The organism is Hallerella succinigenes (assembly GCF_002797675.1).
In the GTDB taxonomy this organism is placed as follows: Bacteria; Fibrobacterota; Fibrobacteria; order Fibrobacterales; family Fibrobacteraceae; genus Hallerella; species Hallerella succinigenes.
The window spans coordinates 2,990,814-3,106,156 of the sequence record NZ_PGEX01000001.1; the positions used below are offsets into that span (position 1 = coordinate 2,990,814).

The 115,343-nt window shown below is 49.4% G+C and carries 92 protein-coding genes and 5 pseudogenes (1 of these 97 only partly in view); 45 read left to right on the forward strand and 52 right to left on the reverse strand.

The genetic code is table 11. The annotated features are described in order from the left end of the window. From BGX16_RS13815 to BGX16_RS13835, 5 genes are all read left to right on the forward strand, one after another. A protein-coding gene (locus BGX16_RS13815; protein WP_100426577.1) for a type II toxin-antitoxin system MqsR family toxin crosses the window boundary here: on the forward strand, window positions 1-275 show its 3' portion. 52 nt of this gene lie to the left of the window's left edge; only the last 275 of its 327 coding nucleotides appear in the window; its start codon lies beyond the left edge, outside the window; its stop codon occupies window positions 273-275. Beyond that, window positions 276-764, forward strand: a complete 489-nt coding sequence (locus tag BGX16_RS13820) for a type II toxin-antitoxin system MqsA family antitoxin (protein ID WP_100426578.1) — start codon at window positions 276-278, stop codon at window positions 762-764. It begins immediately after the preceding gene. A gap of 58 nt (window positions 765-822) precedes the next feature. After that, a complete protein-coding gene (locus BGX16_RS13825; RefSeq protein WP_100426579.1) occupies window positions 823-3,570 on the forward strand; it encodes a valine--tRNA ligase in 2,748 nt (915 codons plus the stop codon). A gap of 118 nt (window positions 3,571-3,688) precedes the next feature. Next, a complete protein-coding gene (locus tag BGX16_RS13830; RefSeq protein ID WP_100426580.1) occupies window positions 3,689-3,904 on the forward strand; it encodes a hypothetical protein in 216 nt (71 codons plus the stop codon). Further along, window positions 3,894-4,310 carry a PIN domain-containing protein gene (locus BGX16_RS13835; RefSeq protein WP_100426581.1) on the forward strand — a complete coding sequence of 139 codons (417 nt, stop codon included), beginning with the start codon at window positions 3,894-3,896 and terminating at the stop codon, window positions 4,308-4,310. The genes BGX16_RS13830 and BGX16_RS13835 overlap by 11 nt, the downstream gene beginning before the upstream one ends. Window positions 4,311-4,611: 301 nt before the next feature. Here BGX16_RS13835 and BGX16_RS13840 read toward each other — a convergent pair whose 3' ends face one another. From BGX16_RS13840 to BGX16_RS14750, 13 genes are all read right to left on the reverse strand, one after another. Next, the gene (locus BGX16_RS13840) at window positions 4,612-4,896 is read right to left on the reverse strand and encodes a hypothetical protein (RefSeq protein ID WP_100426582.1); all 285 of its coding nucleotides are present in this window, start codon (window positions 4,894-4,896) and stop codon (window positions 4,612-4,614) included. Next, on the reverse strand, window positions 4,884-5,669 hold the full coding sequence (locus BGX16_RS13845) for a hypothetical protein (protein WP_100426583.1): 786 nt from the start codon (window positions 5,667-5,669) through the stop codon (window positions 4,884-4,886). The genes BGX16_RS13840 and BGX16_RS13845 overlap by 13 nt, the downstream gene beginning before the upstream one ends. Continuing rightward, window positions 5,666-5,896: a hypothetical protein gene (locus tag BGX16_RS13850; protein ID WP_100426584.1), complete on the reverse strand. Its 231-nt coding sequence runs from the start codon at window positions 5,894-5,896 to the stop codon at window positions 5,666-5,668. The genes BGX16_RS13845 and BGX16_RS13850 overlap by 4 nt, the downstream gene beginning before the upstream one ends. Further along, the gene (locus BGX16_RS13855) at window positions 5,884-6,636 is read right to left on the reverse strand and encodes a hypothetical protein (protein WP_100426585.1); all 753 of its coding nucleotides are present in this window, start codon (window positions 6,634-6,636) and stop codon (window positions 5,884-5,886) included. Before BGX16_RS13855 ends, BGX16_RS13850 begins: the two co-directional genes overlap by 13 nt. Next, the gene (locus tag BGX16_RS13860; RefSeq protein ID WP_157798071.1) at window positions 6,633-6,869 is read right to left on the reverse strand and encodes a hypothetical protein; all 237 of its coding nucleotides are present in this window, start codon (window positions 6,867-6,869) and stop codon (window positions 6,633-6,635) included. The genes BGX16_RS13855 and BGX16_RS13860 overlap by 4 nt, the downstream gene beginning before the upstream one ends. After that, on the reverse strand, window positions 6,851-7,642 hold the full coding sequence (locus tag BGX16_RS13865; RefSeq protein WP_100426587.1) for a hypothetical protein: 792 nt from the start codon (window positions 7,640-7,642) through the stop codon (window positions 6,851-6,853). Before BGX16_RS13865 ends, BGX16_RS13860 begins: the two co-directional genes overlap by 19 nt. Then, window positions 7,642-7,869: a hypothetical protein gene (locus BGX16_RS13870; RefSeq protein ID WP_100426588.1), complete on the reverse strand. Its 228-nt coding sequence runs from the start codon at window positions 7,867-7,869 to the stop codon at window positions 7,642-7,644. The genes BGX16_RS13865 and BGX16_RS13870 overlap by 1 nt, the downstream gene beginning before the upstream one ends. Next, complete coding sequence (locus tag BGX16_RS13875; RefSeq protein WP_157798072.1) at window positions 7,857-8,369, reverse strand: hypothetical protein; 513 nt, start codon at window positions 8,367-8,369, stop codon at window positions 7,857-7,859. Before BGX16_RS13875 ends, BGX16_RS13870 begins: the two co-directional genes overlap by 13 nt. Window positions 8,370-8,865: 496 nt before the next feature. After that, window positions 8,866-9,645, reverse strand: a complete 780-nt coding sequence (locus tag BGX16_RS13890) for a hypothetical protein (RefSeq protein ID WP_100426592.1) — start codon at window positions 9,643-9,645, stop codon at window positions 8,866-8,868. After that, on the reverse strand, window positions 9,642-9,872 hold the full coding sequence (locus BGX16_RS13895; protein WP_100426593.1) for a hypothetical protein: 231 nt from the start codon (window positions 9,870-9,872) through the stop codon (window positions 9,642-9,644). Before BGX16_RS13895 ends, BGX16_RS13890 begins: the two co-directional genes overlap by 4 nt. Further along, complete coding sequence (locus BGX16_RS13900) at window positions 9,860-10,372, reverse strand: hypothetical protein (protein ID WP_157798073.1); 513 nt, start codon at window positions 10,370-10,372, stop codon at window positions 9,860-9,862. Before BGX16_RS13900 ends, BGX16_RS13895 begins: the two co-directional genes overlap by 13 nt. A 278-nt stretch (window positions 10,373-10,650) precedes the next feature. Then, window positions 10,651-11,241, reverse strand: a complete 591-nt coding sequence (locus tag BGX16_RS13905; RefSeq protein ID WP_100426595.1) for a hypothetical protein — start codon at window positions 11,239-11,241, stop codon at window positions 10,651-10,653. 61 nt (window positions 11,242-11,302) lie between these two features. Further along, window positions 11,303-11,566 carry an integrase core domain-containing protein gene (locus BGX16_RS14750; RefSeq protein WP_157798074.1) on the reverse strand — a complete coding sequence of 88 codons (264 nt, stop codon included), beginning with the start codon at window positions 11,564-11,566 and terminating at the stop codon, window positions 11,303-11,305. A 410-nt stretch (window positions 11,567-11,976) separates the two neighbouring features. On the opposite strand from BGX16_RS14750, the gene BGX16_RS13915 reads away from it, so the two are divergent. Both BGX16_RS13915 and BGX16_RS13920 read left to right on the forward strand, forming a co-directional pair. Then, window positions 11,977-12,204 carry a hypothetical protein gene (locus BGX16_RS13915; protein WP_072813531.1) on the forward strand — a complete coding sequence of 76 codons (228 nt, stop codon included), beginning with the start codon at window positions 11,977-11,979 and terminating at the stop codon, window positions 12,202-12,204. 2 nt (window positions 12,205-12,206) lie between these two features. After that, on the forward strand, window positions 12,207-12,623 hold the full coding sequence (locus BGX16_RS13920) for a putative toxin-antitoxin system toxin component, PIN family (RefSeq protein ID WP_277352375.1): 417 nt from the start codon (window positions 12,207-12,209) through the stop codon (window positions 12,621-12,623). A gap of 484 nt (window positions 12,624-13,107) precedes the next feature. On the opposite strand, the gene BGX16_RS13925 is transcribed toward BGX16_RS13920, so the two are convergent. Next, a complete protein-coding gene (locus BGX16_RS13925) occupies window positions 13,108-14,085 on the reverse strand; it encodes a glycosyltransferase family 2 protein (protein ID WP_241899566.1) in 978 nt (325 codons plus the stop codon). Window positions 14,086-14,111: 26 nt separating this feature from the next. Here BGX16_RS13925 and BGX16_RS13930 point away from each other — a divergent pair, with 26 nt between their 5' ends. Both BGX16_RS13930 and BGX16_RS13935 read left to right on the forward strand, forming a co-directional pair. Further along, complete coding sequence (locus BGX16_RS13930; RefSeq protein ID WP_100426598.1) at window positions 14,112-15,041, forward strand: lysylphosphatidylglycerol synthase transmembrane domain-containing protein; 930 nt, start codon at window positions 14,112-14,114, stop codon at window positions 15,039-15,041. 108 nt (window positions 15,042-15,149) lie between these two features. Further along, window positions 15,150-16,076 carry an NAD-dependent epimerase/dehydratase family protein gene (locus tag BGX16_RS13935; protein WP_100426599.1) on the forward strand — a complete coding sequence of 309 codons (927 nt, stop codon included), beginning with the start codon at window positions 15,150-15,152 and terminating at the stop codon, window positions 16,074-16,076. On the opposite strand, the gene BGX16_RS13940 is transcribed toward BGX16_RS13935, so the two are convergent. Continuing rightward, window positions 16,057-17,076, reverse strand: a complete 1,020-nt coding sequence (locus BGX16_RS13940; protein ID WP_157798075.1) for an aminoglycoside phosphotransferase family protein — start codon at window positions 17,074-17,076, stop codon at window positions 16,057-16,059. The two genes, BGX16_RS13935 and BGX16_RS13940, sit on opposite strands and share 20 nt — an antisense overlap. Window positions 17,077-17,376: 300 nt before the next feature. On the opposite strand from BGX16_RS13940, the gene BGX16_RS13945 reads away from it, so the two are divergent. After that, window positions 17,377-18,786, forward strand: a complete 1,410-nt coding sequence (locus BGX16_RS13945; RefSeq protein WP_100426601.1) for an anthranilate synthase component I family protein — start codon at window positions 17,377-17,379, stop codon at window positions 18,784-18,786. A gap of 1 nt (window position 18,787) precedes the next feature. Further along, entirely contained in the window at window positions 18,788-20,386 is a 1,599-nt protein-coding gene (locus tag BGX16_RS13950) for a bifunctional anthranilate synthase component II/anthranilate phosphoribosyltransferase (protein WP_100426602.1), read from the forward strand. 107 nt (window positions 20,387-20,493) lie between these two features. Here BGX16_RS13950 and trxA read toward each other — a convergent pair whose 3' ends face one another. Next, a complete protein-coding gene (gene trxA / locus BGX16_RS13955; RefSeq protein WP_100426603.1) occupies window positions 20,494-20,811 on the reverse strand; it encodes a thioredoxin in 318 nt (105 codons plus the stop codon). 60 nt (window positions 20,812-20,871) lie between these two features. Between trxA and BGX16_RS13960 the strand changes: the two genes are divergently transcribed. Then, entirely contained in the window at window positions 20,872-22,788 is a 1,917-nt protein-coding gene (locus BGX16_RS13960; RefSeq protein ID WP_100426604.1) for a hypothetical protein, read from the forward strand. A gap of 12 nt (window positions 22,789-22,800) precedes the next feature. Here the strand turns inward: BGX16_RS13960 and BGX16_RS13965 are convergent, their stop codons facing one another. From BGX16_RS13965 to BGX16_RS13995, 7 genes are read right to left on the reverse strand one after another with little or no spacing between them, the layout of a single operon-like run. Next, window positions 22,801-23,514, reverse strand: a complete 714-nt coding sequence (locus BGX16_RS13965) for a glutaminyl-peptide cyclotransferase (RefSeq protein ID WP_100426605.1) — start codon at window positions 23,512-23,514, stop codon at window positions 22,801-22,803. Beyond that, the gene (locus tag BGX16_RS13970) at window positions 23,514-24,551 is read right to left on the reverse strand and encodes a TolB family protein (protein ID WP_100426606.1); all 1,038 of its coding nucleotides are present in this window, start codon (window positions 24,549-24,551) and stop codon (window positions 23,514-23,516) included. Before BGX16_RS13970 ends, BGX16_RS13965 begins: the two co-directional genes overlap by 1 nt. 52 nt (window positions 24,552-24,603) lie before the next feature. Beyond that, window positions 24,604-27,360, reverse strand: a complete 2,757-nt coding sequence (locus tag BGX16_RS13975) for a TIGR02171 family lipoprotein (protein ID WP_241899567.1) — start codon at window positions 27,358-27,360, stop codon at window positions 24,604-24,606. Next, window positions 27,357-30,038, reverse strand: a complete 2,682-nt coding sequence (locus tag BGX16_RS13980) for a TIGR02171 family lipoprotein (RefSeq protein ID WP_157798076.1) — start codon at window positions 30,036-30,038, stop codon at window positions 27,357-27,359. The genes BGX16_RS13975 and BGX16_RS13980 overlap by 4 nt, the downstream gene beginning before the upstream one ends. Window positions 30,039-30,088: 50 nt before the next feature. Further along, window positions 30,089-31,714, reverse strand: coding sequence for a hypothetical protein (locus tag BGX16_RS13985; protein ID WP_100426609.1), 1,626 nt, complete (start codon window positions 31,712-31,714; stop codon window positions 30,089-30,091). Then, complete coding sequence (locus BGX16_RS13990; protein ID WP_157798077.1) at window positions 31,711-32,397, reverse strand: hypothetical protein; 687 nt, start codon at window positions 32,395-32,397, stop codon at window positions 31,711-31,713. Before BGX16_RS13990 ends, BGX16_RS13985 begins: the two co-directional genes overlap by 4 nt. A gap of 40 nt (window positions 32,398-32,437) precedes the next feature. After that, window positions 32,438-34,258 carry an alginate O-acetyltransferase AlgX-related protein gene (locus tag BGX16_RS13995; RefSeq protein ID WP_157798078.1) on the reverse strand — a complete coding sequence of 607 codons (1,821 nt, stop codon included), beginning with the start codon at window positions 34,256-34,258 and terminating at the stop codon, window positions 32,438-32,440. 133 nt (window positions 34,259-34,391) lie between these two features. On the opposite strand from BGX16_RS13995, the gene BGX16_RS14000 reads away from it, so the two are divergent. Beyond that, window positions 34,392-35,258, forward strand: coding sequence for a carbon-nitrogen hydrolase (locus tag BGX16_RS14000; RefSeq protein ID WP_100426612.1), 867 nt, complete (start codon window positions 34,392-34,394; stop codon window positions 35,256-35,258). Then, window positions 35,255-36,265: an agmatine deiminase family protein gene (locus BGX16_RS14005; RefSeq protein ID WP_100426613.1), complete on the forward strand. Its 1,011-nt coding sequence runs from the start codon at window positions 35,255-35,257 to the stop codon at window positions 36,263-36,265. The genes BGX16_RS14000 and BGX16_RS14005 overlap by 4 nt, the downstream gene beginning before the upstream one ends. Window positions 36,266-36,267: 2 nt before the next feature. Here BGX16_RS14005 and BGX16_RS14010 read toward each other — a convergent pair whose 3' ends face one another. Further along, window positions 36,268-37,017, reverse strand: coding sequence for a ribonuclease H1 domain-containing protein (locus BGX16_RS14010; RefSeq protein ID WP_241899568.1), 750 nt, complete (start codon window positions 37,015-37,017; stop codon window positions 36,268-36,270). Between the two features lie 95 nt (window positions 37,018-37,112). Here BGX16_RS14010 and BGX16_RS14015 point away from each other — a divergent pair, with 95 nt between their 5' ends. Together BGX16_RS14015 and BGX16_RS14020 are read left to right on the forward strand one after the other, a co-directional pair. Beyond that, complete coding sequence (locus BGX16_RS14015) at window positions 37,113-37,649, forward strand: hypothetical protein (protein ID WP_100426615.1); 537 nt, start codon at window positions 37,113-37,115, stop codon at window positions 37,647-37,649. Then, on the forward strand, window positions 37,646-38,503 hold the full coding sequence (locus BGX16_RS14020; RefSeq protein WP_100426616.1) for a PHP domain-containing protein: 858 nt from the start codon (window positions 37,646-37,648) through the stop codon (window positions 38,501-38,503). Before BGX16_RS14015 ends, BGX16_RS14020 begins: the two co-directional genes overlap by 4 nt. Before the next feature lie 11 nt (window positions 38,504-38,514). Here BGX16_RS14020 and BGX16_RS14025 read toward each other — a convergent pair whose 3' ends face one another. The 11 genes from BGX16_RS14025 to BGX16_RS14075 all read right to left on the reverse strand — a co-directional run bounded on the left by BGX16_RS14025 (window position 38,515) and on the right by BGX16_RS14075 (window position 56,179). Further along, on the reverse strand, window positions 38,515-41,103 hold the full coding sequence (locus tag BGX16_RS14025; protein WP_198514934.1) for a PCMD domain-containing protein: 2,589 nt from the start codon (window positions 41,101-41,103) through the stop codon (window positions 38,515-38,517). A 65-nt stretch (window positions 41,104-41,168) separates the two neighbouring features. After that, complete coding sequence (locus BGX16_RS14030; protein ID WP_100426618.1) at window positions 41,169-42,842, reverse strand: hypothetical protein; 1,674 nt, start codon at window positions 42,840-42,842, stop codon at window positions 41,169-41,171. A 12-nt stretch (window positions 42,843-42,854) separates the two neighbouring features. Continuing rightward, window positions 42,855-43,607: a hypothetical protein gene (locus BGX16_RS14035; protein ID WP_100426619.1), complete on the reverse strand. Its 753-nt coding sequence runs from the start codon at window positions 43,605-43,607 to the stop codon at window positions 42,855-42,857. A gap of 111 nt (window positions 43,608-43,718) precedes the next feature. After that, a complete protein-coding gene (locus tag BGX16_RS14040) occupies window positions 43,719-46,220 on the reverse strand; it encodes a glycoside hydrolase family 94 protein (protein ID WP_100426620.1) in 2,502 nt (833 codons plus the stop codon). A 30-nt stretch (window positions 46,221-46,250) separates the two neighbouring features. Beyond that, window positions 46,251-46,844, reverse strand: a complete 594-nt coding sequence (locus BGX16_RS14045) for a PadR family transcriptional regulator (protein ID WP_100426621.1) — start codon at window positions 46,842-46,844, stop codon at window positions 46,251-46,253. 79 nt (window positions 46,845-46,923) lie between these two features. Continuing rightward, complete coding sequence (locus BGX16_RS14050) at window positions 46,924-47,745, reverse strand: hypothetical protein (protein WP_100426622.1); 822 nt, start codon at window positions 47,743-47,745, stop codon at window positions 46,924-46,926. A gap of 5 nt (window positions 47,746-47,750) precedes the next feature. After that, a complete protein-coding gene (locus BGX16_RS14055; RefSeq protein ID WP_100426623.1) occupies window positions 47,751-51,740 on the reverse strand; it encodes a C25 family cysteine peptidase in 3,990 nt (1,329 codons plus the stop codon). Window positions 51,741-51,743: 3 nt separating this feature from the next. Continuing rightward, complete coding sequence (locus tag BGX16_RS14060; RefSeq protein ID WP_100426624.1) at window positions 51,744-53,123, reverse strand: TldD/PmbA family protein; 1,380 nt, start codon at window positions 53,121-53,123, stop codon at window positions 51,744-51,746. Next, window positions 53,124-53,903, reverse strand: a complete 780-nt coding sequence (gene hisF / locus BGX16_RS14065) for an imidazole glycerol phosphate synthase subunit HisF (RefSeq protein ID WP_100426625.1) — start codon at window positions 53,901-53,903, stop codon at window positions 53,124-53,126. Continuing rightward, window positions 53,903-54,526: an imidazole glycerol phosphate synthase subunit HisH gene (gene hisH / locus BGX16_RS14070; RefSeq protein ID WP_100426626.1), complete on the reverse strand. Its 624-nt coding sequence runs from the start codon at window positions 54,524-54,526 to the stop codon at window positions 53,903-53,905. Before hisH ends, hisF begins: the two co-directional genes overlap by 1 nt. 15 nt (window positions 54,527-54,541) lie before the next feature. Further along, on the reverse strand, window positions 54,542-56,179 hold the full coding sequence (locus BGX16_RS14075; RefSeq protein WP_100426873.1) for a fumarate hydratase: 1,638 nt from the start codon (window positions 56,177-56,179) through the stop codon (window positions 54,542-54,544). A gap of 155 nt (window positions 56,180-56,334) precedes the next feature. On the opposite strand from BGX16_RS14075, the gene BGX16_RS14080 reads away from it, so the two are divergent. After that, window positions 56,335-56,991 (forward strand): hypothetical protein, encoded by a 657-nt coding sequence (locus BGX16_RS14080; protein WP_100426627.1) that lies wholly within the window; start codon window positions 56,335-56,337, stop codon window positions 56,989-56,991. Between the two features lie 18 nt (window positions 56,992-57,009). Here the strand turns inward: BGX16_RS14080 and BGX16_RS14755 are convergent, their stop codons facing one another. Beyond that, window positions 57,010-57,195, reverse strand: coding sequence for a hypothetical protein (locus BGX16_RS14755; RefSeq protein ID WP_157798079.1), 186 nt, complete (start codon window positions 57,193-57,195; stop codon window positions 57,010-57,012). A gap of 12 nt (window positions 57,196-57,207) precedes the next feature. Here BGX16_RS14755 and BGX16_RS14085 point away from each other — a divergent pair. Next, window positions 57,208-57,366: pseudogene (locus BGX16_RS14085) on the forward strand (transposase); the annotation flags it as partial. A gap of 87 nt (window positions 57,367-57,453) precedes the next feature. On the opposite strand, the gene BGX16_RS14090 reads toward BGX16_RS14085, so the two are convergent. After that, the gene (locus BGX16_RS14090; protein WP_100426628.1) at window positions 57,454-58,587 is read right to left on the reverse strand and encodes a hypothetical protein; all 1,134 of its coding nucleotides are present in this window, start codon (window positions 58,585-58,587) and stop codon (window positions 57,454-57,456) included. A 124-nt stretch (window positions 58,588-58,711) separates the two neighbouring features. Here BGX16_RS14090 and BGX16_RS14095 point away from each other — a divergent pair, with 124 nt between their 5' ends. The 5 genes from BGX16_RS14095 to BGX16_RS14115 all read left to right on the forward strand — a co-directional run bounded on the left by BGX16_RS14095 (window position 58,712) and on the right by BGX16_RS14115 (window position 75,383). Beyond that, window positions 58,712-65,314 carry a glycoside hydrolase family 9 protein gene (locus tag BGX16_RS14095; RefSeq protein ID WP_100426629.1) on the forward strand — a complete coding sequence of 2,201 codons (6,603 nt, stop codon included), beginning with the start codon at window positions 58,712-58,714 and terminating at the stop codon, window positions 65,312-65,314. Window positions 65,315-65,508: 194 nt separating this feature from the next. Next, complete coding sequence (locus BGX16_RS14100) at window positions 65,509-71,247, forward strand: glycoside hydrolase family 9 protein (protein WP_100426630.1); 5,739 nt, start codon at window positions 65,509-65,511, stop codon at window positions 71,245-71,247. 79 nt (window positions 71,248-71,326) lie between these two features. Then, entirely contained in the window at window positions 71,327-73,570 is a 2,244-nt protein-coding gene (locus tag BGX16_RS14105) for an ATP-binding protein (RefSeq protein ID WP_100426631.1), read from the forward strand. Next, on the forward strand, window positions 73,570-73,944 hold the full coding sequence (locus BGX16_RS14110; RefSeq protein WP_100426632.1) for a response regulator: 375 nt from the start codon (window positions 73,570-73,572) through the stop codon (window positions 73,942-73,944). Before BGX16_RS14105 ends, BGX16_RS14110 begins: the two co-directional genes overlap by 1 nt. Before the next feature lie 14 nt (window positions 73,945-73,958). Next, complete coding sequence (locus tag BGX16_RS14115; RefSeq protein ID WP_100426633.1) at window positions 73,959-75,383, forward strand: sigma-54-dependent transcriptional regulator; 1,425 nt, start codon at window positions 73,959-73,961, stop codon at window positions 75,381-75,383. Window positions 75,384-75,386: 3 nt separating this feature from the next. Here the strand turns inward: BGX16_RS14115 and BGX16_RS14120 are convergent, their stop codons facing one another. From BGX16_RS14120 to nrdR, 3 genes are read right to left on the reverse strand one after another with little or no spacing between them, the layout of a single operon-like run. Continuing rightward, window positions 75,387-76,013: a fibrobacter succinogenes major paralogous domain-containing protein gene (locus BGX16_RS14120; protein ID WP_100426634.1), complete on the reverse strand. Its 627-nt coding sequence runs from the start codon at window positions 76,011-76,013 to the stop codon at window positions 75,387-75,389. Window positions 76,014-76,017: 4 nt separating this feature from the next. Then, complete coding sequence (locus BGX16_RS14125; protein WP_100426635.1) at window positions 76,018-76,974, reverse strand: class I SAM-dependent rRNA methyltransferase; 957 nt, start codon at window positions 76,972-76,974, stop codon at window positions 76,018-76,020. A 2-nt stretch (window positions 76,975-76,976) separates the two neighbouring features. Next, window positions 76,977-77,447, reverse strand: a complete 471-nt coding sequence (nrdR, locus tag BGX16_RS14130; RefSeq protein WP_100426636.1) for a transcriptional regulator NrdR — start codon at window positions 77,445-77,447, stop codon at window positions 76,977-76,979. Window positions 77,448-77,518: 71 nt separating this feature from the next. Between nrdR and BGX16_RS14135 the strand changes: the two genes are divergently transcribed. Beyond that, complete coding sequence (locus tag BGX16_RS14135; protein WP_100426637.1) at window positions 77,519-79,195, forward strand: glutamine--tRNA ligase/YqeY domain fusion protein; 1,677 nt, start codon at window positions 77,519-77,521, stop codon at window positions 79,193-79,195. A 139-nt stretch (window positions 79,196-79,334) separates the two neighbouring features. Here BGX16_RS14135 and BGX16_RS14140 read toward each other — a convergent pair whose 3' ends face one another. Continuing rightward, complete coding sequence (locus tag BGX16_RS14140) at window positions 79,335-80,672, reverse strand: hypothetical protein (RefSeq protein WP_100426638.1); 1,338 nt, start codon at window positions 80,670-80,672, stop codon at window positions 79,335-79,337. Window positions 80,673-80,785: 113 nt separating this feature from the next. Between BGX16_RS14140 and rsmG the strand changes: the two genes are divergently transcribed. Together rsmG and BGX16_RS14150 are read left to right on the forward strand one after the other, a co-directional pair. Further along, entirely contained in the window at window positions 80,786-81,496 is a 711-nt protein-coding gene (gene rsmG, locus BGX16_RS14145; RefSeq protein WP_100426639.1) for a 16S rRNA (guanine(527)-N(7))-methyltransferase RsmG, read from the forward strand. Between the two features lie 166 nt (window positions 81,497-81,662). After that, complete coding sequence (locus BGX16_RS14150; RefSeq protein ID WP_157798080.1) at window positions 81,663-82,037, forward strand: FISUMP domain-containing protein; 375 nt, start codon at window positions 81,663-81,665, stop codon at window positions 82,035-82,037. On the opposite strand, the gene tgt is transcribed toward BGX16_RS14150, so the two are convergent. Beyond that, complete coding sequence (gene tgt, locus BGX16_RS14155) at window positions 82,034-83,176, reverse strand: tRNA guanosine(34) transglycosylase Tgt (protein WP_100426640.1); 1,143 nt, start codon at window positions 83,174-83,176, stop codon at window positions 82,034-82,036. The genes BGX16_RS14150 and tgt overlap by 4 nt on opposite strands. A gap of 124 nt (window positions 83,177-83,300) precedes the next feature. On the opposite strand from tgt, the gene BGX16_RS14160 reads away from it, so the two are divergent. The 3 genes from BGX16_RS14160 to BGX16_RS14170 are packed head-to-tail and all read left to right on the forward strand — an operon-like array spanning window position 83,301 to window position 84,798. Continuing rightward, window positions 83,301-83,846, forward strand: coding sequence for an RNA polymerase sigma factor (locus BGX16_RS14160; protein ID WP_100426641.1), 546 nt, complete (start codon window positions 83,301-83,303; stop codon window positions 83,844-83,846). Continuing rightward, window positions 83,839-84,168 (forward strand): hypothetical protein, encoded by a 330-nt coding sequence (locus tag BGX16_RS14165; protein ID WP_100426642.1) that lies wholly within the window; start codon window positions 83,839-83,841, stop codon window positions 84,166-84,168. Before BGX16_RS14160 ends, BGX16_RS14165 begins: the two co-directional genes overlap by 8 nt. A gap of 3 nt (window positions 84,169-84,171) precedes the next feature. Then, complete coding sequence (locus tag BGX16_RS14170) at window positions 84,172-84,798, forward strand: Spy/CpxP family protein refolding chaperone (protein WP_100426643.1); 627 nt, start codon at window positions 84,172-84,174, stop codon at window positions 84,796-84,798. 152 nt (window positions 84,799-84,950) lie between these two features. On the opposite strand, the gene dusA is transcribed toward BGX16_RS14170, so the two are convergent. Beyond that, window positions 84,951-85,946 carry a tRNA dihydrouridine(20/20a) synthase DusA gene (gene dusA, locus BGX16_RS14175; RefSeq protein ID WP_100426644.1) on the reverse strand — a complete coding sequence of 332 codons (996 nt, stop codon included), beginning with the start codon at window positions 85,944-85,946 and terminating at the stop codon, window positions 84,951-84,953. A gap of 27 nt (window positions 85,947-85,973) precedes the next feature. Between dusA and BGX16_RS14180 the strand changes: the two genes are divergently transcribed. The 5 genes from BGX16_RS14180 to argF all read left to right on the forward strand — a co-directional run bounded on the left by BGX16_RS14180 (window position 85,974) and on the right by argF (window position 90,694). Next, window positions 85,974-86,867, forward strand: coding sequence for an aspartoacylase (locus BGX16_RS14180; protein WP_100426645.1), 894 nt, complete (start codon window positions 85,974-85,976; stop codon window positions 86,865-86,867). Next, entirely contained in the window at window positions 86,867-87,487 is a 621-nt protein-coding gene (locus BGX16_RS14185; protein WP_100426646.1) for a hypothetical protein, read from the forward strand. The genes BGX16_RS14180 and BGX16_RS14185 overlap by 1 nt, the downstream gene beginning before the upstream one ends. A 9-nt stretch (window positions 87,488-87,496) precedes the next feature. Beyond that, complete coding sequence (locus BGX16_RS14190; protein WP_100426647.1) at window positions 87,497-88,747, forward strand: hypothetical protein; 1,251 nt, start codon at window positions 87,497-87,499, stop codon at window positions 88,745-88,747. A gap of 1 nt (window position 88,748) precedes the next feature. Further along, entirely contained in the window at window positions 88,749-89,612 is an 864-nt protein-coding gene (locus BGX16_RS14195; RefSeq protein WP_100426648.1) for an HAD-IIA family hydrolase, read from the forward strand. A gap of 128 nt (window positions 89,613-89,740) precedes the next feature. Then, window positions 89,741-90,694, forward strand: a complete 954-nt coding sequence (gene argF, locus BGX16_RS14200) for an ornithine carbamoyltransferase (RefSeq protein WP_100426649.1) — start codon at window positions 89,741-89,743, stop codon at window positions 90,692-90,694. 63 nt (window positions 90,695-90,757) lie between these two features. On the opposite strand, the gene BGX16_RS14205 is transcribed toward argF, so the two are convergent. Genes BGX16_RS14205 through BGX16_RS14215 form a run of 3 tightly spaced genes read right to left on the reverse strand, consistent with a single transcriptional unit; the run spans window position 90,758 to window position 95,024 of the window. Beyond that, window positions 90,758-92,101, reverse strand: a complete 1,344-nt coding sequence (locus BGX16_RS14205; RefSeq protein WP_100426650.1) for a sensor histidine kinase — start codon at window positions 92,099-92,101, stop codon at window positions 90,758-90,760. Next, window positions 92,098-92,769 (reverse strand): response regulator transcription factor, encoded by a 672-nt coding sequence (locus BGX16_RS14210; protein ID WP_100426651.1) that lies wholly within the window; start codon window positions 92,767-92,769, stop codon window positions 92,098-92,100. The genes BGX16_RS14205 and BGX16_RS14210 overlap by 4 nt, the downstream gene beginning before the upstream one ends. Next, a complete protein-coding gene (locus BGX16_RS14215; protein WP_100426652.1) occupies window positions 92,766-95,024 on the reverse strand; it encodes an inorganic phosphate transporter in 2,259 nt (752 codons plus the stop codon). Before BGX16_RS14215 ends, BGX16_RS14210 begins: the two co-directional genes overlap by 4 nt. Window positions 95,025-95,261: 237 nt before the next feature. Here BGX16_RS14215 and BGX16_RS14220 point away from each other — a divergent pair, with 237 nt between their 5' ends. The 3 genes from BGX16_RS14220 to rpsD all read left to right on the forward strand — a co-directional run bounded on the left by BGX16_RS14220 (window position 95,262) and on the right by rpsD (window position 100,675). Beyond that, window positions 95,262-98,339 carry a glycosyl hydrolase family 28-related protein gene (locus BGX16_RS14220; RefSeq protein WP_198514935.1) on the forward strand — a complete coding sequence of 1,026 codons (3,078 nt, stop codon included), beginning with the start codon at window positions 95,262-95,264 and terminating at the stop codon, window positions 98,337-98,339. 6 nt (window positions 98,340-98,345) lie between these two features. Then, entirely contained in the window at window positions 98,346-99,962 is a 1,617-nt protein-coding gene (locus BGX16_RS14225; protein ID WP_157798081.1) for a hypothetical protein, read from the forward strand. Window positions 99,963-100,069: 107 nt separating this feature from the next. Then, entirely contained in the window at window positions 100,070-100,675 is a 606-nt protein-coding gene (gene rpsD, locus BGX16_RS14230) for a 30S ribosomal protein S4 (protein ID WP_100426655.1), read from the forward strand. A 125-nt stretch (window positions 100,676-100,800) separates the two neighbouring features. Here rpsD and BGX16_RS14235 read toward each other — a convergent pair whose 3' ends face one another. Next, window positions 100,801-101,901 (reverse strand): iron-containing alcohol dehydrogenase family protein, encoded by a 1,101-nt coding sequence (locus BGX16_RS14235; RefSeq protein ID WP_100426656.1) that lies wholly within the window; start codon window positions 101,899-101,901, stop codon window positions 100,801-100,803. 132 nt (window positions 101,902-102,033) lie between these two features. On the opposite strand from BGX16_RS14235, the gene BGX16_RS14240 reads away from it, so the two are divergent. Together BGX16_RS14240 and BGX16_RS14245 are read left to right on the forward strand one after the other, a co-directional pair. Beyond that, complete coding sequence (locus BGX16_RS14240) at window positions 102,034-102,813, forward strand: histidine phosphatase family protein (RefSeq protein WP_100426657.1); 780 nt, start codon at window positions 102,034-102,036, stop codon at window positions 102,811-102,813. A gap of 34 nt (window positions 102,814-102,847) precedes the next feature. After that, the gene (locus BGX16_RS14245; RefSeq protein ID WP_100426658.1) at window positions 102,848-105,151 is read left to right on the forward strand and encodes a hypothetical protein; all 2,304 of its coding nucleotides are present in this window, start codon (window positions 102,848-102,850) and stop codon (window positions 105,149-105,151) included. 2 nt (window positions 105,152-105,153) lie between these two features. Here the strand turns inward: BGX16_RS14245 and BGX16_RS14250 are convergent, their stop codons facing one another. Beyond that, on the reverse strand, window positions 105,154-106,839 hold the full coding sequence (locus BGX16_RS14250; protein WP_157798082.1) for an AMP-dependent synthetase/ligase: 1,686 nt from the start codon (window positions 106,837-106,839) through the stop codon (window positions 105,154-105,156). Between the two features lie 160 nt (window positions 106,840-106,999). After that, the gene (locus BGX16_RS14255) at window positions 107,000-108,316 is read right to left on the reverse strand and encodes an ISL3 family transposase (RefSeq protein WP_100425318.1); all 1,317 of its coding nucleotides are present in this window, start codon (window positions 108,314-108,316) and stop codon (window positions 107,000-107,002) included. A gap of 335 nt (window positions 108,317-108,651) precedes the next feature. Between BGX16_RS14255 and gdhA the strand changes: the two genes are divergently transcribed. The 5 genes and pseudogenes from gdhA to BGX16_RS15335 form a co-directional block, all read left to right on the forward strand. Beyond that, the gene (gdhA, locus tag BGX16_RS14260; RefSeq protein ID WP_100426874.1) at window positions 108,652-110,001 is read left to right on the forward strand and encodes an NADP-specific glutamate dehydrogenase; all 1,350 of its coding nucleotides are present in this window, start codon (window positions 108,652-108,654) and stop codon (window positions 109,999-110,001) included. Window positions 110,002-110,346: 345 nt separating this feature from the next. Beyond that, window positions 110,347-110,568 carry a hypothetical protein gene (locus BGX16_RS14265; protein WP_015731874.1) on the forward strand — a complete coding sequence of 74 codons (222 nt, stop codon included), beginning with the start codon at window positions 110,347-110,349 and terminating at the stop codon, window positions 110,566-110,568. A 60-nt stretch (window positions 110,569-110,628) separates the two neighbouring features. Then, on the forward strand, window positions 110,629-110,970 hold the full coding sequence (locus BGX16_RS14270) for a putative toxin-antitoxin system toxin component, PIN family (protein ID WP_241899591.1): 342 nt from the start codon (window positions 110,629-110,631) through the stop codon (window positions 110,968-110,970). A gap of 137 nt (window positions 110,971-111,107) precedes the next feature. Next, window positions 111,108-111,443: pseudogene (locus BGX16_RS14275) on the forward strand (IS21 family transposase); the annotation flags it as partial. A 25-nt stretch (window positions 111,444-111,468) separates the two neighbouring features. Beyond that, a pseudogene (locus BGX16_RS15335) lies at window positions 111,469-111,612 on the forward strand (AAA family ATPase); the annotation flags it as partial. Window positions 111,613-111,804: 192 nt separating this feature from the next. Here the strand turns inward: BGX16_RS15335 and BGX16_RS15310 are convergent. The 3 genes and pseudogenes from BGX16_RS15310 to BGX16_RS14295 all read right to left on the reverse strand — a co-directional run. Then, window positions 111,805-111,903 (reverse strand): annotated as a pseudogene (locus tag BGX16_RS15310) (NAD-dependent epimerase/dehydratase family protein); the annotation flags it as partial. Between the two features lie 126 nt (window positions 111,904-112,029). Beyond that, window positions 112,030-112,665 (reverse strand): HNH endonuclease, encoded by a 636-nt coding sequence (locus BGX16_RS14290; protein WP_100426661.1) that lies wholly within the window; start codon window positions 112,663-112,665, stop codon window positions 112,030-112,032. Between the two features lie 34 nt (window positions 112,666-112,699). Beyond that, window positions 112,700-113,719 carry an AAA family ATPase gene (locus BGX16_RS14295; protein WP_100426662.1) on the reverse strand — a complete coding sequence of 340 codons (1,020 nt, stop codon included), beginning with the start codon at window positions 113,717-113,719 and terminating at the stop codon, window positions 112,700-112,702. Between the two features lie 344 nt (window positions 113,720-114,063). On the opposite strand from BGX16_RS14295, the pseudogene istA reads away from it, so the two are divergent. Continuing rightward, window positions 114,064-115,232: pseudogene (gene istA / locus BGX16_RS14300) on the forward strand (IS21 family transposase); the annotation flags it as partial. Between the last annotated feature and the right edge of the window lie 111 nt (window positions 115,233-115,343).

Consider the following 115,343-nt stretch of genomic DNA (forward strand, 5'->3'; position numbering starts at 1 on the left):
TCCAGGACAAAGACAAAAGATTTGTTACACGATCTTCTAAACAGACTGCCGTTCTGCTAGGATACACAGACGAAGATTCCATCGTTGAACGCGTATGCAAATTAAGGAGTAACGAAATATACAAGACTATGACAACCGACGCTGACACAACTCTTTGGCAAGATGTTTATCATTCCTCCGACAAAAAAGCAGATGGTTCTTGCGTAAAGCTGTACATCAAAATTCAAATAACAAAAAATGGAAACGGAGTTGTCATTTCGTTCAAGGAGCTATAAATGATTATCAAAGAATGTCCCATTTGCAGCGCAAAAGTGATCCGAAAAAAAGTAAAAGAAACCTACACCTACAAGGGTAAATCCATCACCGTAAACAACCTTCCAATTTTCCATTGTACCGGATGTGGCGAGGAATTCATTGACGAGGAACGCGTCGGACCAATCAACAAAAAACTCGACGCTCTCTACCGGGAAGTGGAGGGCTTATTGCAGCCCCAGGAAATCGTAGAAATTCGCAAGAAGTTCGGTTACTCCCAGGAAGAATTTGCAGAAATCGTAGGTGGCGGACCGAAGGCCTTTGCCAAGTACGAAAAAGGAACCGTGACACAGAGCCGTTCCATGGACAACCTGCTTCGCATCCTGCGGGATTCCTCGGACGCCATGGCCATTCTAACAAATCAAAAAGCAATCTGCGCCTGCGAAGCCAAAAGTGCTTATCAGGTAAAAAAAGACAAGAGTTCGTCCTGTTCAAAGACATCTCGTTCGTGAAGTTCACTGTTTTTTTCTAAATTTGCCCACATTAAGAAATTATTTGTGGAAATAAATTATGGAAACTCGTTACAATTCTAAAGATGTGGAAGCCCGTTGGCATGAGACCTGGGCTGAGAACAACAGTTTTGCACCCAGCGGAAAGGGCGAACCGTTCTCGGTCGTGATTCCGCCCCCGAACGTTACCGGCGCGCTCCATCTGGGACATGCGCTGAACGATACGCTCCAGGATATTTTGGTACGCTACCGCCGTAAGACGGGCCGCGACACGCTGTGGATTCCGGGTACGGACCACGCGGGCATCGCTACGCAGGCCGTGGTCGAAAAGCGACTTTTCCAAGACGAACACAAGACGCGTCATGACATCGGTCGAGAAGCCTTGGTGGAACGCATCTGGAAATGGAAGGACGAATACGAAGCCCGTATCACCAAGCAGCTCAAGAGCCTGGGCGTCAGCTGCGACTGGAGCCGTCAGCGCTTCACGCTGGACCCGGTCTGCGCGAAGGCCGTGCGCCACGCTTTCTTCAACTTGTTCAAGAAGGGCCTCATTTACCGCGGCAAGCGCCTGGTGAACTGGGATACCAAGCTCCAAACCGCCGTTGCCGATGACGAAATCTATTACGAACACGTGAAGGGCCACTTCTGGACGTTCAAGTACCCCCTGGCCGACGGTTCGGGATTTATCCCCGTTTCGACGACCCGTCCGGAAACCATCATGGGCGATACCGCCCTCGCCGTGCACCCGAACGACGAACGCTATGCGCAGTTCATCGGCAAGATGCTGAAAGTGCCGTTTGTTGACCGTGAAATTCCGGTGATTGCCGACGCCATCTTGGTGGACAAGGACTTCGGTACGGGTTCCGTGAAGGTGACGCCCGCACACGACCCGAACGACTATGCGACGGGCCTCCGTCACAAGCTCCCGATGATCAACATCATGAACGATGACGGCAGCCTGAACGAGAACGCCGGCAAGTTCCAGGGTCTCAAGGGCCAGGCCGCCCGCGACGCCGTGGTGGCAGGTCTCGAAGAACTCGGACTCCTCATTAAGGTGGAAGACCACGAAATGGACGTGGGACACTCCGACCGTTCCAAGACTGTGATCGAGCCGTACCTCAGCGACCAGTGGTTCGTGAAGATGGACGTGCTCGCCGAAAACGCGATGAATGCCGTAAAATCCGGTGAGATCAAGATTATCCCCGAACGCTACGCCAACAAGTACCTGGACTGGCTCGCCGAAAAGCGCGACTGGTGCATCAGCCGTCAGCTCTGGTGGGGCCACCGCATTCCTATCTGGCACACCGATGCTAGCGAAGACGAACTGAAGGCCGCATTTGCGGGCCGCGACGACATCTACTTCTACAAGGCCGAAAACGGTGGCTACCTCGTGTGCAGCCAGGAAGAAGACCTGAAGCCCGATGCGGTGCCGGGTCACGAACTCAAGCAGGAAGAAGACGTGCTCGACACGTGGTTCTCCAGCGGTTTGTGGCCGCATTCTACCATGGGTTGGCCGGAAAACACCGACACGCTCAAGCGCTACTACCCCACCAGCGTGCTGGTGACGAGCCGCGACATCATTACGCTGTGGGTTGCCCGCATGGTGCTCTTTAGCCAAGAGAACATGGGCACGGTCCCGTTCCACACGGTGTACATCCATCCGAAGATTCTAGACGGCAATGGCCAGACCATGAGCAAGTCCAAGGGCAACGGCGTGGACCCGATGGATATCGAAGAGAAGTACGGCACCGACGCTCTGCGCTTTGTGATGGCAAGCCTCTGCACCGACAACCAGGACGTGCGCCTGCCGGTGAAGAAGGAAAAGCAGCCGGATGGACGCGAAATCAACACCAGCGAAAAGTTCGAAATCGGCCGTAACTTCAGCAACAAGCTGTGGAACGCCTGCCGCTTCCTTTACCCGCAGCTCGAACAGGCCGGCGCTCTTGCCGCCGAACTCCCGATAGACAAGAGCTTGTTCGCGCTCGAAGACAAGTGGATTTTGAGCCGCCTGCAGACGACCATCAAGGACGCCACCCGCATGCTCGAAGAATACCACTTCGCCGAACTCGCCGGGTTCCTGTACCGCTTCGTGTGGGACGACGTCTGCTCCAGCTACCTAGAAATCAAGAAGTCCGTGATCAACAGCGAAACGCTCACCGCCGAAAAGAAGAACGCGATGGCCATCCTCAGCTACGTGCTGAAGAACGTGCTCGACCTGCTCCACCCGGTGATGCCGTTCATTACCGAAGAGCTCAACAGTATCCTGTTCCAGGGTAGCGAAATGGTGATCAGCCGCGCATGGCCCAAGGCAGACGAATCGCTCATTGACGCCAAGATCGAAGCCGCATTCGACCAGGCATTCGCCGTGGTGGAAAGCGTGCGTGGCGTGCGTGGCCGCTACAACGTGAGCCCCGCCACCAAGCTGAGCGCCGTAGTGAGCGTGGACGACGCCGCAACAGAAGCCAGCGTGAAAGACTGCATGGCTATCATCACCGAACTTTCGGGTCTTTCTGACCTGAGCGTCGCCGTGAAGGCCGTGAAGCCGAAGTTCAGCGCGAGCGCCGTGGTGCCCGGTGGCGAACTTTACATCCCGCTCGAAGGCATTCTCGACCCGGCCGCAGAAATCGCCCGCCTCGAAAAAGAAATCGAGAAGGCCAAGGCATTCGCCGCTTCGATTGAACGCAAACTCTCGAACGAAAAGTTCGTGAGCGGTGCCCCCGAAGCCGTCGTGAACGCCGAACGCACCAAGCTCGCTACGCAGCAAGATATCATTGCTAAGAACGAGAAGGCTCTCGAAGAATTGCGCTAGTCGCTCATATTATTACACAAAGAGGTGCTTCTGAAGCACCTCTTTTTTATTCCCTCATGTCGGTCTATTGACTATCATTGTCAAAAATATATATTGGTAATGAAAACGGAGGTTTCTTATGTCTGAAGCCATGCTCGCAGAATTTACCAAACGAGCAGCGTCCCTCTCCAAAGAGGAGACGATTTTCGTCATTTCCATCCTTCTGGAAAAATTAAAAGTGCCTGCCGAAACTAAGAAAAGCAACTCCTTAGACAGTCTTTTCAGCATGGCGGACCGGCTCCACTTAAACTCCAACGGAAAGTCCTGGAGTCGCGAGGACCTTTATGACCGCTAGTTGTTTCCTAGACACGAACATCCTCGTATATTCCGTTGACGAAAAAGACAAGATTAAACAAAAGGTTGCGAGAGATTTAATCGTCTCTTTAGTTCGAAACGAGGATGCCATTATTTCAACGCAGACCCTACAAGAATTTTACAACGCAGCCACCAAGAAATTGATTGCATCAAAGAAGGATGCAGGATTATTTGTCAAGCAGTTTTCCGACATCATCCCGGTTCACAGCAACACCGTAAATGACGTCTTGACGGCAATTGACATCAGCGATGCATCCCAACTATCGTTTTGGGATTCTCTCATCTTGGCATCCGCAAAATCCTGTGGATGTTCAACCGTTTATTCTGAAGACCTCAATGATGGGCAAACCGTCAACGGCGTAAAAATTGTAAATCCGTTTAAATAGGATTTGCCATTAAAAAATTTTCCAATTCAAAAGAGGTGTTCTTAGAACACCTCTTTTTACTTATAAAAGATTTAATGATATTTTTTTTGACAAAACATTTTCCCTATAACAGGATATTATTCTGTGACGAAGGCGCTCCCATTTTTGATTTCAAAGCATCTTCCAAAAGAGTCTTATTATATTTATGAGCCGCATATATTGAGCCACAAATAGAAAGGACCTCTAATCCCAAAATAGCTTCCGGAGCATAGATTATAAAGAGGTGCTCCTAGAGCACCTCTTTTTGCGAGCACAGAGCACCCTATTGACCTTTTCTATTAAAAATATTAACAGAGATTAAAAGACTCCAAACTTTTTTTATCCCCCCCCTAGCGATTGCTGTGTTCATTTCCGGGGCAAACGGAATGCCGTAAACCTGCGCATATTGGTGAACAGTCACGTTCTTGCCGAGGAAACGCCCGTAGAGCTTTTTACTCGACTGGCCCAAAACCAAATCGGCGTTTGAAGCTTGCTCATTCCGCGTTTCAACGACAACCGCGGCGTTGAGGCTGCTCGCCAAAAGCGCACAAAAATTTATTTCATCCATAACCAATTCCCATGCACCCGGGCGACCGCAGGAACGTTCGGGATTTCCAAAAAGCCGCCGTCGAAATTTTTGCGCAGGAGCAACTTCCCGTTCAAATCGAAAACGGAAACTTCCATGCCGAGAGGGACTCCCGACAAACGAAATTTTCCCGCCGAAACCTTCTCCGCGCGGACGCCCTGCGAAACTTTCGAAATGCGGGAAATCGCTGTGGAAGAATCCACAAGCGAGCAGCAGCCGGGGCCGATTGTCCATTCGGCGCCGTTTTCTTCAAAAAAAGAAACACCGTCAATGTCTTCACACTTTCCCACAGCCTTCATCAATTCTATTTTTTCTTGTAAAAAATTCTCAAGAGAGTCCTGCTGCATTTTTATAATTCCAAAAGACTGCATTCTCAACAATTCTATTTTTAGAACTTCGCTAAATTGCAGTTTCCCAGAATTTCCCGAAACTTCGGATGGCGAAAGAAAAGGATCAATACAGATTTGGTATTCCCGGTACAGTCGAATGGTCAGCAACGAGTCGCTTCTTTCCATTTCCAGATAAACGGATTCGTCCGCGGGAGCGTTGTACGCTATCGAGTTGGTTGACGATTCACACAATTTTCCCATTTTTTTGACCCAGAGCGATTCAATCGAGTCGCAAAAAGATTCCGTAATTTGATTTTCATCCATTTTTAACGAATGGAAAACCAAATCCAATGTCTCCGGACTGAAGTCTAAAGCATAAGAAAAATACGTTCCAACAGAGATTAAAAGACTCCAAACTTTTTTCATCTTCCCCTCCTAGCGATTGCGGTGTTCATTTCCGGGGCAAACGGAATGCCGTAAACTTGTGTATATTGGTGAACAGTCACGTTCTTGCCGAGGAAACGCCCGTAGAGCTTTTTACTCGACTGGCCCAAAACCAAATCGGCGTTTGAAGCTTGCTCATTCCGCGTTTCAACGACAACCGCGGCGTTGAGGCTGCTCGCCAAAAGCGCACAAAAATTTATTTCATCCATAACCAATTCCCATGCACCCGGGCGATCGCAGGAACGTTCGGGATTTCCAAAAAGCCGCCGTCGAAATTTTTGCGCAGAAGCAACTTCCCGTTCAAATCGAAAACGGAAACTTCCATGCCGAGAGGGACTCCCGACAAACGAAATTTTCCCGCCGAAACCTTCTCCGCGCGAATATCCCGCGAAATTTTCAAAATGTTGGAAATCACCGAGGGAGACTCCACAAGCGAGCAGCAGCTATAATTTGGTAGCATTGTGTAAATTCCGTAAGCCTTATCGATATCGTCACAATAGCCTTTATTTCCCACTTTCAACGAATCTATCACGCTTAGAACAAACGCTTCGGCGGAATCTTTTTCCATGTCGACCACACCCAATTCCTGAAGCCGCAAAAACTCCGCTAGAAAAACTTCACTGAATTGCAGCGTCCCGCTTTGGCCTACCGTAACATGCCCAAAGGCGTCTCCTTCACAAACTTGCGTATTACGATTTATCCAAATAGAATTTTCATAAAACATAAATCCGAACGACACCGTGGAATCCAACGGCGATCTATAATAAATGGAAAAGTCGTTGTCGCAGTTTGCCCCGTCGTCAAAAGTAGGCAGCTGCATTATCGTTTCGCAGGCTTTCGGAATATTTTCGTAATTGACGAATTCAAAATTCGAAAAATACTTCGTTTCCGGGGGAGTTGCTAAAGCCAAATCGATCAATAGAATTCCCAAAAACAATATCTTTTTCATCTTCCCCTCCTAGCGATTGCTGTGTTCATTTCCGGGGCAAACGGAATGCCGTAAACTTGTGTATATTGGTGAACAGTCACGTTCTCGCCGAGGAAACGCCCGTAGAGCTTTTTACTCGACTGGCCCAAAACCAAATCGACATTGGAAGCTTGCTCATTCCGCGTTTCAACGACAACCGCGGCGTTGAGGCTGCTCGCCAAAAGCGCACAAAAATTTATTTCATCCAAAACCAATTCCCATACACCCGGGCGACCGCAGGAACGTTCGGGATTTCCAAAAAGCCGCCGTCGAAATTTTTGCGCAGGAGCAACTTCCCGTTCAAATCGAAAACGGAAACTTCCATGCCGAGAGGGACTCCCGACAAACGAAATTTTCCCGCCGAAACCTTCTCCGCGCGGATGCCCTGCGAAACTTTCGAAATGCGGGAAATCGCTGTGGAAGAATCTACAAGCGAGCAGCAGCCGGGGCCGAACAGCCACTGGGCTCCGCTATTTTCTCCATAAGAACCCCAATCCAAATCCGGACATTTTTTGTTTTTTGCTTTTATCTGCGCAATGGCGGACACCAGAAGCAACTCAAGCGAATCCCGCTGTATATTAATTATCCCGCATTCTTGAAATCGTAAAAGTTCAAACATCATCACTTCGCTGAACTGGTGCGTACCCGGCGTTCCCACCGTACTGTCTTCCGGATACGGGCCAACACAATTTTGCGAAATTCGCGTCATCTCCAAAATTTGTTCTGTTTCGTCACCTGTAAAATAAATACGAACGGTGGAATCCAATAGGGAATTGAAACCAATGCCATTCCTGTCCGCACAATCGTAAATGAATTTCTCTTTTTGTGACGAATCCACAAAATATTGGGCATAGATTTCGCAAGCCGATTCCATCGCGGAGGAATCGATTTTTAGCGAAGCAAAACCCAAATCGTTAATAAGAGGTTGCCCCACAGAAAACGAGAAAAAAGTTAGTACGCAAAAGAACTGAGACGCTATTTTTTTCATCACTTCCTCCTAGCTATTGCTGTGTTCATTTCCGGGGCAAACGGAATGCTGTAAACCTGCGCATATTGGTGAACCGTTACATTCTTGCCGAGGAAACGCCCGTAGAGCTTTTTACTCGACTGGCCCAAAACCAAATCGGCGTTTGAAGCTTGCTCATTCCGCGTTTCAACGACAACCGCGGCGTTGAGGCTGCTCGCCAAAAGCGCACAAAAATTTATTTCATCCATAACCAATTCCCATGTACCCGGACAACCGCAGGAACGTTCAGGATTTCCAAAAAGCCGCCGTCGAAATTTTTGCGCAGGAGCAACTTCCCGTTCAAATCGAAAACGGAAACTTCCATACCGAGAGGGACTCCCGACAAACGAAATTTTCCCGCCGAGACTTTTTCCGCGCGAATATCCCGCGAAATTTTCAAAATGTTGGAAATCACCGAGGGAGACTCCACAAGCGAGCAGCAGCCGGGGCCGAACAGCCACTGGGCTCCGCTATTTTCTCCATAAGAACCCCAATCCAAATCCGGACATTTTTTGTTTTTTGCTTTTATCTGCGCAATGGCGGACACCAGAAGCAACTCAAGCGAATCCCGCTGTATATTAATTATCCCGCATTCTTGAAATCGTAAAAATTCAAACATCATCACTTCGCTGAACTGGTGCGTTCCCGGCGTTCCCACCGTACTGTCTTCCGGATACGGGCCGACGCAATTTTGAAAAGCTCTAGCCAAGTCCAAGTATTGTCTTTTTTCATCGCCGCGAAAATAAATAAATACAGTAGAGTCTAACAAAGAGTGAAAGCCTATACCTTCTGAATCCGAAGAGCAGTCTTCATTAAATTTCTTGGATGAGGAATCGGACAAGAAATATGAGGAATACATTTCACAGGCTTTGGGCATTTGTACAGAATTTATTTTCAACGAAGTAAAATACAAATCGCCTACAAGAGGCTGCCCTAAAGAAAAAGACGAAAAAGTCAAAACGCAAAAGAACAGGGACGCTATTTTTTTCATCTTCCCCTCCTAGCGATTGCTGTGTTCATTTCCGGGACAAACGGAATGCCGTAAACTTGTGTATATTGGTGAACCGTTACATTTTTTCCGAGAAAACGCCCGTAGAGGGATTTGCTCGATTGTCCGAGAATCAAATCGGCGTTTGAAGTTTGCTCATTCCGCGTTTCAACGATAACCGCGGCGTTGAGGCTGCTCGCCAAAAGCGCACAAAAATTTATTTCATCCATAACCAATTCCCATGCACCCGGGCGATCGCAGGAACGTTCGGGATTTCCAAAAAGCCGCCGTCGAAATTTTTGCGCAGAAGCAACTTCCCGTTCAAATCGAAAACGGAAACTTCCATGCCGAGAGGGACTCCCGACAAACGGAACTTTCCCGCCGAGACTTTTTCCGCACGAACGCCCTGCGAAACTTTCGAAATGCGGGAAATCGCCGAGGGAGACTCCACAAGCGAGCAGCAGCCGGGGCCGATTACACCATCCGAAAACTCCAAATCAACACAATAATCATTTTTCTCAATCATTTTCGTCACTGTTTCGTTTAATTGGAGTTCAAAACTATCGCGATTGTTTTTAATAACGCCAAGTTCCTGGAAACGTAAAAGCTCAAAAATTAAAACTTCGCTGAATTGATGCGTCCCGGGAATCCCCGTTGTTTCCAAGTCAGCAAGAGAAGCGCCCACGCATGCTTGCTGATTTCTTGTCATAAAAAAAGAAGGTTTCTCTGTATTGATTGCTGAAATATACAAAGCAACAGTTGAATCTAATATCGACAAAAATCCAACTTCCCCACCTTCATGAAAACAGTTCTCTAAAAAGTAGTTTTTTTGAGAACTGTCGACAAAAGCGTCAGCGTATATTTCGCAAATATTTTCTGTACTTTTTGAAGTATCCACTTTTAAAAAATCAAAATCAAAATCTCCGAAATGAGGCGAAAATGCACAGCAAAAACAAGGGACGCAAAATAGTAAAGAATTCAACACTCGCATTTTCATCTTCCCCTCCTAGCTATTGCTGTGTTCATTTCCGGGGCAAACGGAATGCCGTAAACTTGTGTATATTGGTGAACAGTTACGTTCTTGCCGAAGAAACGCCCGTAGAGCTTTTTACTCGACTGGCCTAAAACTAAATCGACATTTGAAGCTTGCTCATTCCGCGTTTCAACGACAACCGCGGCGTTGAGGCTGCTAGCCAAAAGCGCACAAAAATTTATTTCATCCATAACCAATTCCCATGTACCCGGACAACCGCAGGAACGTTCGGGATTTCCAAAAAGCCGCCGTCGAAATTTTTGCGCAGGAGCAACTTCCCGTTCAAATCGAAAACGGAAACATCCATGCCGAGAGGGACTCCCGACAAACGAAATTTTCCCGCCGAAACCTTCTCCGCGCGAATATCCCGCGAAATTTTCAAAATGTTGGAAATCGCCGAGGGAGACTCCACAAGCGAGCAACAGCCGGGGCCGAACAGCCACTGGGCTCCGCTATTTTCTCCATAAGAGCCCCAATCCAAATCCGGACATTTTTTGTTTTTTGCTTTTATCTGCGCAATGGCGGACACCAGAAGCAACTCAAGCGAATCCCGCTGTATATTAATTATCCCGCATTCTTGAAATCGTAAAAGTTCAAACATCATCACTTCGCTGAACTGGTGCGTTCCCGGCGTTCCCACCGTACTGTCTTCCGGATACGGGCCGACGCAATTTTGAAAAGCTCTAGCCAAGTCCAAGTATTGTCTTTTTTCATCGCCGCGAAAATAAATAAATACAGTAGAGTCTAACAAAGAGTGAAAGCCTATACCTTCTGAATCCGAAGAGCAGTCTTCATTAAATTTCTTGGATGAGGAATCGGACAAGAAATATGAGGAATACATTTCACAGGCTTTGGGCATTTGTACAGAATCTATTTTCAACGAAGTAAAATACAAATCGCCTACAAGAGGCTGCCCTAAAGAAAAAGACGAACAAGTCAAAACGCAAAAGAACAGGGACGCTATTTTTTTCATCTCCCCCTCCTAGCGATTGCTGTGTTCATTTCCGGGACAAACGGAATGCCGTAAACTTGTGTATATTGGTGAACCGTTACATTTTTTCCGAGAAAACGCCCGTAGAGCTTTTTACTCGACTGGCCCAAAACCAAATCGACGTTCGGGGCAAAAATCGTATCCGCCCACATCCCTTCTACCGTCATCGTTTCGCTTCCGTGCTGAATGAGCTTGAAGCCTTTGGCGACTTTTTCCAAGTCGTCGTTCAACGTTCTTGCCCGCCAAATAACGCCGCCGTGTAAATGCAAAATTGTCTGCATTCCCGGATTGATGAATAGCACTTTGCTGCCGGATTCCAACTGAATATTTCCAATGGAAATTTCTCCGGGTTCCACAAAAAGCGTTCCGCCGGGACTCACTTTTAATGTCTGAAAACGGTCGCCGTCTTTCAAGGTGTAACTTTCATTGTTGGCGATTTCTTTGGTGACAAGCCCTGCACTTTGCATTGCCGGAAGTTCGGCAACACGGTGCGGCCACAGTGTTTTTAATTGAAGGATAAAGGCTTTTGGATTTGTAAGTTTTCTAATAGTGGGTTCATGAATGACCATATTCATTACCGGTTAAGTTAAATATATCCTTTTTTCTTGTTAAGTGGCATACCCTTGTGGTCTAGGCAGCCTGTTTTGACAGCCTATATTCAACCGGAGTCATGTATCCCAGCGAACTATGGAGCCGTTTCCGGTTGTAGAACAGTTCGATGTACCTGAAAACGGCCTCCCGCACCTCTTCGATGTCCTTGAAGTCACACCTGTAGGCCAGCTCCTTCTTGAAGCTTGCGAAGAAGCTTTCCGTGCAAGCGTTGTCATAGGGGCAGCCCGGGGCGCTCATCGAGGGCGTTATCCCGTTCTCCGAGAGCATCGTGCGGTAGCCCATGCTACTGTACTGCACGCCACGGTCGATAACTCTACTACGGCAAGGTACACCCACCCAAGCGCAGCCTTGACGTAGGTGATGTCGACGGCCGAGACTGCGTTCAGGCTGTCGGGATCGAAGTTCCGCTGCACCAGGTTCTCGCTGTACATGGCGTCGCATTTGCCCTTGCGCCTCAATCATGCCCATAGGCAAATAAGTTTGCCTGGGTCACGATACTCGGCTTGTTGACTTTTCGCCTTTCAGGACCGGTTTGATGACTTGTTCCCTTGTCTCGGAGTTGTAGCTATCCTCTTATTAAACTCCTGCATGGTCCAATTTTTCCAAACAAAAAAATACTCCAACTTGGAATGAACTCCCCTAAAACTTGCCTTTATGGGGTGAAAAAGGTATATTTAGAGTGGAGGACCACCATGGCAGCAGCACAAACGCTAAATCCGACTCAGATACATCTTCTTGAGATGTTTTCCTTTTGCAAAGATGCAGAAGCCTTACAGGATTTGAAGGCTGTTCTAGCTGATTACTATGCCAAGAAGGTTCAAGAAGAAGCAGACGCTCTGTGGGATGATGGCGTGCTAGGTGCAGACGCTATTGAGCAGATTGGCAAAGAACACTGGAGAACCCCTTATTCCAAAGTATAACCTTGCGCCGCATTTGCCTTGATACAAACTGCCTGTTGATGAGCCTCCCGTCTAAAAGTCCATATCATCAAATATGGACCGAATTCTTGAACGGGGACTTGGAAATTTGCGTATCGCCAGAGATACTTCTTGAGTACGAAGAAATTGTTTCCCAGAAGATTTCAAGTCGCATGGCAACCATTTTAATGGAAGCCTTAACCAATCGCCCGAACCTTGTGAGAACAACTCCTACTTGGCGTTTCAACTTGATTACGCAAGATCCAGACGACAACAAGTTCGTTGATTGTGCTATCTGCGGAATGGCAGAATACATCGTTTCTAACGATCGACATTTCGACATTCTGAAGAGCATCGACTTTCCGCTGGTCTCAGTTCGATCCATTCAAGAATTTTCCAAAGAACTCGCGGACGAGATGTAAAGGATTTTGTCCCACCCAAGTTGAACTTGGACATTTTTGGCAAAGCTAATAAGATAGTCCATCATGTCGGCTGGGATTTCCAGTAGGCCTGACGGTCCTTGACTGCATGATACATTTTTCTCTCCGTTCGTTAAGCAGATCTTCCATCCTGCCCGCAAAAACTTCATCGGGGGGCAGGTACCCGATAGCCGAGTGCAACCTTGCCGTTGTCGTGGATGATGCGGGCGCGGGCATCGGGATAGAGTTCCTCGTCGGGAAAAGAACCGGATGACCGCCGCCGGGCCGATGCCCGTCCTTTCCGCGAGCGTCATCTTCTTTTTCCCTAGGGACGGCAAAGGATTAAGCCAGTCCTTTTCTGTAAAATCACGCACAAAAAGTGGATTTTTCAGTATCCTTTTCGGTTAGGTAGGCGTTTTGTGTCCGAATCGAAGCGTTGGTTTGTAACTACAATTGAGCTTGGCTTTATAAAGCCCAACTGAACTAATTATTTCTGCAACGGATAACGCTTTAAGATTTCGAGCATCTTATTTTGTACGTTGCCGTAGCGTTCTTCGTAAGAGTTTCGAATCCCCCACTCCCGAGGAATGGCGAAGATCGCTTCAATCCAAGCTTTGAAAAGCGCATTGCAGATTGAAACCTTGGAAAGCTTTTTGCCGTCGCTCGATTGTTTTGGAACGCCACCCTTGGCCATACGAAGGTAACGCTTGAATGCAATGACCGGCAAGCGGACAAGGCTTGAAACGGGCAGCAAGCGGACCGCAGAACGCAACCGGTTTCGTTCCGAGAAATAAAGCTTTCGAGGCGAATAACGGACCGTAGTGAGGGAACGATCGTGGAAAACCTTGGCACATGGGCAGAAGAAGGTCTTGAATCCGCAAAGATTAAAGCGGAAATACCATTCGGATTCTTCAAAGAAGAGGAAGAAGGATTCGTCAAGCTCGCCTACCTTATCTGCACACTCCTTGCGGAACGCCATCACGGCGCCGTAGCAGCCAAAGACTTCCTTTTCGCGGATATCCGTATCCTTCTCGTCTTTTCCGGAGCCTTCGTTTTCGGCAAAAAGGTCTTCTCCAAAGAGAACACCAATCGCGTTCACAAAACCAGAACGTTCCATGACAAGGCTTGCCACGGATGCAGCTTCGGGATGCGCTTCAAAACAGGCGAAAAGATTCTTTGCCCAATCCTTGTCAAAATCCAGATCCATGTTGCAAAGAACCTGGATGTCGGAAGTCATGTGTTCGCGGAGTCCATTGCAAGCCCCTGCGTAGCCGCGGTTCTTTGTTGAACGGATGATTTCGCAAGGTTCACCCGACTGCTCAAGCAATTCGAGGGAATGATCGGCGGAGGCGTTGTCATAAACGAAGACGCGAACCGGGAACGATTGCGCGGTCAAGCTTTTGACACAGCGGACGAGTTCTTCTCCACCGTTATAATTGATGATTCCGACTTCCATTTGGTTCATGCGTAAAAAATACTATTTTTGCAACTATGCAAAAGATAAAGACAATTCTCAAATTGGTGGTCAGCGTCGGCGGCTTGATCTTTGTCTTTTCACGTGTGCCTTTTTCTGATATTTCCAAGAACTGGAATTTGTCGGTTCTTCCGTGGCTGATTCCGATGCTTATACTCACGGAACTAGGCATGTTGATTCAGGCGAACCGTTGGAAGAAGATGTCCATCGAAGGACCGGAAATTCCCTACCGCAGTTACTACGCCTATATCGCTCTCGGTTATTTCTTTAACAACCTTTTGCCGGGAGGTTTTGGCGGCGACGTCGTAAAATCCGTCGCTTTTGGAAAGCGCTATGGTCAAACTTCTCAATCGGTGGCGTCCATTTTGATTTCGCGCATTCTAGGATTGCTCGCTTTGTTCGTTTGTTTCTTTTGCGCGATCCCGTTTTTGAGCCTTCAAAAAGCAATTCCTTCGGTTTACCATGTGACGATGATTTGCATGTGCGGATTATGCATTGCGGCGACCGTGTTATGCCTTTTTTCGGACAAGTTCCATTTGGACATTATTTCGAAGCGTGTGCCGTTCGTGGCGAAGTTGCAGAACAGTCTTGCCATTTACCGCAAGCATAAAGGCATTCTTTTTTTTGCGGTGATGGATTCCATTTGGCTGCAGCTGATTACGATTGCGACAAACTGCCTGTACTTTATGGCGATCGGGCATCCGGTTTCCTGGGCGGCAGTCACCGTATTTTCGGGAATTATCATTATCGTTTCGATGATTCCGATTTCGATCAACGGGATCGGGATTCGTGAAGGCGTCCAGATAAGCCTTTATACAGGCCTCCTCGGAATCCCTGCGGACATTGTGCTTTCGGCAGGACTTTTGGGCTATATCCTTCTACTCTTTCAAGTGTGTCAGGGAGCCGTGGTCTTTGCGATTCAGAAAAAGCATTCTAAAGCGGGATAAGAGCCTTTTATGGCTCTTTTTCAATAATTAAGAACGAAAATTTACATCTCAATTTCCATAAAGAATGCTAGTTTGATAAAAGTCGGTCAGCAAAAAGAGGATTTTGCTATGCGTATTTTTATTACTGGTGGTACCGGTTTTATCGGTCATTATGTGGCTCGTGAACTTTTGGAAAGCAACCACGAAGTTGTCATTTTGACAAGACACCCGGATAAGATTCCCGCACTTGCAAACCATTCCAAGGTGACGATCCTCGTAGGAACCATTTACGATGCCGCGACCATTTCCAAAGGCCTTGTCGGCTGTGATGCGTGTATTCATATTGCACTCGGTTGGGGCGAAACTCCACTTTCCATGCTTGAAAATGATACACGTGCTACCGTGCTGATTTTGCAGGCGGCAAGCAAGGCGGGGTGCAAGAAATTTATTTATACCTCAAGTACCGCCGCGATGGGAAAATTCCGCTCGGTGATGAATGAAAACGTCATCAACCTTCCGGTGGACCTTTACGGAGCGACGAAGGCGGCAGGCGAAGCCTATGTGCTCGGCTTCCGTGGAACCTCGATGAAGCGCAACATTATTCGTCCGGGTTATACGTTCGGAAACCCCGCCTTTGGCGAAAACGGCGTCACTCAGCCCGATAGACGTTTCGCTTTGATGGCGCAAGCCGTAGTGAATGGTGGCGATATTCACCTGATTAGGAATGATGGTACGCAATTCATTTCTGCTGCAGACCAGGCAAAGCTCTTTAAACGCGTTCTCGACAGCGATTATAACGAAGAAATTTATTTGGGACTCAGCCGTAACTGGATTTCTTGGCACGACATTGCCAATCGAATGCTCGAACTCTATGAAAAATTGACCCGCAAAAAAAGCTCCGCGAAAATCGTGGAGCAAGATTTGGGGTGGTCCGACCATCCGATGCTCTTTTCTGTGGAAAAAATCGCAGCCACTTTCGGCTTAAGCTTTGACGCTAGCGCCGAAATGGACAAGCATATCGAATGGCAGTTGAAATCTACAATAGCGAATTCTTGAGGAAAGTAATCGCTTCGTGGCGAGAAGGGCTCAGCGGTTCGTAAAGTTCGAGTACGCGGAGCAAACGCTTTTTGCCCGGTTCAATATACTGCTCAAAGCTTGCAATCTTCTTTTCCATCGACAAGAAACAGAACGCTCCCATCGCCTGCATCAAACGTTGCAGGCTTGCTTGTAAAAAGAGCGTCCATGCTTCATCCTTGTCGAAGGATTCGTGGCAAAGCGTATAACCGCGGTACCAATCTTCAAAGAAATCTTCCACCATTGCTTCTGGGAGAGAGACGTACGGATCCCAAAGAAGCGAAGCGATGTCGTAGAACATCGTGCCGCGGCGAGCGCCTTGGAAGTCTACAAAGCCGACTTCGGAATTGTTGCAAACCATGATGTTCTGGGACTGGAAATCGCGATGCATCAAAACCTTCGGATGCGTGTCGACCATGCAAGCGAGGGTCGAAAAGAAGTTTTCGACTGCCTGCGGAATTTCGGCAATGCCCCTTTTCTTTTGAAGATAATTTGTACGGAAATAATCGGTTTCCCATTTGAGAGCGCTGTAATCAAAACGGCGAGCTGCAATATCTGCACGGCAAAGGAAGAACTTGGGGCTGGATTCCTGCCAGCGGACCAATGCATCGATCACAGCCGGGTACAGAACACGTGCGCTGCCAGCGAGGGTCTGACCGTCTTTGACTACAACGGAAAGGAGCGTGTGTTCGCCCATGTCCTGCATCAGGATTTGGGCGAAAGCATCGTCGACAGCCCAAATTTCTGGTGTCGGCAGGCTAAAGTCGTTAAAGGATTTTCCGTAAGAGACAAAATGTTCAAAGTCTTCATTCGCGGAGGCGTTCGTTTGCAGAATCGCGGTCTTTTCGCCTTCGGTGATGCGGTAATATTGACGACCCGATCCTGCGGAACCGGCGAGGCTCCATGCGGCTTTAGCGGTAAAGCCTTTACTTTCAAGGGAACGGAGAATCTTGGGGGCAATTTGCGGACGTTCTTGTATCATAGCGTATCCTGGAATTGAATTTCTTTGATAATATATCATTCTAATTTTCATTTTTGTACGAAATTCAAATATTTCAAAAATATTTTTTTGAATTTCCCGTTGCCATTGCCAAAAAGCTTTTTTATTTTCTTTGCGTATGAATTACTCGATCATCACTCTCAACGGCAACAACTGGTGGTGGCGTACTTTGAAATCGGAGTACGCGTTTTGATCGTTTGATCCATTTTTAGGCAAATGCGGCTCCGATATGAAATCGGGGCTTTTTTTTTGCATTAGAAATTCAATTATAAGGAAGAAATCATGACCGAAAGAACAGACAGTATCTATGTAGCGCTCCCCGGTGAACGCTATACCCCGTTCTCCTTAGCGAAAAAGCTCGGCGCTAAGGCAATCTTTGAATCGGCAAGCTTTGCGCACGGTCGTAGCCGCTATTCCACTCTGATGGTAGACGAAGGCTTCCGTTTGCGTCAGAACGAAAAGGACGTGAGCATTATCGTGGACGGCAAGGAAAGCGTCTTTTTGAAGGAAGGCGAAGGAGACATTCTCGATGCTCTTTTAAGGATCTCTGCGGAAAATACGGTTCCGCCTAACCAGATCCCAATCCCTTCTTCGGGCGTGGGCTATCTCGGCTATGAATTCTGCGCCCGCTGCGATACGATTCGCCTGGCTCCGCAGGTCGATGAATTGAACATTCCAGAAGCGGAATTCTTAATCGGTCACATTTACATCGTCTTTGACCACTTTACCGAAAAGCTTCACCTGTTCGCTCTGAACTACGAAGAACACCAGATTAATTTGCCGGCTGCGATCGAAAACATCCAGAAGCGTCTTGCGGATCTGGACTTTAGCTATCTCGCTCCGGAAGCCAAGTACAGCAAGGGCATTACGATGACGGACATCGAAAACTCTCGCAAGGAATACGTGGAAAAGGTCGCGGAACTGCAGAAGCATATTATCGCAGGTGACATCGTGCAAGCGGTCCCATCTCGCCGCATCCAGTTCGCAAGCGATATCGAAGCTTTGGACATTTATCGCAGACTTCGCACGGTGAACCCGTCGCCGTATATGTTCTACCTCGATTACGGTACGCATCAGTTCATCGGCGCTTCGCCGGAAAGCCTTGTACGTGTGCGCGAGGGCATCGCCACAATTCACCCGATTGCCGGTACACGTCGTCGCGGTAAAGATGAAGCGGAAGATGAAATACTCATCAAGAATTTGAAGGCCGATCCCAAGGAACGCGCAGAACACCTGATGCTCGTGGACCTAGCTCGTAACGACCTCGGCCGAGTTTGTGAAGCGGGTACCGTGGAAACGACCAAGTACATGGATTGCGAAAAGTTCAGCCATGTGATTCACCTCGTTTCCGATGTGCAGGGAAAGGTTTCGAAGGGCAAAAAAGCGATTGAAGTCTTGCGTTCGAGCTTCCCGGCGGGTACGGTGAGCGGCGCTCCGAAAATCAGCGCAATCGAAATTCTTTCTCGCCTTGAAAAGGTCAAGCGTCGCTTCTATGCGGGTGCCGTGGGCTATATGGAATCCGATGGTGACTTGGATTTTTGCATTGCCATTCGTTGCTGCTTGAAGCAGGGTAAGACGATTAGCTTGCAGGCGGGAGGCGGTATTGTCGCAGCCTCTAACGCTGAACGTGAATTCGAAGAAACAAATGAGAAATTGGGTGCCGTCCGCGCCGTGTTGGAAGGAGAAAATTAAAATGATCGTCATTATCGATAACTACGATTCCTTTACATACAACGTCTATCAGGCGCTGGCAAAAATCACCCCGGAAGAAATTCGCGTGCTCCGTAGCCGTGAATGCACGATCCAGGAAATTGAAGCCTTGAATCCGAGCCGTTTGATCGTGAGCCCGGGTCCGGGTCGTCCGGAAGATGCGGGAATTTCCGTAGAAGCGATCAAGCATTTTGCTGGCAAGCTTCCGATTCTCGGCGTATGCCTCGGGCATCAGGCTATCGGCTACGCTTTTGGTGCAAAGATTGTGCAGGCGAAGTTCATTAAGCACGGCATTGCGGAAGAAATTGACTTGGACGGCAAGGGCCTTTTCCGTACCATCGGCAAGAAGAACATCTTTACGCGTTACCACAGCCTTGTGATCGATGAATCGACACTGCCTTCGGATTTTGAAATCACGGCACGTGCTACGGACGGCGACATTATGGGCATTCGCCATAAGACGATGCCGATTGAAGGCGTGCAGTTCCATCCGGAATCCATTGCGAGCGGCCGTGCAGACGAATTTTTCAAGGCGTTCTTGAACTACCGTCGCGAACCGCTCGATGTGCGCGGCATTTTGAACACGCTCATGGACGGCAAGGATCTTTCCCGTAAGACAGCAGAGCTCTTTATGGAAGACCTGACGGACGGCATCATGGATGAACGCCAGATGGCGGGCATCTTGACCGCACTCTTTGCTAAGGGTCCTGTGGCAGACGAAATCGCCGGCTGCGCCTATGTGCTGAACAAGAAGAAACGCCGTTTCCCGTACAGCGGTGACGAACTCACGGATATCGTGGGTACGGGTGGCGATGGTAAGGGAAGCTTCAACGTGAGTTCCCTTTCGGGCCTCATCGCCGCGACTTGCGGTGCGAAGGTAGCTAAGCACGGTAACCGTGCCGTTTCGAGCAAGTCGGGCGCAGCGGACTTCTATACGGCTGCAGGCTTTAAGCTCGATATGACGCCAACGCAGGCTGCAACAGTCATCGACAAGACGAACTTTGTATTTCTCATGGCTCCGGTTTATCACAGCGCAATGCGCTTTGCGGCCCCGGTGCGTGCGGCTCTTGGCGTAAAGACCATCATGAACTTGCTTGGACCTCTCACGAACCCGGCTGAAGCCAAGTATCTGATGCTCGGCGTATACAGCAAATCAGTGCTCGAACCGTTTACCAAGGCGGCAAAGGCTCTCGGTGCAAAGCGTGTGATGGTCGCAATCAGCGATGACGGCTATGATGAAATTTCTCCGTGCGTTCCGTCAACGATTGCAGAAATTCTCGAAGACGGCAAGTACCGTGAATACCGCCTGGATCCAAAGGAATTCGGCGTTCCGTCTGTGGACCCGGAAGATCTCGCCGGCGGCACGGGCGCAGACAACTTTGCGCTCGCCATAGATCTGTTGAATGGCAAGGGTCGCCCGGGCATCAAGTATGCTTGCGCTTTGAATGCGGGGGCAGCCCTTTATATTAGCAATAAGGCAAAGACCGTGAAGGAAGGCTACGACATGGCGATGAAGGCAATGGAAGACGGCTCAGTTCTAAAGAAGATCGAAGAAGTCAAGAACGCCACTCAGCAGTTCTAAACTTCCTCGCTTTGGAATATGAAAAAGGCCCGCAATGATGCGGGTCTTTTTTGCAATGCTTGAATTTTAATTTACAATGCTGTGTTTGCCGTTCAAACAGAATCAAATTAGAGGTTCTTGTTGATAGCGGCAACAAGCGTGTTCTTGGGAACTGCACCGACGATATTTGCCACTTCCAAACCGTTCTTGAAAAACTTCATGTTCGGGATGTTCGTAATGCCGAAACGAGCGCAAAGAGATTCGTTCGAATCCACGTCCACCTTGGCAACGACGATCTTTTCGTCAAATTCTTGGGCGAGTTCTTCCATCACAGGACCCATCATCTGGCACGGTCTGCACCATACAGCCCAGAAGTCCACCAAGACGAGTTTACCAGAATTTATCACCTGGTCAAAATCTTTTTCTGTCACATTGAGAACGGACATTCTTCACCTCTCTAAATTTTTGCTATAAAATAGCTATTTTTCTACATCGAGAGTATAGATATGCCTTTTTTTGCGATTCTCATCACGTTTTGCCTGTTCCTTTCGCCAGCACTCGCTGCTGTCGATGAACTCAGCACAGCGCGCAAGGGAGCAGAATCGCCGGAAATCGCAGAACGCACCTACGACTTGGAAGGTCAGAAGGCGGAATGGATTCTCGGCACTTCGATTCTCGGCAATCCGGATTTGGATTTTCGTTCCGCAGGAATCGGCGGCCCCACGCGCAGACTCCCCTCTAAGCTTGCTGGCATTTTCACGTTCCCGCTTGAATACGATGAGACGCAGCTTTCGATGTATGGCGAAAACGGTGTGATGAAGGAAGACTTTGCCCGCGGAATTCCTGTGGACACTCCAGAAACGCATATCCTTTGGGAACGTTATTCGTTTAACGGAAACTCTTTCGGTTTGGACTTTAGACGTCTGTTGCTCGACAGCATTGAGCTCGATATCGGTTGGGCAAGCTATTCAAATGACAGCTCCAAAGTATTCCGCTATCAGGATGTGACCCACCAGCCGTTCTTTGCTTTGGGACGAGACTCTTCGCAGATTCCATTCACCGGGCGTAACGTACAAATGAACACGACGCATTTTAAGCCTGCGATTGCCTGGTATTTTCCCAAGGGAACCGCCGTGGCAAGCATGAGCTACCTCGTGGTAGAGAACGACGATATTCCTCCGTACTCATACACGCAGGATACGACCGATTACAGCAGTGTAACCTATTTGAGAAACCCGTTGAATACGGAATTGCGTTCGTTCACGTATGGCATTCGCGGATCGTTTCATCCGATCAAGCCGTTAGAAATTTATGCAAGCATTTACAGCGGCGAGCATGAAATCCATTACGACAGTTTGCCGGATTTGGTGAAGAGCATTCAAGACACTCTCGATGAAGACGGCAAAACGATCCAAGATACTACCTGGTACGGTGTGACCGACGCTTTGAAATATGAAACGATCAATGGCGAAGGCGGAATTGCGTTAAAACTTCCGCTGAATCCAGCACTTCGCATGCAGTATGAATTCACCGAGCTCAATTCCCGGTACAAGCAGGACCGTGAACTTTATTATTTGGAATTGAAAGACGAACTCGCATTCCTCGAATTTAGAGTTCAGGCAGGTGCGTTGCGCAATTCGAACATCTTTGATTCCGTGGAAGTGGCAAAGATGACATCCGCCTATGCGACTTTGCACTTGCCGTACCATTTGGACCTCAAGGGGACGGTTCGAAACGACGTGCGCTTCCCCGATGTCGATGAGCTCAAGGTTTACAACCGCGCCCGATATGCTTACCCGAACAAAGATTTGAAGGAAGAAGAACGCGTACGCATGACCGGAGATTTCGAATGGAATCCGGGTGGAATCTTTTACGGCGTCGGTTTGCGATACGAATATGCGGATAATCCGATCAAGCAGCGCTGGGTAACAGGAGAAGGTCTCGAATCGATTGAAACGGCTTCGCAGTGGATCAATCTGGATTATGCAGAAGTTTTGGACTGGTATGTGGCGGCAGGCATTTCCATTGGAAATTGGCAGCTCTATTTGGAACGTGAACAGTCCCTAGCAAAAGAGAATCGCCCGATCGATGTCACGGATCTTTATTACAAAGGTTACATCCGCTGGTCGGATAAATTTGTGAAGAACCGTTTAGGCGTAAGCGTCGCCTTCAACTTTACATGGTTCGGCAACCGCTACGATCTTCAAGTGACGGAAGACGAGGAAACAGAAAAAGAAGTGCTGGAAGTCGTCGAACTCAAGCATTATCTCGCTCTGAACTTTGAAGCCCGCATGCGGATTCTTACGTTCTCGCTGTACACGCGTATCGACAATTTAAATCACAGCCTTTATGAACCTGCTGCGGGTTACCGACCCGAAGGAATCCGATTCCTCTACGGCATTACGTGGAGCTTTGACAATTAAAAGGCTCAAAGATCAGGGTTTGATTTGAACCTTGTACATCACCGGCCAGTTTTTCCCAGTGATCCAAAAAGCTTTTCCGTCATAGGCGATGCCGTTCAGGACTTCTGCTTCCGGAATCTTTTTACGGATCTGACGGGCAATCCTTGAAAAATCATACCACTTGAGAACCTTGCCCGATTTCGGATCAATTGCGGCAATGGAATCGGACTGCCAAACGTTTGCGTAAACAATGTCCCCCACCGCTTCCAGTTCATTCAGATTGCGGACAGGTTTGGAATCGTCCGTTACAGAAACGTTTCGAAAAACGTTCTTTTCGCCAGGCGAAAGAAAGTACAGGCGATCACTGCCATCAGACATCAACAAGGAGCCTTTATAAAAAGCGAGTCCCCAGCCTTCTGTCGGAATCGAAAAGGCGCTTTTGCGGGTTAGCGTTTGAGCGTCATAAACGAAAGCGGTTCCCTCACGCCAAGTCAGCCAAAAAATATCGTTTCCCAGTTTAATGGACCCTTCGCCAAAAAATCGAGATTCCAAAGAAACGGAATCCGTCGGTGCTTTGCCCGGCGCCGGGTAACGGAACATTCGGGATTTCCCATAATGCCCCGTCGTTTCGTAAAGAACTCCCCCGTCAAAAAACAGGCCCTGCGTATAATGGTCCACAGAATGTTCTGCGGAATCCAAAACCGTAAAAGAGCCGAGAGCCGCGGCGCAGAGGAGTTCAGAAAGCATTACTTCGAAAGCCAAATGTCCGGCCAGCGGTCATTGCCGGAGTGATACGTGATACGAGCTGCGGTCTTTGGATCTTTACCGATTTCCCACAGGTAAAGTTCGTAATCATAAATGTCGTGATCGTGACCCTTTGCCGTTGCGCCCCAGACGAGCCATTTGCCGTTTGCGGAAACGCGCGGGAAGTATTCATGCGAGCGACGGCCCGGAAGGTCCATGAGCTTCGCGGCTTTCGGAACGCCAAAGAAGCCGACCTTTTCTTGCTGTTCGCCGTTCTTGACGTTGAACCAAAGAATTTCACTTGGAGCGGCAGTGCCACCGTTACCCGTCGGATTTACACGGTAAACCTTGCTGCCGTCGGCAAAGAAGTCAATTTGACAGCCGTCTCCGGACTTGTTCCACTTTTTATTTGCAATGTCCCAGATGCCCGTTTCGCGCATGGAACCGCGGAGGGTGATGGCGATGTACTTGCCATCTGGAGAAAGGTTCGGTTCCTGCAGAATGACGCCCTTTTCGTCAAAGGCTTTTTCGCCGTCCAAAAGCAGCTTTTCTTCACCCGATTCGAGGTTCTTCTGGAACACTTTTGCGCCGCGGGAAAAAACGATGTTTTTACCATCTGGGCGGAAAGTGCCCCAGGTGGCGTTATCGGCGACTTTCTTTTCGTTTTCACCGTTCACGTCGATCATCCAGAGATCCCATTTTTCTGGATAATTCGCATCGTTTTCCGGAGTCCAGCCACCCTTGGAACGGGTAAAGATGATCTTTTGACCGTCCGGAGAGAAGCGCGGAAACCAGTCCACGGTAGAAGAATTGGTGAGCGCCTTCGAATCAGTTCCGTCTGCGTTCATAATCCAAAGATCATGCGTCGAATGGACACGGGATGTGGACCAGACGATTTTACCGTTGAGCTTTCCCTTGATCGCATTCAAGGATGACTGTTCTTCGGAAGTCGGGGCTACCGGAGCACCTGTCGGAGCTTCATCTGCAAAAGCGAATGTAGAAAGGGCGAGCGTTGCAACGGCGAGTTTCAAAATTTTCATTTTAGAATTCCTCAAATCAAATTCAAATATGGAATATAAAATATAAATGAGTTTATGGATGGAGTTGTTCCAAGGAGTCGAGCAGACTGTTTAAGCGTCTAGTCATTTGAATCGCTCCGACGGAACAGAGATGGTCGCGGTTTTGGGCATCCGCATCGGTGTAGTCGTGGTTCCCCATTTTATTTTCATCCATCAGCACAAAATTCGTATAGGTTTTCGAAAGGCTTTGGAGGCTGTCGATGAGTTCCGGAGCTTTGGAACGGCTAAGCCCGTAACGGCCAAAAGAGTTCGTTTCGACAAATTTGGGGCTCATCGGGAAAATCACACCGATGACGGTGATGTTCTTTTTGGAAGCGAGTGCAAGAATTGCTTCCAGCTCTTCCACATTGGCTTTGAAAAATTCCGGATTGTCTTCGTACCAAGTGACGATTTTATCGACGGAAGCTTCTTCTTCCCAGCCGTAGCACGCTTCATTCTTATAGCCTCGAGTTGGAATCAACCATTCGCGGTAGATGGAATTGCCTGGCGAATTTTCAGTATGTTCCGCAAGACCTGCCGGGTACCCGGATTTCCAAAATTCATGATTTTTGTCATAGACAAATCCGGGAGATTTCTTGTACGCTTTGTAGAAGTAGTTTTCGATTTCATTGGTCTTCTGTTTCCACCACATGTCGATGTCCAAAGAGACGACCAAATATTTAAGATTTGGCATGTGGTTCAAAGCGTAATTTTCGAACAAGTAACGGGTTTCGTACAGAGAATTGGGAACGTTCGAAGCGTTGATGGCAAAATAAGCGGAGTCCAATTCTTTCGGAACAACGCCTGCATTGGAACGGGACGATCCAAGGATCAACACGTTTGCAGCATTGCGGTATTCCCAAAGCAATTCCATTTTGTAGCGCAAAATGACATCTACTGCTCCGCCTGCAGAAGTGTAGTAAACACCTGCACTGTCGCTATTCAAAAGTTCAGAAAATTTTTCCGTCCTTTTTGCCCAAAGGCAAGGATGCCACAGTTCTTCCCCTTCGACAATTTCAAAAACTTTGGCTCGACTTAGCCCGACGACGGCAATCTTTTGATGGGCCCCTGCATCATTGGCGAGCGACGCTATCGCCACGTTTGATGTAGAACCAGAAATCCATTCAGTATGGTCAAATGTATAGCCATCTGGAGCAGGAATCACCTGTGTCAAGTTTCCCGTACTGTCTGCGACCAAAAGGGCTTTGTGCGCATTGTAAGAGGTCTCTGCAAAGCTTTGACCGATAGAGCCCCCGAAATCGAGGAAAAGCGTTCGTTTAGTTCCATCATTTGCAAGCGAAGCGTTGCAAGCCTGTTCCCCACCGTACCAGACGGTGTCTTTTCCATTTCGATGAGCGCGGAGAAGGCGTGCGCCCGAAACGGCAAATTCCGATTCGGCGTCATAGCCGTCGTGGTAATTTCCGGAAAGAAGCTTTTCGGGAGTTCCAAACTTTCCATCGCTGAAAGGAACCTGCCACAGTGCATGGGCTTGGAATGTAGCGTCATCGGTATTGTTACCCGCATCGTCCACGTAGCGGATGACGGTATCGCCCGAGGCGAGAATGCCCCAACGCGGAATCGCCGCGCTTTCGACATCCAGCTTTACCAAATTCGAACCTGTTTCGTTCAAATCGCGCACATACAAGCTTGAGATTCCCGAAATCCCTTCCGGCTTTGTACAAAAAGCAACTCGCTTTCCATCAGGAGAAATATCGGGATGGAAACTGTCGATGGTATCAGCGATTTCGATTGCGGAAAGGATTGCATTGGAATAATCGATGTAAACCAGATTTCCTGTTTCATCGTTTCGGAAAGCGAGCTTTGTATGGAAAGAACCTGTATAGGAACGCATTTCGCCGGCACTGGCAAGCACGCTGATGACAGAAGAAGAAACATTCCCCGTGGAACTCATCCAGGTCGGATTGGGAATTTTTCCAATCGCCAAACGGAAACCGACGTAATCCGCCGCTGTCGAAGAGGTGACTGTGTAAACATCGCCACGGCTGTAAAGGGTTGTCGCATTCGGAGCATCGCGGTAGCTGCCGCCTTTGATGATGCGTTCGCCAAGGGTTCCGCCATCAGGAGCGCCTGCAAAATTTGAAAGTGTCGTGTCTTTGAATTTTGAAAGCCAGTCGTTTACCCATTCGCTGACGTTTCCTGCCATATCGCAGACCGACGCACTCGTATCGGATGAGCAGACAGGGTGAACCTTGTACTTGGAATTATTGGAATTCCAACCTTTGGAAGGATTCCAATTCTTGGAGGCGACAAGAGTCCATTCCGCTTCGGTGGGAAGCCGGTAGGCTTCGACATCGGTGCGGAAAATTAAATTTCCAAGCGAAAGGCAGTGATTATCGGCGTCAAATAAGGCAGAGCCGTAAACGTATGCGGTATCGAGACCTTCCGCCTTGCTCCTTTCGTTTGCAAAAAGAATGGCGTCGTAATAGTTGACGTTGGTAATCGGCAGGGAGTCTCCCTTACAAACCACCTGCATTTTACTGTAAGTTTTGAACTCTTCACAAGTGACTTCATGCTTGCCGATGGAAAAGTTGTAATCGAAGTCCACCTTCATCTGCGGACGTTCACTAGCGCGGGCGGTCGAATCTTGCGTGCCGAGAATGGTTTCTGAATTTTCGGCAAAGATAAACATCATCCCTTCGAGAGTCGGATCGGTATTATTCGAATACGTGGGATCATCGACTTTTTCACTGGTTGTATTTGGAGACGATTCCAAACAGCCTGCGAAAAAGAGGCCAAGCAAGGTAAAGAGAAAAATCTTCCAAACTTTCACTGGAATGTCTCCAACGTCCTTAATACGGAATCCAGTCGATCCGTCAATCGCTCTGCACCAGGAGTCGCCAAGTGATCAACACCATACGCCATGGCATCGGAATAATCATGATCGCCCATTTTGTTTTCGTCCATCAGAACGAAATTCGGATATTTTTTTTGCAGAGCATTTAAGCCTTCGATAATGGAAACTGCAACCGAACGCTGGGGACCGTAACGGCCAAAAGAACCCGTTTCTTTATACAAGGGAGACTGCGGAAAGATAATACCGACGACAGAAATTCCCCGAGCTTTTGTTAGAGTCAAGAAATTTTCCAACAGCAACCATTGTGCGTCGATAATTTCAGGATGGATAGAAGCCCACATAGAATCCACATTGACTTCGGAAACTTCCCCCCAACCTTGAGGTTCCAAGGCGTTAAAACCTAATGTGTTCAGATAGGTATTTCGAATATTGGGTTCTGCGTAGGAGGATTGAACCATTTGGGGGAAATAGGACGGAGTTCCATTTTTCCAATAGTGATGGTTTCTATCATAAACAGTGCCTGGGTATTTTTGGAATTGATTGAAATAAGCGTTTTCAGAAGCCTGCCAAATGTCGATATCCAAAGCGATGACAAGGGCTTTCAACTTGTGCGCATGATTCAATACGTAATTTTCCGCGATAAATAAGGTAAAAGAAAGCGTATTTCCGGGATGTCCCAAATTCACAGCAGCATAGGATGAGTCTAATTTTTGAGCGATAATTCCATCTTCCACACGTGAACTTCCCAAGCAGACCACTTCTAAAGAATCCGCCCGGTTCCAAAAAAGTTCCATCTTGACTCGCAAGAGCTGATAGACGTATTCATCTCCCTGAAAGACATAGACCCCAGCACTGTCCATGTCAAGGTCGATCTGCTGATTGGCTTCCATGGCGTCTATCCACAAATTCGGATGCCATAGTTCATTGCCGGAAGCGATTTCCATCACAGAAGAATCCATCGTGCGAACCAAAACGATTTTAGAATGGGCTCCGTCGTTATCGGTAAGCGTCGCCACTGCATAATCCGGGCTGTTTTCCACCCATTCTGTATGATCAAACGTGTAATGTTCCGGAGCAGGAATCATCGCAGTCAAATTTCCGCGGGCATCAGATACCAAAAGTTTTTGATGTGGCAAATAAGCTTCTCCCGAAAATGCTTCCCCCGTAGAACTTCCAAAGTCGAGGAAAAGCACCTGTCGAGAGACTTCGGAAAGGGAGACGTTGCAAGCCTGTTCCCCGTCCAGCCAAACTTCTTCACGGCCATTTACCTTTGCCCGGAGAAGTCTCGCTCCGCTGACCGCCAACGTTCCGTCGTTCAGAACACCGCCGTTGTAAGAGCCTTCCAGGATTTTTGTCGGCGTTCCAAATGTTCCATTTGCAAAAGGAACGCTCCATGTCGAAGCTTGTTTCCATTCCACATCATTCGCATTATTTGCGGCACTTGTCACATAAACGATCTGCGTATCCGCGCCGAGAACTCGCCAACGCGGAATCGCCGCGCTTTCCACATCGAGCTTTACCAAATTCGAGCCTGTTTCGTTCAGATCGCGCACATACAAACTGGAATTTCCGGAAATCCCTTCTGGCTTGGTGCAGAAGGCGATTTTAGAACCATCTGGAGAAATCACCGGATGGTAAACATCCAGCGTATCTACAATTTCAACAACCGTCGGATTGGAAGAGGCGAAGCGGATATATCCGAGGTTTCCCGTTTCATCATCGCGGAACGCCAAAACGGAATTCAAGGCTCCCAACTTTTTCTTTATTTCCGAGGCAGAAGTCTGTACTTGAACATTCCATTCCCAAGCAAGGCCGCCGCCTTCTTCCGGTTGCTGAATAAAATCCACAATGCCACGTACCAAACGGAATCCAACATAAGCGGCGTGCATTGCAGGCGAAACCGTGTAAACATCGCCACGATTCTTTAATTGGATGTTGGCTGCCGCATTCCGGTAGCTTCCGCCTTTGACAACCACTTCACTCAAAGAATTGGCGTGAGAGGCTCCGGCGAAATTTTCAACAGATATATCCTTAGCGCTAGAAAGCCAGTCGTTCGTCCATTCAAGGACATTGCCAGCCATGTCGCAGAGGCCATTCTTGTCTTTGGGAAGTTCGCAGACTTTATGTTTTTCAAAATCGGAATTTTCAGAAGTCCAAGCATTTTTCAACGGATTCCAACCATTTTGGGCTGCATAAATCCATTCGGCTTCTGTCGGCAAGCGGTAGCCGTTCGCTTGGAAATCGGTAGTGAATTTTTCAAGGAAAATGATGTGTCCGTCCGAGGATCGGGAAAGCCCCTCGTAGCTGTAAACGGTATCGAGTTCCATCGCCTTGGACTTTTCGTTTGCAAAAAACACGGCGTCATAGAAAGAGACGTCGGTTACCGGATAATCCTTCTCGTCGGAATCAAAAGATGCGTTCAAAACTTGCGCATATTCACCGACAGTGACTTCGTGTACATCGATGTAAAAGTTATATGAAAAACGGGACGTGATATTCGCCGCCGTAATTTGAACCGAATCCCCTTGCGAAACGATGCGTTGCATATCGTGATAGGAGGCAGACAATGTGTCTGCCGTCGAGGCTTCATTTGTACAAGAAATCAAGCCTGCCAAACAAACAGCGAGAATCCAAAGCCAACGAAAAATCATCATATACAAGTTAGAATTTACATCCAGCTTTGGCATTTTTCAAAAAGCTTGCTTTATTTGTTTTTCCACAAATCGGGGTGCAAAATGTCGTTCCCAGAAGCCAAAACATGAACAGAAGAATCCCGAATGTCCAAAACGGCGATTTTTTCATGATAATCCGACGTTAATGCATCCATGACCAATATGCGGTGATGATCCCAGACCGCATAGACGCTATCTTGATAAACGCAAGTCCATTCTGGATTTTGTTCCAAGGCTTTCGCTAACGGAATCCACAGCGGAATATAACGCACCGGAAGTAGCGCTCGCTGAATGGAAAGTGAATCGGCAAACGAAAAAAATTCCTCCGGCTTTTCTGAGAATTTTAGATAGTTTGCAAGGAAAGTGGAATCCTTTAAAATGAAACGTCCATCGGCAAAAGTTTTTACGCCAGGCAGTTTCCATTCGATGTATCCGCCGGAGCGGTCATCGTTAAAAAGTCGAGACGACACAGACTGCGGATTTGAGCGCATAAATTCCACCGCTCCACTCGGAAGGCGTTCCGCAGAAATCGTTTTGAACGAACCGTTTTCAAAATAAGCGGGAAGGCTCCGTACGAAAGTCCCAACGACAAATGCGAAGCCCAAGACCGTAAAAATTTGGAGACTCGTCGAAAACATTTTTTTAGAAACGGAAAGGTTCTTTTCCAAGGCGCTCCGCAAAGAAAGAAGCTCGCCCGAATGTGAAAGCACGATCGAGGCAAACGGGAAAAAGAAAAGCGTCAGATTACGCTCGGCTGTAGCCGCCAAAAAAATTCCGATGACAAGCCATGCGATTTGAAAAGGCTTTGCCAAGTGGCGATGCCGTAAAATCGCAAAAGCCGAAATAAAAATGCCCACGAGCAAAGCGATCATCGCCGCCTGATTTTCTCCCTGTGCAAGCAAGGTTGTGGGAGCTCGGTTTTCTGCAATCTGCTGAGAAAAAATCTGCGAAGAAGCATTACCGCCCACAAGACGGTTCAAAAGTTCCAGCGGATATAGCCACAGCAGAACGCCCTGCGTATGAGCTAGCGGCGTTAAAAGAAGCAGGACGAAAAAGATTCCGTTCCCCACTTTTCCAGAAAGGGAAAGGTCTTGAAAAGAAAAAGCAATCGCGCAAAAGGCAAGAACAAATCCCAACGGGAAAAGGCCCTGCATTCGCACCCAGATCCATTCCACAGCGATCAATACCACCGTCGAAAGGATCCACTTTGCCGAAATCCGTTTTTCCAGTTGCGGCAAAAGATTCCAAAAAATGCCAAGAAAAAGCATCGATAAAAGAATTGGTCGGCATTCAAACGCATAGCGGAATAAAAACGCAAAAGCGAAAAGCAACGCAAAATGCACAGGAAGTATTTTGCGTTTAACCGGAAGAATCCACAAAAAGGCGACAAGTCCCCACAGCAGAGCCTTCAACGCCACAAGCCCGAATGTTCCTGCAAAATGTTCTACACCATAAAGCGCGAGCTGAAAATACAGATGGACATTGATCCAAGGAGATTTCGACGCTGTCCAGCAAAAGGGATCATCCGTCGCAAGTCCATTTTCCAAGAAGTCCCTTGCGCTGGCCAAATGCCACCAAATATCGGTATCGGTCAGCGGAAAAAAAGCAAAGACCGTGACGCAGATGGCAAACAGAATTTTGGGCAATGCAGTTTTCATCGAATGCGAACTTTTTCTCTAGGATCTACCTTTTCAATCGCTAAACGGCGATTTTTATCGATGCCCGGAAAGGCCGGGAAGAGTTCGCTCGCCATTTTGTACCAGCCGAGAGCCACTTCAGCATCTGTCGAAAGGTAATAGTTGCCCATATTAAAAGCGACTAAGCCCAAAAATTGTTTTTTATACAAAGGACGGAATTCATAACCAGACCATGAACCGTCTGCATATTTTTGACGGTATTCTTCATCCGAATAGTGATAACCTTCCCGGTTCGGTTCCATATTCGCACCGTTCACCCGAAAGAACATGTGCCCAGGAACGAGAATCGCATCGACACGCAGATTGCGCGCTTCACCCACCATCAAAGCGAGCCATGTTGCACTGACGCAGCCTGTTTTTCCAGTTTCTAAAGATCGACCTGCCAAAATCGAAGATGGAATGGATGCCGCACCTTCGCCAGCAAATTCAAGCTTCCAAAAATCCCACATAAGGGATTTCATCGCTTTGATCGTATCCTTAGTCGCATACAGCACGCTGTCGAAATAATACAAGCCATCGTTCCACATAGGATTGCGGTCAAAACACTGCGGTTCAAAATCGTCAAAAGTACATGCAGAGGCTATCAAAGAAATGTGTTGTCCGCGCTTCGGTGCAAATACAAACATCAAAGCGACAATCAGCATAACAAACAATGCAATGACAACCATCGATCGAAAAATGGATCTAGAGAACATCCCACTCCAATGGCGATTGCCAGAAATCGCGAAGAGTCATCATGTAAATGACCAGACGCTTTGTTTTCAAGGATTTTTTGTCTTTGACCATGCGATGGCGCACAAGCGGTCCACCGCCCCAACTGGTCACAACCTGAACATCCAAACCGGTTGCAAAAGCGAGAAGAGAGCCAGGACCACCCGACTTTCCGTCCACAGATTCAAAGACTCCGGTGAAGGAATCGCCCATCAAAAGAATGGGAGCGTTCTTTCCACCCACATAAGGTTTTCCGTTCTTGTAAATCTTTTTAACGTCGAGGGTTTCCGGGGCAAAAGCTCCCTGCTCGGCCTGCGGAAGCTGTTGAATCAAATCGCCTTCACGTAAAATGGTCGTGTCACGCATTTCAAGCGTTCCCGGTACCGCTCCGGAATTTTCATACCAGGCGTAAGTCGTCACCTTCATCGCGAGCTGTTCCATCGTCGCAAGGAGTCCTGGTGCGGCCCAGTGCGTATCGAACTTTTGAAACGAAAAATGCTCAGCATCGTCGCTCGCGCGAGCCGCCTGCAGCGCCGGGAAAACGTCCAGAACGTCCACGCCTGCCGCAAGAAGCTTCCGGATGATGTCTCGGCCCGCAATGTCCACGCAAAGCGTATCTGCTGTACCGGAGATCATTTTGTCTGCATAAAGAGCTTCCTTGGTGGGCATCGGCACGACCAGGAACTGAATTCCTAAACTGTCGAGATATGCCTTGAGTTCCAAAAGTCTCGGAAGCGGATTGTGCAAGGAATCCTGAGCGGTAAAATCCTTGGCGAGCAACGAGTTCGCATCACGGCGAAACCAGAGCATTCCATTTGCACTCCAAGCATTTTGGCCGGCGGGAAGCGAATCAAGAACATGGGAAAGCTTCACCTTAAAGGCTTCGGTCTCTGGAGTTTCCGGACAAACGCCTTGCAGCTTTTCCAATTCCTGCGTTCTCCAAGCGGAATTCGTGTCGAGGGCACGGGTGAATTCCTTTTCGGCTACGGCTGTATCCGCCGGCTTCAAAGCGACCTTGCGGAATTGCGGAATGTCAAAAGCGACCCATATCGGCGTCCCCATCGGATTTCCACGCATCACGGCGAAAGGCTTTGCTCCGTTCCATTCCTTGCCCACTTCGTGAACTTCCATGTCGGTATTGAAGGTCGGATACCAGTAAGCGGCAAGCGTCTTAATCCAATCCTGAGCCATTTCCAGGTTCAAGCGCTGCGAAGTGTAACGCTTGAAAATATCGATTTCCGCTTGAGAAGGCTTCCGCTTAAGCCTTGCCCAAAACGCCTGCTTTCCTGTCCACTTTCGTGGAACGACCTGAACCCACCATGCGCCGTACTGCTTATTGGAGCCAAACAGATAGAGCTTTTCAATTTTTTGGAAATCGGCAAAGACGTTCGACTGCCCCCACTTGACGCTTTCCACGCTGCGGAAGACTTGCGCAAGAGAATCCCCCGCCCCTTTTGCATAAAGGATCTTAGAGAACGGCTCCCAGGCGATCGGATTTAGAATTTGCGCAAATTCCGGTTCTTCGGCCACAAGCGAATCAAACATCGGAAACGGATAAGCGTCGAATTCTGCGGTCAAAGGTTTTGCATTTTCCGGAAGTTCCTGCTTGCCCGCTTCACGAATCGGATTCTGGTAATAAGCGGCAAAATCCAAAGCGGCAAGAGTCGGAAGGTCGATCGAATCCCAAACGGATACGTGGCGCAGTTCGCTATTGTTAGCCACGGAATCAATCGAAAAAGGAATGCCCATTTTTTTTACGATAACCGTCGGCTGCACACCTAAGTCGTGCAACATCACGGTTTCAGAATGCGACGCGCATCCTCCCCAAAAACTCAAAATCAAAATCAGATTGAAAACGTAAACGATAGCCCCATTTTTCATACAGAATAATATAGATAAAAGTGCTCTGTTTTCTAAATTTAAGAATATGAAATCACTCCGCATTGCAACATTACAAGGCAAATGGTTTAAAACAACCGAAGCGACAAACGCTTGGTATGTTTCCGAAGCTAAAAAATTGAAAGATTCGAAGCTCGACATCCTTGTTCTTCCGGAACTTTACCACACCCCGTATTTTCCGATCGAAGAAGGCGAAAAGGGCTTTGACTGGGCCATCGAAAAGAATGATGCCCTGGTGAGCGAATGGCAAACAATAGCCAAGGAGCTGAACGCCGTTGTCGTGTTCCCGTTCTTTGAAAAACGCGCCCGTGGAATCTATTACAACAGCGCCTATGTCTTTGAACGTGACGGAAGCATTGCGGGTCTCTATCGCAAGAGTCACATTCCTGACGATCCGGGCTTTTACGAAAAGTATTACTTTGCACCAGGCGACACGGGCTTTGAACCGATCCAGACTTCCGCTGGTAAAATCGGCGTTCTTATCTGCTGGGATCAGTGGTTCCCGGAAGCAGCCCGCATCAACGCGCTCAAGGGAGCAGATGTTCTGATTTACCCGACAGCCATCGGTTGGGACTGCAAGGAACCGGAATCCCTTTACGAGCGTCAAAAAGACAGCTGGATGACAGTGATGCGCGGTCATGCAATTGCGAACCGCCTTTTCGTCGTCGCAGCAAACCGCATCGGAACAGAAGACGACTTAACTTTCTGGGGACATTCCTTCGTGAGCGCTCCGGACGGATTCGTTATCGAAGATTTGAAATCGGACTTCCTCGGTGCATCCATCACGGAAATCGACCTTTCGGAAATTGAATTCAACCGACGCTGGTGGCCGCATTTCCGCGACCGTCGCACCGACCTGTACAAAGACATTCTCAAAACCTGGGACACGCCATGACCTTGCACTACCCTGCCGAATGGGAAACCCAAAAATCCATCTGGCTTTCTTTTCCGCACAACTCACAGAACTGGCGTGGTAAAAATCGAGAAAAGATTTTCGCCTTCTACTTTGAACTGATCGAAATCTGCTCCCGTTTTCAGCCGGTGAACGTGCTTGTTCCGCTGGACTTTGTACTGCCGAAAGCCCAAAAGAAGATCTTTGCGAAAGCCAAGTTCAAGCCGAAGTTTATCAAACAAGAAACCGATGACGTCTGGATCCGTGACTACGGTCCGTTCTTCGTTTACAATGGAACGGGTAAAGAAAAAATTGTGAAGTTCCAGTTCAACGCCTGGGGCGCCAAGTTCCCGCCGTGGAGTAAAGACGAAAAGATTCCTTTTGCAATCGCTAAAAAGAAAAAGCTCGCCGTTAAGGAATACCCGTATATCTTTGAAGGTGGCGCCATCGAAGTGAATGACGATGGTCTCGGCATCACGACCCTACCCTGCCTCATCGGCAAGCATCGCAATTCCAAAAAGGATTTAAAGCACGTCGAAGACGCTCTGAAGGAAGCCCTCGGCCTTAAGGATTTGCTCGTTCTTCCGGAAGGCCTCGCCGGAGACCACACGGACGGTCACATCGACAATGCGGTCCGCTTTATCTCGAAAACGTGCGTCGCCATGGCTTGGGAAGAAGACCAGTCCAAAGTGAACTTTAAACCGCTTTTGCGCAACAAGACCATTCTCGAAACGTGGTTAAAGCGTCATTACGGCTCCAAGGCTCGTGTCGATATGGTCCAGATTCCGACGCAAAAAAAGCTCGGGCGTGGTACGCTCCCAGCTTCTTACATGAACTACATCTATTTGAACGGTGCGCTCGTGTATCCGAAGTACGAAGAAGAATTCGACAAAAAAGCCGAAGCCTACTTCAAGAAGGTTTACCCGAAGCGTGAAATCATCGGCATTGACGCCACGACGGTCATTCGTCAGGGCGGAAGCCTGCACTGCATCAGCAAGCAAGAAAACTGATTTTAGCCGAACAAGTCTAGAGATTCGCCGGGCGAAGGCATTCGTTCCGGCGTTTTTGTTTGCGCAGGGACTTCTTTTTTGACCGTTTTCGTCGGAGCGGAGTTTTCGACGGTCTTTACAACGGGTTTTGCGGCAGCCGGAGTTGCCGGTTTTGCAGTCTTTGCGGCTTTTGCTGCCTTTTCGCGAGCCTTGCAATCGGCAATCGCCTTTTTGGCGAGCTGGTCCACAGCTTCGTTCCACTTAACGCCAGAATGGGCTGGAACTTTTTCAAATTTTGCGTTCGGGAATTCCTTGACCGCTTCCTTGTAGCGGATGGCAATCGGCTTGTTCGCCTTCCATTCGCCTTTTGCCCAGCGGGCAATCCCTTCATAATCGTGACAGATGACGCCCGTTTTTCCCATTCTTTTGAGCCAAGCAAGGGCGTGCAAACTCGCGGTCAGTTCCCCGTCAATATTGCGGCTTTCGGCGGGTAAATCCGTTACCCCGTTTTCCGCTCCAATCTGTTTGTCATTTTCTACGGCAATAAACGCCCAGCCAGCACGGTCAAAGTCTGGAGTAAAGGATCCATCTACGTAAATGCGCAAACCTTCCCCATGGATTTCCGAAACGCCGGAAAGCCATGATTCTGCGTCTTCACGCGTAGCGAACGATTTGAAGAGGCAACCTTTGACTCCATGCGTAAGTTTTTCACATTCCAGCCAAGAAGTGACAATTTTTTGCACAGAAGGCGATTTTATCGCGTAAAACTTCATTTTTCCCATTGGCGAAAATTTATATTTTCCTCGTTTAACATGGGAGTCCTGTTTTGAAACCTTCGCTTTATTTTAAAGATTGCCTGCGATACAGCTTGAAAAAGTTTGCGTCGAAGGAATCGCTTTTGCGTTGGTTCATTAAGCAGGCTGGCGACTTCTCTGTCGCCTTTGAATATCCGATGAAGCTTTCGGAAAAGCAGACCGTTCTGTTCCTTCTTCCGGAAGATACGGAATCCGTAAACGCCTATCTGCCGTTCTTGCAAAAGCTCTATCGCATTCAAAAGCACGGTGTACTGCTCCTTGTGAACAGCAAGCTGGAAAATCTATTGCAGACGAACCAGATAAAGCAGGAAGTGCTTTATTACTCGACCTTGGGCTGTCGATACGGAGAACAGGAATTCCAAAAGATCGAAGAAGTTTTGAAGGCGCGCCAGATTACAGCGACCTTCGACTTGCAAGACCAGACGCTTTTCCAGATGCTCTATCTCTGCAAGACCTGCGGTGCAACATACCGATTCGGTTTCGACTGTGAAAGCCTTTACCCTCTGCTCAATTTGAGCCTTGTTTCGGAAGGCGAGGTTTCCAAACGCATCGAAGCTCTGACGGCGATCTTTGAAGGGGCTGTGAAATGACCGATGCTCTCAAGCAAAAAATCGGATTTGCAGACCTGCACCTCCACACGAACCTTTCCGACGGCTCGCTCACTCCGCTAGAAGTGGTCAAACTTTCCAAAAGAAAGGGTCTCCGCTGTATTTCAGTGACCGATCACGACACGCTCGCCTCTTACTCCGCGACAAAGCCTTATGCCGACGAACTCGGAATTGAAATCATTCCAGGAATCGAAGTTTCTGCCGTGTGGCAAGGACGTGACGTTCACATTCTCGGCTATTTCTGCGACCCGACGAACCTCGCCATGAACATGGAACTGGAAGAAAGCGCGAAACAGCGAATTTCTCGCGCCAAGGCAATTCTCAAAAAACTTTCGTCGCTCGGCGTCAATTTGAGCTTTGAAAAGGTAATGACCTACTGCAAAGGTAAAGTCGTTGGACGTCCGCATATCGCCATGGCTTTGGTCGACGAAGAATACGTTTCGAATTTTGGCGAGGCATTTAACAAGTACCTCGCAGACGGAGCTCCAGCCTTTGTCGAAAAACGCGGTCTGAATCCGCAACAGACAATCCGTTTGATTGAAAATGCAGGTGGCATTGCGGTCCTCGCCCACCCATACAAGTCCAATGTCGATAACCTGATTCCAGACCTTGTCGAAGTAGGCCTCAAAGGGATTGAAACCTACTCGCCGGCACAAAAAGGCGCAGTCGGAAGGCGTTACCGAGAGATCGCCGAGCGTTACAGCTTGCTTGGCACGGGCGGTTCGGATTTTCACACCGAAAACAGCCCCTATGGCCCAAACTGCATGAAGATGCCATACACGGTCGTAGAAGAACTCCGCGAATGCCGTGAAAAGTTCCGCGCGGAATCCTTCTAAACCTCAAAAAGTTATTCGTAAATCAAACGCATGGCGTCGCAATAAAGCGTTGCGCCGACAGAGCCTTCGTACACATTTCCCAGCGCACTCGAAGCGACCACCACACGAATATGCGTCACATCAAAATCATCCGGGGAATCGGTTTCCACCAAATGATTGTCGATGCCTTCGGAATTTTTGAGCGAAGTTGCGAAAACGCTCGAATTATAAATCGGCGATGCGGAATTCGGTTTGCCATATTGCAACTTTAATCGGATCGTTTTGTAGCCAGAGCGTTCTGCGTCGGTAATCGAAACGACATCCGGGTCTTCGGTCGATTCGACGGTCGTGGCGCGGTACCAAGCACTGGCAACAAGAGTATTCACATCGCTGGATTTGCGGAATTGGTTTTTGCCATTGTTCTCGGTTGCGGTACGATTTTCAAGCAAAAGATACAAGTCGCAGGAATCGCCTAATCCTTTATATTGAACATCGAATTCCACATATTGGGGGCGTCCGTAGAAAGGTCTTCCAAAGTCGATAAGCTCATTTCCGTCGTCGTAACCAGTCATCGCAAAGGTGGTCACATTCTTCGGGTTAAAGTAGGCGATCAGCATATTGCCAGCGGCAAAGCGTCCGATGCCTAGGATTTTAGCGGACTTGGATTCCATTTTAATGACGGTTTCGTTTTCCGCACTCGTGGTGAGCGTTTTGGTGGAAGCCAGCGCGCTGTTGTTTCCGTTATCCCAATATTCGATGTCATTGCGATTTCCGAATGCGTCATCTGTCCACGTATTGAAATCGCTGTTCGGGTATTGATAGCCCGCTTGAATCGTATAAGTTTTAGAATCGCCTGCCGAGTTTGAAACGGTAACCGTTTTCTTTTTGGCGAAGTCATAAGCGGAGCCTTCTTCCAAATCCCTTGTCGAAGCGCCATCCGAAAGCGAAAGCGATTGCACCGTCAGCTTACGCAGATCCAAATCCTCCGTATAAGTCATATTAAAGAAGATCGTTCCGGCAGACTGGTCGATGATGCCAGAAACTTTTCCGGAACCGATCGACATAGCCGTAATCTGAGGAGCCGAAGTGGATACGGTTACAAACACGGTCCAAATGACGGTTGAACCGTCTTCTGCGGTCACAATGATTTCTGCTGAGCCGTCGGAAAGATCCAGATAATCTGTCATGGGACTTGTCTTTTTTGCGCCGTCGGAATAGGTCGCGCTGAAATAAACCTTTTCCAATTGGATTGCCTGGGCCGCGGGGATTTTTACATCGATGGTTTTTGCTGCAGTGGAAATGGAAACTTGCGATGTAAAATCATCCGTGGTAAAACTCAAAATGACCGCCGCTGAAGACTTTGGATAGTCCGCAGAAATCGTCCACGTTTCAAAGCTTGCGTCTTCCGCGGTAATGGTGAACGTTTGTTCGGTACGCAAATCCAGCGCCGTCGTTTGCAAGTTATGCGAAGCCGTTTTTGAAATTTCCAGAGTTACGGTTACGGACGAAAGAGCGCTTGCCGTCGCGAGGTGCAGTACCACGGTCTTTTTAGAAGTATCCACGGTAGCTGCCGAAATTTCCTTTTCTGCAGAAATCGAAAGGAGTTCCTTGTCGCTAGAAACGGTTTCATCTTCCGCGGCAATCGAAAGAAGAACGGTCCACGTCCTTACAGTGCCATCTTCCGCAGTCACCGTAAAAGCCTGAGAAGCGTCCCAAGTTTTAACGGAATCCGGATTCGGCGAAATCGAAGCACCTGCCGGAATGCGGAAGGAATCAAGAACCGCATCGGTCACAAGCGATCCGTAAACGAGTTTAACAGAAATGGTATCACCGGAGCGATTGACCTTAAACTGATCTTGAAAGGCCATCTGCAAATCCGTCGCAGAACTTTGTGTCGTGTAAGCGATCACCGTCCACGTTTTTTCGGTGCCATCTTCTGCGGTCACGGTAAACGACTGAGCCTTGGACCAATCCGTCACGGAACTTGGTGCAGGAGAAAGGCTCGATTTGCGGAAAATAATCGCCGTATCCAGTTTGACTTTCGAAAGATCGGTTCCCTGCGGAAATTCTACAAGAATGGAATCTCCCGAAACTTGCACACCCAAAGCATCCGCAAATTCAAGCGAAAGCGAAACATCCGAATTCAAGTTCGCCGAACTCGAACTATAAACCTCTTCCGCAGAAGAACTCGAATATCCTTCTTCAGCACTCGAACTGGGTTCTGCGACAACGTCCGGAATGGAAAATTCAATCTGCCAAATCGCGGGTTTACCGCTTTCCGAAAGAATCACGATGTACACCAAATGGCTCGAAGGTATCCGAATTTTACTGCCTTCTTTTAACTCCTTTTCCACATAGGAAACTTCTCTCGCAAGCGAATCCAACTCCGCCGAATCGGTTGGAAACGATTTGAATTTGGAATCAACCAGATGAAGACTCGCAAAATGACTCATATCGATATCCGAAATCGTCACCGAATCCCAAGTGTCCATCGAATCGGGAACATCGATTGTTGTCACCACAATCTTGTGTTCCGAAGCGTAAATCGATGGTTTGCCCGCTTCTTCTTCAAAATGAATTTCTTTCAGCACATGATAATCCGATGAGCCAAAGGTATCCATGTCCGCAGAGCAAGCTGCGAAAATCAAGGCGAAAAAAAGAAATACAAAAGTGCGCAATAAATTCATCATTCGTAAATCAGCTTCCAATTTTCCAAAGTGAGGGTTGAGCCTTCGCCACCGCGATATTCAATCGCCGGATCGTTCATAACAGTTGTTCCACCGGCGACAACATGCGCATAAGCGGAAGAAGCAAAAACAACGCGGATCGAGGCAACGTCTTCTCTGCCCGTGCCGAGAGTCAAATCCGAAGTTCCTACGTACCCTGCGGAAAGAACTGCATCCGGGTCTGCTCCATAAGAAAGTTCCGTTGTGGATGTCCCTTCTGCGGAAGCATCCAACGTGAATGCGCCGATTGCAACCGCCTTCGAATCCTTGCTGACCAAGATAACATAAGCAAGCGCTTTTTGAGGATAGCTTGAATTCGAATTCGCAACGTGAACGTAAGAATAAGTCAGTTCAAATGCAGAGGGACGTGCTGTAAATTCACGTCCAAACGTCATCTGCGAAGAGATGTCCGAAAGGTCTGTCGAAGGCGTTCCGCTTGTATAATTCACGTCGTAGATATTCATCGCATTTTGGCCCGCATAAGTACCGGCAAAGTAGATGCCCGTTGCGAGCTTCTTCGCGCCCAAGATACCTGCCCATGCACAAGAAACGATTTCCGACGAAAGCGAAATGGATTCGCCGTTTTCGACTAAATTCGCTGTTGCCGTAAAGGTGTAATTCGCCACGACCTGTACAGAGCCTTCCGTCGCCATGGCATCGCTCGTCGTTGCAAAGAAAGCATCTTCCCGTTTTGTAAAATCAGAGCCTAGAACTTGTACCCCGGCGATTACACGATAAGCCGTCCAAAGAGAATCCGCAGAAAGCAAGTTCAATGTTTTCGCCGTGCGAAGATCCAATACAGAATCCATTCCCACAAACCGCACTTGAGAAAGTGCGTTCCCCAGCGACGAAGAATATGGGACGTTAATCAGAATTTTGTCGCCGTTTACTGTCACCGCATTTTTAAGCGTATCTCCATTCACAATCGGCTGCAAATCTGCAAGGGTCAGTTGAGCCGTCTCGCTCGAACTCGATTGCCACGAGCTTGACGAAGAGCTGTCTTTGCGAGCACACGAAGAGGACAAAACCGTCTCGCTCGAACTCGATTGCTGCGAGCTTGACGAAGAGCTGTCTTTGTGAGAACTCGAAGAGGACAAAACCGTCTCGCTCGAACTCGATTGCCGCGAGCTTGACGAAGAGCTGTCTTTGCGAGCACTCGAAGAGGATAAAGCCATCTCGCTCGAACTGGATTGACTCGCTTCGCTCGCAATGGCATTCGAAGAAGAACTCGCAATGACACTCGGGGAATCCCACGAGACCAGCCAAACAACCACAATGCGATTCTTTTTATCCAATACGATAATCGAAAATTCCGAGGTATCCACCGTCGAAATCACCGTACCCGAAACAAGTTCCTTCCCCAATTCTGGGTCATAAAGATCATCATCTGCGGCCAAGTAAAGTTTTGCATCGCCAAGAGCTTCCACCGAATCGATGACAATGGAATCCAGCCATTTTTTCAAAGGAGAGATAGAAATCGTATGGGAATCTTCATCCTTCGATTCTACGGTCCAACCGGAAAGCTCAAGCGTCCCAAGATTTGGAGCCATCGTCTTCGGTCCCGTCGAATCCTCTTCGCAAGCAACCAACATCAAGACGAGGCAAGCAAGAATCCAAATGCAAAAATTCTTCATCCAAGCATCCTCTTAGAAGAATGTGACCAAAGAAAAATTCAGCGCCAAAAGATTAATCGTAAAGTTCACAATGTTGTAAGTAAATTCGCTTCGCGTTTCCCCGTTTTCTTCGATTTCCATAACGGTGGAGCTCAGTCCTAAAAGACCGACCGAAGTTTCGAACGCCATGTTGCGGAGCACCATAATGCTTAAGCCTGGATTGATGCCGAATTCAAAAGTCCAGCCGCGGATTCGTGTTTTGGAAAGATCTTCTCCGTCATCTGCTTGCGAAATTCCATAGGCATATTCCACCGAAACCGATGTTTCATTGAAGAAGTATAGATTCTTGGAATCAAAGACTTTCAGATAATTCTTCAGTAATGGCTGAATGAAGAAAGCATTCTTCACATACTGCCGATGTTCGGCAATGTCCGCTAGATCTTTTAAAATCGAATAGTCAATATCAAGTTTCGTGCGGGAATACCCAGCACGAGCTCCTACCGCCATCGCATTCTTAACAAAGTAACCGCCAAAGACCTTGGCTGTAAAAGTGTAACCTTCTGCTTCGTACACATCGCCAATCAGAATGTTCAGCGTTTCTTCATCAGTATTGCCTTGCAGTAAAAAGAGCGTTGCACCCGCAAAAATATTTTTGCGATAAATAGCTTCATCTGTTTCGACCGAGAAAAGATCTCCGAGAATCCCGCCGCCCTTCTCCGTTTCTGTTGCAAAAATGGAATGAGCACAAACTAAACAGAAGATGATCGCATACTTCAAAAATTGCATGCGTCAAAGATAGAAATTTTAACCTGCACACTACAAACAAGTTTCGTTCTTTGAAAAAACAAAGAAAGCACAGGCAAACGCTTGTGCTTTCTTTGTTGAACTTCGTACAAATTAGCCGAGGATGACTTCGACCTTATGAGTACCCTTAGTGAAAATCGGAGCGACGTTGGAATCGATTTCCTGACCGTCGACGATCATCTGAGCCACGCCCTTAGAAACGTGCTTCGGGTTCTTCACGGAGATTTCGTACGTTGCACCGCGGAACTTACGGACAGCGTCAAAGCCATTCCACTTCGTCGGAATGCACGGATCCACAACGAGACCGTTGTAGCTTGCACGGATACCGAGAATGTACTGCGTTGCAGCCTGGTAAGTCCAGGTAGAGGTTCCGGAGAGCCATGCATTACGGCCCATACCGAACTGCTTGTGTTCGTCACCGAGAATGTTCTGCGGATAGCAGTACGGTTCGGATTCGAAGACATCGAGGATATCGTTCTTCGCAGCCGGGTTGATCTGGCAGTAGTAATTGTAAGCGTTATCGCCACGACCGAGAATCGTTTCGGCAATCATCACCCACGGGTTCGTGTGGAGGAAGATACCGCCGTTTTCCTTAGCTCCTGGAGGATAGGTAGAGATACCGCCGACAGACGGTTCGAAACCACGGTAGCCCGGAGTGGAGCTCTTCACACCGTACTTGGTATTGAGAAGCTTGTTCAGGCTGTCCATGCCCTGTTCAGCATGTGCGCCAGTCGCAATGCCACTGATCACCGGCCAAGACTGACCGTTGCAGTAGATCTTGCCGTACTTGGCCTTGTTCGTACCGTAAGCGTTGCCGTCCTTGTCGAACCAGCGGACCCACCACTTGCCGTCCCAAGCGCTTTCGTTGAAAGCCTTCTTCACATCTTCGTACCAGCCCTTGTACATTTCAACAGCCTTGGTATCGCCGAGATGTTCTTCGATGTCCATCATTTCAAGCAAAGCCTTCGCATAGAGGGCCGTGTTGAAGGTAGATTCTGCACCGAGCGGGAGGTTCATGCAGTCGTTCCAGTCCGCGAATCCAAGGAGCGGAAGGTTGTGCTTACCCAAGTGTTCTCGGGTGAACTTGAGAGCGCGCTTCAAGTGTTCAAGGATTGTGCCCTTTTCACGTTCTGCACGCTTCTTGCCCTTTTCGTAGAACGGAATTTCTTCGTCGAGAAGTTCCATCTTACCGGTTTCCTTGAGGTAGCTAGCCACCGTAAGAACGATCCAAAGATGGTCATCGCCGTACCAGTCTGCATAAAGGTGATTGCCCTGTGCGTCGACGGCATTTGCCTTTTCGCGAGAGTCGCCTTCATTTGCTTCGCTACCGGTGTCTTCTTCGAGAGCGAGCGGGGCGTACTGATGCATAGCGTTACCTTCCGGACGCTGCACGGAAATCAAATTCTTGGTGAGGACAAGAGCTTCTTCCGGCATGTGGCTCATCACGCCCATCAAGTCCTGCGTGGAGTCACGGTAGCCGATACCGCGGCTTGTACCATAACCGAGCTGATAGAGCGACAGGTAGCGGCTCCAGTTCTTGGTGGTGTGGCACTGACGCGGGTTGTGCACGTTGACCATCGTGTTGAAGGAAGCGTCCGGAGTCTTGACCTGGATGGTTTCGAGATACTTGTCCCAGAATGCGGCGAGTTCGGCGAAAGCCTTGTCGACGTTCTTCAAATCGCGATACTTCTTGATAGCCTTGTTAGCCACCTTGAGGCTCTGTTCCTGACCGAGCTGGGTGCAGGTGCGGAAGGTCTTCTTCGCACCGATCTTGCCGGCGTGGATCATGAGAGCGGCGATATTGTCGCCACGGTCGCATTCGCTATTGGAGAGTTCCTTGTTATCCAAGGAAAGCGGGTGCTGCCAAGAACCCATTTCGTTGCAACCGAGGAAAACGCGACGGTCTCCATCGAAGCTAGAAATCTTGCAGTCTGCCGTCACATAGTTCACGGCGTAGTCGCGCTTCATGTAAGCGTACTGTTCGAGAACGAGGTGACCATCCTTTTCCGGATGAGCCTTGAGGGTCATGGTCTGCGGAACCCAGTCAGCATTCGTGAGCTGCTTTTCAGCTTCAAAGTGGCTGAATTCATAAACCGGGATCACGTCCACTTCCTTAGCGCCGCCCGCGATATTTGTAATCTGGATATCCTGGAGGAGAGTATTGGACTTGGTCGGAACGAAAATCGTCACCTGGACGCGGAGACCAAATGCTTCAGCGATCCAACGACTATAAGAAAGACCGATGTGGCATTCCCACTTGTCGAGCTTCTGGAGAGTCGGAACGTAGAACGGGGAGAAGAACTTGTAGCTCTTGCCGTCCTTGACGCGGATATAAACAGTGCTTGCCTTGAAGTCGGCATTCGGCATCTGGGCAATGTACTTCGTGATACGATTCAAAGCCGGGTCACCCTTACAGACGAGGGTTCCGCCAGTCGTATCGACGATACCGCCGAAATCAAGCGTACCAACGTAGTTGCACCACTTAATCGGGGTTGCCGGGGTGGTGAGCACGTATTCTTTATTAGCGTCATCGAAATAGCCGTACTTTTTGGAGGCTTTTGCCTTCACAGCCGGCTTCTTTTTCGTTGCTGTCATTTTATCTCCGTGGATGGTGAATGAAATAAATCAGTTGTTCTTGTTGAAATCACGAGAACCGAAATTGATGTAGAAGTATCCGCCGAGCTTCTTGCTCTTTTGCGGGTCGCGCAGAATCGAGATTGCAGCACGGGTGTACTTGAGTTCTACCATGATGTGGTCGCGGCTCATGCAGTTGAGGAACGGTCCTTCCGGGTAAAGGGTCGGACGCGGTTCTTCGTCTATCATCTTCTGCAGACGAGAGATTTCTTCCAAAAGCTTCTTTTCGTGAACTTCGAGAACGCGGATCGTGTCAATCGGATCGACCGCGTAAAGGAACGCGTAACCCAGCGTACGCGGATCATCGTTGAATCCGGTCAGGTGACGCAAAACTTCTTTCTTTAAGAGTTCCGAGCCTTTGTCAAGAATACGGTAGACGGTGCGTTCCGGACGGTTGCCGTCACGTTCCGCATGGCCTTCGATCGAGCCGTTCTTTTCAAGACGCGTCAAACGATTGTAAATCGTGGACGTACTGATTTTAGCCCAGCGATCGAGTTCGCGGTTCTTGATTTCCGTCATAATATCGTAGCCACTGCGTTCCTGTTCTTTAATCAGGCCGAGCAAGACAAGGTCGTAACGATTCATTTTTATTTCTCCATATTCCAATTTAGAATAATAATGGATGAAAGTACAAATCTTTTTTTTAAAACTTTCAGATAAAGGCTTAAACTTTCATCGAGCGGTGAGCAGCACGCATCTTGCTCATCGGGGCAAAGCTCATCACCGGGAATTCCACAAGCAAGAACAAGGCAAGGGAAATCACCGGGAAAGCAATCGCCATCCAGATCGGAATGCAGGAATGGTAAAAATAGCCATTCAACCCGCCAAGAAGAACCGTCGAAATCACCGACGGCAAAAAGGCTTTGCAAAAGCTCGAAACGAGAGAACCGGAAACAGGCGTTCCCTTCTTGAGTTCCGCACCCGTATCTAAAGACACAGCAAGCATATCCGCCAAAGCGAATACAACAAAAGAAACGCCCACAAAGAACGGAATCGCAACCACAGCGGAAATCGAAATCCAGAAGAAGCTCGCAAGCAAAACGGGCAAAAGCGCCTTAAAGCTTGCCACACGCACCACAAAGAAAAGGATCATGCTCAGCAACAAAAAGCCGAGGAAAACATAGGCCACCGTTTCTTCCACTTCGTTCAGCGCAAGGGCGAGGGCAGAAATAAAGAGCGTCGAAAAAAGGAATGAAAGCGCATTGCGGATTTTGCCGAGCCAAAGGCGCATCACAAAAAGAACCACAAAAAGCGCACCGACCGCGATCAAGAACGGATAATCCGCTTCGGCCACGCCCTTGTCTGTCCAAGAAGCGATCGTCTGAGCCAAAGACTCCCCTGCTCCGAGGATATAGGCGAAAGTAGAACTAAAATCCCTTGCAAAGATTACATACAAAACGGCAAAGATCACTAAAAAAATCAGTCGAAAGCGGAGAAGGCTTTCGCCCAAGATTTGAACCGGCGATGCTTTTTTTCTTAAATCCATGCGTATTACCTCGAAATGACAAGCTTCTGTTTTTTGCGGAACATCTTTGCCGCAGCCCCGTCTGTAGCAGGGACCTTGGATACGACGATATAATGGTAAAGACCGTTGGCAAGCTTACGTCCGTAGAAGTCTCGACCGTCCCAAGTGGTAACGCCCGAAACCGCGTGGGCAATGCGCTGAACCAAACGACCGTTCTGATTGTAAATGAAAATCGTGACATCGGCGGAACGCCCCACGGCGAGATCCTTGAAGTAGAAGGTCGTTCCCTTCTTTTTCATCGGGTTCGGAGCCGTAAAGACGTTAGCAAGGCCTTCCGAAAGTCCATCGGTAATATTCAGTCTCAAATAACGAGAGCTTTCATTGCCGACGATGTCCATCGCAGAAACACGGAACGTGTAAAGTCCCGGCGGATACTTGCTTTCGGCAAAGGTCATGCGGGCCACAGCCTTTTTGCTCGACTGTTCCGAATACGGCCACGGATGAAACGGCGATGTCGAAACGGTTTCGCCGATGACTTCAAACAAAATGCCCTCGTCCGCTTCTTCACGGAAGTCAATCGCGGTCGAATCTTCGATCGTCACCTGCAAACAGGCCGGAGAAGCGATCGTCACCATTTCGCCTTCAGCAAAAGAAGTTCCCGAAGCCGGAGAGAGACAGCTCTGAATGGAAATCGAAGGAGCGGTCGTATCATTTGCAATAATAGAATCTGCATAAGCGGAAGTTCCCGAAATCACAATATCCGAAACCAGAGCGTGTCCAATGCTCGATGTAGAATTCGAATTTGCCCAAATGCGAATTTCCGCCGCCGTATCGCCAAAAGAAATCTTGCGTGGAGTGATAAAGTTGAGTGAAAATTTTCCATCCTTGACTTCGGCATCTTCGCTAAAAATCATGGAACCGTCGTAAAGTACAGAAACCGAATCACGATCCGAAGGCGACTGACTCAACATCTTTTCGTAGCTCTGCTCCAAAATGGAAAAGTGGATTTTTCCATCCGAAATTCCGGAAACGGTTCCAGAAAGAGTCATGCTGTCCAAAGCGCGAATCGTATCCACCTGCTGATCGAGTTTGATCTTCAGTTGAGCATTCGGCATCGGCACGACCGGTTCGCCAAAAAGGGCGTAACGGGCATTATTGTAACGCTGGCTTTCCGGCTTTATGGAAGTCTGGATAGTCAAACCCTTGGCAAGCGCATAGGCCCTGCCTAAAGTTCCACCCGTCGGGAAAAAGGCATTTGTCATGACAGACTTGGCAAAGACACGGTTATAGCTACCGTAAGTTTCACGGGTCGCGCCAATCGATGCGATTGCTCCGCGTTTGGAAGCCTGGATAAAGGTTTCGGAAAGCGAGGTTTCATTACCCATGTCAAAGCGACCAACCGTACAGGAGAAAGATCCGAGAATCGTATAACGGGATTCATTAGCCAGGCTTGAAATATACGATGGTTTCATTAATCCTTCAAAAGCCCAGTCCGAAATCGAACCGTGTCCAAAATAAATGGTAAAAAGCGAACCCTGATTGATGCGACTGATTAAATCGCTTGCCGCTTCCGGCTTTTGGCCTGCAGCATCCGAATTGTAATTCAACAGATAAATCTTGTGAATGTCGAGATGATAACCTTCTTCTGTCGAAGCATTCAAAAGGGTGCGGGAAAGATCTTCCGCCGGTGACGTATGATCAATGCCGTCCACCATAGAACCCGTCCAGGCATCGTCTGCCGTCACGACAATCGAGTTGCGCCATAAAGAATTGTCAGCAGAAGAGGTTTGTTCATGCTCTTGGATCTTTTCATTATAAGCGTTGAAATCCGCTACGTTCGAAAGCGGAAGACGTCCAATGTAAAGGTCTAAATCATAAGCTCCGCGCAAAACTCTTTCGCCCGAATCCAGCGCAGCAAAGAAGTCTTCGACAACCGCATCTTCCTTCTCAAAAGGCGGCATCCAGTTCGTCTTAAATCCGGAATGCATTCCTCGGTAGTCAAAGTTTCCGTTGCCGGCAAGAACTGCATAGGTCAAATTTGGGCAAACACTTCGTGCGTAAGCCAAATAATTACGAATGGCCACCGGATCCATGGAACCACCTGAATAAGCGCGGTAAATGTCTTCCACGAGAACCACGGTCGTGTTGTAGCTTCGGAAAGCCTTTCCTTCCGAACGGAATTTTGCAAGTTCCACCGCCGGAATCTGGAACGCTTCCGGGGCAATAATTACGTATTCGGTCTTCGAAGAAATGCGAGAAATGTCGCTGAGCGTTCCCGAAATATGAGCTGGCACGCCTTCGATCTTTGCCGGAGAACGGAAATTCTTTGTGCTGTACACCAGGTAACGTGTATCGACACCCGCAGAAAGGCTGTCATAGAAGTAGCCGTTCTTCACTTGCAAAATTCCAACCGGTTCAAAGTCCTGGAACTTCATCACTTGCACATTCGAAGACGTCGAAAGCGGAATGCGAATGCGTCCGTTTCGCTTTCCCGGTAAAATCCATTCAGCAGAATCATTTTCTAATGCAGGGTTCCAGGAATACGCAACAGAAAAGCCGTCGAAACGATCATAGACAGAACCGTTCGGCAAAAGGGTCATCGAGTAAGAATTCCCCGAGGACTTCAGAGCGACATCTTCAATTACAAAGTTCCCCATCGGGAGTCTTGCATATTCCGAATAATCCTTCCCATTTACCGTAAAAGTGAATTTAGGCATGATGGACATCGTAAAGCTATGCGGAACATAGGAGACCGTCACGAGCTTAGTGCCGCTTGGGTTCAAATGCGGAAGGCTCGAAGTTCTAGAATTTGCAAAAGTTGAAGAAGAGATTTGAACTGTTTCTGTCGGCGCATTCCAAATCCAGAACCATTCCTTGCCCGAAGCCTCTTCCCAAGAACCGTTGTAGCCAAAATAGGTGTCGCGCAAAAGAGCGTCCTTTTCAACGCGTAGATAACGCAAAACATCCACATCCGAGCCAGAAGTCGGCGACGAGAGCGTTGAAACGCGAGACCCTGTACCGCTCGACGTATAACCGAGCTGGAAATACTGATAGAAGCTGTACGGCGAAGAGGAGTAGTAATACTGCATCTTCGAAGACGCCGTCGAATCTTCCAAATCAAAGCGCTTCCACATGGAAGTTCCGTAGCCGACGAAGAAAATCGTATCGCCTTCGTTAAAGGTTCCATCCTTGTCACGAATATCCAGCGGAATTTCGAAGAGACGGTTCGGAACGGTTTCCGCCGAGCTCCAGATGACATCGGTCATTGTATCCTGAGGAGCGCCATACATGCGAAGCTTTTTCACGGGAATTCCTTCGCAGTCCGAAGCACGAGCCATTTCCTTACATGCGTTGTAGAACTGTTTGTAGGTAACCGCATAAAGTCCGTCTTCTGCCGTCGTGCCATTATCCTTATCGCCAACGAGAATTCGGGCAAGCCATGTCATGTTCGCAAGATCGGAAGACGCCGCCTTGCGAAGAACGCGGGCCGTATTTGTCGAAGTAGCAAAGGAAGCGGCTCCCTTCGGATTCAAAACCTGGGTGAGCAGACGTTTGCCCGGATGTTTATTCTGCGGTGTTCCCGCAAAAGAAACGCTTACCTTAAAATTTTTGCGGATCGAAACAGAAGAGCCCGCAACCTGGAGCAGTGGCACCCAAATGTCCACTACCCAGACTCCATCGCGGAGTTTCGGGCTAGAAACTTCCACGCTTCCATTCTTTAATGAATCCGCGTTGCACCAAGTCTTTCCAAATGGAACGCGGATCGAGTCCTTCACCGAAACCGAAGGCTTGACGTTCGCAGGAATCGCCACACGATAGCTACGGTAAGGCATTCCGGAACCTTCCTTGTAAAAGGCGTTCTCGGGCAGCAAATGGAAATCGCCCTCTTCGCAGGCAACCGGCGTCGTTTCCGCAATGTAATCGTGAAAGACAAAACGCGACTTGGAATCTTCTACGGTTTCAAACGACCACAGAAGCGACGCAAATAAAGCGATGAAGAGAGCGGTCAAACGCACCAGTTATCTTCCTCCGACAAGAATAGAATCGACCTTGATCGTCGGCTGCCCCACGGTCACCGGGACTGAACCCGAAGATGCACCACAGACTCCCGCCGCAATCGAAAGATCGCTTCCCACCATGGAAATGCCACGCAAAACCTGATCGCCCTTTCCAATGAGCGTTGCTCCGCGCACCGGACGTCCGATTTTACCATGGTCAATTTCATAACCTTCTTCGACAGCAAAATTAAATTCACCCGTCGCCGGATTCACAGAACCGCCTGCCATTTTAGCGGCGTAAAGTCCATGTTCCACGCTGTGGATCATGTCATCAAAAGAATCCTTGCCCGGAGCGATAAAGGAATTTCGCATACGGCTCACCGGAGCGTACTTGTAAGACTCACGACGCGCACTTCCTGTACGAGCGCAGCCCACTTCCATAGCCCCGACCATATCGGACATATAATTTTTTAAGACACCGTTTTCAATCAGAACGGTACGTTCCGTCTTCATGCCTTCGTCGTCCACAGCTACACTTCCCCACGATCCGGGAATTGTGCCGTCATCGATTGCAGTCAAGCACGGCTGAGCCACGACCTGTCCAAGCTTTCCACAGAACGGGCTTGCCTTGTGACGGATAGCTTCGGTTTCAAGCGGATGTCCCACAGCTTCATGGAAGATCACGCCGCCAAAGCCCGGCCCCATCACGACCGGCATGATACCGCCCGAAATGTGCCCGGCATCCAGCATGCGAAGCGAACGTTCCGCAGCCATCTTCGCAAGTTCCGGCGCATTGAATTTTTCAAGCGCTTCATAACCCGCAAGCGCACCCGGCGCTTCGCGCGAAACGATCTTTTCAGAACCCGTGCCTGCTGTCACGTTAATGCCTAAGCGCGTATGGCAACGGTAATCGCTCACATTGACGCCACCCGAACTGATGATGTTCACATGGGAACATGAATCGGTAATGCTTGCCACGACCTGGCAAATGCGATTGGAAACCTTTCGTGCACTATCGTCCGCCGCATGCAAAAAATCCAACTTGTAACCGTTGCCGAGAACACGCGGATCCATAAAATTCGGATAATTTACACCGAACTTGCAAGGTGTCGGAACGTACTTCACAAGACCCGAGCTGGAACCGTTACGTCCAAAAGCCAAGGTCTTCACCATATTCAAAAGCGCGTCTTTGCTTTCATCGCTCGTGTAAGCGTACAGCACTTCCGTACCGTACAACAGGCGCACGCCGATTCCAAACTCCGTACCAGCCGAAGCGGTTTCGATTTTCTGATCCTTGAGAGCAAGCGTTGAAGAACGCGTTTCTTCCTCAAAGATTTCCACGTAATCTGCGCCATAACTTTTGCCGGCTTCGAGAATGGATTCTGCGATGTCCTGATTCATTTACACAATTTTCCTTACCGGGATATTTGCCTTGCTCATCTCATCCTTGATCTGAGCTACGGTATAATCTCCGAAATGTACCATGCTTGCGACAAGAGCGGCATCGGCGGAAGTCTTCGCAAAAAGATCCGCAATGTGGCAAGGCTTTCCTGCACCACCCGAAGCGATCACCGGAATGCCCACAGCCTTTGCAACTTTATCTGTAATTTCCAATTCGTAACCATCACGGACACCATCGGTATCCATCGCGTTCAAACAGATTTCGCCAGCGCCTAGGGATTCCGCCTTCTTCGCCCATTCGACTGCATCAAGACCCGACGCTGCACGACCGCCCTTGATGTAGATCTCGTAGCCGGAAGGAATCTTTTCCGAAACGCCCACACGCTTCGCGTCCATGCCGAGCACCACGCACTGGTTACCAAAAGCCTTGGCGCCCTGTTCAATGATTTCAGGATGCAAAACGGCAAGGCTATTCACGCTCACCTTTTCCGCACCCGCGAGAAGCACCTGATGCATGTCGTCCAACGAACGGATTCCACCGCCGACCGAGAACGGGATAAAGACATTCTTTGCAATGTCCTTCACCATTTCAAGATCACACGGACGATTTTCCGCACTGGCCGTGATGTCATAAAAAACGAGTTCGTCCACGCCTTCGGCACTGTACTTCGCACCGAGTTCCACGGGATCGCCCACATCGATATTGCCCTTGAACTTGACGCCCTTTGTCACCTTGCGGTTGCGGACATCCAAGCAAATGATCAATCGTTTGGTCAGCATTATTTTCCGCTCCAGGTGCTAAAGTTTTTTAAAACGCGAAGTCCCACGTCACCGCTCTTTTCCAAATGGAACTGCGTAGCGACCAGGTTTTCCTTGCAGACAGCCGAAGTGAAGGTCTGCGAACCGTAAGTCGTTTTTGAGAGAGCGTTTTCTTCGCGAATTTTCGCCGGATGGAAGGAATGAACAAAGTAAAAATCACTGTTGTTCGGAATTCCTTCAAACAAAGGATGCAACTTCAAGAGTTCCACCTGGTTCCAGCCCATGTGCGGAATCTTGATGCCAGCTTCATTCTGAAAACGAACTGCCTTACCATCGATCAAACCGAGCGTATCTACGCCGCCATTTTCTTCACTCGAATTCAGAATAATCTGGCAGCCGATGCAAATGCCGAGGACGGGACGTTTTCTGTTCACGACTTCGACAATCGCCTTTCCAATGCCCGTTTTTTCCAAAGTTTCCATCGCCGAACGAGCAGCGCCCACACCCGGAAAAACAAGGCGGTCTGCTTCAGCGATTTCAGAAGGATCGCGGGAAGCCTTCACATTCGCACCGATATGCTCAAAAGCATTCAGCACCGAAGTCAGGTTGCCTGCGTTATAATCTACGACGATAAAGCGTTCCATAAGGAGCCTTTGCGATTAGAGGAGTCCGTCAAAGAAGTTGTTACCCTTGTCATCCACGAGGATGAATGCCGGGAAGTCCTTGATTGTAATCTTGCGAATCGCTTCCATGCCGAGTTCCGGGAAGGCAACGATTTCGTTCGAAAGAATATTCTGTTCTGCAAGGATCGCAGCCGGACCGCCGATCGAGCCGAGGAAGAAACCACCGTACTTCTTGCAAGCGTCCGTCACATCCTGAGAACGGTTACCCTTAGCCACCATAATCAAGGAAGCGCCCTTGCTCTGGAAGCGCATAACGTACGGATCCATACGGCCAGCGGTCGTCGGACCGAAGCTCCCGGTTGGCATGCCATCCGGAGTCTTTGCTGGACCCGCATAGTAAATCGGATGATTCGAAGCAACTTCGATTACCTTCTTTTCGATATCGGAAAGTTCTTCGCCGCGTTCCTGTTTGTCGAAGATCTCTGCAATCTTCGCATGAGCCATGTCACGAGCCACAATCATCGTTCCCTTCAGATTCAAACGGGTCTTGACCGGGTACTTGGAAAGATCGGCGAGCACGTCCTTCATCGGACGGTCGAGGTCGATTTCGACAGCCGGTGCAAGGTTCACCACGTTGCCCTCTGGGATGTAGTTTTCCGGATGGTGTTCCATCTTTTCGAGCCAAAGGCCATTTGCATCGATCTTCGCCTTGATGTTGCGGTCCGCCGAACAAGAAACACCGATCGAAACCGGGCAGCTTGCCGCATGACGCGGGCAACGAATCACGCGCACATCGTGCACAAAGTATTTACCGCCGAACTGAGCACCGATGCCCGTATTCTGGCACATGTGCATCACCTTTTCTTCCATTTCGATATCGCGGAAGATACGACCGCCTTCACTACCGGAAGTTGGAAGATCATCGTAATAACCACAGCTAGCGAGCTTCACCGTGTGCGTGTTCATTTCGGCAGAAGTACCGCCGATGACAATCGCCAAATGGTACGGAGGGCATGCTGCGGTACCCAATGTCTTGATTTTTTCGTTGATAAATTTTTCCAAGGACTTCGGGTTGAGGAGTGCCTTGGTCATCGGCCAGTAATAAGTCTTGTTAGCCGAACCGCCACCCTTGGCCACAAAGAGGAACTTCATTTCATCGCCTTCTTCGGCGTGAATATCGATCTGAGCCGGAAGGTTGCAGCCGGTATTCTTTTCTTCGTACATCGAAAGCGGAGCGATCTGACTGTAACGAAGATTTCGGGTTGTATAAGCGTTGTAAACACCTTCGGAAATCGCTTCCATGTCATCGCAGTCCGTCCAAACCTGCTGGCCCTTGTGAGCAACGCAGATAGCGGTACCCGTATCCTGGCAGAACGGGAGTATTCCCTTTGCAGCAACACAAGCGTTCTTGAGCATGGTCATGGCAACGAATTTATCGTTGTCGCTTGCTTCTGGGTCTTGGAGGATCTTGGCAACCTTGGCCGTATGTGCAGGACGGAGGCAGAATTCCACCTCTTCGAAAGCTGCCTGCGCGATTTTCGTCAGAGCTTCCTTCGAAACTTTCAAAATCTTTTTGCCTTCGAACTCGGTAACGGAAACGCCTTCCTTACCTAGATTCACGTATTCGGTGGTATCTGCGCCGTGTTGAACGGTTGCTTCGTATTTAAATGCCATAGAAACCTCTAATTGGGAAAATAGATGCATATAGAAGATAGAATTTTCATGCATTTCGGAAAAATCTTTTACCACATTCCAAAGAGAAGAGTTATTTTTCAAACGGAATAGGCAGGAGCACTGCCCCGACTTTATCCAAAGAAAAGAGGAAAACAATGAATCTTAAGAAAACTCTCCTGGCTGCAGTGATGCTCTCCGCATTCGCTTTTGCTGCAGAAACCGCTACTGACCAAAAAACCGCTGAACCGGCTAAAACCGAAGCAGCCGCTCCGACCGCAGAACAAAAGGCCGCTGAACCGGCTAAGACCGAAGCAACCGCTCCGACCGCAGAACAGAAGGCCGCTGAACCGGCTAAGACCGAAGCAGCCGCTCCGGCTGCCGCAGACACAGCAAAGGCTGCGGAAACAGCTGCCCCGGCCGCAACAGACACAACTGCAAAGACTGAAGCCGCTCCGGCTGACACAGCTAAGGCAGATTCCGCTGCCGCTGTCGCCGCTGCTCCGGCTGCAGACACGACCGCCGCAGCTGCTCCGGCTGATACCGCCAAGGCAGATACCGCAGAAGTTCTCGAAGCTAAGGCCGCTCCGGCAGACACCACGAAGGCAGATTCCACTGTCGCAGCGGCTCCTGTTGCAGACACGACCGCTGCAGCTGCTCCGGCTGATACCGCCAAAGCAGAACAGAAAGCCGAAAGCAACTCGGAACCGCGCACCGCTGGTCAGACCATTATGGAAAACCCGCTTGAATTCATCGTCGTGAGCGCTGCCTTCATCGCAAGCGTTCTCGTGATTATCTTCACGGGCAAGGACTAATCGTTAAACTTTCCAAAGTTAAAGATTATCAAAAAGCGTATGACACCCGTCATATGCTTTTTTGCTTTTTTGCTTTTTTGCTTTTTTGTATAAACCGAAAACCACCAGCTGGGCTGGTGGTTCTAAAGAAGCCTTCTGGCGGTCATGAAAAAATCCTTTGACGATTATTGAAATGCGGTCTGCCAACTGCGTAACAATAATCACAAAGGATTTAAAATGAATGATAGAAATAAATCGACAGCACATACCACATGGAATTGCAAGTACCACATCGTGTTTGCACCAAAGTTCCGAAGGGAGATACTCTACAACCAGAAACGGGAAATCGTAGGGAAAATTCTAAGGAAACTTTGTGAATGGAAGGATGTGGAGATTTTTCCACTGTCATTGCAAGGGAGCAGCCGAAGCAAAAAATCCCGAGCGGACGCCCGGGATTTTTTTTAGATCTAAAGAAGCTGCGAACTACTGAGCGTTCACCACGCAGATTGCGGTCACCGAAGTCGTCACCGTGTACTTCTTGCCAGCTGCGCAACCGCTCGGGCTAAAGTAGGCAAAGCCGCTCAAGGCGTCATCCGAATCCCAATAAACCTGAAGGTTCATGTAATCCGAGCTCACACGCGGTTTGCAACCCACCGTACAATTTGCAGGGGCTCCAGCCGGAATTTGGACCGTTGTCGCGGTCTGAGCCGGAATGAACAAGGAATCCGGAAGAGTCGGAAGCACCGTTTCCCCATAGTGATCTGCATCATTGATGCTACCCAACTGCAAAACCAGGTCCACCGATTCCGGATCCACCACGGCAACCGGATCGCAGCTGAATGTCACCACAGACTTATCCGCATTCGAAACGGCAACCTTCGCCGTCACGTTTTGCTTGTGCATCGAAGAGGTTGCAACCATCGAACCACTTGTGCCCGAGCTAACGACATCGCCATAGCTCGAAGTCCAAGTGTAGCCGGTAATCTCCGATTCGGAAGTCGCATCCACCGTCCATGTAATCGTCTCGCCCGCTTTTGCAGTCGAAGTATTCGGCACGCAAGAATTTACCGTAATAGGAATTCCCTGCACCTGAATCGAATCGCAAGCAATTTCGTTTCCATCGACACTCAAATAGGTGGCATAAGAGCCAGCCTCTTCGTAGCGAATGTTCACCGTCTGCATGCCGTTGCCCTGAATCGTTGCCGAAGAAACGCCTTCAAAAACCCAAACAAACGGAGCGAGAATCTGTTCATAAAGGTCGCCCGAAGAGCGATAGAACTTCCAAGTAGCGAGTTCTCCTTTATTAATTGTTGCCGCTTCCGGCCCACAAGAACCGTTCACCACCTTCTGCGCTTCATTCAACTGTTCTTCGCTGCTCTGCGTTTCCGATGCAGCAGAAGACGTAGCCGTAGAAGCACTCGAAAGAGCCGTAGATCCACTCGATCCGCCTGTCGAGGTTGACGAAGAACCCGTCGAAGCCGATGAAGCTTCTAAAGCCGAAGAATATTCCGGGTCGTTTGATCCCGAACCGGAATCACTTCCACAACCCGCTAAACCAAAAAGAAGCGCAGATGCACCAATCCAAGGCAAAAATTGTAAACAACCGGTCAATTTCATAGCCCCAAATATATACTCTATCCCCTAGCATTTGCATGTAATATTTTTAATACGAATGTTCAGCGCCCTATGAAAAGAGTTATTTTAGGGCGGGATTGTATTTGGATTTAAAAAAGGAGCCTTTGTGCCTGTTTTTGCGTTTATACTGCTTTTTTCTGCCGCTCTTTTTGCCGTAGAGCAAGAACAACCGACCCCCTATGACCTGATTCGTCCGATTTGGCCGATGAAATGGGATACATCCGCAACAGATGACGGCGGTACGGTGGAAAGCTTTAGCCAATACGTTCCGAATAAAACAAAGCACAATCCAGTCCCTGCAGTCGGCTCTGTTCCGCAGGACTTTGTCCCAAACGGCATCATTCCGGACTCCTTGAACCAGGCTTACCGTGACGCCCAGAACGTCCGTATCGGTCGTATCCGTATCAACCAGGCGGGCTACCTTCCGGAAGATACTGAAAAGCAGTTCTACTATGTGTCGGACGGCAAATGCTCCGAAACATACTCGGTCGTCGATCTGGAAGGTAACGTTGTCGCCGAAGGAGGCGCCTTCACTAGCACCGGCAAAACGACCTCTTCTTCTTGGACAATTATCGCTGGAACAAATGCCGCAACAAACAACCAAAAGCGTTATTCCGTGGCAGAAGACGGTCCTTCGGGAACTGTCTGCATCGGTAACCTTGCCCAAATGGCGGGCCTTTCAACCGATACCCGTTACCGCGTAAAAGTTTTAAACCAATACTCCTCCACTTTTATTATCAGCGATAAAGTTTACTCGATGGTCCGCGATGCGACCCTCAAGTTCTACGGCATTAACCGTTCCGGCAATTCGGAATCCTGGTTCCACGACGCAAGCCATACAAAGGATGGCGGCGGTTCTTTTGTAAGCGGCGATGCCGCTGTGACAGGTTTTACTCCACAAGAAGGCGCTCTGCAGGGCGGCTGGTACGACTGCGGTGACCATTTGAAGGAATCCCAGACTCAAGCCTACGCCTTTATGGTGCTTGCTGTGATGGCGGCTTCGAACCCGGACCGCGATGAAGATAATTACGCTTACAATATGGGCGAAACAGTCAATACCGATGGCATTCCGGATATTCTCCGCGAAGCGAAACACGGTGCCGACTTCTTCATGCGCTCTTATGTCTTTGCAAACGGCGTCATCGACAACATGGTCGTTTCTGTCGGTAACTTCGGTGCGGACCACGGCTGGTGGGGTCGCCCAGAAAACCAGGACGCTCTCCCGACAACTCTTACGGGTCGTGGAGGCCCACATGAACGCGACTTGCGCTTAGGCGAACTCGGTTCGAACATTTCCGGTCAGATTGCTGCAGGCCTTGCCATTCTCGGTAAGGATTATCAGGATTACGACAAGCCTTTTGCCGATAGCTGCTTGATGGTTGCAAAGAAAATGTATGACTTCGCCAAGAACCTGAAGCTCAAGGAAAAAGGCCTTGGCCCGGGAACTTATGACGACGGAAAGCCTTATGTTTACAACACGGTCGCGGACGGTTGGTCTAGCGCCGCTTATAACGGCAACAACGAATCCCACGACGACTTGGCCATTGCCGCAATCGCACTCCATTATGCGACCTACGAAGATACGAAGGTCATGGATTATTTGAACGATGCGGTCGAAGACAAGACGATCGGTGTAGAACAGGAAGCTTCCGTCGGCTTCTTCAACGGTGGTTGGATGGCCTGGAACCGCGACGGTATGCGCAAGTCGAGCAAGAACACGAGCTGGGCAAACGCTTACACCTACACGCTATACGGCTTCTACAAGATGCTCCTCAAAGACGAAGCTACCGGTCTCAAGTACGGCATCGACAACACGACCCGTTTGAAGTACGCCGAAAACGTCGCCTTGATTTTGGGAACCAATATCAGCTATCTCGGCGGTTCAGGTTCCGAAAGTGTGACAATCCCGACCTTGAACGGTGCAACACCGGTCTCTTATGGCGACCTCTGGTACAACATGCAGACCGACCAGACCTGGATTTACAACCGTTACCAGGCAGGCAATATTTTTGAAGTTCTCGCCTATTCCGATGTGACCAAGGATCTCGAAGGCGTAAAGCTCCCCCAGAAAGGCGTTCAGAGTTGGAAATCCGCCGAGATGAAAAAGCTCGGTATCAACCAGCTGAACTACATGCTCGGCGTGAACCCGTGGGATGTATCCTTCCTCCTCGGCGTCGGCGATAAGAACGACGCTCACCCGCACCACCGTGCATCGAATCCAGAAGGGAAGAACATGCCGGGTGCAAATTACAAGTATAATCCTCCGACCGGCGCTCTCTTCGGCGGTGTCACTCCGAGTGTTTCGGACGGTAACGCTTGGGCACCAAGCACCATGAGCTGGGAAGATTATCACCTTTCGGAAACCTGTATTGATGCTACCGCTATGTTCGTCGCATCTTGCGCAGTCGCTGTGAAGGAAGAAGACCGCACCAAGGCTCCTGAACAAGTGAATGTGGAAATCCGCTACGTCGGCTATGATTCCGCCATTGTGAAGATAGCTCAAGACCAGCGCGGTCCGACGATGATCCTTTACAGCACAAGCGAAACCGGTCCGTTCAACCAGATGTTCAAGGATACGGTGAACGCGGTGAGCCATGAAGTTCACATGACGGGCCTCGCCAACGGTACGACGTACTACTTCAAGGTGATTGCAATCAACGCTCGCAGTGAAGCCTATACCACCAAGTGGCTTGTCGACAGCACGAGCACGCCGTTCTCGTTCACGACTCTCGTGAGCCCGCCGGCTGACGCCAACATTCAGAACATCAAGGTTTGTAACCTCTCCGCCGACAGCGCAGAACTTATGTGGTACACGCCGAATGGCCAGTATGAATCCAAGGTTTATTGGGATACGCTTTTGACTTCTTACGACCAGATGACCTGCCCAACATCCCCGACCGGAACCTGTGACTTCGAAGCAAACGCAGACGTTTCGGGTATTCCGACCAGCTTCCATTATGTGAAGTTCGGCGGTTTGAAGGAACAGACGACTTACTACTACTGCGTCCAGAGCAACACCTCGATCCGCTGCACAGACGATGAAGGCATGCCGCTCAAGTTTACGACCCCGGTGACATCTTACGATTTCGAAGTCCGTACATACCAGTATGAATTCGGCGGTCTTGACTTCTTGAACATCAACATTTACAATAATGAAGATCGTCAGTTCGATAGCTTGACTTTACGCCTTTATGTGACAGCAAAGCCGGAACAGATCGAAGCTCTAGCCGGAGAAAACAACCAACCGGGTTCTTGCCCGCTTTTGCTCGACTTGGATATTTGCCAAGCTTATGACGAAGCAGGCTTTAACAAGCCGTGCGAAACCGACCGCGAAATCCGCGACCTTCTTCGCGGCGCCCTTCCGGTGAAGCTTGAAGATACTTACAACTCCGCAACGGGAACCTACGACTGGTACATTCCTATCCCGCTCGGATCGACGACCATCAAGTCTTCTTCCCGTATGCGTATGGACTTAGGCTTCTCCAGGGGTCTTTACCAGAACGGCAAGTGCGATCCGCTCCGTACCGCTCCTGAAAAACGCATGTCCGCGACATCGGGCGACTGGACCTGGGCTCCGCATAAACGCGATATCGACGGAGCCGATTATGCCGGTATGCCGGTCTGGGGCAAGGATGATGGCGACCAGGACGAAGCTCCGGTGAACCCGTATGTGGTCGTTTACCGCAAGGACGAATTCGTGGTCGGTTTCAGCCCATCTTATTCGGAAATGGCAACGAAGCGCGCAAATTACGAAATTTCTGTCGCCTTCAACGAACCGTTCAACGTTTCAAATGGCTCTTACATCCAGATTGACTCTACCACGAGCACCATGCACCTGACGGGCAACGCTACCATTTCGGAAAACGGTTATGTGACCGCCATCTGGGTAAACGGTGTCGCCCTTTCCAAGGATCAGCTTTCGAACGCAGCCGTGTACAACTATGCAACCGGTCGCTTTGACTTGAACATTCCGGTCAAGATGAGCATCGGTACGAACAAAATTGACGTGACGATTTTCGCAGGTCCGGATCCGGATTGCGCCGAATGTCTTGAAAACGGTGGTTGCGCATTTGTAAACCGTACTTACTATGTGCAGTTCAGCAAGGGTGACCGTACCGCAGGCAAGATCCAGCTTCTCCGCGAAGATGGAACTTCTGTGTCGAGCCCGGTGACGGACGATCCGATGAAGTTCAAGGTCTTTGTCAGCGATAAGGACAATGCGCCGAACGAATCGATCCATGTGATGTTCCACAATTCCCGTACCGGCGATTCCACTGAAGTAACCTTGAAACGTAAGAATGAAACTCTCGGCTACTTCGAAAGCGAATGGCTCTCTGCTGTGAACTCGGCAGACGCAAGCCTCCCGAACGTTTCGCTCCTCGGCGGCGATACGGTAACGGTCGTCTACATTGACGTAGAAGATCCGGAAGACTCGACGGCTCAGGCATTCTTCGCCGATCCAACGACTCCGATCCCGCAGAAGGCAATTCTCACGGATGCAGATTGCGATGCAACGGCAGACGCAATGACCATTACCTTCAGCGGTAGCCAGTTTGATGGATCTTCGATCAAGCTCGACAGCGTCCGCCTTTCTCTTGATTCCACAAGCACGACCGCCGCAACGGAAATTCTCGTGACGCCCTCGGAAAAGGTCATCGGTGCAACGGCGAACTTCTCGCTTGCAGGCCTCGGTATTCCGAAGAGTGCGGCTCCGGCAGGTAAGGCTACGATTTACATGACAGAAGACGGAGTTGTGAAGTCATCGGAAAAGACGATTACCGATGGCATCGCTCCGAACCTCATAAGCGTCGCCATTCTTGAAAACGAAAATCACGAAAATGTCCAGGATACGCTCCGTATCGCATTCTCGGAACGCATTACCATGAGCACATCGTCTTGGCCGCTCGCCATTTACGACAGCGAAGGTGCAGAAATTGACCAGAGCACGATCAAGGTAATCAGCGCCAAGTCTTCCGACAACGGCAAAATCTGGGAATACGTGGTCGAAGGCAATACCGAAGGCAACTTCATCAAGCAGGGTTACAAGGCCGTGATTAAGGCTGGTTTCTCGGTTGTCGACTTGGCGACGAATGCCCTCTCCGATTGTAACGGGGCCGTCACGATTATTGAATCTGTACGCCCGGTTCCTGTGAAGTATGCAAATATCATCGACAACGAAGGCGATGGTCAGCCGGATGAAATCTATATCGAATTCACGAAGCTTCTCCGTGAAAAGGATATGCTCGACACGATTGACGTGTACTGGGGCAAGCCGGAAGTCTATATGGCATTCCCAATGCCGAGCTCCGGTTGGGCTCTCGACACCGTTTACGGTGAAAAGGTTGCCAAGTACATTACGAAGATCGACTCTGCAAACGGAACCTGGATCAAGGGTTCTGAAAAGAAGATCTGCTCGAGCTATAAGGATGTGGTGATTTACGACAAATTTGACACAACCTTCACAACCGAAGGCGCGATTGAAAAAATTGACACCATATCTCACCTGTCGCAGATTTGCGAAAGCTACGTGACCACTCAGGATTCGACGTTTGTCCCGGCAATCGATACGATCGGTATCGACTCGGTCCAGAGTACCATAACGGCAATCCGACTCGCGATTACCGGTGATACGTTCAATAAGAAGACCTACGGAAACCGCAACGGCAACGGTATGATCCTGCCGCGCCAGGGTTCGCTCGGAGGCTTCTTCGACGACAATACGGCAACCCTTTACGACAAGTGTCCGCCGATTATCTTGAGCGCAACGATTTCGAAGCCGACAGAATCCTTCTACATTCTCCGTGTGAACCTCTCAGAACCGATGAATGTCAATTCCGCTGCTACGGGCACCAATTACCTGCAGAAGCGCCGTGACGAAAGTCTCTACTGGTTCACCAATACAGGCAAGCTCACAAATACGGGTACGACTTGGACGTTCTCTTACGCAGACGAAGGTTCTGAAAACGAAGTCCATGTCGGTGACTACATCCGTCTCCCGATCGGTACGGAATACTCCATTGCAAGCGATGGTTCATCGAACTTCCCAGGCAAAGAAAACCCGTGGATCCTTGTGCAGGGCGACATCGAAGAAATCTCCTTCAAGGTTCACATGCTCGCGGGCGTGACCTCGGTCCCGGCAGAAAACGACCTCTATGCAGGCAATCTCCCGAAGCGCGACGAAAGCTTCCGCCTTTCCTACTTGGTGGACGACAAGGAAACGCTCATCGCTTCAGGTAAGAATAAGTTGCATGAACTTATCCCGGTGACTTACGACACCTTGACATACATCCACGGCGGCCCGACCTTTGATATCGATGTCGAAATTCCGCTGCTCTTGCAGCTCGATTCCCTTGGCGAAGAAGCCTGGAAGGCAACCTTCAAGATGTCCGCAGATATCTACAGCAACACGGGTAGCCTTGTCGCGCAGACTACCTACTCGTTCACGCTTTCGGATATCGCAAAAACCGCCATGAGTACCGACGGTGTAATCAAGCTCCGCCTCGAATGGGTCACGCATGATGGAATTGCTCCGTTCTCGGAAGCTGGCCGCCACATCGGCACAGGCGCTTACATTTCGAACTTCTCCTTCAAGGCAAACGAAGTCGCTGTGGGCAACACCGCAAACGGCAAGTACAAGAAGGGACAGACGAAAAAGCAGTCTGCAAGCAAAACGAAGACCTTCGGTTTCCGCCGCGTCAAGGGCAAATAGCCTCTTCGTTTCCGAATCCTTACAATTCCAAGGAAACCGAGTCATTCGGTTTCCTTTTTGTTTTTGAAAACACTTCGGGAACAGATTCTCCTACCCCACTTTGGAAATTCATTTTTTGGGGATTCTAAAAAAGGTATTTTTGGAATAGGTGTGTTGGTAATTTGAAGGTTTGGGTTTTTAAAAAGGAGTCCCCAATGGTACGCCTCATTTTTCTGCTTTTAACGTTTGCCGCGCTTTTGTTTGCGGACGATCGCATTCCCAATATCGACTTTACCTGTGACACGTGCAGCCGTCGTTATCTCGACAGTTTGAACGTTTACGACCGCCCCGTAATCCGTGTAAACCAGATCGGTTTCCGTCCCTCGGATAATCACAAGTTCGCCTTTGTCGCAGAACCGACAGCGATGACGTTCAAGGTAGTGGACGCTTCGAGCGGAACATCTGCATGGGAAGGCAACCTGACACCGCTAGGAACTTGGACAAAGCCCGGCATTTGGGTCAATGGAGCATTCTCCTCTATCCATACGGTTTATGAATTTGGCGATACCACTTCTTCGGGAACAGAAAATCTCTACAGTGCTGATTTTTCGGGCTTGAGTGCACCAGGAACCTACTTTATCGTTGTCGGCCAAGACACCTCTTTTAACTTTATCATCAACGAATACATTTTCAACGCGGTCTTTGAAACGACCTTGAAGTTCTTTGGAATTCAACGTTGCGGCAATACAAATTCACATCTTCACGGAGCTTGCCATACAAAAGACGGTTCCGCGATCGGTTTCGATTTGAGCGGCGGTTGGCATGACTGCGGAGACCATTTCAAGGTGAGCCAGACCCTCGGTTATGCAGCCTTCGTGCTTTCGATTGCATATAATGTATATTCCGAACGTGCGGAAGACCGTTTTGGCGCTTCTTATGCGGACACGGTGACGACGGACGGCATTCCGGACATTCTTTGGGAAGCGAAGATCGGTGTGGACTGGATCTACAAGATGTATAAAGCTTCGAAGGCCGACGGTTTGATTGAACAGGGAGACATGTATCATTCCGTTGCTGTCAGTTCTGCTGACCATCAGTTCTGGGATGTGCCTGAGCATCAAGATGCCCAGAGCCCCGCCAAAGGCGGCGCTCCGCGACCTGTCGCGGCCGGGATCGGTACGAACGCGGCGGGCATGTTTGCCGCTGCGATGGCCTTCTTTGCCGTTGGCTGGGAAATGTATGAAGACGACAACTATTCGGATTCTTTGATTGCAGCCGCCGCCGATATTTACAAGAATATCATTGCAAAATACGCTCCGGACGGCAAGAATACCGATAATCTCGAAGGTTTTTATACCGGCGGTGGTCCGCTTTATGACGACGCAGCGGCCGCTGCCCTCGCCCTTTGGTATGCCACGAAGGACACCACTTACGCATACGACCTTTACAAAAATCCGGCGATTAACAACAACGCAAGCAATTACAAATACAACCTTCCATATTTCCGCGGTGGTTACATGGGCCACACGAGCGGCTTCTATCCGGGCGGTTGGATGACGGACTATGAAAACATCCACGCCTATGTGCTTTTTGCTTTCGATAAGCTCATTCTTCCGACAGTGGCCAAGGCCCAAAGCTACGGCATTTCTTCCGAAGAACGCGACACTCTTTTGACTCGCATCATTGCGACCATGACCCGCTTGACCGACGACGGAACACAGGGCGATTCCACCGTCAGCACAAACCCCTACGGATCCTTTACCATTGTGCCTCCGTACAACCTGGTTTGGACTTCGAGCGACTGGGGCTTTAACCGTTACAACATGGGTGCCGCAAACGCCGTATTCATGCTCTACGACATGACTGGCGATGAACAGTATTTGAACGTTGCACTCGATAACTTCTATTACAACATGGGCGCAAATCCATGGGGTCTTTCCTTCATCATGGGCACAGGAACCCGTAATGAAAACCACCCGCATAACCGCGCCGCAAACCCGGACGGCTATAATGCAGGCGGCATGCCATATGAATACACCTGCCCGAAGGGCGCTCTCATGGGCGGCTCCGCTCCGGAAAAAACTTTGAAGGACGACTGGAACGACTACACCGCCACTGAAACCTGCATCGACTTCTCAGCCCAGTTCGTGATTCCTGGCCTGAGCCTCTCCAAAAAAGTTCCGGAAGATGTCGACGGGCCGATCTTCTCGAATATTGCGGGAACAGCCATCACGGATACATCTGCCGTCATCAGCTGGAATACAGACGAACGAGCGATCGTGACCGTTTACTACGGAACCTCTACCGACGCAGCCAAGGTAGACTCCGTGACAGCAACAGCGGGCGTCGGAGGTTCGGTAACGATTACAGGCCTTACCGCAGGAACGACTTACTACTTCTACCTCGTCGGTCATGACGTAAAACAGAATTATACAACCGACGACAATCACGGTCTGTGGTATTCCTGGACGCAGACGACGACCTCGGTCAATATTTCGGGGGTGACGATTTGCCAGGTGACGAACAACAGCGCCCACATTTACTGGTGGACGGGAGACGTCGCCATGACGGGTCTTGTACAGTACGGCACCTCTTCCGCTGCGCTTTCGAATTCGACCATAGCGGATTCCGGCAAGGCGGTTCGCTTCCATGAAGCGATCCTCACCGATCTCGATCCGGGTCAAACCTATTACTTTGACGTGGTGTCCGGTGCGACGACCGAAAACAATTCCGGTTCGCACTACAGCTTTACCACATCTTCGGAAGCGACTTTTGTGGATTTCCGCGTTTACGTGAAGCCCGCAAAAAAGAATTCCTCTTGCACCGACTGGAAGAGCTGCAACACGTTCTTTGTGATCGTAACGAACAGCGATACGCTCCCCTACTCGGACGTGGAACTTCGTTTCTACTTGAACCAGAGCGTTTCTGCAACAGGCTGGGGACAGCTTGTAAAGGTCTCTTACGACGACACTTCGTCGATGTCGCTTGCCTATGGTGCAGCAGAGTTCGACGCGACAAGCGGAGGATACTACTTGCCGATTACCTTGAAAGGCACTATCGGCGTTTCGAGCAGCTTCCAGTTTGAAATGCAGTTTACAAATGCCACCTACGGAGATTTGGACGGATCCTGGTCGCTGCGCGCTCATACGGATTCCACGGATCCGGAATACTTTGCAGGAATTGACCTCACCAAGGGGCCTCTTTACACGGGATCGGAATCTTCTTTCCTCGAAGAAGTAAACGGCGTCACAGAAACCGCTTATACAAAGGATCCGTACGTAACGATCTTCTACCACGGCACGCACATCTACGGCTACCCGCCTGATTACGACGCCTCTTCGAGCGATCTTTCGATTTCCCGGACCATCACGCTCGATTTCGTGACCCCGTTTGAATCCCCGGCAACGTCCAAGGAAGATACGGTCAATACGGCAACGTACAGCGGAGAAAGCACCGTTTCTCCGTCGGGCTTCCTCGACGACTTCGAAGGCAACGGCGTTTCTTACTTCAGTTCAAATACGCAGTACGTGAACAAGTACGACGATTATATTTTCTCGATTTCCAAGAACCTCGCCTACGGCAACAACATGATTGATTGGGTCTCTTGGCACAATCACGGTGCAAACGCCAAGGGCAGTTACGATTGCGCCTGTAAGGTTGTCCGTTCAAATGTGGAATGGGACTCCATTGTGACTCCGCTCGAAAAGCGTTACCTTGTATTCAACAAGGATACCGCCAAGGCTTATATCGGCAAGCGCGCCCAGGTGATCGTGACTTTGCACGATTCTACCGGAGCGGTCATTACGGATGACGACATCACGATTTCACTCTCGGTCGAAAACGGTTCCGCGTTTTTCTACACCTCGGCGACAGCGGATATCTCAACGACGTCTCTAACTCTGGTGAACGGCACCGCGACCTTCTACGTCACCAGTGATACGCCTCTCGAAACGATTCTGTACGCAAGCTCGATTTCTTCGAGTTCCAAGTACAATTACACTTCCGCAAAGGCAGTCCTTTTGATTGAAGAACTTCCCCCTTGGCCGATCATCGACTATGCCAGGATGCTCGACTCGGACTGCGACAACATTCCGGATCAGTTGCAGATTCTCTTGACCGCTTCCTACCAGAGCGAACAGAGCTTTAGCTCCGTCTCCTTCGAATACCGCGGCGATACGATTACCGTTTCGAGTGCAGATACTCAGGATTCGCTGATCACGATTCACTTTACCCCAAAGGACTTTTCTGTGTATACGAACCCGGAAGGTTTCATCACCCTCAAAAGCAACATCAGCGGCGAAACGAAAACGCACACCGATTACTACCAGGACGGCATTTCTCCCGCGCTTCTTTCGCTTTCCGTTTTAGAACGTTTGGATACCGCCACGGTGGACCGAGTCTACCTCCAGTTCTCGGAACCGATTTCTGCACCAGGTCTCGCGTGGCCGCTCGCCCTGTTTGACGCAAGCGGGAATCCGTTAGACATCACCCCAAGCGTTACAAGTTCCAAACTTTACAACGAATCCTTGAACGTTTGGGAATACACGATTTCCTTTGATGCAAATGGCAACTCTCTCATCACCGAAGGCATGAAGGGTCAGCTGCTCGCCTCTGCATCGATTACAGACAAATCGGGCAATGGCATTTCGACAATCTGCTCGCAGCCGATTCTCACGTTCACGCTGAAGATTATGCCTATCCCGCTCAAGTACGCAAGCATTACTGACAGCGACGGCGATGGCCTCGCCGACCAGGTCTTTGCCGAATTCACACAGGAAGTGGACAGCCGTCATGCGCCGGACAGCGTCTCGGTGATCTTCGGCAGTGCCGTTCCGGAAACACTCTGGACGAACACCTTTAGCTGGAATTCCGAAAGAACCGCAGCGACGATCAAGCTCGACCCTGCATTTAAGCTCGGCAACACGAACGGCAACTACTCGGGGATTTCTTCGAAGGGAGGCGATATCGTCGGCGCAGGCCTCTTGACCCAGCACAAGGGTAACGGCGCAAACTACGAAAGCGATTCCACTCTCGCCGAAGACAAGACAGGTCCTGTAATTGTCGCCGGAACGATTAACGAAGCGGGTTCCTTTGTTTCGCTCCTTGTCGAAGCGAGTGAACCGCTTGTCGTCAGAGACTCGACTTTGGACTTGATCCAGCGTGAACGCAGCGGTCCGGTAAACGTCCGCGCCTACCGTTGGACTCTTGGCTCGAACACGTTCAACATGCTTTACGAGCAGAGCTCGGAAACCGCAGTCCAGGAAGGCGACCGTATTCGCTTCACACCGCAAGACGGAAGCCTCTTCCTCGACAAGAACGGCAACCAGCCGTCGCTTGAAAATCCTTGGGCAACCGTTGTAGGTTCGGGCAATCCGCAGATTACGTTCGATGTCCACCCGGCACATCCGATTTCCGACATTTCTTCGTCCATGTCCGAAACCTGTACCGAAGCAAAGGAACCGTTCCGCCTGATCGTTTTGAACCAGGAAACGCGCAAATGGGATATTTACAAAAAGGATCAACTCGTGGAAAGCGTCGATACCAACGCCTACCAATTTGACGGAATGCTTTATGTCATCGATATGGGTATTCCGCGCGGCACAAGCTTCGGTGAAGATCCGGCATGGAAATCGATCCTTCTCAGTGTCGATATGCCGTTCTACACGAACCTTGGAACCTTTGTAAACCGTTATGACCGCGACTTCAACCTGACGCCGACATATCTGTCGAGCGATAACCAGGTCGTGATGCGCTTGCAGTGGCTCTCGAACTGCACCAAGGGACTTTCCTCGGAAAACGGACGCGCCATCGGTACAGGCGCATATATTTCGAAAATCGATATCGGAGCGAAGTTCATTCCGAATACCGAACTGGACGACGAAACGGTCAAGCGCTTCTCGTCGAAGGATAGCTACACCAAGACGCAAACTTTCGGCATCCGTCGCATCCAATAATTTTCTTTTTCTACTAAATTTAAAGTACGTCGTTTCTGGCGTACTTTCTTAAATTATTTCGGTAGGGAATTTTTCAAAAATGGAAGCATTTAAATTCAGCATTCACTTTTTGCATGGGTTTATCGCCCTTCTGACTTGCATTGTTTTGCTTCCCATGATTCTTTCGACGACTCTTTCGAATACGTTTGCAAAGCATCTTCAAAGAAATCTGATTTACCTGCTGATTCTAAACATTTTATGGAATGTTCTTGCGTTTATTGAACAGCTCCCCCGCGTTTATATTTCCGATGAAATCCGCTATACGATCTACATTCTAGGCGTCCTTTGCTGGGTACAGTACGGTTATGCGATTTTCCGTGTTGTTTACGGAATGGCGGGTGAAAATCTGAGACCGATTTGGCGGAAGGTCCGCATATTTCTCAACATCTGGAATTTCATCGGCGTAATTTTTTGCCTTATTACTGGCTTTGCGGGTAAATTTTACACCGGTATCGTGTCGACGTGGTACGGCTTTACAGCCGCAAACTCGGTTCTTGCAAACATCGCCATTTTAATTTTCTTGATTATTCCGGTATTCTTTTCTGCAATTATTTCTTATCAGCAGATGCATACCACCCATGCGGAAAAGATTTTCCGTTCTATTTTCGTTTCGCAGATGTCTGCAATCATTGCAGGCTTTATCATGGACGCGATTCTTCCGGCCTTGGGACTTTTTATCTACGGCGAAAGCGCTTCCATTTTCCTTTTTATCATCACCCTCTTCCTGTACCGAGCCAACACAATTCTTGCCCGAACAGGCATCGACATGCCGAAGTCCTTGAAGCATGTGATTCAGGAACTCGATGAAGGCATTCTCATTTTGAATTCCAAAGGAAAGATTGAACTTTCAAACCGTGCGGCTTGCAAGCTTTTTGGCGTCGGTGAAAAAGCGCTTCTGCAAAAATCGATTACCCAATTCATTCCGGACATCACTGTGCTCGGACCGATGAACAACATCCCGATTTACCTCAAGAACAATTCCGTTTCAGCGACAATCACGATTACCCCGCTCACCTCGAATGGAATCCTCTATGGCTACAAGGCGCTTCTGCGAGACCTTCGCAAGAACAACGACATGCAGCAGAGGTTCTCCCGCTTGCAGGCAGAATTCAACGACGAACGCGATTCCATCCGACTGCGCATTGTGAACCTGCAACAGCTCTACCAGCAGCAACAGATTTTCTTGAATTCCCTCTTGAACAATCTTCCGTCGCGCCTCTGGGCTAAAAATTTGAAAGGCGCTTACACCCAGCAGAACAACAAGGACATCGCCGTCCGCGGAAACATCAAAAGCCATATCGAAGACCCGATTTTTACCCCACAAGAAGCCCAGGCGATGGAAAGCCCCGGCAAGACTGTTGTGCAAAACGAAACAACCATCGACGAAAACGGCAAGAAGCATTGGGAAAAGCATACCGTGGTTCCTTTGTACGACGAAGCCTTCCGCATCAAAGGCGTTTTGGGCCTGATCGAAGATACGACTGATTTCCACGCTCTCGAAGAAGAACGTAACCAGCTCCGAGAAAACCTCGTTAAGGCTTCTACCTTCGAAGACATGAGCAATGTCGCCGGCGGTCTCGCCCACGACTTCAACAACTTGCTCGCCGGCATCATCGGCTACCGCGATCTCGCCGAAGCGACTCTTCCTAAATCTGAAGATTGCGCCCGTACAAAAAAATACTTGGGCAATATGCAAAAGTCTTTGACAAGCGCAACGGAACTCATCAAACGCACCTACGACCAGCTTAGGGAACGTCAGGACGACCAAAAGAACGTCGCCGTCAATTTCAACGTGGGACTTGTTTTCGACGAAGTGCGCAATGCGCTTTCCGCAACGCTTCCAGACAACATTCAAATTCTCAAGAATGCGACAGACGACATGATCGCCTTCGGCAACCAGACGGACTTCCACCGCATTATGCTGAACATGGGCAAGAACGCGATTTTCGCCATGAAGCAAGGCGGAACGCTCACCTATGGCTGTCACGAAGTCGAAGTCACCGAGCAGATTGTGACCCAGTTCTCTACGATTCCTGTCGGAAAGTATCTCTACGTTTCGGTCATGGATACCGGTGTAGGCATGGCACCCGATGTGGTCAAGCACATCTTTACCCCATATTTCACGACCCGAGCGCCGGGTCAGGGCATGGGAATTGGCCTTGCAGTCGCTATGCGACTCATAAAAGCAGCCGGTGCGTATTTGAATCTGGAAACAACAATCGGAAAAGGAACTAAATTTATCTTGTATTGGCCTATTGCTAAAAAAATGGGAGGAATTTCTTAATGCCTAAAGTACTTATCATCGACGACGAAAAAGATATTCGTTCCGTTCTGAAGGACATGCTCGGCATGTCTGGTTATGACGTGGATACCGCCGAAGACGGTCGCAAGGCAAAAGAACTTTACGACAAGACGGATTATGACGTAGTCATCACCGACATCATCATGCCGGAACAGGATGGTTTTGAAGTGATTTTGGACTACCGCAACAAGAATCAGCTCGACCGCATTATTGCAATCAGCGGCGGCGGACGTACTTCTTCGGAAGACTACCTGAACATCGCAAGTCACTTTGGTGTGTCTTCGATTTTCTCCAAGCCGCCTAACTACAAGGACCTGATTGCCAAGGTCGACGAAATCGTTGCATCTCACGCTTAAGGATTAGCAAACAGATGAACGTCCTGTTGGCAGACGCAGACAGGAGGGTGATAGACCATGTGACTTCCACGTGGTCCCTTTCTGATGTGTCTTTATTTACAGTTTTGAACTCGACAGCCCTTTTCAACACCATCGAAGAAAATCACATCGACTTTGCCTTTATCGATATTTCTTTGCTGTTGCATAAAGACGTCGATGTCATCAGTTTCTTAAAATCGCACAATCCTGATGCGGAGGTGATTCTTCTTTGTACGCAATCCACAGCGAAAGAAGCAGAAAAAGCCCTTTCCCATGGAGCGGCTTCGTATCTCGTCAAACCGGTCGAAGTCCGTACCTTAGAAGATGTCGCCAAAAAGTATTTGCAGGGCCTCGAACATTCGAGCAGCTACCGTGAACTGCAAGACCATTTGCTGGGTAACCTTCTCGGCGATACGCCCGAGATGCAAAAGATTCTCCGTCTGCTGAACAAGGTCGCTCCGACGACTAGTTCCGTGCTGATTACGGGCGAATCCGGTTCGGGTAAGGAATTTATCGCCCGCATCGTGCACCGTCTTTCGAAGCGCGCGAACGAACCGTTTGTCGCCGTGAACTGCAGCGCGATTCCGGAGAACCTGGTTGAAAGTGAACTCTTCGGCAGCAAAAAAGGATCCTTCACCGGTGCAACCGCCGACAAGAAAGGCCTTTTTGAAGAAGCGAACGGCGGCACCCTTTTCCTCGACGAAATCGGAGACCTTTCGCTCGCCACGCAGGTGAAGCTTCTCCGCTTTTTGCAGAGCCACGAAACCCGTCGCGTCGGCGAAACCGAAACACGTTACTTGGACGTCCGCATTATTGCGGCTACGAATGCGGATCTTTCGAAAGCGATGGCGAACAAGACCTTCCGCGAAGATCTTTACTACCGCCTGAACACGTTCCATTTGAACGTACCGCCACTCAGAGAACGCCGTTCGACGATTCCGAGCCTCGTCAAGTACTTTATTCTCCAGTTCGAAAAAGAGCAGAACAAGCTCATTCAAAAAATCGAGCCTGCCGCTCAGATGGCGCTTGCGACTTACAACTACCCGGGCAACGTCCGCGAACTCGAAAACATTATCGAACACGCGATCGTGCTTTCTGAAAACGGAACCATCCGTTTAGAAGACTTGCCCGAAGAACTAAGTTCGCAGCCTTTGCGCCAGAATAAAGAACTTTTGCCCGCTCCGAAAAAACACTCTCCTTCGAACGAAGAGCCTTTCGAATCCGTACAAAGTAATTCCGAAGTCAAAGCAATCGGTTACGGAAATCCGGAAGAAATCATCACCCTCGACGAACTGGAAAAGCGCCACATTCTGCACGCACTGGATGTATGCAAAGGCAACAAGACGGAAGTCGCAGAACGTTTAGGCATTAGCCGCGCCACGCTTTGGCGTAAGCTCAAAGATCACAAAATCGAAATTTGATTTTTATTTGACGCAACGAACCGAAAACCCAAAGGTTTTCGGTTTTGTCATATAGGAAAATCCCATCGATTTGGAACTCATGTACCAAACGTTTGCCTCTTCGCCTTCAGCACTTGCACTCCAGAAGAAAGCGATCTTGCTCAAATTTCCATAATTGCCATCATCAAAGCGATTTCCGGCAGGCATGGCGCTGAATTTGAGAGTATCGTTGCCGTTCGTTTCGCCCGACCAACCATAATCGGTTTTCAAAAGATAGGCGACGTTGAAGTCCGCACCGGCTGCGGTCCAAAGGCTTTCAAAATCTTCGTCCGTGGGCAAGCGATATCCCGCAGGGCAAGCCTGTATTGCCGCCTCCCAAGTATAAAGCCTTCCGTAAGCCATGCAGTTGTTTTCATCTTCTGCATAGCAGTAACTGTTAGGCACATTCAAATTCAGATTGTCGGCAAACCATTCGCGGTCGGCGATTTTTACCGTACGATACTTTTGCTTGTCGCGGGAATCCGTCACTTCCGACTTTTTCAATTTTGCGACCTTGGCCGTTTTTGCCTTGCCGGACTTCGACGTTTTTGCCGCTTCGGATGTGCAGAACAAAAGAAGAACCAAACAAAGGAGAACCTGGACGGATTTCATTCGACTACCCCACTTCAATCATGACAGCAGAAAGGGCGCTTTCCTTGCGTTTGCCAGAACCCGGAAAATCCATTCCCTGTCCACGTGCCCAGGCGATTTTCGCCTGCGGGAATTGTTCTTTGACTGTCGCCAAGGTTTCTTTCGCAAGGCTTTCCGGCGTAAATGCGCTGTAATTGGTGCTCGCGAGAAAGAACGCTCCCGGAGCAAGAAGTCCTGCGACTTCGGCGACCAGGGGCTGAAAATCTGTTTTCACCGAAAAGACCTTTCCCTTGTTCCGGGAAAAACTCGGCGGATCAAGAACAACGCCATCGAATTTAAAGCCTTTGCGCAGGCACCACGCCAAATATTCTCGACTGTCGCCTTTAAAGAATTCTCCCTTCAACGGTTCAAGGCCGTTCAACCGGTAATTCTCCCTGCCCTTTTCCAAAATTTTTCCGCTGATGTCCGCATTGACCGCACGGGTCGCTCCACCGATACGGGCGTGCACCGCAAAGCTGCAGGTGTAGCTAAAAAGGTTCAGCACTTCTTTTCCCCGGGCGCGGGCTTCTACATCCAAGCGTCCATCTCGCATGTCCAAAAAGAGGCCCGGATTGACCGTATCGAGAAGGTCTACGTGAAAACGGCAATTCCCTTCGCGGACAACCGTCGAAGAGTTCGTTTCGCTGCCGAGTTCTACATGCATTTCGGGCTTTTCCAAAGATTTACCCGACGGAGAAAGGCGGAACTTGGAGACAATAAATTTCGGAGCAAAAACCTTTTTGACCGCTTTCGCGATTTCATGCTCACGGGAAAGCAGTTCCGGGCCAAAATATTGAACTTGAAAACGATCTCCGTACTGGTCGATTGCAACGCCCGGAAATCCATCGTCCGAGCCATTGACAACGCGAAAAGCATCGGTCAATTCTAAAAGAGAAGAACGCTTGGAAAAAGCTTTTTCAAGAAGGCTTTGAAAATCGTTCACGGCTACTTTTCTTTGACCGAACTGGCGACCGGCGGATCGAGCTGCATCACCTGCTTCACGAATTCGTTAACTTCCTTGAACTCGCGATAGACAGAGGCAAAGCGAACATAGGCGACGGCATCGATCTTGCGAAGCTCTTCCATCACCAAATTGCCGATTTCATCGTAGCGCACTTCCTGGCTTTCACTTGTCATCAAAGCGTTCTCGACTCGAGTCACGATTTCTTCAATGAGGCGACGGCTCACGGGGCGCTTTTTACAAGCTGCATCGATACCGGAGATAAGCTTTTCCCGCTTGAACGGTTCATGACGGCCATCCCTTTTTGTAACGGTCAACGGGACAACTTCGACATATTCGTAAGTTGTAAAACGCCTTCCGCAGGCAAGGCATTCGCGGCGACGACGGATCGAAAGACCGCTGGAGCGACTATCGACAACTTTGTCTTCTGTATGGTGGCAATAAGGACAAATCATACGCAACGAATATAGTTTTTTCGCCAAACCTTTTCTAACTTTTCAAATGAAATTCCCTTCTGGAGAACATTATGGATATCCCGGAATCTACCAACTTTATTCAAGATATCATCGTTGACGATTTGAAGACCGGAAAACGCGATCACGTTTTGACCCGTTTCCCGCCGGAACCAAACGGTTATATTCACATTGGACACGCCAAAAGCATTTGCTTGAACTTCGGCACCGCGAAAAAGTTCTGTGGCAAGACAAACCTCCGTTTTGACGATACGAACCCGACAAAGGAAGACACCGAATACGTCGATTCCATTTACAACGACGTGCATTGGCTCGGTTTCAACTGGGAAGAACCGGTGCACTATGCTAGCGACTACTATGACCAGCTTTATGATTTTGCAGAACAGCTGATCCAGCTCGGCAAGGCTTACGTCGATGACCTGTCTCCGGAAGAAATGCGCGAATACCGCGGCAATGACGCAGGTAAGCCGTCGAAGCCGTCGCCGTACCGCGATCGAAGCATCGAAGAAAACCTGGACCTTTTCCGCCGCATGAAGGCGGGTGAATTTGCCGACGGCGCAAAGACGCTCCGAGCAAAGCTCGACCTCTCAAGCCCGAACATGAACATGCGTGACCCTGCGGTCTACCGCATTAAGCATGCGACGCACCACCGCACCGGCGACAAGTGGTGCATCTACCCGATGTACGACTTTGCCCACCCGCTTTCGGACTGGATTGAAGGGATTACGCACTCGATCTGCACTCTCGAATTCGAAGCACACCGTCCGCTGTACAACTGGTTCCTCGAAACCTTGAATTTGAAAAACCGTCCGCAGCAGATTGAGTTCGCCCGCTTGAACCTCTCCTACACGGTGATGAGCAAGCGCAAGCTTTTGGAACTCGTGAAGAGTGGCCGCGTGATGGGTTGGGACGACCCGCGCATGCCGACGGTCTGCGGTTTCCGCCGCCGTGGCTACACCCCGTCTTCAATCCGTGAATTCTGCGACCGCATCGGCATTTCCAAGGCAGACAGCATGGTCGACATCAACCTGCTCTACTTCTGCATCCGCGAAGAATTGAACAGAACCGCTAGCCGCGCCATGGCCGTTCTCGATCCTATCAAGGTTGTGATCGACAACTGGGAAGACGGCAAGGTCGAAGAAGTCGATGTCGAAAACAATCCGGAAGATCCGAATGCGGGTACCCGCAAGGTTCCGTTCGGCAAGGAACTCTTCATTGAACGCGACGACTTCATGGAAAATCCGCCGAAAAAGTACTTCCGACTCAAACCGGACGGCGAAGTCCGTCTCAAAGGCGCTTACTTCGTCAAATGCGTCAGCGTGGAAAAAGACGCCGATGGGAACGTGACGACCGTTCACTGCACATACGACCCGGCCACCAAGGGAGGCGACTCTCCGGACGGACGCAAGGTCAAGGGCACGATCCACTGGGTCAACGCTTCTACCGCAGTCGATGCAGAAGTGCGTCTTTTCGATAACCTCTTTACGCTGGAAAATACGGGAGACGTTCCGGACGGAGAAGATCCCCTGAACTACCTGAACCCGGATTCCATGATCGTGAAACAGGCGAAGCTTGAACCTTCCCTTGCGAAGGCAAATTTGAACGATCGATTCCAGTTTATGCGTCAGGGCTATTTCTGCCTGGATTCTCGCGATTCCAAGCCGGAACACCTCGTCTTCAACCGAACCGTGGGACTCAAAGATTCATGGGGTAAGGCTCAAGCGAAGTAACAAGTCCTGGTTACAACTGTATACAAGAATTGTTTGGTACAAAGACTCTTTTAATTCGATATTAGATAAATTAAGTAATACCAAACACTCCCCCTTTAACTCCTTCCAAGGCTCTCCTTTCCTTGGAGGGAGTTTTTTTTTACCACATTCCATCGAATTCAAATCCAAACCGCCACAAGTGCAAATCTTGAAAGCGTTCCGAGCGCAGTTCCAAGGAACTTTTGCCGTATAATTTCGTAGAAAAAGTCATTTGCGTTTCTAGGCGCACCACCAAAGGTTTTTTCTGAGGGCCGCGCAAAATACACAGCACCGTTGCACGCACCGCCTCTTCAATCGGAATCGAAAATCCCGGACGGATTTCATACAACGTTGTCTTCAAAGAATGCCGAGGAGTAAGTCTCCATTCCGCAAAAAGGCTGTCCTTTTTGAACAAAGAAATTCCACTTTGCATCAAGAGCGTTGTCGAGAAATCTTCCCCGACAGCAGACACGCGCGTTCCCATTCCCAACGAGGCGTATTCCTGACGCCGCAGGCAGGAAATCTCTGCCACAGAGCGAGCCTTCCCCGTATCCAGCGGAACGGCAACACTCAAAAGCAGCCGAAGATTCAAGTCCCCAAGGGCTATCTGTACTGTGGAATTTCCCACAGCACGGTGCGTTTCCACAATCTTCGGCAGTCGAAAAATCCCGTGCAGCGTATCGTTCTTGTGCAGATAAGCGCGAAAGCGCAATCGCAGCGGAAGCGAATTTTTTCCTTTTTCAGACGTTCCGGAAACGTACAAGAGAGGCGTATTCCAATGCTTGGAATAAAGAACCTGCACGTCGGCGGTAGAGTTTTTTGCGCGCAGAAAGGCTCCCCGGAATCCGTCCAAAGAAAAATTTCCCATTCCGAAGAGCTGAATATTTTTCGGCGAACCGATTGCCGTATGAAATCCAGCAGTCGAATCTTCCCACGCAAAAGCGCCTACCGTCAAAGGCTTTAAGCGAACCGTGAGAATACCGCCGAGCCTTTTTTGCAACGCAACGGCACTGCCCACGTCTATCGAAGAAAGATTCCCCGCCGCAAAAGAAAAGCGCCTGCCCTTGTACTGCAAGCGCCTGTATTGCACAGTCGGACTTTGGGCGCCTTGCGATTTGAAACGGACTTCGCCAGAGATTCGCCAGAGCCCTAGCGCAAGGCGCATCTGCTGATTCCGCAGATTTCCCGCCGAATCTAAAGAAAGAGCCTCTTGAAAAGCTCCTCGAAAATTCAAACCGTCCAAACGTTCCGTCCAAGATTTTTGACAGGGTTCAAGGCCCAAAGCTTCCCATTCTGTACAAGCTTCTTCCCCGTCGCCCGCTTCGATCAGGCGCAAAAGTTCTTCCAAGTCTTCTTCGCCAATTTTGCCATCGTCATAAGCCCAAAATGCGTCTTCAACAGAAACGCTTTCCCGTTCCGCCGACCAAAGCATTCCCTGCAGAGCTAGCAGGATTCCCAAAATTATTCCAATGTCACGCCGCAATCTTTTCTCCTATCCAAAAGACATTTCCTTTATAAGACGTCCGAAATTCGGATTGGAAGAAAAAACGTTTATTTTTCTACTTTTAAAACATGCCTTCTAAATTTTCCAAACGTCCAGTCAATCAGGTTTTTCCCCTTTTCAACGGCAAGCGTACCGTTCCTTCCGTTGCAGGTTTAAAGCAACTGTTGGAATATCACGGAGTCGATCTCCAAAAGGAAACCCTTGAACAGTTGTGGGCTTACCACCAGCTTTTGCGCGAGCACAACAAGGACCAGGATCTGACCCGTCTGAACGCTTTTGAAACGATTGTAGAACGTCATTATGCGGACTGCACACTCATCAACGCCTACGTGCCGGAATGGCCAAAGCGCATGATCGACGTCGGCAGCGGCGCAGGCTTTCCGGGAATTCCGTTAAAGCTCGTGAATCCGGACATTCGCCTGACTCTTTGCGAACCGCGCCCGAACCGCATTGAATTTTTGAACCTCGTCATCCAAGAACTCGGTCTCAAAGGCATCGACGTCTTCGGCCACAAGGTGACCAGCCGCAGCCTCACTTTCCCCGTACAAGGAGTCATTAGCCGAGCCTTTGAACTGATCGAGCTTACGCTCCCGAGAATTCAGAAAGCTCTCGTTCCGGGTGGACGCGCTTACTTTATGAAGGGGCCTGCCGTCAAAGACGAACTCGCGACTCTGCATCCGGAAGATTACGGATTCAAGCTTGTTTCCAAGCATTTCTACCGCATTCCACGCAGCACGCAGGACCGCGCCCTCGTGATCTTAGAAAAAGAACAGGAATAATTTTTTCCTCCGAAGTGGATGCCGTCCTATCCTCTTCAAGTGCTATAGCATTTTCTTCAAGTGGCATTACGAGCGGATCTTTACAAGACACCGCTGCTAGTTCCAGTAGTCAGGTTAGCCTCCCTGAGGATGTGCTATGATAACTACGCAAAAAACTGCGTAAGCTATGGTCGCCTATACACATGGAGCGCGGCCATGGACAGTGCTGGCGTTTTTAGCCAGAACGCTCTTGGCTGTGGATGAAACCTTAGCGAATGCTTATGACCACTGCGCAAGCCGACTCAAATCCACATCCGGCTGGAATGGTGGCGAAGGAACCGACGATTATGGCTTTACCGCACTCGCTGCAGGCATATACATTTCATCTCTCTATGAATTTGACTTCCAAGGCTACCAGACTGCTTTTTGGAGTTCATCCAGGTTAAGTGGTGGAGCATACAAGTTTTCTTTGCTATCAGAAAACGCAACAGAAAAAGATTGTGTATACATCGTTATAAGCAATATGTACCAAGGGAACTCCGTTCGTTGCCTCAAGGATTAATCTGCGTTCCGCTGTAAAAGCGGGATCTGTTCGGCCGCCCATTCTTCAAACGTATCGTCTGCGATATGCGCCTTCGCCTGTTGCATCAGGTGAATGTAAAAGTGCAAATTGTGGATTGTCGAAAGTGTCCAGCCTAAAGGCTCCTTGGTTTTAAAGAGATGCCGCAAATAGCCGCGACTGTAATTCTTACAACAGTAGCAGTTGCACTCCGGATCCAAAGGCTTGTCAAATTCCATCGCAAACCGCTGATTCTTAAACCGCAGAACGCCGCGGCTCGTATAAGCCATTCCGTCTTGCGCATGCTTCGCCGGTAAAATGCAGTCGCACATGTCCACGCCGCGGCGGATCAGTTCCAGCAGATTCCAAGGCGTTCCGACGCCCATCACGTAACGGGCCCGGTCAGCGGGTAAAAGGTTCGTGCAGAAGTCGGCGATCTGGTACATCAGTTCCGCAGGTTCGCCGACCGAAAGGCCTCCCATGGCGTAACCGTCCGGGCAAATCTCTTTTAAGGCTTCAATGGATTTCTTTCGAAGCTCCAAATGCATGCCACCTTGAACTATTCCAAAAAAATATTGCGGATAACCAAGAATCGGCGGATTCGCATCCAGCCATTCTTTCGCTTCGCGGGTCCACTTGAGCGTATATTCAAGCGACTTGTTCGCTTCTTCCACAGTACTCGGGTAAGGCGTGCATTCGTCGAATGCCATGATGATATCAGCGCCGATTTCGCGCTGGGCCTGCATCACGCTTGCCGGAGAAAAGAAGTGTTTCGAACCGTCCAAATGACTACGGAATTCCACACCGTCCGCAGTGATTTTTCGCAGATCCTTTAAGCTCCAGACTTGGAATCCTCCGCTGTCGGTAAGCATCGGACCATTCCACCCCATAAATTTTTGAACTCCCCCGGCAGCAGCAATCGTCTTCGTGCCGGGACGCAGATACAGATGGTATGTATTCGCCAAAATGATTTCCGCTTCCATTTCACGGATGTCGCGGGAGGTGATTCCTTTGACGGTCGCTTCCGTTCCGACGGGCATAAAGATCGGAGTGGTGACGACACCGTGAGCGGTCGTGATTTTACCCAAACGCGCCTTAGATTTGGAAGAGGTCTTGAGGAGTTCAAAAGGATTCTGGTTCATTTTCGCCTACAAAATAGGCTTTATTTTGTCATTTCCAACAAAACTAGCCCAAAAATCCGCTTTTTTTTCATATTTCTTATTTTGAAAGCAACCGATCCTTTTTGAAAAGCATCCAAAGGATTGAATGAGCGAAAAAGAGATTATCAAAAAGCTCCAAAAAGGAGATTTGAGCGCCCTCAAGCGCGTCTGGGACGAGCACAGCCAGCATGTGCTGAACCTCGCCTTCCGCATGCTCTTGGACCGCGAACAGGCAGAAGACATTCTGATGGATGTCTTTGTCCAGATTTCGGAAGCGATTCAAAAATTCCGTGGAGAATCGAGCCTTTCGACGTGGCTTTACACGCTAACGAAAAACGCCTGCCTGATGAAGCTGCGCAGCGACAAGGTTCACTTGACAATCGAAACTGACCGCCATCTAGAAATAGAAGAACGCGCCATCGGACGATCCGAAAGGGCTGATGCAATCCTCGACAAGGATGCTCTCGCTTACGGTCTCTCCATTCTCACGCCCGATCAGCGCAGTCTTTTATGGCTGAAAGATGCGGAAGGTCTCGATATCAAAATCCTTTCTGAAATATACAACGCGCCGGAAGGCACGCTGAAAGCCCGACTTTCCCGTGCCCGCGCACAGGTCCGTCAGGTCCTCGATAAGGAGACTGCTTATGCGTAAAGAAATCGATTTTTCCAAGTCCCGAAGACTCAAGCCTCGCAGCGATTCCTGGGCAAAGGTCGTTGCCCGAATCGAAGCTAGACAAGAAGAAAGCCGGTTCATCTTGTTCCGCAAGCTTTCCTCTGTGGCTGTCGCAGCAAGCGTTCTGCTTGTCGCCGGCGCTTTCTTCCTCGGAATGAACACGCGTTCGATCTCTCAAGAAATTCTCGACGATTCCGATTCTTCGGTGGAATGCCTCTCTTGGTATTCTTCCCTGGGTTCCGGTGAATCCGTCAGTACCTTTGCCACCGCTGTTGACAATTACTACACAACAGGAGAATAAACCATGCAAAAAAGCTACACACTTCTTTGGATTTGCGGACTTGTCTTAGCCGCCGCTGTCGGCTTCTTTGCAAGTTCAGTCGTCTTCTGCCACAAGAATCCAGAGCCGCCTACTGCACCGGAATTTGCAAAGGACAAACCTCAAAACGAATGGCACGCCTTTAAAAAGCAACGGCACTTCAACTTTAAACACAAAATGGACAGCGCTCTCGGACTTTCCAAGGAACAGATTGCAAAGCTCGACTCCAACGGTCGCGCCTGTAATGCATTCCGACGCGAAATGAGCCGCCAGATCAGGCTTGCCGAACAAGAACTCCACACGCTCCTCAAGGCGGACATAATCAACGAAGCGGCGCTCCAGTCCACGCGCGCCAAGCTTCTCCTGTTGAATGAAAAGCGGCTCGATCAGCGCATTCAAGACGTTAAATTTTTCAAGAGCGTCTTGACCGCCGAACAGCACAAAAAGTTCAAAGATCAGCCATCCAAATTCGACCTGATGCCCCCCAAGGTCAATAGGATGGAACAAATGCAAGGAGAACATCCCAAAATGGATTACCCCAACATGGAAGGTCCGCGCATGGGTCCCCCGCCGCAGCGTGACGGTGCTCACAATTCGCCTCCGTGTGAGTAATTGTAAAGATTTTTGCAAGGAAAAAGTACCTATCCTATCCTTGTCCACCCGCCTTAAAATGTCTATATTTTAATTGTAATTGATTTCCTCCATACCCCAAACAAGCGTAGGCTCTTCGGAGACCTACGTTTGTTTTTTTACGGTTCTGAATTTTAAGGAAATCCAATTTCTTCGACAGCATCCATCGCCGTGCGAATCAAAGCGGCTCCATCCAAAGCCTTAGGGGCTCCTTCCGAAAGAATCTGGCGAAACTTTCTGCCGCCCGGAAAGCCGGTAAAGATTCCATACAAATGTTTTGTGAGAACCGAAAGTGGACATCCTTCTGCCTGCGCCTTTTGCACATAAGGCAAGAAGGCTTCGAGCAAAGCCTTGCGCGTTTGCGGTGCAAAGTCTTTCCCGCCATAGATTTCAGAATCTGCCGTGGCAAGCATCCAAGGGTTTGCGTAAACGGCACGTCCCATCATGACTCCATCGACATGCTTCAAATGTTCCTTCGCCTGGTCAATGGTTCTGATGTCCCCATTCACAGAAATATTCAACTGCGGGAAAACTTCCTTGAGCTTGTAAACGGTCTCGTAATGGATCGCCGGCTTTTCGCGATTTTCCTTGGGCGAATATCCTCGGAGCCTTGCCGTGCGAGCGTGGATGATGAACGTGTCGCATCCGGCGGAGTGGACCGTGCGAATAAAGTCTTCAAAGAATTCCCAGCCGGTGAAGTCATCGACGCCGATGCGGGTCTTGACCGTTACCGGAATCTGAACTTCCTTTTTCATCGACTGCACGCATTCTGCGACCAGATCCTTTTGCTTCATCAACATGGCGCCAAAGGAGCCGCTCTGGACACGTTCCGAAGGGCAACCGCAGTTGAGGTTCACCTCGTCAAAACCTGCGCCTTCCACGATCTTTGCACATTCCGCAAGCATTTTCGGATCGCTACCGCCGAGCTGTAACGCAACGGGATTTTCCACCGGATCGTGCTGCAAAAACCTGGGACCTGCGTGCAAAAGCGCATTCGCCACGATCATCTCCGTGTACAGCAAAACGTTCTTGGACAGGAGTCTCAAAAAGAAACGTTCGTGCCGATCGGTAAAATCGAGCATGGGAGCGACCGAAAGGCGTCTATGGAAGTTCAGGTCTTTACAAATCATGCGCCAAATTTAGTATAATAAGGATATATGAGCCAAATTAAGACTATCGTCATCGCCGGCGGAACTCACGGAAACGAACTGACTGGAGTCAAGCTTTACAGTAAATGGGCCGCCGATAACCACTATTACAAGCACGCATGCCCTTCGGCAAAAATTGAACTTGTCCACACGAACATCGAAGCGACTCAAGTTTGTCGCCGCTACGTGGATCTGGACTTGAACCGCAGTTTTGCAAACAGGCTTTTAGCCCTCGAAAATCCGAGCGCCTACGAAATTCGCCGTGCCAAGGAATTGAACGACCGCTTTGGCCCGAAAGGCGAAAATACAAAGACCGACCTCATCATCGATGTCCACAACACGACGTCAAACATGGGCGTCTGCCTGATTCTTTCCACCCGAGATCCGTTCACCATGCGCGCGAGCGCCGAACTCGTCCATGAATTTCCGAACTGCTTTATTTACTACCAGCCGGAAGAACGTGGCGAATCCCCCTATTTTGGAACGATCGCGAAAGCGGACATCTGCTTAGAAATCGGTGCACAGCCGCATGGGACTCTCGATGCAAGCCTCTTCGCTGAAACCGAAAAGATCGTTCTTCGCTACCTGGAAATGGCAGAAGAATGGAACCAGGGGATCTTGCAAAAGAAGCCGAAGAAAACCGTGGACGTCTATACGCAATACAAAGACATCGACTATCCGCGAGACAAGTTCGGCGAAATCCGTGGCATGGTCCATCCGAACCTGCAAAACGGCGATTACAAAGAAGTCAAATCGAGCGACCCGATTTTTATTTCCTTCGATGGAAAAGATATTCCAAACGAAGAAGACAAGAGCGTTTGGCCGATTTTCATCAACGAAAGCGCTTATTACGAAAAGAAGCTCGCCATGAGCCTTACCCTTAAAACCACAGAGGAATGGTAATGTCCGAAGAAAATCAGGAACTGCACTCCCCGACGACAGACGAAAAAATTTCGAGTCTTCTCGCTTTGATTGAAGAGCAGCGCAACTCCCGTTACGAATCCCACTTTGACGAAATCCTCGACGGTTTTGAAGACTTTTTGATCAGCCGTCCGGAACCTCCAAGAGAATGGCAGGAACGCTTTGACGCTTCGGGCAAAAAATTCGACTACTGGCAGATCGTGCTTCCGCAAGATTTCCAGGATCCGTTCGAAGACGACCTCGGCAATATTCGCCGTCTGCGCAATGAATTTTCGGACACAAAGCCGACGATGGCTTTGGAACACATGCTCATTTCGCGCAATTACTTCTTGTACGAAAACGGTCACGCAGCACCAGTTCCCGCTCCACAGCCGATCCTGATGCTCGAAAGCATGGACGACGAAAATTCAAAAATCGACTGGGACTGCTGCTTTACGCTCTTCGGAGATGGCAGTTTTTACGCTTACAATCTAAACCAGGATGACGAAGAAGAACTCGGTGAAGATTTCAAGAGTATTTTAAAGGATAGAATCGGCGTTCTTTCGGAATTGCGCATGATCGTTCCGGCAGAAGGTCGTGACTACGGTTTTTTGCACAGCTGAGAAGGTCGGATGAAACTCGGAATTCGGACATGGGCTTTACTCTGCGGAATGCTTCCGGCATTCGGATTTTCCGCATTTATCCAAAGTCCGATACCCCCGTCCACGTCCAAGAATTTTTTCAAGGACATGAACGGCGACAGTCAAATGGACCAGGTGGAAATCGTTTTTTTGGGGAATCTTTCCCGTGAATATCTCGATTCCACTGTCGCCCGTCTAGAACTCAACTGGAAGGATTCGAACGGGATTTCCCAGGTTCTGACTTTCCCAGGCTCCGAACTTCCGTTCAACGCTTCTAACGTGAATTCGATCGTTCTCGACCTTTCCCAAAATCCGAACCTTTACCGCAACACATCCCTCACCGAAAAATCCAAGACAGCAAAAATCGTTTTCCGCGATTCGTCCGAGTTGCCGATTTCGATGAGCGAAAAGCTCTCGCCGATTGTCGAAAGCGCTTACCTCGCTCATCACGGTTCGGGGAAGGATTCCCTGCGGGTGCGCTTTTCGGAACCGGTTTCTGAAACTTCTCCGAATGCGGACTTTTTAGAATTCAAGCATGCTGGAGACGTGCAAACCATTTCTGCCGCTCAAGTCGAATGGGATGCAGACCGTTCTTCAGTTCTGCTCATTTGGGATGCAGGTCAAGGTTTCCCCCTTCCGCGTGACAGCATCCGCGTTCTCGCCGGCATGTTGCAGGATTCCCTTTTGAACAAATCCCTGGCGACTGCTCCTTATGCAAAAATAGCCGGAGCCTATCCGTTTGAATTGCAAACAAATTCACTCGCAATGATACGGGAATCCGATACACTGGACCATGCTCCGATCTTTGAACGCGTCTTTGCCGATACTTCGGCAAAACTTCCCTCTTCCGCAGAACACGGCGTCGCCTTAAAAATCGGCGGGAAGGACTTCCGCGAATACGTTCAAGAATTTGCAAACAGCTCTACGGAAAAGGTTCTCCCGAGCGACATTTCCATTCACCTATCACTCCGCCTTTACACAACGTCCGGCGCCTACGTCACCAGTGTCACATCCGAAACTTCCTGCTCGGACTCTCACTTTTTAAACGGTAACTGCCTCGAAAATCCGCAGACCTTCTTCCTCAAATGGAACCTGATGGCGAACGACCGTTCCATCGTTGCGACCGGCGCCTACCTCGCTAAAATTTTTGCCACCATCCGTTACAAAGACAAAGTTCTCTGGAAAAGCGACAGCGGAAAGAACGCCGCGCAGATCTGGGGAGTCAAAAGGAACTTGAAATAGCATGGAATCTTTTGAGCGCGAAATCTACGCCCATTATTTTGAAGTCGAAAATTTTCAACCCATGCCGAACGAAACGAAGTCTGTCAGCCTAGACTTTTTGCTCGAAAATTACGAAGCCTTTTTCTTTGACGCCTTCGGCACCTTCTACTGCCAAAATGAATACGTTTACCCCGGAGCCGTCGAAATGTACAACAAGGTTCGCGCTTCGGGAAAGCCGATGCGCCTCGTGACAAATGCGGCTTCCACATCCATTCCGCTGATGGTCGAAAGCCTTGCCCGCATGCAAATTCCTTTCGAAGCCTCGGAAATTCTTTCTTCGGGCGATCTTTTTGCGCCTTTCGCCAAGGAAAAAGGCATTCACGAAGCCTTTTACATCGGACGCCCCAATGGGACGCATTTCGTGGAAAAAGGCGGGGTCCAAATTTCGGACAATCCTTCCGAGAACACGGTAATCGTTTCGGCGACGGGAAAAGAAGAGCACCTTTTTGAAGACGCGCTGAAGATTCTCCGTCGCCCTGGAGCCAAAATGGTCGTTTTGAATCCGGACGCCTGGGCTCCCCGTATTCACGCGCCGAGAGAAGGCGTTTCGGGCTGTTATGCGCATCGTCTTTACAAGGAAGCCCATCCCGAGACTTTCTACTTCGGAAAGCCCTTCAAAGCCTTGTACGAAAAGGCTCTAGCCTCTCTTCCGCGCAAAATGAAGACCGTGATGATCGGAGATACGCTCGCCACGGATATCGGCGGTGCAATGCATGCTGGAATCGATGCGGCACTCCTCATCGGCAGAAACCAGCCCGCCGCGGAACTCGAAGACGATGAAAAATTCTTGAAACTTCGCCCCACTTATTATCTGGATAAGCTTTAAATAGCTTGCCAAAATTGTCAAATTTTAACTAAATTAAACATCTCCCTGATATTCTAGGGAAACTTAGCTAGCCCAAAAAGTTTTTGGACCGGTTTTTTTGTTTTCCAGGGAGAAGAAGGAATAACTCAATGATCGAAAAAAACCGTCATCTTTTACGTCTCGCCGACTGGAGCGAGGAACGCATCCTCGAAACGGTCGACATTGCTATGCGCCTGAAAAAAGAAGTCCACAATGGACAGTTTTCTGATCGATTCCACGGTCAGACGATTGGCATGTTCTTTGAGAAACCTTCTCTCCGCACGATTACGACTTTCCAGGTCGGCATTCACCAGCTCGGCGGTGCCGCCGTTCTGCTCGCACCGGATTCCATCGGTCTCGGCAAGCGTGAAAGCGTCCATGACGTAGCCACGTGCCTTTCCCGCTGGGTCAATGCTCTCGTCGTTCGCTGCTTCAAACAGGAACTCGTCGAGAAGCTCGCCGAATACGGCAACATTCCGGTCGTAAACGCCTTGACCGACGACTCCCATCCTTGCCAGGCCTTCGCATTCGCCCAGACCATCAAGGAACAGGTCGGCGACTTCAAGGGCAATACGATTGCCTTTATCGGTGACGGCAACAACGTCGCCAACTCCTTCCTCGTTCTTTGCGCAAAGCTCGGCATGAACTTCACGCTCGCTTGCCCGAAGGGTTTTGAACAGCCGACTTCCGTCATCGACGAAATGCAGCCGTTCTTCAAGCAGCACGGCACGCAGTACCGCGTATTCAACGATCCGAAGGAAGCCGTCAAGGACGCAGATATTCTTTACAGCGACGTCTGGGTCTCCATGGGCCAGGAAGGCGAAAAAGACTCGAAGCAGAGCCACTTTCTTCCGTTCCAGATCAACGACTCCCTTCTGAAGCTTGCTCCGGCTCACTGCAAGGTCAGCCACTGCCTCCCGGCTCACCGTGGCGAAGAAATCACGGATTCCGTGATGGATAACCTCAAGGTAAACCTCTCCTTCGAAGAAGCGGAAAACCGGCTGCACGCTCACAAGGCTGTGCTCTGGCAGTTGATGACTCCGACTTCCGAACTCGGCAAGTAATCCATTTGAGATTCAAAAAAACTCCGCAGATGCGGAGCTTTTTTTTGGAAACGATTTAAAAAATTAACGGAATTCGACGCGAATTTCAGTTCCCACGCCAACCGTCGAATGCAAAACGATTTTTGCCCCATGGACTTCGGCAATATGCTTCACAATGGCAAGACCTAAGCCCGTGCCGCCTGTCGCCTTGGAACGGCTTTTGTCCACACGGTAAAAGCGTTCAAAAATACGCGGCTGATTTTCTTCGGGAATTCCGATGCCCGTATCTTTGACTGTAAAAGTTTTGTTCCGCACCAAGACCTGCACATTTCCGCCTTCTTCCGTATAACGGATGGCGTTATCGATCAGGTTATAGAACATTTCAAAAAGTAAACGGGAATTCCCCTGGATTTCAGAAGCCTCTTCGACTTTCAAAGAAACTGGCACCTTCTTCTTTTTCGCATTCAAGGAAAGCTCCTCGATGCAGTTCAAAGCGATCTTTTCAAGGTTCACCGATTCTTTCAAGTCCAAGGATGCATTCGGCGCATCCAGTTTCGAAAGCGTCATGATATCGTTTGCAATCGAAAGCAAGCGATTCGCTTCCTTGTGAATTTTCCCTGCAAAGTCTTTGATGTCTTCGGGCTTCGCGATGCCACTTTCGATGAGTTCTGCATATCCCGAAATAGACGTAAGCGGAGTTTTCAATTCATGCGATGCGTTTGCGGTAAATTCATCGCGCATCTGTACCGTTTTAAGCTTTTCATTCGAAAGCTGTTCCACGGTATTCTGCAGTTCACGGTTCTGTTCGCGGATCGTTTTCACAAGCGGAGCGATTTCCGGGTAAATGCCCTCGTCATCCATCAGCTCGGGCTGTCCCAAATTTTGAGCGAGCTTCTGCACCGGCCGCACAAAGGCGCGCCCAAGTCCAAAAGCGAGCAAAATAGCCGCAAGGACAATCGCCAGAAGCAAAGCGAGCAAATACGGCATCGTCTCGGAAAAGGCTTCGTGCAAGCTTGCCTGTTGACGGCTCAAACGCAAAACCTTTCCATCCTTCAGCCGAATGGCGCAGTAAAATTCATTTGCATTCGACGTTACCGAATACCGAAAATCTTCGCCAAAGCCTTTGGTAAACGCTTCCACGACTTCAGGGCGATTTTTATGATTTTCCATTTGCGCCGTTTCTGCATTGCTTTCAAAAAGCACGTTTCCCGGTTCATCGATCAGGGTAATGCGCAAACTGTCACTCGCATACGGTGCGAGAGATTCTGCATTTTCATAAGCCAGTGCAACGATATGCGCCGTTTCACGCAAATCGCCTTTCAGCTGCTCGGTCATTTCTTTTTCAAAGACCTGCGACGTAAAATACACCGCAAACAGAGCAGCCAACACTCCGACATAAATCAGACTGAATCTTAAACTGTTCTTCATTCTGCTTTATACCCCACGTTTCGAACTGTCTGGATCAAAAAAGCCTGTTCGCCGAGTTTCTGTCGAAGCGTTTTCACATGCATGTCTACGGTACGCGTGTCCATATCAAAATCAATCCCCCAGATTTTTTCAAGAATCTGCTGTCTCGAAAAAACAATTCCGGGATTTCCAATCAGGAGCTTTAAGAGTTCATATTCTTTGAACGTGAGTTCCACCGGATTTCCGCCTACCGTCACCGCATGGCGTTTGTCGTCAATACTCACGTCTCCCAAAGAGACCTGCACAGCATCTTCCGCACGCCCCTTTCCAAAACGGCGCAGAACCGCTCTCACGCGGGAAATCAATTCAAGGATTCCAAAAGGTTTTGCCATGTAATCGTCTGCGCCGAGGTCCAAGCCCTTGACCTTGTCGAGTTCCGTTCCTTTGGCGGTCAACATAATGACTGGAATATTCCGCGTATTTTCTTGACTGCGGAGTCGCTTGAGAATGCTCAAGCCATCTTCTCCTGGCAACATGATGTCCAAAATAAACAGCTCTGGAAGATCCATTTTTAACTGTTCGTCCATCGCCTTTCCGCAGTCAAAAGCCATGACTTCAAAGCCACTGCTTTTTAAAGCGTAGCTTTCCATTTCACGCACTTCCGCATCATCTTCTACGATATAAATCATACGTTTGCCGCTGAGGTTTGAGGTTTCACCGTTAAAAATTTTTTGCTGGCTTTGGCAACGGAGCAGACTGCATCGATCAAAGCCCAAGACTCATAAAGAATAGTTAAATAAAGTATTTCGGAACGAATGTTCTCGGAGCTTTTCCGCATCATTTCGGATTTACGCTCTGCAAAAAATTTCGAACCTTCCGCACGGAGCTTGTCTCGCACGGCGTCGTAAAGTTCAAACTGCATCGATTCTACCATGTCGGCGGTTTCTTCGACAAGGGCCTTTACCCTTATTGCCGAACGCAGTAAAAATTTCCGCTTATCGTTCCCTTCAATGACGCAGAACGCATTGTCTACGTGCATTTTGCAAGACGAAGAGATTTGCTGTAAGCAGAAGAGAGCGTCTCCCATGAAATCATTTGCCTGGTAAAGGAAGAAGTTTTTCACAACCATGTCTTCTTGAGCAAGGCGTTCCGTGCAGAGCGAACCATGGCGACGGTTCCGTTCGATGTGCTTTTTCAAAATCTTAATTTGTTTGTGTACCGAGCGGAGTTTGCTTAAGTCTTCCCGCAAAAAACCGACAATGATTTTTTCGTAGCAGTCCGCACTCCAACGAAGGACTTCACTCCATTCGCCACGGCTGTAATCCTGAATTAACGGGTAAACCTTGGTTTCGGGACTTGCCGCTAGAATCTTTTCAAAGCGTTCCGCCGTTTTATCCTTTTTATTTTCACGATACTTGAGATTTGAGCGCACCAGAATAAAAATCACCACGGCAAAGAGTGCAAAAATCACCGGAAGGCCGCCAAAGTAAAGCACAGAAGCAACCAGCGAAGCACTTGCAAAAGCGGCAAACGCGGTCAAGAACCAGCCACCGATCACCGAAAGCACTCCCGTAATGCGATAGACCGCCGTTTCACGATTCCAGGCTCTATCTGCAAGGCTTGTACCCATCGCCACCATGAAGGTAACATAGGTTGTCGAAAGGGGAAGTTTTAACGATGTGCCAAGCGCAATCAAGGAACTGGCAAGCATCAAGTTCACACAGGCGCGCAGCAAATCAAAGGCCGCCCCATCCTCTTCCAAGATCATTTCCTTCGTATTGAAGCGCTCTTCAATTTTAGAAGAAAGGCTTTCCGGAATTCGAGCCGAAATGAACTTTGCAACGCCGTTCGAGCCACGGACCAGAGCTCTCGCCACCGGATTCGTTCCAAAGATTTCATCGGAAGAAGTCTGCGAAGCGAGCGATACCGAAGTCTGCACCACCTTCTTTGCCTTTTTCGAAAAAACGAGCGAAATCACCATGGTAACTCCGGCAATCATCAACAAGTACCACTGCCCAGGTTCCGACTTGAGCAAGAACGCCATATTGTAATTCGCCGGCGTTCCCGAATCTTCAAGCAAATGCTGCAACGAAGAAAGGCTCGTCAGCGGAACGCCCACAAAGTTCACCAGGTCGTTTCCCGCAAAGGCGAGAGCCAGCGAGAAAGTGCCAAACGCAATGATCAACTTCAGCACATTGACTTTGATCGCATGCAAAAGATGGCAAAGCAGAAAGAATCCAACAAACATGAAAACAAGCAAAGCTCTTTCGTTTTCCGCCATAAAAGCCCTGTAGCCATCACCCACAAAGCTCATGTTCTTCAAGCCCTTCACAAGGATAAAGTAAAAGATCGAGGTCAGGGAAATACTTCCAAAAATACCGACGAAATACCGCAGATTCTTGCGATACCCGAACGAAAATACAAGGCGCGTCACATACTGCACCGCAAGCCCCACCACAAAAGCGATCGCCACAGAAAGGAAAATGCCCATGATCACGGTGAACGCTTTCGTCGTATTGATCAAATTCCCCAGTTCCAAAGTATCATCGCCGATAATTTTTATGCAGGCAATCGCCACCGAGGCGCCCAACAGTTCAAAGACCATCGAAACCGTTGTCGAGGTCGGCATCCCCAGCGTATTGAAAATATCGAGCAAAATCACATCGGTAAACATCACCGCAGCAAAAACGCACATCAGTTCCGCAAAGGTGTAATACTGCGGCATGTAAATACCATGCCTTGCGATATCCATCATTCCGCTGCTGAACGTCGCTCCGCAAAAAACGCCAATCGCTGCAAAAACCATCAACGTTTTGAATCGGAACGCTTTACAACCGACAGCCGAACTCAAGAAATTGACCGCATCATTGCTCACGCCCACAAAAAGATCAAAAAGGGCTAAAGTTAAAAGCATGGCTACAAGAATTACGTAAAAAGTCATCATAAAAACCTCTTGCTATTAAGGTAAAATGACGCCAAAACAACCTCAAGTGAACAAAGCAAGGATTTCCAAAGGTTTTATTCTCCCTTTACAAATAATTTACCCGACTTTACATAGATTTTACAAAACAAGACTTAGCCAATTCCATCCCCTTCCTTTAGGTTTCTGTGGAAAAAACGCATTTACCTTGTAAAATAGTGTTTATATTCTAAATAAGGTGTAAAACCGATGAGGTATTCGGTGAGTCGATTTTTTGTTCTGTTTTTGTGTTTTTCTTGTTCCGTGCTCTTTGCCCAGGTCCGTTTTCCCCATGGATCTGGTGTCGTAGACATTACTAAAGCTCCCTATAACGCCAAAAATGACGGTAAAACAGATATTACCGATATTTTGCAGCAGGCTTTGGACGACCATCCGAACGGAAACTACATCATTTACCTTCCCCACGGTAATTACCTTATTTCTAAACAAATCAGCTGGCCGCAGGCGGAAAAGGAAAAAGAATCCTATCGCAGAACGATCCTTCAAGGCGAAAGCATGGGCGGAACGATTATCACCATGCAAAACGAAGCCTATGGATTCGATAATCCAGACGCTCCCCGAGCCATGTTCTACACCGGCATGGGCGACTATTCACATGAACGAAACGCCATCCGTGACGTTACCATGCACACGGGTAAGCGCAATCCGGGTCTCATCGGCATTCGTTTTAACGCAAGCTACCAGGGAAACATTACCAATGTGAAAATCATTTCCGATGACGGCAAAGGCGTAGCCGGTATCGACATGAATTATACAGACAACATCGGTCCGCTGTACATCAAGAATGTGGAAATCCGCGGTTTTGACGTCGGTATTCTCACAGGTTTCCCCATGTCGGGCATGACGCTTGAACACATTTCTCTTCAAAACCAAAAGAAATACGGTATCGAAAATCACGACCAGGTTTTGACTATCCGCAACCTGAGAAGCCGCAACTCCGTTCCTGCCATTGCGAACTTTGGCGAAAACGCACTGCTCACAATGATAGGCGGCGCCCTAGAATACAACGGCAAAAAGAAGCCGAATATTCCGGCGATTTACAACGAAGGGTATCTCTTTGCCCGAGACATTGCTACGAGCCGCTACGCCCAGGCGATTGAAGAACGCGGCCCTGCAAGCGGTGAAGGCCTCAAAGGCCCGGAAATCATTGAATACTCTTCCGATATTCCGACCAACCTTTGTCATTCTCCGCAATATTCCTTTAAGCTTTCCGTCGCCGAAACCCTGATTCCGATGGAACAGGATGCAGACCAGTGGGTCGGCATTCAGGGCGATTACGGCGCAACCGCCGGAACGGGTAGCGACGATTCCAAGTCCATTCAGCAGGCGATCGACGACGGTGCAGAAACCATTTACTTCACCCCGGGCGGCCGTTACACCATCAACCGAGATATCCATATTCGCAACCGCGTCCGCCGTTTGATTGGTACCGAAGCAACCATCGACGGAACCGGCAAATTCATCATCGAAAACAGCGCATTTAAAGAAATCACTTTCGAACGTTTTGCCGAATTCGGCGCAGGTATTGTCCACAAGGCTCCGCAGACCTTGATCTTAAAGAATATGAAAGTCAAGGAATACGAAAGCGCCCCGAAAGGCGCGGGCGACCTTTACATGGAAGACATCGCCATCAACCGACTCGTAATCAACCTGCAACATGTCTGGGCTCGCAGCCTTTACATGGATAACGACATCAAAACAAAGATTGTGAACAACGGCGGCACCCTTTGGGTACTCGGCCTCACCGCCGCAAACGGCAATACGGTGCTGCACAACCGCGACCACGGCGAAGCGGAACTTCTCGGCGTCCATGTGATTTCAAACCGCAAAGCAAAGCTTTACCCGATGTTTGTCAATGATAGCGCAAGCCTCTCCGTGGAAGGGCTCCGCGAATCCTTGATGCACGGGAACGCCTTCCCGAAAATCGCCGAAGAAACCCGCAACGGCAAAACCAAGATTCTCGAATCCAAGAACCTCTTAAAGAATCCGTCCGGCGGTACCATGATGACGCTCTTCGTCGGCTATGTTCCCAAAGTAGGCTCGAACGAAGCTCCGGAAGTCGAAAGTGCAGAAGACATGATTCTTTTGCAGTCCGACAAGGCAAAGCTTTCTGGCAAAGTCTATGACGATGGCCGCGGAAGCAAAGGTTACTGCATCGATCCGGTCGTTTGGAAAAAGCTTTCCGGTCCGGGCAAGGTCGTTTTCTCGGACGAAAAGGATTACGAAACCGATGTCACATTCTCTTACAGCGGGCGTTATAACATCACCTTTACCGCAAATGACGGCGAGCTAAAAGCCACCGACACAACGCACATCTACGTCTTTGACCTGCGCACGACCACCAAGGACCACAGCGGAAACGGCGTAGCATCGGGGCGCGGCATGGATACCTGGATTTCGGAATTCGACGGCTACATGACTCACGCAGACGATTCGCTTTTGCAAATCGGTTACAGCAAGGAGGGTGCAAGCGCAAAGATCTACCTCAAGTTCGATGTTTCCGCCATTCCGGGCCCGATTTCCGATGCGGCCCTGCAGCTCTCTGTTCCAGAGGATCCGCGCTACAAAAACAAGAAGCAACCGGTTCTTTGGAACGTCTTCGGTCTTTTGGAAGAACCGGGCAAGGATTTCGGTGACGGCATCGCTCCTGCAGACTGGCAAGAAACCGAAATTACCTGGTACACGGCTCCTGCAAACCAAGACGGTCCGGGTGGCGCATACGTTCCCAAAAAGAGCCGTGGTGGTGGAATCGATCCGCGTTACACGACCTTCCTCGGTACGATTAAACCCAATCCGAATGCCGCTTTCGGCACCTTCCTCAAGAGTGCAGCCCTCACGGACTTCATGAAACGCAAGCACAAATCAAAGCTCTTCACGTTCATTCTTTCGGCTGTCGCTCCAAGCGATTCAAGCTATTACGTTTACTCGCGCGATGCGGGCAAAGATGTCGCCCCGGCGCTTTACATCAGCTATTTCGATTCGAACCGAACCGTCAGCGGTGCGCGGACCGAAAGCGCGATCCAGCTGTCGAAGGTGAACATCAACATCGTTTCACTCGACTGCAACTTTGATTTGACCATCGGCGAACCGCAGTATGTGAAAATCGAAATTTTTAACGAATCGGGAAAGTTCATTCAGCAACTGTGCGGACGTGAACTCGAAAGCGAAAAGAAGTACACGTTCAAATTCAAGGCACGAGACTTCCCCACGGGAAAATACACTCTCAAGGTTTCTGGCGAATCCTTCTCCAAGGAAGAAAAGTTCTATATCTTGAACTAGGTGATTATGATGTTGGTATCGAAGCATTTTTTTAGACTGTTTCCGTTTGCACTCCTTTCCGCGCTGATCGGCTGCGGAAGCGACAGTAGCACATCGGCAGGCGAAGAATCCTCTTCTTCGGAATCTTCCTCCTCGGTGGAACCCTCCAGTTCCTATTCAAATCGCTTGGACGTCGCTTATGCAGACTCTTTGACAAATGATACGTTGAAGATTACCCAAGGAGATTCCCTGCGAACTTCGTACAAATTATTCCTCGGCGAATATTCCAAGGGAACGCTCATCCGCATCATCGGTAAAAAATCCGGCGGCCATGCGGATTCGCTCTTTGTCCGTGAAGAACAGGGTACAATCCTTATCCCGGAATCTTATACGCTCGATGAGAACGGCGATACCACTTATAGCACCCAGAACCTTTACACAGTTCTCGGCACCGACGAATACACTGTGACAAATTTCGTCACGACAGCAGAATCCGGATTCTACTATGTCGATATTCCTCAAGTCAGCTTGGACAAGGATTCGACATACACAATTCGCATCGCCGCTGAAATGTACCCGGGATACTTCTCCTACACAGGCGACTCGTCCACCGTGGATCTTTCCCTCGGCGATACAATCCACGGAGTCTTCCTGCTCGGCGAATCGGCGAAAAAAGCGATCATCCACTTCACCGCAGAAACCGGCAAGAGCATTAACGTGAACGTCACCGGAAAGTCTCTTGTCAGCATCGACCTCCAGAAGGAAGATGCAACCATCGCGACAGGCACTTCTTCGATCGACGAACAGATTCTCCCGAAAGCTTCGTGCGATTACTCGGTCCAAATCACTCCGCAATCGTTCCCCAACTACCAGACAGGCCCATACGCCTATTTCACAATCATCACCACTTCCCGAAACTTGGAACAGGGCGAATACTTTGCAAACCCGGACTCCATTCAAAAAGTCGGCGACACGCTCACCATTGTCCGCGAACGTAACGACGCCGCCAAGTATTACTTGTATCAGGAGCAATACGTTTGGCTTGCCGACCTCGCCCAGGGCGATAGCATCCTCATTTATCACGATATCGAAGGCTATTACACCGGAGCAAGCTACCCGGCAACCTACACCGTGTTGAATGCAGAAGGCGATTCCGTGGCAAACATTACCGCCACAAGCCCCGAATTCATCGCCCCGGAAAAGGGAGCCTATTACCTGCACTATGTGCGCCTGAACTCCCCACCGAAAACCGAAAGCCAGGAACTCACCCTCAAAGCGGTCATCCAGCGTTTGAACTACGTGACGAAGTTCAGCTTCTACGATGAAGAAAAGGAAAAAGAACTCCAAAGCAAGAGCGCATCCATCGGCGATACCCTCTACTTCGAAAGCCTGACTCTCCGGGCAGAACCTTCCGACGTGAGCAACTACGCCCTCTGGTACACCCCGTGCGCAGATCTAAACTTTATCCAGTCCTCCTACACGGAAGGTTCCTGCGAAAGCTACGGAACGGAACAGCTTTTGAGCGCAACGAACATCGCTATCACAAGCGACGCCTCCCATGCAGGCGAAATTATCCGCCTAATTGCCCAAAGCAAGGCCGATCCGCGTGCCAGAGACACCTTAATCGTGTACATCAACGAATAAAAAAGACATTTGGCGAAAGATTTACTATCTTTTCCCTACCCTGAAATGCCGCGCCAAGCTCTGCCAGCGTCTCAGGTTTAACTAAAGAGCTTCCTTTCGAGGTAACAATGTCCTCTTATCGTGGACCCAAAGCTAAGGTCGCCCGCTCTCTCGGGCTCGCAACCACCCAAAAGACCCAAAAGGTTCTGGACCGTCGCAATTTCGGACCTGGCCAGCACGGTCAAGATCGTAAGAAGTCCGCTTCCGTTTACAAGCAACAGCTTGTTGAAAAGCAGCGCCTTCGCTTTACATACAACATTTCCGAAGCACAGATGGCTAAGACTTATGCCGAAGCCAACCGTCGTGAAGGTTCTGCAGGTGATAACCTGATGGTTCTTCTCGAAACCCGTCTTGACGCACTCGTCTTCCGTATGGGTTTTGCTCGTACCATTTTCGCTGCTCGTCAGTATGTCGCTCACGGTCACTTCTCCGTGAACGGTGTTCGTAGCTTCTCCCCGAGCCGTCTCGTTAAGGTCGGCGACGTGATCGCTGTTCGTGAACGTTCCAAGAACCACGTTCAGATCAAGGAAGCTCTCGAAAACGCTCCGGCTCTCCCGGAATACGTGACCGTGGATAAGGACAAGATGGAAGGCAAGCTCGTGGCTACCCCGCTCCGCGCTCAGATTCCGGTCCAGCTCCAGGAACAGCTCGTGGTCGAATACTATTCTCGTTAATAGTTCAGCAACCAGCTTTTACAAAAAACGCCCGCAGTCCTGCGAGCGTTTTTTGTTATCCGTTAATGGGTATTCAGTATATACCTAAAGGTTTCCCTTCCGAGCTTTAGAATCATGGATAATTGTTAATTTATTATCAAACTTTCCCTATAAATTTCCCATACGTCTTCTTTCGAAAGTTCACACGGGGCAAGCTTTAACTTCGAAGAGTTTTCACACATACGCTGTGCAAAGCATTCGACCGTCGCACGGGGAAGCTCATACGTTCCAATCATAGCCTTCACCATTTCCGCAAACGCGGCGACGTCTTTAAGCTTAAGCAGATCCAAGATTGTGCGCACGTCCGCCGGCACCGACTTTTCGCAGGCTTTCATGTATGCGGCAAGAAAATACCCCACCGCCTTTCCATGCGGAACACAAAGATTGTACGTAAGATCGTAACTCATTCCATGTGGCAAAGCGGTACTCGTATGCACAATGGACATTCCAGCAAGCGTCGAAGCGAGCATCAAATTCTCGTAAAGTTTTTCATCGATCGGCGCATCCGAAAGGAGCGCATTCTTATTTTGTTCCCAAATTTTTAATCCGTATTCCGGGAACATGCGATTATAAACATTCGACTGGCTATTCAAATAACTTTCAACCATGTGCGAAAGCGCATCGACAGCGGTATTCAGAATCAATTCTTTTTCGGCAAAGGCTAAATACTTGCCGTCTACCAAGGAAAGCGTCGGAAAAATCTTGCAAGCAATACTCTTCTTGAATCCGCCTTTGCGGTTCGTCAAAACCGATACTGGAGTCGCTTCGGTTCCCGTTCCACAGGTTGTCGGAACAGCGAGCAGCGGAAGCGTCTTCAAATCCTTCGGCGTATAAAGGCTCGTTTCTGTTTCAGAAGGATTCGCTATCAAAAGCGCAATCGCCTTCGCAGCATCGATTGGCGAACCTCCTCCGATTCCAATGACAAAGTCTGCGGCGAAAGCCTTTCCCATTTCTGCCGCACAGGCGACGGTTTCCACCGAAGGATTCTCTTCGACTTCGTTAAAAATTTGATATGGAACATTTCCCGACTGCAAAATTTTTAAAACATCATCCAAGGATCCATTTGTTTTTGCGGAATGTTTGCCGGTCACAATCAACGCTTTTTTGCCTAAGGCAAGCACGTCTTTAGCGTGATGTTGCACGCAATTCTTTTCCACGTAAATATTTGTCGGAATATAAAAACGCATAAACGCTCCACGGATTATTTCCAATTTTCCATAATATAATTTACGCATCCAAAATTTTGCAAAAGCTTTTTCAAACGCGATTTATATTTAGAATGCTCGTTATCCGTATCATATGTTTTGTGGAATCTTCCTATGAAAAACCTGACTCTTCGTATGACTGTCTTTTTTACAGCCACCATCATAGCACTGTCTTTCGCCGCTTGTGGAAATTCCTCTTCATCCGCGTCCTCTTACGATCCTGGCGAACTTGAAAATGACGGATTCTACACTATGGCCGAAATTTATGCACGCCTGGATTCCACAGAAAGCGTTGTCTTTGTGATTCGCCATGCGAAACGCTCTTCGGATTACAGCCGTACCGCTCAGCTGACCCGCGAAGGAAAAAAACAAGCCAAGTACGTGGGCACGACTTTAATCGATTCAAACGTCACCGCTTACTACGCTTACTCAGGATTCGTTCGCACTATGCAGACCGTTTTCGGTATCGCCGACGGACGTAATGAAAAATGCGATGCCGAAGTCTTAGACGGTTTGGACGGCAACTGGTTCGTCCAAGATACGACAAAGTTTGAAGAATACAAAAACAGCTATGGCGGCGGTTGGACAGTCGTTTCCAAGTACGCTTACCTCGGCGAATTTGCAGACGCCTTCTACACCTTAGCGGACCGTGCCGAAGAATTTGTGAACGATCAGGTTTTGCCGAATGTCCAAGGTCATAAGCTTTCGATTATGGCAACGCACGATACCTTCCTCGTTCCATTCCTCGTCTATGCGACAAACGGAACCGTTGACGTCAAGCAGTACGAAACCGGCCGTTGGCTGAACTATCTCGCAGGCGTCGCCATCATCCTCAAGAATGACGGTTCCATTCGCTACCTGCCGACTAAGGGTCTGAACAAAGGACAGATGTAAATTCCTCCCTAGGATTTTTTGTATCTTAGGGTTGATGAAATCATTACTGCAGACATTTGCCGTTTTACTGGTTACACTCGCCCTTTTTGCCTGCTCGGACAAAACAAGCGAAGACGACTATCGCTTTGAGCGTGCCGTTCAGGATTTATCCATTATCCGCGGGTGCACTTCGAAAAGCGACACGACCAGCTACTGCTACCAGATGCGCTGGAGAATTCCAATCGAAACGGATGATCTCGTCCAGTTCCACATCTGGATCGATACCGTCTACGTCAACGATTCCACGACGAACGTTCCCAGCGGCGCTACCGAACATTCGATCAAGGTTCCGTTTAAAAACTCGGAAAAACTCTACGACACGCTCGACCTGACCGAGTACGTTTACCAATACTTGGAACGCGACAGTCTTGCAATCGCCATCTGGAGCGAATACAACGACAACGACAAGGAAGGCGATGTCCAGCATGTTTTCGTCCACTTCGGCGATGACCTTGCCCCATCCCTCGTCACGATCAGCGATTCCGTCTGGACGACAGGCGTAGCCATCGACTGGGCGCGTCCAACCGATCAGCGTGATTATTACGCGCCCGAAAGCCTTTCCGGACCAATCGCCGGCTACAACATTCTCCTTTGGGCCGAAAACGAAGAGCAAGACATTCGCAATGTGAAGGTGAAAATCACCCACAACGGCAAAACGGATTCCACCGGCAAAGCCTTTTGGAAAAGACATCACCGTTTCCGCTTCACCAACGATTCCCTTTGGATCGATGAAACCTCTTCGTCTGTGACAAACAAAAACTATCTGCGCATCGCCGTAATCGATGGCGATGGATTCGACTTTTCAAATGACAAAGCAAACCGTTACCGCATGATCATCGAAGGTCTTCAGCCCGAAAGCAAGTACACGATCGGTATCATCGCCTATGATTCCGCAGGAAACGCTTCCGGCACTGGATCCGTGGAAACGAACCAGCTCTTTATGACAACCGACAAGATCGCGCCGCTCATTGGGAACAAGCTCTGGGTGCGCTCCGACACGACCGATTCCACCAAGGCATTCCTCAATTCGAACCGAGTCCTCATCTATTGGGCCCGTAGCGTTGATCCCCTAACCGATACAAGCGGAATTACAGCCGACTCGATACTCCACTACCCCACGTACTGTTTTGAAGAATACTGCTACCGCGAAGTGAAGAGCTACGTCGTAGAACTTTGGAACGGCAAAGAATGGGAAAAGGCGACGAACGCCGGCGGCGAATCCGAAGAAAAATATATCAAGTCCTATGACATCGACGGCGACACCATGAAGGTTTCCGCGACAGGCGCATACGTCGTCGACACGCTCCGCTGGGTCATCCCCGGCGACACACTGATCGTCCGCGTCCGTTCAATCGATTCCTCGGGCTATTATTCCAAAGCTCTAATCGACACCATCCAGGTGACGCTCGGACCTGAATCCGATCTTAAATGCCCAGACGGATTTGTACCTGTCCGCACAAGCGACACAACGCGTTTCTGCATCGAAAAGTACGAGCACATGGACACGGACAGCACCTTCGCCCATAACGTTCTACACGCAGAAGCAGTCGCAGCTTGCGAAGGCATTTCGGCGAGCGGCTTCACCGTTTCCCTTTGCAAATCCGCCGACTGGAAAGCGGCCTGTACCGCCCAGGGCAGAACTTCTTACGGTGTCATCGAAGAAGGCGACTTCAGCGCTTCCGATTACCTGTACAAATACTGCGACGTCGGCAACAACGATTCCACAAGCGCCACGGATCTCTCCAAACGCAACAAGCTCTGCGTAAGCCCAGACGGAGTCCGCAATTTTTCAGGCGGCTTCCAGGAATGGGTCATCGGCTCGGATGATACAACTCTCTACGTTCTCCGTGGTTCGAGTTACATCTATTACTCGGGAGAATCCCGCGAATCGCTTTCCAAGTGTACCACATATTCGATTCCGAACCGCACCCGTGCCGGTTACACGCAAGAAACCGTTTACCTGTACCGTGAAGGCGCGAAAGTGGACACGAGCTACACCGAAGACACGACCCGTACCCTGTACAAGATCTTGACCCAAAAGGATTTCACGGATTCCGTGCAGTTCTTTAAGGTTTCTAATGCAGACGGAGACTCCCTCGGCGAAGATTACGCGCCCCTTTCCGAATACAAGAGCGGTGGCGAAAAATGGCTCAAGGAACTCGCAGGCAACTTGACTTACGAACCGGTCCGCACCGAAGCCGTATTCTTCACCGGTGAATCTGTTGCGTACAAGAGAGCCGCAGCCTTTTACACGGACGCATCCATTTCGTTCCGTTGCTGCGCTTACCCAAAAGAATAAACTTATTCGAGATACATCTTTTCAATCTGGTCGTGGAAACGTTTTTCTACGGCACCACGGCGCAGTTTGAAAGTCGGCGTCATCATTCCCGATTCAACAGCAAGCGGTTCCGCCACAAGCGTCCACTTCTTAATTTGTTCCCAACGATTGAACTTGCGATTCACCGCATCCACATAGGCCTGTAGTGTTTCCAGAATTTCTGGATTTTGGCAGGCTTCTTCCGCATTGAAATCGGCACGCCTTTTTCCCAAAATTCGCATAGCTTCGTCATAGCCTATAAAGAGAAGCGCAGAAACAAATTTGCGATTATTCGCTTCAATCATCGCCGCATCGATCAGCGGATGACGGACGAGTTCAAGTTCAATCGGCACAGGTGACACGTACTTTCCCGTACTCGTCTTAAAGATTTCCTTGATGCGGCCTGTCAAAAAGAGAAAGCCGTCCTTGTCCAAAAATCCCTGGTCACCGGTACGGAAGAATCCATCTTCTGTCCAGGCGGCTCGATTCATATCAGGCATGTTGCGATAGCCTTGGAAAACACTCATGCCTTTCACTAAAATTTCATGCTTTTCGCCGATTTTCACTTCGAGGCTTTCCAGAGGCTTGCCCACGGATCCCATGCGATTTGCCTGAGGCACGTTCACGCTGATCACCGGGCAGCATTCCGTGAGGCCGTAGCCTTCAAAGATCGGGAACCCAATGTTCACCAAAAAGCGGTAAACCGTTTTGTTCAAAGCGCTACTGCCCGAAATAATCCACTTGAACTTACCGCCCAAAGCTTCTCGGATTTTTACATAGACAAGCTTGTCGTAAATCGCACGACGCATCTTGCCGTGTCCCGGAATGTTCTTTTTGGCAAAACGGATTGCGCGATGCACCAGCATGCGCTTTGCACCTGTCAACCTATACTCTCTCGACGTAATCACGTCAGCAAACTTTTCAAGAATTCTCGGCACAAACGTTCCGATTGTCGGGTGCACTTCGTGCGCGATGACGCCTATATTCTTTGGAGAATCGGCAAAGTAAACCTTCAAATGCTTGCGCATGTAAAAGCAGATTACCATGCGTTCAAACACATGCGCCACCGGGAGCACGCTCAAGCCCGCATCCGTTTCAGGCTTTGGATCGATCATCGATTCCAAAGAACCGACCATCGAGAGCATGTTGCGATGCGAAAGTTCCACACCTTTCGGGCATCCCGTCGAACCGCTCGTATAAATGACCGAGAACAAATGGCTGCGCTTGATCGTATCGATCTTGTATTTGAACCATTCCTGCGTTCCGTATTCCCTGGAAAGAATTTCACCCTCTTTCAAAAGGCTCTTCCAGTAAATCCCATTGACCGGAAGCTTTGCATGATCATCAAAGCAAATGATATAGCGGAAACGCGCCATGTGCTTGCGGATTCCCGCATCCAAAACATCCACATTGTCCACGGCCAAAAAACCGATTTCGGAATCATCACACTGGAACTGAAAATGTTCTTCGCTAATGTTCGGAAACAGCGGAACGGTAGGCGCATGGCACACTTCACAGGCTAAATCCGCCACAATCCAATTCGGAGAGGTAGAAGCAATAATGCCAAGACTTTTCCCCTCTCCTACGCCGTATTTCGCAAAAGCAAGCGATGCAAAGAAAAGCAGCTCTTCCAAACGTTTTCCCGAGTATTCTTCCCAAGAACCGTCCACTCTCCGAAACCAACCCGGAAAGTCTTTCGAGCGACACATGTCCAGAAACATGGCCGGAATGGAGTGAAATTGACTCATTTGCATCATTTTGCCTTTTTTTCAAAAATACCTTTTTTCTTTCAAAAAAAAATTGAGGCATCATCAATATGTGTGGTAGCATTTAGGCAGCCTTGCTAGATGATTCTCTCGATTCCGATTCCCATTCGTAGGCTATCTTTACATCGACATAGGAACAGCTCAACATTATCAGCGACAGCATGTTGTTCATGTTCCTGAAGCCATAGGCAGTCCGTATCAGTAGCTTTATCTTGTTGTTCGTCGCCTCGATCCTTGCGTTTGACACGCCCAGCCTGATTGTGTTGAGGATTCCGTCGTAGTTACGCTTGATCTTTGCGTACAGATCCTTGACTGAGCCGATGCGTGAGTGGCTTGCACGCCACAGCCACCTGTCCAGATTTTCCCTGGCATCGTCATAGCCCATCTTCAGGATGATGCGCAGTTCCTCCTTGAGCTGGTATGCCCTGTAGAGACGCGGATAGCGGCTTGCTATGAGTTCTATTTTTCTCTGCTGGCTTTCGTTAAGGTTCTCTGGAGCCTTGCCCAGAGCGTACCTGGAGTTCTTTATCCCCTCCGCGGTGCGGTCCTTCGGGACGCTATCCTTCGTGGGCCTGCCTCGGCCCCGTTTCTGATTGCGGTTTTCCTTGCGGGCCTCCTTCCAGGCTTCCACACGGACCTTGTCCAGGGCTTCTGTCGCCCACTGTACGACATGGAAGCTGTCCACGCACCGTTCGGCATTGGGCAGGAACTCCTCGATGCTTGACCTTATCCACTTGGCTCCGTCACAAGTCACAAGCTCCACGCCCTTGCGCTGCTCTTCGCTGAGTTCCCTCATGAAGAGGTCCAGCACCTCCTTCCCGTAGCCCTCGTGGACCCAGATCACGCAGCGCCTGTCGTGATCCACTACCACCGTTATGTACTTGTGCCCTTTCTTGTAGCTGGTCTCGTCGATGCCTATGCGCCTGAAGATGCAGCCTGCCTTGATCGGCCTTGTGTCCAGGCGATCCCATACGCGGTCGGCAATTTCCCCCACGGTATTCCAGGCGATGCGTAGCTGCTTTGCGACAGCCTTTTTCGACATGCTGCATACGGCCCATGCGACCTGCTGCTCGAAGGCGTCGGTGAAGCCTGACCTGTGGCTTGCCCACGGCACCTTCACCGTTTTTACGCCGCATTTCTTGCACTTCACCCTGTAGGTGTCCATCCTGATGAAGCCCATCTTCGTGCCGAGATCGAGCGTCCGCCATACCCTCTGTTCCCGGCCGTTGTCGTAGAGCTTCCCTTTTCGCCCACAACAGCCGCACCTGCTGGCGTTGCCCTTGGTGAGTCTTACCGTGATGGTGACCGTGGTGTCGGTTTGCTCCTGCTTGACGACTGAACAGCCGTTGACATTGAAGATGGATTTGTATAATTTTGACATGGGCTTTTTCTTCTGTTTTTTTTGGCGATTAAATTTTAGAAAATAGCCCATTTTTTTTTGTTTGATTTAGGCGAAAGTCAACAAAAAAAGGGTGGCGAAGCCACCCACACATGTTGATGAAGAGCCAAAAAATTTTTAGGCGGATTACATTTTTGTCATTTTTTGAAACGTAGCTTTTTGGCGAAATTCCAACAAAAGCCACTTTTGAAAATCTCGCGTTTTTAATTTAACATTTTTGTAACATTTTAAATTTTTTAGGCGAAATTTTTCTGTTTTCGCTATTGTTATATTTTCTCTCGACAAGAACAAACATGTCATTCATTGGAGAAAAAAAAATGGCAATCAAAAACGCATACCTCAAATCTGTCTATGACAAAGTCGTAGCTCGTGACCCGGACCAGGCCCTTTTCCACCAGGCTGTCCGTGAATTCCTCGAATCTCTCGACCCGGTCCTCGAACAGGACAAGTCTTGGGAAACGAACGGTGTTATCGACCGTCTCGTTGAACCGGAACGCGTGATTACGTTCCGCGTCCCTTGGGTTGATGACCAGGGCAAGGTTCAAGTGAACCGTGGCTACCGCGTGCAGTTCAACTCTGCTATCGGTCCTTACAAGGGCGGTATCCGTCTTCGTAACGAAGTCACTCTCTCCATGCTCAAGTTCCTCGGTTTCGAACAGATTTTCAAGAACAGCTTGACCACGCTCCCGATGGGCGGCGGCAAGGGCGGTTCCGACTTCGATCCTAAGGGCAAGAGCGACAACGAAGTGATGCGTTTCTGCCAGTCCTTCATGACTGAACTCTGCAAGCATATCGGTGCTGACACGGACGTGCCGGCTGGTGACCAGGGTACTGGCGCTCGCGAAATCGGTTACATGTTCGGCCAGTACAAGCGCATTCGCAACGAATGGGTTGGCGTTCTCACCGGTAAGGGCCTCTCCTATGGTGGTTCTCTCGCCCGTACCGAAGCTACCGGTTACGGCCTCTGCTACTTCACCCGCGAAATGCTCGCTGACCTCGCAAACGACTCCTTCCAGGGCAAGACTGTCGTGATTTCCGGTTCGGGCAACGTTGCCCAGTTCGCTTGCCAGAAGGCTACGGAACTCGGCGGCAAGGTTGTGACCGTTTCTGACTCCAACGGCTACATCTACGACCCGAACGGCATCAACCTCGACGTCGTTCTCGACCTCAAGAACAACAAGCGCGCTCGTATCAGCGAATACGCCAAGCTCGTTCCGGGTTCTGAATACCACGAAGGTTCCAAGGGCGTTTGGACGGTCAAGTGCGACATCGCTCTTCCGTGCGCTACCCAGAACGAACTCGACCTCGAAAGTGCCAAGGCCCTTATCGCTAACGGTGTGAAGGCTGTCGCCGAAGGCGCAAACATGCCGTCTACTCCGGAAGCTATCGAAGCCTTCCAGAAGGCTGGCGTTCTCTTTGGACCTGCAAAGGCTGCTAACGCGGGTGGCGTGGCTACCTCCGGTCTCGAAATGTCCCAGAACTCTGAACGTCTCTCCTGGACCTTCGAAGAAGTCGACAAGAAGCTCGACGGTATCATGTGCTCCATCTATAAGGCTGCTTCCTCTGCTGCTGCCAAGTACGGCGACAAGAAGAACCTCGTCATGGGAGCAAACATCGCCGGCTTCCTCAAGGTTGCCGATGCAATGAAGTGGCAGGGCGCTGTCTAATCGACATTTTATCCCTAAAAAAGGCGCTTGGCAAAAAACCAAGTGCCTTTTTTTTAAGGCGTGCTTCCGAGGAATCAAGACGCTCTTCAACAGGTATACCGACCGTCGCATCATCACGGACATTTTGACCTGAGGAAAACGGCCACATCCCCGTTCCATCCGCAAAGCAACGGAAAGGTTGCTCTCGGCTATCGGGTTCCTGACCCCCGATGCAGTTTTTGCGGGCAAGATGGACTATCTTATTAGCTTTGCCAAAAATGTCCAAGTTCAACTTGGGCGGGACACTAGGGTTGGCAAACAGCACATAAATAATGTATATCCCTATTTAGAAACATGGAGCGACCTGTGGAAACCGTCCTGAACCCGACTCAATTGCATCTTCTGAAGATGTTTTCCTTTGCCAAGGATTCTAAATCTTTGGAAGAGATTCGTGTTGCCCTGACGGATGTTTTCGCCAAGCGTGTCGAGAACGGCATGGATGCTCTATGGGAGTCCGGCGAGTGGGACAACGAAAAAAATGAAGCCGTCCTGAACGAACACCTTCGGACGCCTTACAAGAACATATGAGAATTGTTCTTGATACGAATTGCCTTTTAGCATCCCTTTCTAAACGGGGTGCTTATTTCAATGTCTGGCGCGGCCTTACAGGAAGGCAAATACACTCTTTGTGTTTCAAACGAAATCCTTGACGAATATGAAGAGATTATTGGACAAAAGACAAATTCAATAATCGCTTCGAACGTTATCCAAACCCTATTGAACGCGCCTTCCGTAGAACTTATCGACACTTTCTTCAGGTTCAACCTTATAAAGGATGATCCAGACGACAACAAGTTTGTCGACTGCGCCATTGCTGGGAATGCAACCTTCATCGTATCGAATGATTCACATTTCAGCGTTCTTCGAGAAATAGATTTTCCGAAACTAATCTTGAAGAGTTTGCAAGAATTTTCCGTCATGCTGCAATAGCTTCAAGCCGTGTCCACACCCACTAACAAAAATATACATTCGTCAAGACAAAAGCCTTTTCAAGGCTAAATAACTTGGTACATGAAGATGCAGCCCTCGTCGTACTTTGGCTTAACATGACGCTGCAATTATGGGGAAGCTTACACTGCCACTACATCCTGCAGGACGAACGCGTCCGCAGGGCTACAATGCACATCAACCGCAAACCCGGCGAGCAGATCGAAGTCGACTGGGCCGGAGACCCCGCATACATCATCGACCCCGAAACGGGGGAACAGAAAAAGGCTTACGTGTTCGTAGGCGTTCTCAACTACAGCATGTATGCCTACGCGGAGGCCTTCCCGGACGAAAAACAGAAGTCATGGAACGACGCACACATCCACATGTTCGAGTTTTTCGGCGGAGTCTCGAAGATGCTCGTGCCCGACAACTGCAAGACCGCAGTGACGCACAACAGGAAATACGCGGACGAACTGAATTCGAGCTGGGTAGCTGACAGGCGGTCTTGCGAACCCGTTGACGGATTCCATACTTGACAGGATAATCCACAACGCCTATACGATAGACATCCGCAGTTCCGACCCGCACAAAGACATCTCCATGCGGGAAATCTACGGACTGGATAAAAAGTTAAGCCGCTAGAGCGGTTTCCTGTATTCCGGTCTGGCGGTTTCCGCCATTCCGGAATGCCGGTTTATTTTCGCCGGAATATTCAGCAAAGCAACGGAAAGGTTGCACTCGGCTATCGGGTACCTGACTCCCGATGAAGTTTTTGCAGGCAAGATGGACTATCTTATTAGCTTTGCCAAAAATGTCCAAGTTCAACTTGGGCGGGACACTATCAAGCCCGACAACCTCGTCCCCGCGGGCCGAAAGCATAGCCATGATTTTTGAGGCGATAAAACCCGCCGCACCTATCACCAGAATCTTCATTTAAGCTTTTGAAAGGGGAAAGCCTTCCCCCCTCGCTTCAGCCACGACACGTCGCGTCTTCCGCTTCCCCATCAAGCGGGGCCTCACACGCCGGCCCCGCAACGCCCCGCTTAGATTCTAAAAAAATTATGCACGATTCCATCTCACACAGTCTGCGAACTTCAACATCAAAGCAGGCGTTTCTGCAAGAACGGAATACTTAAAGCCAAGATTTTCTGCTTTTATATCAAGCATCTGCTTGATTTCTGTTTCGTTGTCGCCTTGCTCCATGTAGCGAAGAACTGCTTGCTGAAACACATTCATCTGTTGGATGAATTCTTTGTAAAACCTTTCTTCACGCGTAGTGCGCAATCCGGGGCGAGTCCCGTTATACATGCGAGAGAGTAGCGCCGCTGTCCGATTCAATGATCCATTCGTTTTCTGCACCTTGAACAGCACCCTGTTTACAGAGAAATCGACTTTTTGCGACATTTCACATTCAACATCAGTCCTGGAAGGATTGCAAATATCATCAAAGCTATTCGATTTCTTTTGATTGCAATACCCACATGCAACAAAAAGATTCTCCCAGCAATTTTCTTTTTCGGGACAATTATCTCGACTTTGCAAATGCTCCACCTGAAAATCGGTAGAACGCTTGCGTTCACAGAGATAACACTTGTCATCTTGGTCGGCGAGAATTGCGGCCTGCACAGAATCCGCCCCATACCCCTTTTGAGCTAATTCAGCCGGAGCAACAGAAGACTTGCGTACGCGAATCATTTTGCCCCCCTGGCCAAATACCTGCGTTTTTGTTCTAGGATTCGGCCAAAGCGCCGTAGGAATACTCCGTAAGATCAGTCAATTCTTCACTATGCTCCAAATCATACGCAATAGCGTTTGGCAATGAACTCAGAATAAATGGAGAATGCGTCGCAACGATAAACTGAACGTTCGGGAACAACTTTGTAAGAATTGGCATAATTTGCCGTTGTAAAGCCAAATGCAAATGGGTCTCCGGCTCATCAATCAACACAATGCCAGGTTTATCATACGCCCTGACCAAAGAACCCGGTTTTTGCATTCTAAGAATCATATCGGCAACTATATCCAAAGCCGCAGCATACCCAGCGGAAAGTTGTGTAAACTTGAATTTTTTCCCAAACGAATTTATATAGAACGAATAATCTGTATAATCAAAATCGAGTTCAAGTTTTGAATCGCCAAATAGATTGCGAAGCACATCCTGGAAACTATTGAACCAGTTGTTTATATTTTCTGCGTCCTGGTAGTTTCCTTCATTACGAGCAAGAGCGGCCTGCACCTTATTATCGGCAAGAAATTTCAGGAATTGTCCCACCTTATTGTGGGATAAATCATTTGGTCTGGTTAAATCAGGCTTTTCAATGGAATGAACTTCTTCGAATTTGGGATTACGGAATGTTTCATAATAAGCAAGAATAAAATCGTTATTGCCATAGGCATCCGTCATAGCTATCGGGTCATTAAATTCTATTACAACCTTACCGAAGTAAAGTTTTTTTTCATCCTCTAAATTTTTAATTGCCTGTTGATATTGTCTTTTTTGGTGTTCGGGCGTAGTGTCGTTAATAGCACTTTTCCAAGACAAGATAGTATTCTCTATGTTCAATCGATTTGCAGATTTGTCGTTACAAACCAATTGCAGGTGTTCCGCAATAGCTTTAATCAGTTGCGTCTTGCCAGAACCATTCTGCCCGGTTATCAGCAAATGCTTTGGCGAATCGCCCAAACTAATCGTAAATTCATTTAAATGAAGTATTTGGTTTACTTGGATTTGTTTGATGTAGAATTGCATAAAAACTATTTCCTATTTTACACCCTAAAAATACATAATTCATTTTGACACTTTGTGACAAAATGAGATTATTTTTTGAAATACAACGAGAAAAAGCGCAAGAGGGGCGTTAGCCCCCTCTTTTGCGCTTTTCTTAGCTGAAATTTGCCCTACCTCAGCGGGTTCTTGTCGATTGATTATTCCGGCGTACTTTGAGCCACCAGTCCGGTGCTAGAGAGCCACCCTTCCGGAAAATGCGGAGCCACCGTTCCGGTCGAACAGAGCCACCCCACAAACGGTCAAGAAAAACTCTATAATGGGATAGCCCGTCGCAATGTCGCGACGGGCTTTCCAATGGAGGTCACATGACCAAATACCGCGAAATCCTCCGGCTGAAGCATCTCGGCTTCAGCGAGAGGAACATCGCAAGGACGGCGGGCGTATCCCGCAACACGGTGAAACGTGCCGTGGAGGCGGCGAACGCGGCCAGGATCGACTGGACGCATGCCGAAAGCATGGACGACGCGACAATCGAGAAGGCGCTCTTCCCCGACAGGAAACCGGCACAGCCGAGCCACTCGATAGACTTCGAGTACATCCGCAAGGAGCTGCTCCGGAACGGCGTGACGAAGAAACTGCTTTGGACCGAATACTGCGAGAGCTGCCGGCTCTGCAACCGCGAGCCGCTCATGTACTCGCAGTTCTGCCACTACATCCAGCAGGAGGAACAGAAACGCAGGGCGACAATGCGCATCCCCCGCCGCCCCGCGGAAACCGTGGAGGTGGACTGGGCCGGGGACCCGGCGCACGTCATCGACCCGGACACGGGTGAACTCATGGACGCCCACCTGTTCGTCGCGACTCTGCCGTACAGCCAGTACACCTACGTGGAGGCGTTCACCGACGAGAAGACGAGGAACTGGATCAGGGCGCACGTGCACATGTACGACTACTTCGGCGGGGTGACCACGATGCTCGTGCCCGACAACTGCACGACGGCGGTAAACCACTCCCGCAGCGACCGGTACACGGCGCAGCTGAACCGGACCTACGGCGAGATGGCGGAACACTACGGGACGGCCGTCGTCCCAGCAAGGGTGCGCCACCCCAAGGACAAGGCGAGCGTCGAGGGCAACGTCGGCAAGATATCCTCGTGGATAACGGCCGCGCTTCGCGACGAGGAGTTCTTCTCGCTCGCGGAACTGAACGAAGCCATAAGGGAACGGCTGGAGACGTTCAACGCGCGCCAGTTCCAGAAGAAGGAATGCAGCAGGCGGGAAATCTTCGAGAGCGAGGAACGCCCCCTGCTGAAGCCCCTTCCCGCCACACCCTTCGAAGTGGCGGAGTGGAAAACGTCGACGGTCCAGTTCAACTACCACATCGCCCTGGACGGGATGTACTACTCCGTACCCTACCAGTATATAAAAAAACAGGTGGAATCGCGCCTGACCGACACCGGACCGCCGTGGAGGTCTTCTACGGGCACGAACGCATCGCGAGCCACGCGCGGCTGCGCGGAAGGCCCGGCCAGTACGGGCGGTTCTACTCGGTAAGGTTCACCAGGCAGCCCGACCTGCTGATGGACCTGTCCGCCGCGGAAGACAGGCACGCCCTCGAAAACGCGTTGCAGAAGTACACCAAGCCG

Bases quoted from the DNA above. Each gene is read 5' to 3' on its own strand.
- BGX16_RS13820 (WP_100426578.1), top strand. From the start codon at position 276: ATGATTATCAAAGAATGTCCCATTTGCAGCGCAAAAGTGATCCGAAAA.
- BGX16_RS13825 (WP_100426579.1), top strand. From the start codon at position 823: ATGGAAACTCGTTACAATTCTAAAGATGTGGAAGCCCGTTGGCATGAG.
- BGX16_RS13830 (WP_100426580.1), top strand. From the start codon at position 3,689: ATGTCTGAAGCCATGCTCGCAGAATTTACCAAACGAGCAGCGTCCCTC.
- BGX16_RS13835 (WP_100426581.1), top strand. From the start codon at position 3,894: ATGACCGCTAGTTGTTTCCTAGACACGAACATCCTCGTATATTCCGTT.
- BGX16_RS13840 (WP_100426582.1), bottom strand. From the start codon at position 4,896: ATGGATGAAATAAATTTTTGTGCGCTTTTGGCGAGCAGCCTCAACGCC.
- BGX16_RS13845 (WP_100426583.1), bottom strand. From the start codon at position 5,669: ATGAAAAAAGTTTGGAGTCTTTTAATCTCTGTTGGAACGTATTTTTCT.
- BGX16_RS13850 (WP_100426584.1), bottom strand. From the start codon at position 5,896: ATGGATGAAATAAATTTTTGTGCGCTTTTGGCGAGCAGCCTCAACGCC.
- BGX16_RS13855 (WP_100426585.1), bottom strand. From the start codon at position 6,636: ATGAAAAAGATATTGTTTTTGGGAATTCTATTGATCGATTTGGCTTTA.
- BGX16_RS13865 (WP_100426587.1), bottom strand. From the start codon at position 7,642: ATGAAAAAAATAGCGTCTCAGTTCTTTTGCGTACTAACTTTTTTCTCG.
- BGX16_RS13870 (WP_100426588.1), bottom strand. From the start codon at position 7,869: ATGGATGAAATAAATTTTTGTGCGCTTTTGGCGAGCAGCCTCAACGCC.
- BGX16_RS13890 (WP_100426592.1), bottom strand. From the start codon at position 9,645: ATGAAAATGCGAGTGTTGAATTCTTTACTATTTTGCGTCCCTTGTTTT.
- BGX16_RS13895 (WP_100426593.1), bottom strand. From the start codon at position 9,872: ATGGATGAAATAAATTTTTGTGCGCTTTTGGCTAGCAGCCTCAACGCC.
- BGX16_RS13905 (WP_100426595.1), bottom strand. From the start codon at position 11,241: ATGGTCATTCATGAACCCACTATTAGAAAACTTACAAATCCAAAAGCC.
- BGX16_RS14750 (WP_157798074.1), bottom strand. From the start codon at position 11,566: ATGGGCTACCGCACGATGCTCTCGGAGAACGGGATAACGCCCTCGATG.
- BGX16_RS13915 (WP_072813531.1), top strand. From the start codon at position 11,977: ATGGCAGCAGCACAAACGCTAAATCCGACTCAGATACATCTTCTTGAG.
- BGX16_RS13925 (WP_241899566.1), bottom strand. From the start codon at position 14,085: ATGAACCAAATGGAAGTCGGAATCATCAATTATAACGGTGGAGAAGAA.
- BGX16_RS13930 (WP_100426598.1), top strand. From the start codon at position 14,112: ATGCAAAAGATAAAGACAATTCTCAAATTGGTGGTCAGCGTCGGCGGC.
- BGX16_RS13935 (WP_100426599.1), top strand. From the start codon at position 15,150: ATGCGTATTTTTATTACTGGTGGTACCGGTTTTATCGGTCATTATGTG.
- BGX16_RS13940 (WP_157798075.1), bottom strand. From the start codon at position 17,076: ATGATACAAGAACGTCCGCAAATTGCCCCCAAGATTCTCCGTTCCCTT.
- BGX16_RS13945 (WP_100426601.1), top strand. From the start codon at position 17,377: ATGACCGAAAGAACAGACAGTATCTATGTAGCGCTCCCCGGTGAACGC.
- BGX16_RS13950 (WP_100426602.1), top strand. From the start codon at position 18,788: ATGATCGTCATTATCGATAACTACGATTCCTTTACATACAACGTCTAT.
- trxA (WP_100426603.1), bottom strand. From the start codon at position 20,811: ATGTCCGTTCTCAATGTGACAGAAAAAGATTTTGACCAGGTGATAAAT.
- BGX16_RS13960 (WP_100426604.1), top strand. From the start codon at position 20,872: ATGCCTTTTTTTGCGATTCTCATCACGTTTTGCCTGTTCCTTTCGCCA.
- BGX16_RS13965 (WP_100426605.1), bottom strand. From the start codon at position 23,514: ATGCTTTCTGAACTCCTCTGCGCCGCGGCTCTCGGCTCTTTTACGGTT.
- BGX16_RS13970 (WP_100426606.1), bottom strand. From the start codon at position 24,551: ATGAAAATTTTGAAACTCGCCGTTGCAACGCTCGCCCTTTCTACATTC.
- BGX16_RS13980 (WP_157798076.1), bottom strand. From the start codon at position 30,038: ATGATGATTTTTCGTTGGCTTTGGATTCTCGCTGTTTGTTTGGCAGGC.
- BGX16_RS13985 (WP_100426609.1), bottom strand. From the start codon at position 31,714: ATGAAAACTGCATTGCCCAAAATTCTGTTTGCCATCTGCGTCACGGTC.
- BGX16_RS13990 (WP_157798077.1), bottom strand. From the start codon at position 32,397: ATGCTGATTGTCGCTTTGATGTTTGTATTTGCACCGAAGCGCGGACAA.
- BGX16_RS13995 (WP_157798078.1), bottom strand. From the start codon at position 34,258: ATGTTGCACGACTTAGGTGTGCAGCCGACGGTTATCGTAAAAAAAATG.
- BGX16_RS14000 (WP_100426612.1), top strand. From the start codon at position 34,392: ATGAAATCACTCCGCATTGCAACATTACAAGGCAAATGGTTTAAAACA.
- BGX16_RS14005 (WP_100426613.1), top strand. From the start codon at position 35,255: ATGACCTTGCACTACCCTGCCGAATGGGAAACCCAAAAATCCATCTGG.
- BGX16_RS14010 (WP_241899568.1), bottom strand. From the start codon at position 37,017: ATGAAGTTTTACGCGATAAAATCGCCTTCTGTGCAAAAAATTGTCACT.
- BGX16_RS14020 (WP_100426616.1), top strand. From the start codon at position 37,646: ATGACCGATGCTCTCAAGCAAAAAATCGGATTTGCAGACCTGCACCTC.
- BGX16_RS14025 (WP_198514934.1), bottom strand. From the start codon at position 41,103: ATGGATACCTTTGGCTCATCGGATTATCATGTGCTGAAAGAAATTCAT.
- BGX16_RS14030 (WP_100426618.1), bottom strand. From the start codon at position 42,842: ATGAAGAATTTTTGCATTTGGATTCTTGCTTGCCTCGTCTTGATGTTG.
- BGX16_RS14035 (WP_100426619.1), bottom strand. From the start codon at position 43,607: ATGCAATTTTTGAAGTATGCGATCATCTTCTGTTTAGTTTGTGCTCAT.
- BGX16_RS14040 (WP_100426620.1), bottom strand. From the start codon at position 46,220: ATGACAGCAACGAAAAAGAAGCCGGCTGTGAAGGCAAAAGCCTCCAAA.
- BGX16_RS14045 (WP_100426621.1), bottom strand. From the start codon at position 46,844: ATGAATCGTTACGACCTTGTCTTGCTCGGCCTGATTAAAGAACAGGAA.
- BGX16_RS14050 (WP_100426622.1), bottom strand. From the start codon at position 47,745: ATGGATTTAAGAAAAAAAGCATCGCCGGTTCAAATCTTGGGCGAAAGC.
- BGX16_RS14060 (WP_100426624.1), bottom strand. From the start codon at position 53,123: ATGAATCAGGACATCGCAGAATCCATTCTCGAAGCCGGCAAAAGTTAT.
- hisF (WP_100426625.1), bottom strand. From the start codon at position 53,903: ATGCTGACCAAACGATTGATCATTTGCTTGGATGTCCGCAACCGCAAG.
- hisH (WP_100426626.1), bottom strand. From the start codon at position 54,526: ATGGAACGCTTTATCGTCGTAGATTATAACGCAGGCAACCTGACTTCG.
- BGX16_RS14075 (WP_100426873.1), bottom strand. From the start codon at position 56,179: ATGGCATTTAAATACGAAGCAACCGTTCAACACGGCGCAGATACCACC.
- BGX16_RS14080 (WP_100426627.1), top strand. From the start codon at position 56,335: ATGAATCTTAAGAAAACTCTCCTGGCTGCAGTGATGCTCTCCGCATTC.
- BGX16_RS14090 (WP_100426628.1), bottom strand. From the start codon at position 58,587: ATGAAATTGACCGGTTGTTTACAATTTTTGCCTTGGATTGGTGCATCT.
- BGX16_RS14100 (WP_100426630.1), top strand. From the start codon at position 65,509: ATGGTACGCCTCATTTTTCTGCTTTTAACGTTTGCCGCGCTTTTGTTT.
- BGX16_RS14105 (WP_100426631.1), top strand. From the start codon at position 71,327: ATGGAAGCATTTAAATTCAGCATTCACTTTTTGCATGGGTTTATCGCC.
- BGX16_RS14110 (WP_100426632.1), top strand. From the start codon at position 73,570: ATGCCTAAAGTACTTATCATCGACGACGAAAAAGATATTCGTTCCGTT.
- BGX16_RS14115 (WP_100426633.1), top strand. From the start codon at position 73,959: ATGAACGTCCTGTTGGCAGACGCAGACAGGAGGGTGATAGACCATGTG.
- BGX16_RS14120 (WP_100426634.1), bottom strand. From the start codon at position 76,013: ATGAAATCCGTCCAGGTTCTCCTTTGTTTGGTTCTTCTTTTGTTCTGC.
- nrdR (WP_100426636.1), bottom strand. From the start codon at position 77,447: ATGATTTGTCCTTATTGCCACCATACAGAAGACAAAGTTGTCGATAGT.
- BGX16_RS14135 (WP_100426637.1), top strand. From the start codon at position 77,519: ATGGATATCCCGGAATCTACCAACTTTATTCAAGATATCATCGTTGAC.
- rsmG (WP_100426639.1), top strand. From the start codon at position 80,786: ATGCCTTCTAAATTTTCCAAACGTCCAGTCAATCAGGTTTTTCCCCTT.
- BGX16_RS14150 (WP_157798080.1), top strand. From the start codon at position 81,663: ATGGTCGCCTATACACATGGAGCGCGGCCATGGACAGTGCTGGCGTTT.
- tgt (WP_100426640.1), bottom strand. From the start codon at position 83,176: ATGAACCAGAATCCTTTTGAACTCCTCAAGACCTCTTCCAAATCTAAG.
- BGX16_RS14160 (WP_100426641.1), top strand. From the start codon at position 83,301: ATGAGCGAAAAAGAGATTATCAAAAAGCTCCAAAAAGGAGATTTGAGC.
- BGX16_RS14165 (WP_100426642.1), top strand. From the start codon at position 83,839: ATGCGTAAAGAAATCGATTTTTCCAAGTCCCGAAGACTCAAGCCTCGC.
- BGX16_RS14170 (WP_100426643.1), top strand. From the start codon at position 84,172: ATGCAAAAAAGCTACACACTTCTTTGGATTTGCGGACTTGTCTTAGCC.
- dusA (WP_100426644.1), bottom strand. From the start codon at position 85,946: ATGATTTGTAAAGACCTGAACTTCCATAGACGCCTTTCGGTCGCTCCC.
- BGX16_RS14180 (WP_100426645.1), top strand. From the start codon at position 85,974: ATGAGCCAAATTAAGACTATCGTCATCGCCGGCGGAACTCACGGAAAC.
- BGX16_RS14185 (WP_100426646.1), top strand. From the start codon at position 86,867: ATGTCCGAAGAAAATCAGGAACTGCACTCCCCGACGACAGACGAAAAA.
- BGX16_RS14190 (WP_100426647.1), top strand. From the start codon at position 87,497: ATGAAACTCGGAATTCGGACATGGGCTTTACTCTGCGGAATGCTTCCG.
- BGX16_RS14195 (WP_100426648.1), top strand. From the start codon at position 88,749: ATGGAATCTTTTGAGCGCGAAATCTACGCCCATTATTTTGAAGTCGAA.
- argF (WP_100426649.1), top strand. From the start codon at position 89,741: ATGATCGAAAAAAACCGTCATCTTTTACGTCTCGCCGACTGGAGCGAG.
- BGX16_RS14205 (WP_100426650.1), bottom strand. From the start codon at position 92,101: ATGAAGAACAGTTTAAGATTCAGTCTGATTTATGTCGGAGTGTTGGCT.
- BGX16_RS14210 (WP_100426651.1), bottom strand. From the start codon at position 92,769: ATGATTTATATCGTAGAAGATGATGCGGAAGTGCGTGAAATGGAAAGC.
- BGX16_RS14215 (WP_100426652.1), bottom strand. From the start codon at position 95,024: ATGATGACTTTTTACGTAATTCTTGTAGCCATGCTTTTAACTTTAGCC.
- BGX16_RS14225 (WP_157798081.1), top strand. From the start codon at position 98,346: ATGATGTTGGTATCGAAGCATTTTTTTAGACTGTTTCCGTTTGCACTC.
- rpsD (WP_100426655.1), top strand. From the start codon at position 100,070: ATGTCCTCTTATCGTGGACCCAAAGCTAAGGTCGCCCGCTCTCTCGGG.
- BGX16_RS14235 (WP_100426656.1), bottom strand. From the start codon at position 101,901: ATGCGTTTTTATATTCCGACAAATATTTACGTGGAAAAGAATTGCGTG.
- BGX16_RS14240 (WP_100426657.1), top strand. From the start codon at position 102,034: ATGAAAAACCTGACTCTTCGTATGACTGTCTTTTTTACAGCCACCATC.
- BGX16_RS14245 (WP_100426658.1), top strand. From the start codon at position 102,848: ATGAAATCATTACTGCAGACATTTGCCGTTTTACTGGTTACACTCGCC.
- BGX16_RS14255 (WP_100425318.1), bottom strand. From the start codon at position 108,316: ATGTCAAAATTATACAAATCCATCTTCAATGTCAACGGCTGTTCAGTC.
- gdhA (WP_100426874.1), top strand. From the start codon at position 108,652: ATGGCAATCAAAAACGCATACCTCAAATCTGTCTATGACAAAGTCGTA.
- BGX16_RS14270 (WP_241899591.1), top strand. From the start codon at position 110,629: ATGTCTGGCGCGGCCTTACAGGAAGGCAAATACACTCTTTGTGTTTCA.
- BGX16_RS14290 (WP_100426661.1), bottom strand. From the start codon at position 112,665: ATGATTCGCGTACGCAAGTCTTCTGTTGCTCCGGCTGAATTAGCTCAA.
- BGX16_RS14295 (WP_100426662.1), bottom strand. From the start codon at position 113,719: ATGCAATTCTACATCAAACAAATCCAAGTAAACCAAATACTTCATTTA.